Here is a 115,343-nt window from a genome sequence, read left to right as displayed (position 1 = left end):
TACAGGGGGACATCCTCGACCGGGACCTGCTGCCCTCGGTGCTGGAAGGCCAGGACGCGGTCGTGCACTTCGCGGCCGAGAGCCACGTGGACCGCTCGATCCGGAGCGGCGCGGCGTTCGTCCGGACCAACGTGGAGGGCACGCAGGCCCTGCTGGAGGCCTGCCTGGCGGCCGGCGTCGAGCGGGTGGTGCACGTCTCGACGGACGAGGTGTACGGGTCCATCGAGGAGGGCAGCTGGACCGAGGAGTCCCCCCTCCTGCCCAACTCCCCCTATGCCGCGTCCAAGGCCGCCTCCGACCTCATCGCCCTGGCCTACTTCCGCACGCACCGGCTGAACGTCTCGATCACCCGCTGCTCCAACAACTACGGCCCCTACCAGCACCCCGAGAAGTTCATTCCGCTCGCCGTCACCCATCTGCTCGAAGGACGCCCCATCCCCGTCTACGGGGACGGACAGCAGGTCCGCGAGTGGCTGCACGTGGACGACCACTGCCGGGCCGTGCACCGCGTGCTCACCGGGGGCCGGGCGGGCGAGGCCTACAACATCGGCGCCGGCACGGCGGTGGCGAACCTGACACTGGCCCACCGGCTCGCCGAACTGTGCGGAGCCGGCCCGGACATGGTCCGGCACATCACCGACCGCAAGGGGCACGACCGGCGCTACGCGCTGGACCAGAAGAAGATCGAACAGGAGCTCGGCCACCTGCCGCTCACCCCGTTCGACGAGGGCCTGGCGCAGACCGTCGCGTGGTACCAGGACAATCCGCAGTGGTGGAAGCCCGTCAAGGAAGGCGGTGGTCGGCCGTGAGCGCCCCGACCCGACTGGTTCCGCGGTCCCGCGCCGGGATCACCGAACGGCTGGCCCTGTCCGCCGCGACGCCCGAGGGCGTCCACATCCCGACGGCCGACGTGCCGGGCTGGCTGAACTTCCACCGGCTGTTCTGCGGCACGGCGATCCGGCGGATCCCGTTCGCCGAACTCGACCACTGGTCGTTCGCCCCGGAGAGCGGCAACCTCGGCCACAGCAGCGGCCGGTTCTTCACCGTCGAGGGCCTGCACGTCGTACGGCCCGAGGCCGAGTGGCAGCAGCCAATCATCGTGCAGCCGGAGATCGGCATCCTCGGCATCCTGGCCAAGGAGTTCGACGGGGTCCTCCACTTCCTCATGCAGGCGAAGATGGAGCCCGGCAACCCCAACCTCGTGCAGCTCTCCCCCACCGTGCAGGCCACCCGCAGCAACTACACGAAGGCGCACGGCGGGGCCGAGGTGAAGTACCTGGAGCACTTCGTCGATCCCGACCACGACCACGTGCTCACGGACGTCCTGCAGTCCGAGCACGGCGCCTGGTTCTACCGGAAGCGCAACCGCAACATGATCGTCGAGGTCGAGGGCGACGTACCCCTCCACGACGAGTTCCGCTGGCTCACCCTCGGGCAGATCGTGGCGATGCTGCGCCTGGACAACATAGTCAACATGGATGCGCGCACCGTGCTGGCGAGCGCTCCGATGGCCCCTCCCGAGCAGGGGGCGCTGTCGTCCGACTCCGACCTGCTGGCCTGGTTCACCGGGGAACGGGCCCGCCACGACATCATCACCCGCCGCATGCCCCTGCCGGAGATCGCCGGCTGGCAGCAGGACGAGCACTCCATCAGCCGGGTCGACGACAAGTTCTTCCGGGTGGTGGCGGTGTCCATCGAGGGCGCCGGCCGTGAGGTCGCCGGCTGGACCCAGCCGATCATCGAACCGGTGGCGCCCGGCATCGTCGCCTTCGCCTACCGCGTCTTCGACGGGGTCCCGCACGTCCTGGTGCACGCGCTCGTCGAGGGCGGCTTCCTGGACACCGCCGAACTCGCGGCGACGGTGCAGTACGTGCCGGCGAACTACGCCCACCTGGACGCCGAGCACCGTCCGCCCTTCCTCGACCTGATGCTGAACGCGTCCCCCGACCGCATCCGCTACTCGGCGACCCACTCCGAGGAGGGCGGCCGGTTCCTCAACGCCGAAAGCCGCTACCTGATCGTCGAGACCGACGAGGCCACGACCCCCGCGGAGGCGCCCCCGGGGTTCCACTGGGTCACACCGGGCCAGCTGAGCTGGCTCGCCGGGCACAGCCGCTACGTCAACGTGCAGGCCAGGACCCTGCTCGCCATCCTCAACTCGGGCGCGGCCGACTGCACCCACCTGTCCGTCTGAGTCCCCGCACGACGACGAGGCCCTGTCTGGTGGTCCCCCACCGGACAGGGCCTCGTCGCGTGTGCGCCGGCCGCCTGCGCGTACCCGTACCCGTCCGCCCGTATCCGCCTGCCCGACCCCGTACCCGTCCGCGTCCCCGTCCCCGTCCGGGAACGACAACGAGGCCCTGTCCGGTGGGTCTCCACCGAACAGGGCCTGGGACGAGGTGTGCTACCGGACGGCCGTGGTGAGCCGCGAGGTCATAGGGGTCCACTTCTTGGGGTTGATGCGCCAGTCCACCGGCTCCTGCTTCGTGGCGACGTTGACGCGGTTCCAAAGGTTGACCAGCCCGATGTGCAGGACCACGGCGCCGAGCTCCACCTCGTTCCAGTGCTTCGCGGCCTCGTTCCAGACCTCGTCCGACACCGGGTCCACGCGGTCGTTGATGCGCGTGGCGGCCTCGGCCAGCGCCAGCACCGAGCGCTCGGCGTCGGTGAAGCAGGTCTGCTCCCGCCAGGTCTCCACCAGGGGCAGACGGTGGTCCTCCTCCCCCGCCTCCTCGAACTCGCGCTTCTTCACGGGAATCTGAACCGGACGGCCGTTGATCTGGCTCACCCGCAGGTGGATGAGCACCAGCGTCTGCAACGGCACGCCGACATTGTTGACGGCCTTGACCAGCGCGCGCATGGGCGGCAGTACATCGGGAACGACCAGCGACGGGTTAGGCATCCGCGGCGACATCTTTAATTCTCCTTCGGATTGGGATCAGTAAACAGCTTGCCCGCAGGGCTGCCTTTTCTCAACTTTGCGAATTCGGCGGCCAAGTGAATTTCGGGCTTCCGGCGGCTTGGGCGAGTGCGTGATGAAGTCGTTTGTCGGGCGTGTGCCCGGCTTCCCATTGCACGCCGATCGCGAAGGGATGATCCGTGACTTCGACGGCCTCGACCGTCCCGTCCTCCGCCCAGCCGGTGGCGGTGAGGCCGGCGCCGAGCCGGTCGACGGCCTGGTGGTGGTGGCAGGCCGATTCCGGCTCGTCCTCGTCGAGGACTCCGGCGATCCGGCTGCCCGGCTGAAGCTTCAAGCGGTGGTGGCCGAGCGTGAAGGACGGCGTTCCCGGACGGTGGCCGTCGTGGCCCGTGACGTCCGGCAGGTGCTGGTGGAGGGAGCCTCCGTGCAGCACGTTGAGCAGTTGCATGCCCCGACAGATGGCCAGGACGGGCAGCTCGGCGTCAAGTGCCGCCCGGACCAGAGCCAGTTCGACGCGGTCGGCGTCCGGGCTCATCGCCCGGGTCACCGGGTGCGCGGCCTCACCGTACAGCGCCGGATCCAGATCGGGGCCGCCCGGAACCAGCAGGCCGTCGAGCCGGCCGACCAGGCCTTCGACGCCGGGCAGCAGCGGGAGCAGCAGGGGCGTGCAGCCCGCCTCGGACAGGAAGGCCACGTGCGACTGGAGCGCGAGGCTGACGACCAGGTCACTGCCCTGGAGCGTGACCGGCGCGGTCCGCGCGCAGATCCCGATCACCGGCCGCCCGGCGCCGGCCGGATCGTTCATGGCTGAATTCATGACCACCCTCGTGGGTTCCGGGTTCAACTGAGGAGAATGCGCAGATGAAACAACCGCTTCCGCGGACCGTCATCGACGTCAAAATAGCCACGTCGGTGAAGCGGAGGCCATCGTTCAGATCCCGGGCGTCAGGGCCTACTGAACGGAAACGTACTCCTGGTACCAATGGCAGGTGGCAAACATTTTATGCCCCGCATATCTCTCGCAGCCCATCTAACGAGGTGCCCATGATCGAGGCCAAGAACCTCACGAAACGCTACGGCGACAAGACCGCGGTGAACGACCTGTCGTTCACCGTCGAGCCCGGCCGGGTCACCGGCTTCCTGGGCCCCAACGGCGCAGGCAAGTCCACCACGATGCGGCTGCTGCTGGGGCTCGACCGCCCCGACGGCGGCAAGGCCACCATCAACGGCGTGGCCTACCGCGACCTCCCGCAGCCCATGCGGGTGGCCGGGGCCCTGTTGGAGGCGCGCGCCGTCCACACCGGCCGCAGCGCCTACGACCACCTGCTCTGCCTCGCCCAGACCCAGGGCTTCGGCAAGCGCAGGGTCCAGGAGGTCATCGACCAGGTCGGTCTGGCCTCGGTGGCGCGCAAGCGGGCCGGCGGTTTCTCGCTCGGCATGGGGCAGCGACTCGGCATCGCCGCAGCGCTGTTGGGCGACCCGGCGGCGCTGATCCTGGACGAGCCGGTCAACGGTCTCGACCCGGAGGGCATTCTCTGGATCCGCAACCTGATGAAGTCGCTCGCGTCCGAGGGCCGCGCCGTCTTCGTCTCCAGCCACCTGATGAACGAGATGGCCGTCACCGCCGACCACCTCATCGTCATCGGCCGCGGCCGGCTGGTCGCCGACTGCTCCACCCAGGAGTTCATCGAGGCCAGCACCGAGCAGTCGGTCCTGGTGAAGACCCCCGACCGGGCGCGGCTCGCCGAGCTGCTGAAGGCCGAGGGCGCCACCGTCACCGACGCCGAGGACGGCGACCTGGACGTCGTCGGGATCGAGGCCCCCCGCATCGCCGAACTCGCCGCCGCCGGCGGCCTGGTCCTGCACGAGCTGTCGACCCGGCGCGGCTCGCTCGAGGAAGCCTTCATGGAACTGACCAAGGACGCCGTCGAGTACGACGCCGCCGTGCCCACCGCCGGAGGTGTGAAGTGACCACCCTGACCGCCTCCGCCTCCACGTCCGCCGCCGCCGAGGCGAACAAGCCGAGCTTCGGGCGGCTGATGCTCTCGGAGTGGACCAAGATCCGTTCCGTCCGCTCCACCGTCTGGTCCCTCGCCATCCTGATCGTGGTCACCCTGATCTTCACCGCGCTGTTCATGCAGATGGGCGTCGCGAACTGGGACAAGAGCGACCCGGGGCAGCAGGCCGAGATGCGCCTCGACCCGACCGGCACCATCCTCGGCAGCGGCATCCTGCTCAGCCAGCTCGCCGTCTGCGTGCTGGGCGTGATGGTCATCGCCTCCGAGTACTCCACCGGCATGATCCGGGCGAGCCTGCTCGCCGTGCCCAAGCGGGTGCCGGTGCTGCTGGCCAAGGCCGCGGTCTTCGGGCTGCTGGTCCTGGCCGTGGGCGAACTGACCGCGTTCGGCTCGTTCTTCATCGGCGCGCCGATCCTCGGCGACAAGGCCCCGGTCGCGATCGGCGACCCGGGCGTGTTCCAGGCCGTCGCCGGCACCGGCCTCTACCTGTCGCTGGTGGGCCTGTTCGCGCTCGCCGTCGGCGCCATCATCCGCCACACGGCGGCGAGCATCACCGGCGTCATCGGCTTCGTCCTGGTGCTCACGCCGATGGCGGCCCTGCTGCCGGGCAAGGTGGGCACGTACGTCTACGCGTACCTCCCCACGCAGGCCGGATTCATGATCACCCAGCAGCAGACCCGCGTGGGCGACGTGCTGGGGCCGTGGCAGGGCATCGGGGTGCTCGCGCTCTGGACGGCCGCCCTGCTGGCCGTCGCGGCGGTGCTGCTGCGACGCAGGGACGCCTGACCTGGCAGAAGACGCCTGACCCCCGCCCCCACCGCGGGTGTTCGCCGAACCGGCGGACACCCGCGGTGTTGCGTTTCCAGGGAGCGTCCACCTGCCCTCGACTACAGCTACAGACCCCCCTGCGACGCTCGTCGGCAGCGGCAGCAGAGAGGGAGTAAACGGAATGGCTCAGAGTAACGGTCAAGCCGTCTTGATAACGAGTTCTTTCAGCCCCGTCAGGATGGAGAGCGCCGAATCATCGACCCGCAGCGAATTCGATCTCAAGAATTTCGAGAAACTGCCGGCACGCGATGTCCCCGTCCACGCACTGTCGGCGGGGGTTTCCCTCCGTCAGGACGGAACGGACGCCGCTCACATCCAGCTCCTCATCGACGCGGCGGGTTCGGCGGAATTGCCGCCCATCCTCGTCCAGATCGACGGCTACCGCGTCATCGACGGGCTGCACCGGCTGGAGGCCGCCCGGCTCCGGGGCGACGACATCATCAAGGCGCGCTTCCTCGACTGCTCGAACTCCGAGGCGCTCGTCATCGCCATGAAGGCGAACGGCTCGCACGGACTGCCGCTGTCGAAGCCCGACCGCGTGTCGGGGGCGCAGCGCGTCCTGGGTTCCCACCCCGACTGGTCCGACCGCGCCATCGCCGGGATCACCGGGCTGAGCGCGAAGACCATCGCGTCGCTGCGCGACCGGTCGGGGGACGGAACCCCGCTCGACGGCAAGCGGATCGGCCGGGACGGACGGCGGCGTCCGGTGGACGCGGGCGAGGGCAGGCGGCGCGCCGCCGAGTACATCACCGCCCATCCCAACGCCCCGCTGCGTCAGGTCGCCAGGGAGACCGACGTGTCGCTCGGCACGGTCCACGACGTGAGCGCGCGGCTGCGGCGCGGCGACAGCCCCGAGCGGGACGGGCGCCAGAGCGCCGTCGTGCAGCCGCAGCCCATCCGGCCCGTGCAGTCCGTGCCGTACATGCAGCCGGTCCAGCCCATCCAGTCGGTGCAGTCGGTGCAGTCCCTCCAGTCCATGCAGGGACTGGAGCAGGACGACGAGGCGGCGACGCACGGCGCGACGGCTCCGGGCGGTGCCACCCGTGCGCCGCTCCGGGTGGCACCGAGCGCCGACGCTGCGCCGGCGCAGCGCAGGAACCACACCGAGGCGCCGCCCGCGTGGGCGACGGTCGCGGCCAAGATGGCCACCGACCCCGCCATCCGCTACACCGCGGGCGGCAGGGGGTTCCTGCGCTGGATGCAGCTGCACGCCACCGACCCCGACGAGGACTGGCGCGAGCTCGTCGACGCCGTCCCCGCCCACTGGGTCGGCGTCATCGCCCCGATCGCCGAGCGGATCGGCAGGGATTGGAGCCTCCTCGCCGAGCAGCTCAAGTCCAAGCAGGAAATGGTGCAGTGATCCCCCGCGATCACGGCCCGGACGGCACCGGTGCCGCGGACGCCACCCGGAGGTGGCCCGCGGCCTGGCGCCGTCCGGCGGGCTCCGGAGCCGGATTGACGGAGGCGCAGCCGGGGTGGGTCATGACGGTGGCCGGGGGGTCGAGTTCGGGCAGCGCGAGCAGGATCGGCGGGTCCGCCGGCCGGCACGGACGCAGCCGCACGGCCACGCTCATGACGCTGTCGTCGGCCACGGTCACGGTCATCGCACCGTGTCCCCCGACCAGTGAAGTCCGCCGGGCCCGCCGGTCGGGCCCGATGCCGTCGGCCACCGCCACCGCGAGCAGGTGCCAGCTCCCTTCGGGGATGTCCTTCAGGGAGTAGCAGGACGGACGGCCGCTCGGCACGTCGACGACGATCGAGGCGACGGACGGATGCTGGACGATGGGCGTGCGGAAGGCTCCCAGGAACACGCGGGCGTTCCCGTGGCCCTCCGGCAGACTGATCGTCCCCGCGACCATGCCGGATCCCGGCCACGGTCCCGGCTCCGGTCCCGGCAGGCCGCCCACCCCGTCGCGTGCCAGCCGGCGGTAGCGGCTGGGAGACACTCCGACACTGGCCGTGAAGGAGTTGGTGAAGGAACCCAGGCTGTTGTACCCGACCGCGTAGGAGATCTCGGTGATGCTCATCGAGGTCGTCTCGATCAACCGCTTGGCGTGGTAAATGCGGATGGCGGCCAGGAACCTGCCGGGGGTGAGCCCGGTCTCCTCTTTGAAGAGCCGTGCGAAATAGAAGCGGCTGAGCAGGGCACTTTCGGCGATCTCCGTGAGGGTCAGCGGCTCGCCGTACCGCTCCCGAATGCACTCGATCGCCCTTTCTACTGCAGTATCCATACGCACCTCACTACGTGTCGACCCACGCAGCAGTGTGATGCGCAAAGATCGTGCACAACTCGAGTAACGCTCGTGCCCCGTGCGTTCAACCATGTACCGGCGGACCGTTCACGGGAAATACGATTCGAGCGTGCCTCGGCGCCTGACATCGAGCGTCGCGCAGTGGAATGATCCCTCGAACGGTGCGTAGTGGAGCAGGTCACACGAGATCGGCTCGAAACCCCATTGTTCGAGCGCGCGCAGCATGGCGGTGTGGTGCCGCTCCGCGATGACCCGTTTTTCGTCGAGCATGAGAATGTTCAGGCTGAGCCACTTGCCGCACATCGAGGTTACTTTGAGCAGGCGGCCGTCGATCGGGTCGGGCTCGGGGGCGACGAGGACGTCCCAGGAGTCCAGGACGTCGGGCAGGTGGTCGACGTCGATGTATTCGGGGTTGACCAGTACCTTTCCGGGCGCGAGCAGCAGGAACGTCGTGTCGATGTGCATGGGCGTGCGGCAGCGGCTCTCGATCTCGTGGATGCGGTAACCGGGTCCGAGGTGGCGGCGCAGCCACTCGATGCCCATGCGATTGGTGACATTGCTCCGCGTGACGAAAAGATCGCGTCCCGCGCGCACGAAATCGGCCGCGTCGAAGACCGGCTCGAATTCGGTGAGAATGTAGCGCATGGGCTCGTCGGCGCCGGGGATGCGGAAATCCGGATCGAACAGCGCGTCGGTGAGTTCGGGCTTGGGCGCCGCCGTCCAGCGCGCGCCGCGCCGGAAATAATCCTTGAGGATCTCACGATAGGAGTGGGTCTCGAAATAGCGGCACGGCCATGCCATCGGCGTCTCGATGATCTCGTCGCCGATGACGAGCATGCTGTCGCGCGGGCAGGTGTTCCCGAATCCCCGCGACGACCATTCGGGAGTGGCGAAGCGCTGCCTGTGGTCGACCGCGTCCGGCTGCCTGACCGTCACGTCGAAGGATTTCAGGAGGGCGATGAACGCGTCGAGTTCGCGCTGCGCCGGCTCGATCAGCCTGCGCGGATATCTGAATCCGGCCGACAGTCCCTGCAACCGCGCCGCCCACGGGGGGATGTTGCAGGACACGACGGGATGGCTGCCCGGGATCGTCGCGCCGTCGAGGCGCCCGACGATGACCTCCTCCAGCGGGTCCCATTCGTTGTGGGAACCGATCGGCGAACCGGAGGGTTCGGCGGTGTCCTGCTGCTGCCCGGCCGCCGCCGGGCCCGGCATCACGCGCAGTCCCCTGCTCACCGGCTCTTCATCACGGAGATCGTCACTCACTGCATCCCCCGCCTTCCTCGGACGGATGGAACGGTGAGGGGCCTTCCCCCTCCTGCCCGGGCGGCTTTCCATTCGGCCCGTAGGCAAACCTCACGGGCGAACCCGCAGGTCAACGACCCGGTGCGGCGCTGGGCGCGCTGACCGGGGCGTGAGCCGGGTACGGGGGCCCGGGTACGGGGGCCCGGGTACGGGGGCCCGGGTACGGGGGCCCGGGTACGGGCCCGGCGTGGGAGCTAGCGCGGGGGAGCCGGCGGCGGCTCGGGCAGCGGGTCCGGTCCGGGGACGGGCCTGGGCACCGGCCTCGGTGTGTGCGGGTCGCCGGGGAAGGGGTGGGTGGGAGGCACCGGGCCCGATCCCGACGGGAGCGGCCGGGTCGGCAGCCCGGTCCTCGCGCGCTGGTTCTTCTTCGTGTGCATGCATGCGTACGTCATGGCGAATCCGGCCGATCGCAGCGGAATGCTTTCCTCACTCTTGCCCCTGCCCGCTCTCGTCCGGCCGAACCGCCGCCGTCCCGCGTCCCCCGGGCGCCCCCGCGCGCTCCGCCGCCCGGGTGGCCCGTCCGTCGTGTCGTGCGGCGCCGCACGGGCCGCGGTACGAGGATGTGCCCGACGTTCCCCGACTCGGCAGGAGCCATCCCGTGCTCGAACGAAAGCGCCTCAAGGGCGGCAAGGACCACACGGAGATCACCTTCCTCCTGCCCGCGGACACCCCGCCCGGGCCGGTCAGCGTCGTGGGTGACTTCAACGACTGGCGGCCGGGTGCCCACGAGCTGCGCCCGCGCAAGGACGGCACCCGGGCGGTCACCGTCGCCCTGCCCAACGACAACACGCACGCCTTCCGCTACCTGGCGGCGGGCGACTACTGGTTCAACGACGAGGGCGCCGACGCGCTCGAAGGCCCCAACAGCCTCCTCCGTACCTGACGGACTGCGCCCGCGCAGTGACGCCCCGCCTCCGGGAGCGCCCACGAGTACCGTGGGAGGGGCTTCCGGGGGCGCACAGCGGATGGGGTTGACCGTCGTGTCGACATCGAGTCACGAAACGTTCGGCGCACCCTGCTGGGTCAGTCTGATGGCCCGCGACCCCGCCGCGACGCAGGCTTTCTACGGTGCGGTCCTCGGCTGGAGGTTCGGGCCCGCCCGGCTCGGGGACGGGTTCACCGTCGGCTTCAGCGACGGGATCCCGGTGGCCGGCGTCGGCGCCCTGCCCGCAGCCTTCACCCTCCCCGTCGCCTGGACCCCGTACTTCGCCGTGGACGACGCCGGCGTCGCGGCGGCGCGCATCCTGGAACGCAGCGGAACCGTCGCGGTCGGCCCCCTGTCCTTCGGCACCGGACGGGCCGCGCTGGCCGCCGACGTCGACGGGGCCGTCTTCGGGATCTGGCAGGGCGACGCCATCCCCGACTGGGGTATGGGCCGGGAAGCCGCTCCGGCCTGGCTCGAACTGCGCACCAGGAACGCCTTCGAGGCAGCGATCTTCTACGGCGAGGTCCTGGAGTGGGCCTGCGAGCACGCCGGCTGCTGCGAGGTCGCCTACGTGGAGGAGAACGACCACATCCTGCTCCGCCACGCGGGCCGGACCGTGGCCCGCCTGCGCGGCGGCGCGCTCGCCGCGGCGCCCGACCCGCACGTCCGCCCCCGCTGGCACGCGCACTTCCGGGTCCCCGACCTCGAAACCGCGGTCAAGACGGCCGTCGGACTCGGCGGCGGCACCCTCTCCGGTGCGGGCCCGGACCCCCTCACCCGGGAGATCACCCTGCGGGACCCCGACGGCGCGCTGTTCGGCATCGTCGGCCCGGCCGGTCCCGGCCGGCTCTGACCGGCCGTGCAGCCGGGGCGGTAGGGCGGTAGGCGCGGTAGGGGCGGTAGGGGCGGTAGGGGCGGTAGGGCAGAGGATGCAGGCGCGGCAGCGAGGCTCTCGGGAGGACGGATGACGTCGGTGGACCGTTCCCCCGAGGAGACACCACCGCAGGAGCGGGCCGGCCCGGCCAGCGCACTGCGGGCCGGCCAGGGCTCCGCCGTCCTGAAGTGGCTGTCGACCACCGACCACAAGGTGATCGGCAACCTCTACCTGGTGACGGCCTTCGGCTTCTTCCTCTTCGCCGGTGTGCTGGCGATGGTCATGCGGGCCGAACTAGCCCGCCCCGAGCTGCAGATCGTCTCGAACCAGCAGTACAACGAGCTGTTCACCATCCACGCCACGATCATGATGCTGCTGTTCGCGACCCCGACCTTCACCGGTTTCGCCAACGCGATCATGCCCCTGCAGATCGGCGCGCCCGACGTCGCCTTTCCCCGGCTGAACGCCTTCACCTACTGGGTGTACCTGTTCGGGGGCCTGCTGGTCGTCTCGGGATTCCTGACCGCGCACGGGGCGGCGGCCTTCGGGTGGTTCGCCTACGCGCCGCTGAACGGCGCCGTGTTCAGCCCGGGCACGGGCCCCGACCTGTGGGCCATGGGCCTGGCCGTCTCGGGGCTCAGCACGATCCTGGGCTCGGTCAACTTCATCACCACCATCATCTGCCTGCGCGCGCCGGGCATGACCTTGTTCCGCATGCCGATCTTCACGTGGAACGTTCTCTTCACGTCGATCCTGGCGCTGCTGGCCTTTCCCGTCCTCACGGCCGCGCTGCTGGTCCTGGAGGCCGACAGGAAGTTCGGTGCGCACGTCTTCGACCCCGCCAACGGCGGCGCCCTGCTGTGGCAGCACCTGTTCTGGTTCTTCGGCCATCCGGAGGTCTACATCGTGGCCCTGCCGTTCTTCGGCGTGGTCAGCGAGATCCTCCCCGTCTTCAGCCGCAAACCGATGTTCGGCTACGTGTCCCTCATCGGGGCCACGATCGCCATCACCGGCCTGTCCGCCACCGTGTGGGCGCACCACATGTTCGCGACGGGCGCCGTCCTGCTTCCCTTCTTCGCCCTGCTGTCCTTCCTGATCGCCGTGCCGACCGGGGTGAAGTTCTTCAACTGGATCGGGACGATGTGGAAGGGCTCGCTCTCCTTCGAGACGCCGATGCTGTGGTCCATCGGCTTCCTCGTCACCTTCCTCCTGGGCGGTCTGACGGGCGTGCTGGTGGCCTCACCGCCCCTGGACTTCCATCTGACGGACAGCTACTTCGTCGTCGCGCACCTGCACTACGTCCTGTTCGGCACGATCGTCTTCGCCACCTTCGCCGGTTTCTACTTCTGGTGGCCGAAGCTCACGGGCAGGATGCTGGACGAGCGGCTCGGCCGCATCCACTTCTGGACGCTGTTCATCGGCTTCCAGACCACCTTCCTGGTGCAGCACTGGCTGGGCGAGGCGGGCATGCCGCGCCGGTACGCGAACTACCTGGAGAGCGACGGCTTCACGCTGCTCAACACTGTCTCCACCATCGGCTCCTTCCTGCTGGGCCTGTCCACGCTGCCCTTCCTCTACAACGTCTGGAAGACCCGCCGGCACGGCGTGCGGGTCACCGTCGACGATCCCTGGGGCTGGGGCCGCTCCCTGGAGTGGGCGACGAGCTGCCCGCCGCCCCGGCACAACTTCCACACGCTGCCCCGGATCCGCTCGGAATCCCCGGCCTTCGACCTGCACCACCCGGAGGTGCCGCGTGAAGGGTGAGGCCTGGCTCTTCACCGGCACGGCCCTGTTCTTCGCGGCGACCACCCTCGTCTACGGCCGGCTCGCCCGGGATCCGGCGGGCGTCGCCGCGCTCGGCGTCTCCTTCGTCATGGCGGGCCTGGTCGCCGCCTACCTCTGGCGCCAGTACCGGCGGGACGGAGCGCGGCCCGAGGACCGCCCGGAGGCGGAGATCGGGGAGGCCGCCGGACGGCGGGCCTTCTTCCCCGCCCGCAGCTACTTTCCCGTCCTGGCGGCCGCGGGCACCGCGCTGGTCGGCCTCGGAGTGGTCCAGGGCCTGTGGCTGTGCCTGATCGGCTTCGGCGTCCTGCTGCCGGGGGTCCTGGGGTTCGCCTTCCAGAACCTCGGCCACGAGGACTAGCGGGGACCGGCCAGGACCGGCGAGGACCGGGGGCGGAGGGGGCCTGGTGCCGGGCGGCTCACCCGTCCTCCGGGGGCCGCTTCGCGTCCGGGCCCGCGGTGGTCTCGGCGATCTTCCGGCGCTGCTCGGCGGTCGTGGGGTAGGGGATGCGGTCCCCGTAGTACCAGCCGCTGAGGGCCCACCGCGTCCTGGCGACCAGCGCCCGCAGCCGCCCGAGCCCGGTCCCGCCCACGCCGTCCGCGCCGTCCGCGCCGTCCGCGCCGTCCGCGCCGTCCGCGCCGTCCGCACCGTCCGCACCGTCCGCACCGTCGGTGGGCGTCAGCGGCCGGGGCCGCTCCCGCGCGAGGACGGCGTACCGCTCGCCGGGCGCGAGGGCCCGGTGCTCGGGCCGGAAGCCGCCGTCGGCGCCCTGGCGCACCAGACCGGTCGCCTCCCCCTCGGTCAGCAGGCGGCGCTCGCCCGACTGGAGCGCCAGGCACAGCCGCCGGGTGAGCCAGAAGACGGCCGCCGGCACCGCGAGGAACCCGATGCGCAGGGTCCAGGTCAGCGCCTGCTGGGACAGGTCGAAGACGAAGGCGAGGATGTCCTGGGCCCCGGCGAGGAGCAGCACCGCGTAGCAGGAGAGGGCCGCCGTGCCCAGCGCCGTGCGGACGGGCCGGTCCCGCGGGCGGTCGCACAGGTGGCGCTCCCCCGGCGCGCCGGTGATCCAGCGTTCGAAGAAGGGGTAGGCGTAGAGGGCCATGAACAGCACGCCCGGCAGAAGCACGGCCGTCACCAGGGGATTCCACATGATCGTGTGCCCCCACAGGCGCGTCTCCACGCCGGGCATCAGGCGCAGGGCCCCTTCGAGGAACCCGATGTACCAGTCGGGCTGGGCTCCGGTGGAGACCACGTCGGCGCGGTAGGGGCCGTAGTTCCAGATGGGGTTGATCTGCGCGACCGCGCCGAGGGCGGCGAGCAGCCCGAAGAGCGTGAAGAACAGCCCGGCGGACTTGGCCACGTACTGCGGGAAGAACGGCAGGCCGACGACGTTGCGGCCACTGCGGCCGGGTCCCGGCCATTGAGTGTGCTTCAAGGCGAACACGAGCAGGATGTGCACGGTGATCAGGCCCAGCAGCAGGCCGGGGACCAGCAGGATGTGCACGGGGTAGAGCCGGGACACGATGTCGTCCCCGGGGTACTGGCCGCCGAAGGCGAAGAAGCTCAGGTACGTGCCGACGACCGGGACCGACAGCATGATCCCCTGGGCGATCCGCAGCCCGGTGCCCGACAGCAGGTCGTCGGGGAGCGAGTACCCGGCGAAGCCCTCCAGCAGGGACAGCAGGAACAGTGTCACGCCCACCAGCCAGTTGACTTCGCGGGGGCGGCGGAAGGCGCCGGTGAGGAACACCCGCAGCAGGTGTGCACCGATGGCGGCCAGGAAGAGCAGCGCCGCCCAGTGGTGGATCTGACGGATGAGCAGTCCGCCGCGCACGTCGAAGCTGATCTCCAGGGTGGAGCGGTAGGCCTGCGACATGAGCACGCCGCGCAGGGGCGCGTAGGAGCCCTGGTAGGCGGTCTCCTGCATCGACGGGTCGAAGAAGAGGGCGAGGTACACGCCGGTCAGCAGCAGGACGACGAAGCTGTAGAGCGCCAGCTCGCCAAGGAGGAACGACCAGTGGTCGGGGAAGACCTTGCGCACGACCGCGCGGGCCGTCTCCGCCAGCGGAAGCCGCGCGTCCAGTGCCTCGGCCCCGCGGACCACCACCGCACGCCGTGCCCCGTTCTTCGGCCGCGCTTCCCGCTTCGGACCCGGCACGGGCATGCACCTCCTGTCCGGACCCTCGCTGCTGGGTCGAGCAAGCCGCCCGGATCTCACGCAAAGCTACCCAAACTCACTCTTCGCTATCAATTCAGACACGGGACGGGCCGACTTGCGGAAGGGCCGTGCATGGGGTTGCGTCGAAGTAGGTGTGTGCGTGGTTTCCGTCTCCCTGGTTTGGGGGTGAACCCTCGTGCTGTTCACCCATCGCACGGACGCCGGAGAGCGTCTCGCCGAAGCGCTCCGTCACCTGCAGGGGGAGGATCCCGTCGTCCTGGGCCTGCCCCGCGGCGGCGTTCCGGTGGCCTTCCAGGTCGCGCGGGCCCTGGGCGCCCCGCTGGATGTGATCGTGGTCCGCAAGCTCGGCGTCCCGTACCACCGGGAGCTGGGGTTCGGCGCCATCGGCGAGGGCGGCGTACGGGTCATCAGCGAGGACATCGTCCGCAGCAGCCGCGTCAAGCAGGCGGACCTCGCGGCGGTCGAGCACGCCGAGGAGGCCGAGCTGGCCCGGCAGGCCCGGCGCTTCCGCGGCGACCGGCCGCGGGCGGCCCTCGACGGCCGGACCGTGATCGTGGTGGACGACGGGATCGCGACCGGGGCCACGGCCGCGGCCGCGTGCGAAGTCGTACGGGCGCAGGGCGCGGCGCGCGTGGTACTGGCCGTGCCGGTGGCGCCGCCGGACGCGGTCGCCTGGCTGCGCGGGGAGGCCGACGAGGTGGTGTGCCTCTCCACTCCGCGCGCCTTCCGCGCCGTCGGCGAGTGGTACCAGGACTTCTCCCAGACCCCCGACGAGGAGGTCGTCTCCCTGCTGGCACAGGCGGCCGCGGGACCCACGCCCGGTTCCGCGCCCGGTCCCGCGCCCGGTTCCGCAGCCGCCGCCCGGTCCGGCCCGGTCGAGGTGGACGCCGGCGGCCTCGTGCTGGCCGGGGACCTCGCCCTGCCCGAGGGCGCCGGGGCCGTCGTGATGTTCGCGCACGGCTCGGGCAGCAGCCGCCGCAGCCCGCGCAACCGCGCCGTGGCCGCGGACCTGAACGGGGCGCGCCTCGGCACCCTGCTCTTCGACCTGCTCACCCCCGCCGAGGAGGCCGACCGGGCCAACGTCTTCGCCATCGAACCCCTGGCCGGCCGGCTCGCGGACGCCACCCGCTGGCTGCGGCGCCGGGTGCCCCTCCCCATCGGCTACTTCGGGGCGAGCACCGGAGCCGCGGCGGCGCTGTGGGCCGCCGCGGACGCCGACGCCGACATCGGCGCCGTGGTCTCCCGCGGCGGCCGGCCCGACCTCGCCGGCCCGCGGCTCGCCGGCGTACGGGCGCCCACGCTGCTGATCGTGGGGGCCCGGGACACGACGGTGCTCGACCTCAACCGCGCGGCCCAGCGCGAACTGCGCTGCGAGAACCGGCTGGAGATCGTCCCGGGGGCCACCCACCTCTTCGAGGAGCCGGGAGCCCTTGACGAGGTGGCCGCCCTGGCCCGGGACTGGTTCGCCGGGCACCTCGCGCGGTAGGGGCGGCGCGCGCGCGACTGCGCCGCGTGATCCCTAGGAAATTCCGAGGAGTCTGACGGCCTGGTAGTAGGTCCACGCGGTGGCGTCGCACGAGCCCCTGCGGGTGCCCGAGTACTGCGCGCAGACCCTCTTCAGGTCCGCGTGGAACGCCTGGTCCACCCGGGCCTTGGCGGCCGGAAACTGCCCTGCCGCCCGGTGGTTGCGGTAGCCGAAGTCGTGGCGGGCGCAGGCCGCCGCGAAGGGGAAGCCCATGGGGTTGTCCGGGGAGGAGGTGCAGTGGTCCGTCGACCAGTCGAAGCCGTACGCGGCCCACGCGTCCCGGTGCTCGCGGGCATCGGCCCACGCCCGGTAGCTGGCGGCGCTGGTCTGCGTGAAGCGGTTCAGCACCAGCGGCTTGTCGGCCGGGACCTCCGGCGCGGCCCGGGCCGCGGGCGCGAGGGCGAGCACCGCGGCGGCGGTGGCGGCGGCAGTGGCGAGAGCGGGGGCGAGGCGGCGACGGCGCATGAGGTCCTCGGGTGCCGGGGCGGGCGGGTCACCCCGGCCAACTTCTCGGGGCGCCGCCCGGTTACTGCCGCCCTGTGGCCACGCGTTGGCCTGCCGGACCCGGACCGGAGACCCTCCCAGGTATGACGCCGTGTGAGACCTCCGGCCCAGACCCGGTTCGTCCTGCGGAGGGACGCGCGGAAGGGCCTGGCCGCCCAGACTGGAGGGCATGGACCGCCGCCCGCTCGTCATCGCCGCCGCCTCCGTGGGAGTGCTCGCCACCGCCGCCTTCGCGCTGCCCAACCTGCCGCCCAACCCCGTGACCGAAACGATCGACAGCCGGGTGTTCAAGGAGAAGGGCCGACGTTTCGCGAGCGCCGCCGATGCTCCCACGCGCGACGGGGCGGCGTTCGCGCTGCCGTCCTGGATACCCAAGGACGCCACCGACGTCCGCATACGGGTGCGCACCAACGGCGAGGCCCGGCTGATCCGGTTCACCCTCGGCGCGACCCCGCTGGACGGCCCGCGGTGCGGCGCGGGCACGCGGAAGCAGCCGGCCGCCCCGGATCTGCACGCCAAGTGGTGGCCGATCACCCTGAGGGCCGATGTCCGCGCCGAGTGCCGGGACTCCCACCAGTACCAGGTCGCGGTGCGCGGCAAGCGGGTCTACGCCTGGACCGACGGCACCCCGTCCCCGGGCGCCGGACCCCGGGACGGCGCCCCGCCACCCCGGTCCCACGGCGCTCCGGCACCCCGGTCCCACGGCTGACCGCCGGGCCGGTCCCACAGATGACCGCCGGGCCGTGCCCGCGGCGCCCGCGGCCGGTGCCCCGACCGCCCCGTACGGGGCGCGAGGACGCCCGCCACGCCGTGCCGGAATTCGGCTCACCATCCGTCAGCTGCGCATTATCGTGACCGCCATGGACATCCGCCGGGCCCTCACCCCCGCCGAGCTCTCAGCCGCCGAATCCCTCTTCGACGGGCCCGCCCGCGACGAGTGGTCCGAGCGTTTCCTCACCGCCCCGGGGCACGTGCTGCTCATCGCCTACGTCGACGGCGTGCCCGCCGGGATGGTCTCCGGCATCGAGATGATCCACCCCGACAAGGGCACCGAGATGTGCCTGTACGAGCTGTCCGTGGACGAGGGGTACCGCCGCCGCGGGATCGGCCGCGCCCTGACCCACGCCCTCGCCGACGAGGCCAAGGCGCGCGGCTGTTACGGCATGTGGGTGGGCGTCGACACCGACAACGAGGCCGCACTGGCCACGTACGACTCCGCCGGCGCCCGCGACGAGGGCGTCTTCGCGATGCGCGGCTGGCCCCTCGCCCCGTAGGCCGCGCCAGGCAGCCGGGCCCGGGCCGATCGGCACGACACACCTAGCCCGTGCGGCGGCGTGTCGTGCGCCCACTCGGCGCACCCTCCGCGCGCCCGCGCCACCGCTCGCCGAGCATCGGCCGCATGACCGCATTCGTCCCGCTGCTCCCCGCCGCCGCGCTCCTCGCGGCGGCCGCCACGGCCACCGTCCTGCCGCCGCACTCCGACGCCACCGCCGCCGAAACCCCCGTCGCCCCCTACGTCGTCGTCCTCAAGGACAGCACCTTCCGTGCCCCGACCCGCGCCGTGGCCGCCGAGGCCGCGGACTCCGGCGACGCGGTCGGGCCCGTCTACGAGGCCGCCCTGAACGGCTTCGCCGTCCGCACCACCGCCGCCCGGGCCGCCGCCCTGGCCTCCGACCCCCGGGTGGCCTCCGTGGAGCCGGACGCGGAGTTCCGCATCACCGACACGCGGCCGCAGCCACAGCCCCAGCCCCAGGTGCCCGCTCCCTGGTCGCTGGACCGGATCGACCAGCGCGAGCTCCCGCTCGACGGCTCGTACACGTACCCCACGACGGCCGAGGGCGTCACCGTCTACGTCGTCGACACCGGGATCAACACCCGCCACCAGGAGTTCGCCGGCCGCGCCCGGCACGGCTACAACGCGGTGTTCCTCGGCACCTCCCGCGACTGCAACGGCCACGGCACGCACGTCGCGGCGACCGTGGGCGGTGAGACGTACGGGGTCGCGAAGGGCGTCTCGCTCGTGGCCGTGAAGGTGGCCGACTGCCGTGGCGCCGCGAGCCTGTCGGCGATCCTCAAGGGTCTCGACTGGGTGGTGAAGGACGCCGCCAAGGCCCCGGGAACCCCGGCGGTGGCCAACATGAGCATCGGCGGAACCCCCAGCTTCGCCCTCGACGCGGCGGTGATCCGGGCCGTGGCCTCCGGGATCACCTTCACCGTCGCCGCCGGGAACGACGGCGAGGACGCCTGCACGGGCTCCCCCGCCTCCGTCTCCCAGGCCGTCACGGTCGGCGCGACCGACGCCACGGACCGGCACGCTCCGTTCTCCAGCCACGGCCGCTGCGTGGACCTCTCGGCACCCGGCGTGGGGATCACCTCGGCCTGGAAGGACACCACCACGGCCACCGCCACCGCCACCGGCACCTCGATGGCCGCCCCGCACGTGGCCGGGGCCGCCGCGCTCATCCTGGCCCGCGGCACGGCGCGGACCCCGGCGCAGGTGTCCGAGGCCCTGCTGCACAGCGCCGTGCCCGGCCGGATCACCGGCCTCCCGGCCGGCACCCCGAACCTGCTGCTCCACACCCCCGCCCACCTCTAGGTCGTGTCGTCAACGTCCCGCCCGGCACCCACCCCGACCAGTCGGTATCCGATGGGCCATCAGACCTTCCCTGATGGCCCATCAATTTCTGTGCGCTTCGGGCGAAAGCAAGTCATTGACTTCTCATCACGGCGACGCGTCAATATCGGCCACCGCACCGGCTCGGCCTCCCCGCACAGCGGGTGGGGGGAGGGGTTCGTCATGACGAAGGAGTCGCGACCCAGTGAGTACGAGAACGCATCGACGAAGAGTGCTGGCCGGGGTGGGCGCCCTGTCCCTGGCCCTGACGGGCGGCGTGGTGGGCCTGGCAGGCTCCGCGCAGGCCGCGACGAAGACCACCGCCGTCTTCGAGAACTGTGACGCCCCGGCGCCGCAGCCGGACGGCTCGGGCAACCAGAACTGGACGGTCACCCTCCCCGACACCGCCAAGGCCGGCGACGTCGTCCCGATCACGATCGACCCGGGCGCGAGCCCGCTGATCCCCGGGTTCTCCGTCACGACGGTGAACACGTCCAAGATCACCCTCAAGGTCGGGACGACCACCCAGGTGGTCACCAGCCCGCCCGAGACCGTCTCCGTCGTGGCCGGGCAGCCGCTCGACCCGAAGGCGTTCTCCGGAACGATCAGGATTCCGGACGGCACCGAGGGCTCCACGGTCAACGTCACCCTCGACCTGGCCGTGACCGACGCGGACCTCTCCGGTTCGGTCTTCACCACCACCTGCACCCCGGCGCCGCGCCCGAGCGCCCCGCTCGGCTCGGTCGCGGTCGAGGCCCTGCCCAAGGACCCGGTCACCACGAAGCTGACGCCCAACAGCGGCCCGGTGGGCACCGCCGTCGTCGTCAGCGGCGCCAACTTCCCGGCCGGCCCCGTCACCTGTTCCGCCCTGCTCGCGGGCGCGGCGACCGGTGACACCGGTGCGGGCACGGCGGACGCGTCCGGCGCCGCCACCTGCAACATCACGGTCACCAAGAAGGCCGACGCGATCAGGATCGACGGTTCGATCACCCCGTACAAGGCCTTCGTGTTCATGGAGGACCAGCCCGGCGTGAAGAACCCGGTCGACGTCGAGGTCCTCCCCGGACCGCTGGCCCTCGGCCCGAAGGACGGCCAGCCGGCCGTCGACTTCGGCGCGGTCACCATCAACGGCAAGCCCCAGTCGGTGGTCGGCGTCTTCAACGCCGCGACCGTCCAGGACTTCCGCGGCGGCTCGCTCGGCTGGGACGTGACGGCGACCCGTACGCCGTTCCTGAACCAGACCACCGGCCACTCGATGACCAAGGCGCAGATCGGCATCCAGCCCACCTGCACCGTGACCAACCCGGACAGCCCGAGCACCTGCACCGCGGGCACGCCCGGCGCGATCTCCGACGTCCCGATGAAGGTGGCCTCGCAGGCCGCCGGCGGGGAGGAGCTGACCGGTGGTGAGTTCGCCGTCGGCGGCGCCGGGATGATCCAGCTCCCGCCGTTCATGTTCGCCGACACCTACCAGTCGGTCGTGACCTTCTCGATCGCCTGACCCGTACGGCCCGCTCCACCAGGGTGGTGCGGCGCTCCGGCGCCGCACCACCCCTTCCCCGTTCCGCGCCGACTGGAGACCGCCCATGCGCACCCGCCGCAGCACGCGTAGCCGCACCCGCACCTCTCTGTACGGTCTGCTCCTCGGCCTGCTGCTGGGCGCGGGCCTGCTGCCGGCCACCGCCGCGACGGCCGCGGACAACGGCACCTGGGGGGTCTTCCCGACGCCGGCGGCCGGGGCCGCGATGACCGACCGCGCGTACTTCTTCCACCAAGGCGCGGCCGGGACCAGCCTCGGCGACAGCGTGACGATCCTGAACTCCTCCGACCGGGAGCTGACGTTCCAGGTCTTCGCCACCGACGCCGTGAACACCCCGGCGGGCGGCGCCTTCGCGCTGCTGCCGGTGGAGACGAAACCGAAGGACGCCGGCGCTTGGATCACGCTGGCGCCGGAGACCGCGAGCACCGTCACCGTGCCCGCCAAGGGCCGCAAGGACATCCCGTTCACCGTGAAGGTCCCGGCGGACGCGACGCCCGGCGACCACGTCGGCGGGATCGTCGCCCTGGGCACCGCCGTGGAGGGCGTACAGAAGGAGGGCAAGGTCCAGGTCGGGGTGAAGCGCTCGGTGGGCGCCCGGCTGTACTTCCGCGTGCCGGGACCCGTCACCGCGGGGCTGAGCGTGGAGGACGTGCGCGTGACCCGGTCGGCGCCGCTGCTGCCCTGGGTCAAGGACGCCCGCGCCACGGTCTCGTACACGCTGGTCAATCGGGGCAACGTGGTCGTCGGGCCCCGGGTGGCGCTCACCGCCGAAGGGCTCTTCGGGCGCGAGGTGCTGAACCGGCCGGTCCGCGATCTGAAGCTGACCTTGCTGCCGGGCGCGCGCATCGAGCTGACCGAGCCCTGGCCGGACGCCCCCCAGTCGGACTGGGTGACCGTCAGGGTCACCGCGGGAGCCGCCGCCCACCCCGATCTGGTCGCTCGCTCCGAGACGGACTTCCTCGCCGTGCCGTGGCCGGCCGTGGGCCTGTTCCTGGTGCTGGCGGGCGCCGGCGTCACCTGGTGGGTGCTGCGCCGCCGTCACCGCACGGCCGGCGACCAGGCACAGCCCGCCCCGGACCTGGTCCGGACCCACTGACCGGACCCACGTACCGGACCCACGTACCGGACCCACTGACCGGACGACGGAACTCGCCCCCCGCGGTGAGGGTTGCGGGGGGCGAGTCGGTCCTACGGGGCGTGCACGGGCGGGCTCAGTGGTTGCGGGGGAAGCCCAGGTCCACGCCGGCCGGGGCGTCCGCCGGGTCGGGCCAGCGGGTCGTGACGACCTTGCCGCGGGTGTAGAAGTGGATGCCGTCGTTGCCGTAGATGTGGTGGTCGCCGAAGAGCGAGTCCTTCCAGCCACCGAAGGAGTGGTAGCCGACCGGCACCGGGATCGGGACGTTGACGCCGACCATGCCCGCCTCGATCTCCAGCTGGAAGCGGCGCGCGGCGCCGCCGTCGCGGGTGAAGATCGCCGTGCCGTTGCCGAACGGCGAGGCGTTGATGAGGGCCACGCCCTCCTCGTAGGTCTCCGTGCGCAGGACGCACAGCACCGGGCCGAAGATCTCGTCGCGGTAGGCGTCGGAGTCGGTCCGCACGTTGTCGAGCAGGGACAGGCCGATCCAGTGGCCGTTCTCGTTGCCCTCGACGGTGTAGCCGGTGCCGTCCAGGACGACGTCCGCGCCCTGGGCCGCGGCGCCCTTCACGTACGAGGCGACCTTGTCGCGGTGGGCGGCCGTGATCAGCGGGCCCATCTCGGAGGTCGGGTCGTTGCCGGGGCCGATCTTGATCTTCTCGGCGCGCTCGCGGATCTTGTCGACCAGCGTGTCGGCGATGGCGCCGACGGCCACGACGGCGGAGATCGCCATGCAGCGCTCGCCGGCCGAGCCGTAGGCCGCGGAGACCGCCGCGTCGGCGGCCGCGTCCAGGTCGGCGTCGGGCAGCACCAGCATGTGGTTCTTGGCGCCGCCGAGGGCCTGCACGCGCTTGCCGTTGGCGGAGGCGGTGGTGTGGATGTGGCGGGCGATCGGGGTCGAGCCGACGAAGGAGACGGCCGCGATGCCGGGGTGGGCCAGCAGCGCGTCGACGGCCACCTTGTCGCCGTGGACGACGTTCAGCACGCCCGCGGGCAGACCGGCCTCGGTCATCAGCTCGGCCAGCTTGTTGGCGGCCGACGGGTCCTTCTCGCTCGGCTTGAGGATGAAGGTGTTTCCGCAGGCCACGGCCAGCGGGAACATCCACATCGGCACCATCGCCGGGAAGTTGAAGGGGGTGATGCCCGCGACGACGCCCAGCGGCTGGCGGATCGAGGAGACGTCCACGCGGTTCGACACCGACGTCGACAGCTCGCCCTTGAGCTGCGTGGTGATCCCGCAGGCCAGCTCGACGATCTCCAGGCCGCGGGCGACCTCGCCCAGCGCGTCCGAGTGGACCTTGCCGTGCTCGGCGGTGATCAGCTCGGCGATGGCGTCGCGGTTGGCGTCCAGCAGGGCGCGGTAGGCGAACAGCACCTTGGTGCGGGCGGCCAGCGAGGACTGGCCCCAGGTCTGGAAGGCCTCCCGGGCGACCTGTACCGCCGCGTCGACCTCATCGGCCGAGGCGAGCGCGACCTGCGTGGTGACCTCGCCGGTGGCCGGGTCGGTGACCGGGCCGTAGTTGCCCGACGCGCCCTCGACGGTCTTGCCACCGATCCAGTGGTTGACGGTCTTCATTTGCCTTGCTCCTTCACAGATGGCGACGTCGCTGCGCGGCTTGCCGGTCGTACTCTTCACGGGCCTCGGCCGCCGCCTTGCGGGTCGCGGTCTCGGCCACAGGAACATCCCACCACGCCTGTGCCGGGGGTGGGCCCGACACAGTGTCGGGCGTTCGGGTCTGTGTGTAGACACATGTGGGACGGGTCGCCGAGCGGGCCTCGGCGAGGGCTTCCCGCAGGTCACGTGTGGTGCGGGCGCGGATCACGGCCATCCCGAGGGACGCCGCGTTGGCCGCGAGGTCCACCGGAAGGGGGTCACCGGTGTACGAGCCGTCCGGTGCCCGGAAGCGGTATCCGGTGGCGAAGCCCTCGCCGCCCACCGCCCCGGAAAGGCCGCCGATCGACGCGTACCCGTGGTTGTCGAGGACCACCACCTTGATCGGGACGCCCTCCTGGACGGCCGTGACCATCTCGGTCGGATTCATCAAGTATGTCCCGTCTCCGACCAGCGCCCACACGGGGCGGCCGGGCGCGGCCAGCGCCACGCCGATCGCGGCGGGGATCTCGTAGCCCATGCAGGAGTAGCCGTACTCGACGTGGTACTGGTCGGCGGAGCGGGCCCGCCACAGCTTGTGCAGGTCGCCGGGGAGGGATCCGGCCGCGTTGATCAGGATGTCGGTGTCGTCGACCAGCGCGTCGAGCAGCCCGAGCACCTGGGCCTGGGTGGGCGGGAGCGTCTCGTCGGCCGCGGACACGGCGTAGGCCCGGTCGACGCGGGCTTCCCAGCGGGCCTTGGCCCGCGCGTACTCCTGCTCGTAGGCGGGCTCGACCCGGTGGCCCTGGAGGCCCGCCGTGAGCGAGCGCAGGCCGGCCCGGGCGTCGGCGAGGAGCGGCAGGGCCGCCAGCTTGTGCGCGTCGAAGCCCGCGATGTTCAGGTTCACGAAGCGGACGCCGGGGTCCTGGAACAGGGTGGCCGAGGCCGTCGTGAAGTCGGTGTACCGGGTGCCGACGCCCAGGACGAGGTCGGCGGTGCGCGCGAGGTCGTTGGCCGTGGCCGTGCCCGTGTGCCCGACACCGCCGACGTCCGCCGGGTGGTCGAAGGGCAGCGAGCCCTTGCCCGACTGGGTGGAGGCGACGGGGATGCCCGTCGCCTCGACGAGGGTGCGCAGGGCGGTGTGGCCGGCGCTGTGGTGCACCCCGCCCCCGGCGACGATCAGCGGGCGCCGGGCCGTGCGGACCGCGGCGCAGGCGGCGGTCCACTCGTCCGGGTCCGGCTGCGGGGCGCTGACGTGCCAGGTCCGGTCGGCGAAGAACTCCTCCGGCCAGTCGTACGCCTCCACCTGCACGTCCTGCGGCAGCGCGAGGGTGACGGCGCCGGTCTGCGCGGGGTCGGTGAGCACCCGCATGGCCTGGAGGGCGGCGGGGACCAGGGCCTCGGGGCGGGTGATCCGGTCGAAGTGGCGGGAGACGGGCCGCAGGGCGTCGTTGACGGAGACGTCCCCGGCGTACGGGACCTCCAGCTGCTGCAGCACCGGGTCGGCGGGCCGGGTGGCGAAGACGTCCCCGGGGAGCAGGAGCACCGGGAGGTGGTTGATCGTGGCGAGGGCGGCGCCGGTGACGAGGTTGGTGGCGCCGGGCCCGATGGAGGTGGTGACGGCGTGCGCGGAGAGCCGGCCGCGCTGGCGGGCGTAGCCGACGGCGGCGTGCACCATGGCCTGCTCGTTGCGGCCCTGGAGGAAGGGCATGCCGTCCGGCCCGGTCTCCAGCAGGGCCTGGCCGATGCCGGCCACGTTCCCGTGCCCGAAGATCCCCCAGGTCGCGGCGATCAGGCGGTGGCGCTGCCCGTCGCGCTCCGTGTACTGGCGGGAGAGGAAACGTACGAGCGCCTGCGCGACGGTGAGCCTCACCGGTGGTCCTCCGCTCGGGGGAAGGGCAGCCTGGGGTCGATGTCCTGCCCGTCCCAGGTGCCGCGGATCCAGCCGTGGTCGGGGTGGTCCCGGATGAGCCACTCCCGGGTTCCGCCCGGTCCGGCCATCACGTTCAGGTAGTACATGTCGTGCCCGGGGGCGGCGATGGACGGCCCGTGCCAGCCGTCGGGGATCAGCACGGCGTCGCCGGTGCGCACCTCGGTGAGGATGTCGGTCTTCCCTGCGGGGGAGGGCGTGACGCGCTGGTAGCCGAGCCCGGGGGTGTCGCCGTGCGGGGCGATCTCGAAGTAGTAGATCTCCTCCAGGCGGGACTCCTCGCCGGGGTGGTGCTCGTCGTGCTTGTGGGGCGGGTACGAGGACCAGTTCCCGCCGGGGGTGAGCACCTCGACGGCGATCAGCCGGTCGCAGTCGAAGCCGTCCGGGCCCGCGGCGGCGAAGTTGTTGACCTGCCGCGAGCACTGACCCGCGCCCCGCAGCTCGACGGCCACGGCCTCGGCCGGGCCGTACCCCGGGGTCAGCCGCCGCTCGCACCGGGCCCCTGCGAGCGCGAACCGGCCGCCCGCGGCGGAGCGGATCTCCGCGTGCGCGTCCCGGGGCACGTACGCGAAGTCGGTGGGCCCGCCGCCGAAAACCCCGCTCCGCCCCCGCAGTTCGAAGACGTGCGGCTCCGCTGCGGGGGCGCCGCCCCGATCTTTCAGCCCCGCCGGCGTTTGAGGCGCGGGGCCCGGGGCGGAGCCCCGATTGTTCAGCCCCGCCGCCGTTTGAGGCGCGGGGCCCGGGGCGGAGCCCCGATTGTTCAGCCCCGCCGGCGTTTGAGGCGCGGGGCCCGGGGCGGAGCCCCGGCAGCGGACCTCGCACCCGCCCGACAGCGGGAGCACGATCCACTCCGACTCCCCGCACTCGTGCGCGTACACCTCCCCCGGCCCGAGGTCGAGGACCACCAGCCTCGTCCACGACATCCCCCACTCAGACACCACCGGCACGCCCGACCACCTCCTCCACCTCGTGAGAGAACGGCATCGCGCTCGAACACGCCAGCCGCGAAGCGACAATGGCCCCCGCCGCGTTCGCGTACCGCACGGCACGGCCCAGCTCCCACCCCGCCAACAACCCGTGGCACAGCGCGCCCCCGAACGCGTCTCCCGCCCCGAGCCCGTTCACCACCTGGACGGGAACCGGCGGGACCTCGACCACCGTCCCGTCGCGGTGGACCGCCAGCACGCCCTCCGGCCCCCGTTTGACCACCGCCAGTTCCACTCCCGCGGCGAGCAGCGCCCGCGCCGCCGCGTACGGCTCCGACTCCCCCGTCGCGATCTCGCACTCCTCCGGGTTGCCGACGGCCACCGTGGCCCACTCCAGCGCCCGTTCGTAGTACGGCCCCGGTTTCTCCCGCCACAGCATCGGCCGCCAGTCCAGGTCGAACACCGTCGTCCCCGACCGGCCGCGCGCCTCCAGCGCCGCCAGTGTCGCCGCCCGCGAGGGCTCCTCGCTCAGGCCGGTCCCCGTCATCCAGAACACGCGCGCGGCCCGTACCGCCTCCAGGTCCAGCTCGTCCGGCGCGATCTCCAGGTCCGGTGCCTTCGGCAGCCGGTAGAAGTACAGCGGGAACCGGTCCGGCGGGAAGATCTCGCAGAAGGTGACGGGCGTGGGGAGGCCGGCGACCTCGGTCGCCCACCGGTCGTCCACGCCGAACCCCCGCAGCTCGGAGCGGAGATACCCGCCGAAGGGGTCCGCTCCGGTCCGGGTGATCAGCGCCACCCGCCGCCCCAGCCGGGCCGCGGCGACGGCCACGTTCGCAGCGGAACCGCCCAGGAACTTGCCGAAGGTCTCGGCCTCGGCCAGTGGTACGCCGGTCGTCAGCGGGTAGAGATCCACCCCGATCCGGCCCATCGTGATCAGGTCGAACGCGAACGGATCGCCGGTGCCGGTCACAGTCAGTCCTCCCACTCGTCTCCCACCCTAAGGTGGCCGCTATGACGTCCTCCCCGCCCGCGTTGACCCGTATCCGCATCGGTTCGGCTCCGGACTCCTGGGGTGTCTGGTTCCCCGACGACCCCCGGCAGACCCCCTGGGAACGCTTCCTCGACGAGGTGGCCGACGCCGGGTACGAGTGGATCGAACTCGGCCCCTACGGCTACCTGCCCACGGATCCCGCCCGACTCGCCGAGGAAACGGCCAAACGCGGACTGCGCGTCTCGGCCGGAACCGTCTTCACCGGACTCCATCACGGGCCCGCCGTGTGGGAGGACACCTGGGAGCACGTGTCGCGGATCGCCGCGCTCACCCGGGCGATGGGCGCGGCCCACCTCGTCGTCATCCCCTCCTTCTGGCGGGACGACAAGACGGGCGAGGTACTGGAGGACCGCACCCTCACCCCGGACCAATGGCGTGAACTGGCCTCCCAGACCGAGCGCCTGGGCCGGGAGGTGCGGGACCGGTACGGCCTGCGGATCGTCGTCCACCCGCACGCCGACACCCACATCGACACCCCGCAGAACGTGGCCCGCTTCCTCGACGCCACCGACCCGGACCTCGTCTCCCTGTGCCTGGACACCGGGCACTACGCGTACTGCGGCGGCGACAGCGTCCAGGCCGTCGAGACCTTCGCCGAGCGGATCGGCTACCTCCACCTCAAACAGGTCGACCCGCGGATCCTCGCCGAAGTCGTCGCACAGGGGCTGCCCTTCGGCCCGGCGGTGGGCCGCGGGGTGATGTGCGAGCCGCCCTCGGGGGTGCCCGCGCTGGAACCCGTGCTGGCGGCGGCCCAGCGTCTGGGCGTGGACCTGTTCGCCATCGTGGAGCAGGACATGTACCCCTGTCCGCCCGACCGGCCGCTGCCGATCGCCCGGCGCACCCGCGCCTACCTGCGCTCCTGCGGCGCCCGCTGACTCTCCGGAGGGAACACGACATGACCAGCACGCTCGGCATCGCCGTCATCGGCACCGGGAAGATGGGTTCGGACCACGTGCGCCGGATCGGGCGGACCGTCGGCGGCGCCCGGGTGGTGGCCGTGGCCGATCCGGACGGGGACCGGGTCAAGGAGGTCGCGGGCGCCCTGGACGGCGCGGCCGCGTACACCGACCCGGCGGCGGCGATAGCCGCGCCCGGGGTGCAGGCCGTACTGATCGCCTCCCCGGGGCCCGCGCACGAGGAGGCGATCCTGCACGCCCTGGAGCGCGAGCTGCCGGTGCTGTGCGAGAAGCCGCTGACGCCGGACCCGGCGGGCGCCCTGCGCGTCATGGAGGCCGAGCAGCGGCTGGGGCGACGCCTGGTGCAGGTGGGGTTCATGCGGCGGCACGACGCCGAGTACGAGCGACTGAAGGAGCTCCTGGACGCGGGCGGGATCGGGCGCCCGCTCTTCCTGCACTGCCGGCACCGCAACGCCTCCTCGCCGTCCTTCTTCACCAGCGACATGCTGATCAGCGACTCGGTGGTGCACGAGGTGGACGCGGCCCGCTGGCTGCTGGGGCAGGAGATCACCGCCGTCAGCGTGCTCTCCCCCCGGCCCACGGCGGCCGCCCCCGAGGGGCTGAGCGATCCCCGGCTGGTCCTGCTGGAGACCTCCGGCGGGGCCGTCGTCGACGTGGAGATCTTCGTCAACTGCGGTTTCGGCTACCAGGTGCAGTGCGAGGCGGTCGGCGAGGCGGGCAGTGCCCGGATCGGCGACGGCCACGCGATGGTGGTGCAGTCGGCGGGCCGGTGGGGCGGCGAGATCGCCCAGGACTTCACGGTGCGCTTCGCCGACGCCTACGACCGGCAGCTGCGCCGCTGGGTGGCCGCGGCCGTGCGCGGCCGGGTCGCGGGGCCCGACGCGTGGGACGGCTACGCGGCCGCGGCCGTCTCCGAGGCGGGCCTCGCGGCCGCGCGCAGCGGCGTACGGACCGTCGTGGAGCTGACGGAACGGCCGCCGCTGTACCGCTGATACCCCTGTGCCGCATCTGTCACAGGGGTCCCCCTTGTGTCACGTATATCCGCGTCACGCGGGTTTTCCGTCACAGCCGGTCGACAGCCCCTCCCCTGCGCTCACCCCGCGTCGTTCCCCGGGCACAACCCGAGTGATCGTCATGTCCACGCGCCGGATCCCCCGACGGCCTCCCGGCCGGCCCCGCGGCGTGGACAAGGAGGTGTCCCGCATGAGCGACCGACAGCTGTGGTCGTACAAGGAGATCGCGGCCCACATCCGGGTCCAGCCGGACACCGTGCGCTCCTACCGCAAGCACGGGCTCCTCCCCCCTCCCGACCACGTGGAGGGCGGCAAGCCCTACTGGTACGCCGAAACCGTGCGTGCCTGGGTGGCCCGCAGGCCCGGCAACCGGGGCCGCCGCGAGGAGTGACCGACAGGATCGCGCGCCGTACCGGCCGGTTTTGCGCGCGGGCGGCGAAAGAGTGCGGCCGGTGCTCGCATTCATACCCCCCAGGGGTATAGTCTCGAAGAGTCGGGAGGACGGTGGAACCATCGGCCGTCCCTCCCGGCGACCGGACGCACCCCTGAAGAGGAGAACGACATGACCGCCGAGACGGACACCCAGACCACCACCGTCTACCGGGTGACCGGCATGACCTGCGGACACTGCGAGGGCGCGGTGACCAACGAGATCTCCGCCCTGCCGGGCGTCGCCACGGTCAAGGCCGTCGCCGCCACCGGCGAGGTCACCGTGGTCTCCGCCGCCCCGCTCGCGGACGAGGACGTCCGCGCCGCCGTGGACGAGGCCGGCTACGAGTTCGCCGGACAGGTCTGAGCGGCGCCTCCTGCGCCACCCCTCCTTCGGCAGCACCCCGCGGTACGCCGCGGCACCCCGCCGGGCCGTACCGGCCAGCTCATACTGGTTCCGTACGGCCCGGCCCTCCCCCTGGAGCCGGAACATGACCAGCACAGTGCACGACGGACCGATAACGGCGGTCGAACTCTCGATCGGCGGGATGACCTGCGCCTCCTGCGCGGCCCGCATCGAGAAGAAGCTCAACCGGATGGACGGCGTCGAGGCCACGGTGAACTACGCCACCGAGAAGGCCCACGTCTCCTACTCCGGTGACGTCCGGATCGCGGACCTGATCGCGACCGTCGTCAAGACCGGCTACACCGCCGAGGAGCCCCCGCCGCCGGCCCCGGAGCCCGTCGAGGAGGCGCGGGCCGAGGCCCCCGACCCGGCGCTGGCCGCGCTGCGGCAGCGGCTGCTGGTCTCCGTCGCGCTCGCCCTGCCCGTCGTCCTGTTCGCGATGGTCCCCGCCCTGCAGTTCGACAACTGGCAGTGGCTCTCGCTGACCCTCGCCGCCCCCGTGGTCGTCTGGGGCGGCCTCCCCTTCCACAAGGCCGCATGGACCAACGCCCGGCACGGCGCCGCCACCATGGACACCCTGGTCTCGGTCGGCACGCTGGCCGCCTTCGCCTGGTCGCTGTGGGCCCTGTTCTTCGGCCACGCGGGCATGCCCGGTATGCGGCACGGCTTTGCCCTCTTCACAGTTCAGGGGGGCAGTGTCTCCCGCACGGACGGCTCCTCCGCCCTCTACCTGGAGGTCGCGGCGGGCGTCGTCTCGTTCATCCTGCTCGGCCGCTACCTGGAGGCGCGCTCCAAGCGGAAGGCGGGCGCGGCCCTCAAGGCCCTGCTGGAGCTGGGCGCGAAGGACGTCGTCGTGCTGCGCGCGGGCCGGGAGGTCCGCATCCCGGTGAGCGCGCTCGCGGTCGGCGACCGGTTCGTCGTCCGGCCCGGCGAGAAGATCGCCACCGACGGCACGGTCGTCGAGGGCAGCTCCGCCGTGGACGCCTCCATGCTGACCGGCGAGTCCGTCCCGGTCGAGGTGTCCGTCGGCGACTCCGTCACCGGCGCCACCGTCAACGCGTCGGGGCGCCTGGTCGTCGAGGCCACCCGGATCGGCTCCGACACCCAGCTCGCCCGGATGGCCCGGCTGGTGGAGGACGCGCAGAACGGCAAGGCCGAGGTGCAGCGCCTCGCCGACCGGATCTCCGGGATCTTCGTCCCCGTCGTGCTGGTGCTGGCGCTCGGCACCTGGGTCGGCTGGCTGCTGATCACCGACGACGCCACCGCCGCCTTCACCGCCGCCGTGGCCGTCCTGATCATCGCCTGCCCGTGCGCCCTGGGCCTGGCCACCCCGACCGCGCTGATGGTCGGCACCGGGCGGGGCGCGCAGCTCGGCATCCTGATCAAGGGCCCCGAGGTGCTGGAGTCCACCCGCCGCGTGGACACCGTCGTCCTGGACAAGACCGGCACCGTCACCACCGGCCGGATGAGCCTCGCCGGCGTGGTCACCGCCGAGGGTGTCGAAGAGCGCGAACTGCTGCGCCTGGCCGGATCCCTGGAGCACGCCTCCGAGCACCCGATCGCGCGGGCCGTCGCCACCGCGGCGGCCGACCGGGCGGGCGCCCTGCCGGTCCCGGAGGGCTTCGTGAACGTCGCCGGGCTGGGCGTGCAGGGCGTGGTCGACGGACATGCCGTACTGGTGGGCCGCGAGCAGCTGCTGGCCGACTGGTCGATCACCCTGCCGGCCGGGCTCGCCGGGGCCAAGGCGGCCGCCGAGGCCGCGGGCTCCACCGCCGTCCTGGTGGCCTGGGACGGCGCGGCGCGCGGCGTGCTGATCGTCGCCGACGCGGTCAAGGAGACCAGCGCCGAGGCGGTCGCCCGGCTGCGGGCGCTGGGCCTCACCCCGGTCCTGCTGACCGGCGACAACCGGGCCGTCGCCGAGACGGTGGCCCGCGAGGTGGGCATCGACGAGGTGATCGCCGAGGTGCTCCCGCAGGACAAGGTCGACGTCGTACGCCGCCTGCAGGCGCAGGGCCGTACGGTCGCCATGGTCGGCGACGGGGTCAACGACGCGGCCGCGCTGGCCCAGGCGGACCTGGGGCTGGCCATGGGCACCGGCACCGACGCGGCGATCGAGGCGGGCGACCTGACCCTCGTACGGGGCGACCTGCGGGTGGCGGCGGACGCGATCCGGCTCTCCCGCCGGACCCTGGCCACCATCAAGGGCAACCTGTTCTGGGCCTTCGGCTACAACGTGGCGGCCCTGCCGCTGGCGGCCGCCGGTCTGCTCAACCCGATGATCGCTGGGGCCGCCATGGCCTTCTCCTCGGTGTTCGTGGTGACCAACAGCCTGCGGTTGCGCTCCTTCCGGTAGTGGATCGCCTTCGCATCGCGGCCACACTTCCTTCACAGGAGACGCAGATCACAGTGACCACAACGTAACCATCCGGGGTCGTCGCGGGTCTAATGGGGCGATGCCAGGAACGTCTTGGGGGACGTTCCACGGAAACCCTGGGGGATTTCCGTGGTGTCCGAAGGCCGGGACGCGTGCCCGCGGGAGGCTTTGAGCGGCACTCCCGAGCTGAACGGGTCCCGGCACACCGACGCCCCGACTCGGGTCCCGTGGGGGGAATCCGTTTCGGGGAAAAGGGGAGCGCCCCGACCGCCGACCCGTGGGGGGATCGACGGCGGGGCGCTTCTCGCATGCCTGGGGTACCGCTCCGCACGGCCGCACGCCGCGCGGGTGAGGGCCTCGGGTCAGCGGGCCTCGACCGGAACGAAGTCGCGCAGGACCTCGCCCGTGTAGATCTGGCGCGGGCGCCCGATGCGGGATCCCGGCTCCTTGATCATCTCGTGCCACTGGGCGATCCAGCCGGGGAGCCGGCCGAGCGCGAAGAGCACGGTGAACATCTCGGTCGGGAAGCCCATGGCCCGGTAGATCAGACCGGTGTAGAAGTCCACGTTCGGGTAGAGGTTGCGGGAGACGAAGTACTCGTCCGCCAGCGCGTGCTCCTCCAGCTTGAGCGCGATGTCGAGCAGCTCGTCGCTCTTGCCGAGCGAGGAGAGCACGTCGTGCGCCGCAGCCTTGATGATCTTCGCCCGGGGGTCGAAGCTCTTGTAGACGCGGTGCCCGAAGCCCATCAGGCGGACGCCGTCTTCCTTGTTCTTCACCTTGCGGATGAAGGCATCGACGTCGCCGCCGTCGTTCTTGATGCCTTCCAGCATCTCCAGAACCGACTGGTTGGCGCCACCGTGCAGCGGACCCCACAGGGCCGAGATACCGGCGGAGATCGAGGCGAACATGTTCGCCTGCGAGGAGCCGACCAGACGCACGGTGGAGGTGGAGCAGTTCTGCTCGTGGTCCGCGTGCAGGATCAGCAGCTTGTCGAGCGCCGCGACCACGACCGGGTCCAGGTCGTACTCCTGGGCCGGCACGGAGAAGGTCATGCGCAGGAAGTTCTCGACGTAGCCGAGGTCGTTGCGCGGGTAGACCACCGGGTGGCCGACCGACTTCTTGTACGCGTAGGCCGCGATCGTCGGGAGCTTGGCCAGCAGCCGGATCGTCGAGAGGTTGCGCTGCGTCTCGTCGAACGGGTTGTGACTGTCCTGGTAGAACGTCGACAGCGCGCTGACCACGGAGGACAGCATCGCCATCGGGTGCGCGTCACGCGGGAAGCCGTCGTAGAAGCGCTTCACGTCCTCGTGCAGCAGCGTGTGCTGGGTGATGTCGTTGCGGAACGACGCGAGCTGGTCGACGGTCGGCAGCTCACCGTTGATCAGCAGGTACGCGACCTCGATGAAGGTCGAACGCTCGGCCAGCTGCTCGATCGGGTAGCCGCGGTAGCGCAGGATGCCCTGCTCGCCGTCGAGGTAGGTAATCGCGGACTTGTAGGCGGCGGTGTTGCCGTAGCCACTGTCCAAGGTGACGAGCCCGGTCTGGGCCCGCAGCTTCGAGATGTCGAAGCCCTGGTCACCGACGGTGCTCTCGACCACCGGGTAGGTGTATTCACCGTCCGCGTACCGGAGTACTACAGAGTTGTCGCTCACGTCATCCCTCACCGACGTAGTGCCTCTTCTTCGAGGTGCCCTGACTGCCTCCACCTTCCCCCATTTGGCGCAGTGGAGTGCACTCGGGGTCGGCGTTTGGTGCATCTGGCGGCACTGAGTGCCGCCAACCTGCTCATCCTGCCCCTCCGCGCCGGTTGCCGGAACCCCAAATGATCGATCATCTAGGTGATGTTTCCCACCGGTATCCGGCCGGACAGCCTGGCGGCGACTGCCGTGTACCTCCTGCCTGCGGAAACGGTACGCACCGCCTGGCCGAGGGCCTTGCGGGACCCGACGAGGACGACCAGTTTCTTCGCCCTGGTCACCGCCGTGTAGAGCAAGTTGCGCTGGAGCATCATCCAAGCCCCGGTGGTGACCGGGATCACCACCGCCGGATATTCACTCCCCTGGGAGCGGTGGATGGTGACGGCGTAGGCGTGGGCCAGCTCGTCGAGCTCCGCGAACTCGTACCCGATCTCCTCGTCCTCCTCCGTCCGCACCGTCAGGCGCTGTTCGTCCAGGTCGAGGCCGGTGACGACGCCGACCGTGCCGTTGAAGACGCCGTTCGCCCCCTTGTCGTAGTTGTTTCGGATCTGGGTCACCTTGTCGCCCACCCGGAAGACCCGGCCGCCGAACCGCTTCTCCGGCAGGTTCGGCCGGGCCGGCGTCATGGCCTGCTGGAGCAGCCCGTTGAGGTTTCCGGCGCCGGCCGGGCCGCGGTGCATGGGGGCGAGCACCTGGACGTCCCGCCGCGGGTCGAGCCCGAATCTGGCCGGAATCCTTCGGGCCGCCACGTCCACGGCCAGCACCCCGGCCGCCTCGGTGTCCTCCTCGGGGAAGAGGAAGAAGTCCGGCAGGCCGTCCGTGATCGGCGGCAGGCCGGTGTTGATCCGGTGGGCGTTGGTGACCACCCCGGACTGCTGGGCCTGCCGGAAGATCCGGGTGAGGCGGACCGCGGGCACCGGGCCGCCCTCGGCCAGCAGGTCCCGCAGCACCTCCCCGGCGCCGACCGAGGGCAGCTGGTCCACGTCGCCCACCAGCAGCAGGTGCGCGCCGGGCGCCACGGCCTTGACCAGCTTGTTGGCCAGCAGCAGGTCCAGCATCGAGGCCTCGTCGACCACGACCAGGTCGGCGTCCAGCGGCCGTTCCCGGTCGTACGCCGCGTCCCCGCCCGGTTTGAGCTCCAGCAACCGGTGGACCGTGGAGGCCTCGGCCCCGGTGAGCTCGGACAGCCGCTTCGCCGCCCGGCCGGTGGGCGCCGCCAGCACCACCTTGGCCTTCTTGGCCCGGGCCAGCTCGACGATCGAGCGCACGGTGAACGACTTCCCACAGCCCGGCCCGCCGGTGAGGACGGCGACCCGGCGGGTGAGCGCCAGCTTGACCGCGTCCCGCTGCTCGGGGGCGAGCTTGGCCCCCGTCCGCCCGGCGAGCCAGCCCAGGGCCTTGTCCCAGTCCACGTCCTGGAAGCCCGGCATCCGGTCGTCCTCGGCGTGCAGCAGCCGGCGCACCTGGCCCACCAGCGACAGCTCGGCCCGGTGGAAGGGCACCAGGTACACGGCGGTCAGCGGGTCCGGCCCGCCCTGCGGGTCCGGCACCGGTTCCCTTACGACCCCTTCCGGGTCGGCGGCGAGCTCCGCGAGGCACTCGATCACCAGCCCGGTGTCCACCTGGAGCAGCTTGACCCCGTCGGCGATGAGCTTCTCCTCGGGCAGGAAGCAGTGGCCCTGGTCGGTGGACTGGGACAGGGCGTACTGCAGGCCGGCCTTGACCCGCTCGGGGCTGTCGTGCGGGATGCCGACGGCCTGGGCGATGCGGTCGGCGGTGAGGAAGCCGATGCCCCACACGTCGGCGGCGAGCCGGTAGGGCTGGTTCCTGACCACGGAGATGGAGGCGTCGGCGTACTTCTTGTAGATGCGCACCGCGATGGAGGTGGAGACGCCCACGCCCTGCAGGAAGACCATGACCTCCTTGATGGCCTTCTGCTCCTCCCAGGCGGCGCCGATCAGCTTCGTCCGCTTGGGGCCGAGCCCCGGCACCTCGATCAGCCGCTTCGGCTCGTCCTCGATGACGTCGAGGGTGCCGGTGCCGAAGTGCTCCACGATCCGATCGGCGATCTTCGGTCCGATGCCCTTGATCAGGCCGGAGCCCAGGTAGCGGCGGATGCCCTGGATGGTGGCGGGGAGGACCGTCCGGTAGTTCTCGACGGTGAACTGCTTGCCGTACTGCGGGTGGGAGCCCCAGCGGCCCTCCATGCGCAGCGATTCGCCGGGCTGCGCGCCGAGCAGCGAGCCGACCACCGTGAGCAGGTCGCCACTGCCGCGGCCGGTGTCGACGCGGGCGACCGTGTACCCGCTCTCCTCGTTGGCGTAGGTGATGCGTTCGAGCACGCCCTCGACCACCGCCAGTTGCACCGCCGTTGCCACGTCCGTTGCCATGCCCCGAAGCTACCGGGCGGCGCCGACAGCGCGTCAGGCCTGTGGACAACGCAACCCGTGGACAACGCAAAGGGGGTCCCGCCTCGCGGCCGGACCCCCTCACGGTTACCCCTCCCGTGTCGGACTTCCCGATCCCCCCAGATCCCTCCCCGGAAGTGTCGACGCACCATACGACCCGCGATCCCCCCGGAGGGTTGCACGCGGAACCACAGCTTTACTTTTCCGTTACCCAACGCCTACTCAAGGTGCCGGTGAATCAACACAGAAGTAGCGTTTCGGGCATGAGCGGACCTTCATTCCAGGACGACGTGCTGGGCGAGCTCGGCGACGACAAACTGACCGAGATCGCCGGACTGCTCGGCACCGACACCGACGACGCCCGCGACACCGTCGCGCAGACGGTCCGCGCCCTGACCGGCGACCTCCGGCAGAAGGCCGACGACGACGAGGTCAGGCAGGCCATCGCGGAGGTGGCCGAGCCGCCGCTGCAGGGCGTGGCCACGCTCGGCGGCGGCCTCGGGGGCATGCTCGGCGGCGGAATGATGGCCGGGGTGCTGGCCAAGGTGAGCAAGCCCGTGGCCAGCGCCCTCTCGAAGAAGACCGGCATCCCCGCGGCCACCATCAGCCGGGTCATCGAGATGCTGATCCCGGTGCTGCTCGCGGTGTTCGCCAGGCGCGCGGCCGCCGGCAAGGGCGCGGGCGCGCAGGCACCGACGCCCGGCGCCGCACCGGGTGACGCACCCGGCGCGGGCCCCGCCGCGGGCGGCGGCGGCCTCGGCGACCTGCTGGGCCAGATCCTGGGCGGCGGCAAGAAGTAACCCGTTCGGGGGTTCTCAGCCATAGAGTTGGCCCCATGGCTGAGAGCGTGCGGCTCCGGGACCCGGAGCCGGGGGACCTGGGTTGGATCGTGCAGCGCCACGGCGCGCTGTACGCCGCCGAGTACGGCTGGAACAGCGACTTCGAAGGCCTGGTGGCCCGGATCGTCGCGGACTTCGCCCAGGACCACGACCCCTACCTGGAACGGGTGTGGATCGCGGAACTGGACGGCCGCCCGGTCGGCTCGGTGATGTGCGTACGGGAGGACGGCGCACCCGGCACCGCCCGGCTGCGGCTCCTCCTGGTCGACCCCAAGGGGCGCGGCCGCGGCGTCGGCGCCCTGCTGGTGGGCACGGTCGTGGCCTTCGCCCGCTCGGTCGGCTACCGCGAGCTGGTCCTGTGGACCAACGACGTCCTCACCGATGCCCGCAAGCTCTACGAGCGCGCCGGGTTCACCCTGATCGCGCAGCGCCCGCACCGCTCGTACGGAGTGAGCCTGACGGGTCAGGACTGGCGCCTCCCCCTCCAGGAGGGCCGGCCGGGCTGAGCGCGGGCCGCGACGGCGCCAGCGAGGTCAGCGCGACGCCGCCGACGAGCAGGACGGCCGCCAGCCAGCGCAGCCCCGAGACGGACTCCCCCAGGACCAGGGCCGCCGAGGACATCCCGAAGACCGGGACCAGCAGCGAGAACGGCGCCACCGAGGAGGCCGGGTAACGGCGCAGCAGGTAGCCCCAGGCGCCGAAGCCGAACACGGTCGAGATCCACGCCACGTAGCCGATGACGGCCGCCCCGGACCAGTCCAGGGCGCGCAGCGCGGCCAGGTCCCGCTCCGGGCCCTCCAGCAGCAGCGAGAGGGCGAACAGCGGCAGCACCGGGACCGTGCACACCCAGACCATGAAGTTCAGCGCGTCGGGCGGGGAGGCCTTGCGGGTCAGGACGTTGGAGACGCCCCAGCAGGCGGCGGCCGCCACGACCAGGGTGAAGCCGAGCACCGGCCCGGAGGTTCCCCCGTCCACGGCCGCGACCGCGATCCCGGCCAGGGCCACGCCCATGCCGATCACGCGCACCCGGCCCGGCCGCTCGCGCAGGACCACGGCGGCGAAGACGGCGGTGAAGACGGCCTGGATCTGCAGGACGAGGGAGGACAGCCCGGCGGGCATCCCGGCGTCCATCCCGGTGAAGAGCAGGCCGAACTTGGCGATGCCGAGGGCCACGCCGACACCGAGGATCCACTTCCAGGCGACCTTGGGCGGCCCGACGAAGAACACGGCGGGCAGGGCGGCGACGAGGAAGCGCAGGGCGGACAGGAGCAGCGGCGGGAAGTGGTCGAGTCCGATCTCGATGACCACGAAGTTGACGCCCCAGACGGCGGCGACGAGCACGGCGAGCGCGGTGTGTACGGGACGCATGCATCGAGCATCGGCGCCACGACCATGTAGCACCAGCGCGAATCCCTACCGCACGGAATGAAGCATTGCTTACGCATGCACGCGGTGCCACGATGAAGACATGCTCGATCTCGCCCGGCTGCGCGCCCTGCACGCCGTCTCCGTCCACGGCTCGGTCGCGGGCGCGGCGGCCGCCCTCGGCTACACCCCGTCCGCGATCTCCCAGCAGATCTCCAAGCTGGAACGGGAGACCCGCACGACCCTGCTGGAGCGCCGCGGGCGCGGGGTCGCGCTCACCGAGGAGGCCCGTCACCTGGCCGACACCGCCCAGGAGTTGCTGGCGATCGTGGAGCGCGCGGAGACCACCCTGGAGGAGCGGCGCGGACAGCCGAGCGGGCTGCTGACGGTGGCCGCGTTCGCCTCGGCGGCGCGCGGGCTGCTGCCGGGCGTACTGGCCGACCTGGCCCGCCGCCACCCCGCCCTGGAGGTCCGCCTCACCGAGGTGGACCCGCACCTGTCCGTCGACCTCGTGGCACGAGGCGTCACCGATCTGGCGGTGGCCCACGACTGGGACATCGCCCCGCTGCCCGCGCCCGAGGGGATCGAGCAGGCGGTGATCGGCGACGACCTCTGCGACCTGGTCGTCCCGGCCGGCCACCCCTTCACCACGCGCCGGACCATCCGGCGCAGCGACCTCGGCGGCGAGCGCTGGGTCTGCCAGCCGCCCGGCCGCGTCTGCCACGACTGGCTGGTACGGACCCTGCGCACGGCCGGCTTCGAACCCGACATCGCGCACGTGGCCGAGGAGAACCACACCATCGTCGCCCTGGTCGCGGCCGGGCTCGGCGTGGCCGTCGTCCCCCGCCTGGGCACCGGCGCACTGCCGCCGGGTGCGGTGGCCGTCCCCCTGGAACCGGGCCCCGTACGCCGCTTGTACGCCCTCTGGCGAACGGGCGCGGCCCGCCGCCCCGCCATCACCGAGGCCGTACGAACCCTCCAGGAACACTGGGCGGCGGGCTAGGCGCGTCCGCCGGTTCCGACGGGACGGGAGTGTGCCGGGGCGGATCCCCGCAGGGCAGCCACTCCCGCCGGTCCCGACAGGGCCGCAAGCACGCAGGCCACCTCGCAGCCGCGGCCGCCGGTTCCGACGGGGTCGGGAGTGTGCCGGGGCGATCCCCGCAGGGCGCCGAACGCAACCACCCCGAACCCTCCGACCCCCCGCCACGTTCGGCGCCCGAGGAGACGCCCCGGCGCGCGCCCGGCCCCGCCGGAACCGGCCCCACCACCACAGCCCTGCCGGAGGCAACCGGCCCCGTCGGAACCGGCCCCACCACCACGGCCCTGCCGGAGGCAACCGGCCCCGTCGGAACCGGCCCCACCACAACGGCCCTGCCGGAGGCAACCGGCCCCGCCATCACCGCCACCCCCGCCGGAGGCAACCGGCCCCGCCCAGCCCAAACCGGCCCCCCGACCCGACCCACCCCGGGAGGGAAACGGTGGGACTTCGACAACACACCCCCACACAGCCAACCCGCCCGGAGGGCAACCGGTAGGGTCCGGCCCGTGCCGAACCACGCCTCCCGCCGGACCCTGCTCGCCGCGGCCGCCCTGGCCGCCGCCACGGCCGCGGGGGCCTCCGCCGCAGGGGGCGGCGACCACGCCCCCGACGACGCGCGCTCCCCCGGCGAAGACCCGGGCCGCCGTCCCGACCGGGCCCGGCTGCGCCACGTCGTGGCCCGGATGAGCCTCGCCGAGAAGGTCGGGCAGCTCTTCGTCTCGCGGGCGTACGGGCATTCGGCGACCGACCCCGACCCGGTGGACGCCGAGAAGAACCAGGAGATGTTCGGCGTGCGCACCGCCGCCGAGCTGGTCTCCCGCTACCACCTCGGCGGGATCGTCTACTTCGCCTGGGCCCACAACACCCGCACCCCGCACCAGATCGCGGCGCTCTCGGGCGGCCTCCAGCAGGCCGCCCTCACCACCGGCGCCCGGATCCCGCTGCTGCTCTCCACCGACCAGGAGCACGGCGCCGTCGCCCGGATCGGCAGGCCCGCGACCCTGCTCCCGGGGGCGATGGCGCTCGGCGCGGCCGGCTCCACCGCCGCCGCCCGGCGCGCCGCCCGCATCGCGGGCTCCGAGCTGGCCGCCATGGGCATCCGGCAGGACTACGCGCCGGTGGCCGACGTCAACGTCAACCCGGCCAATCCGGTGATCGGCGTACGGTCCTTCGGCTCGGACCCGCAGGCCGTGGCGGCCATGGTCGTCGCGCAGGTCCGCGGCTACCAGGGCGCCGGCGTGGCCGCGACCGCCAAGCACTTCCCGGGCCACGGGGACACCGAGACCGACAGCCACGTCGGCCTGCCGGTGATGCGGCACACCCGCGCCACCTGGGAGGAGCTCGACGAGCCGCCCTTCCGGGCCGCGGTGGAGGCGGGCGTGGACGCCGTCATGACGGCGCACATCGTCTTCCCCGCGCTCGATCCCTCGGGGGACCCGGCGACCCTCTCCCGGCCGATCGTCACCGGCCTCCTGCGGGAACGCCTGGGTTTCCAGGGGGTGGTGGTCACCGACGCCCTCGACATGGCCGGGGTCCGCCAGAAGTACGGGGACGACCGGGTCCCGGTACTGGCCCTCCTGGCGGGCTGCGACCAGCTGCTGAACCCCCCGGACCTGGGGCTCGCGCACCGCAGCGTGCTGGCGGCCGTCGAGGCGGGCGAGCTGACGCAGGCCCGGATCGAGGAGTCGGTGCTGCGGATCCTGGAACTGAAGTCCCGCCGGGGGCTGTTCGACGAGGCGCACCCCACGAGCGCGGAGGTGGACGCCACCGTCGGCATCCGGGAGCACCTCGACGCCGCCGACGCGATCGCCGCCGCCACGACGACCCTGCTGGCCGATCCCCGCGGGCTGGTGCCGATCGATGCGAAGGCCGCGCCGCGGCTGCTGGTCACGGGGACGGACCCGGTCTCCCCCACGGGTACCACGGGCCCCCCTACGGCCGTACTGGCCCGGGAACTGACCGCCCTGGGCTGCCGGGCCACCGCGGTGGCGCCCGCCCGCGCCGTGGCCGCCGCGGCCGGTCACGCGGCGGTGCTGGTGTGCACGTACAACGTCCCCGAGGGGAAGAGTCCGCAGCACACGCTGGTGGCGGACCTGGTCGCGACCGGCGTCCCGGTGATCGTGCTGGCGGTCCGCAACCCGTACGACCCGGCCCGGCTGCCGGCCTGCGCGGCGGAGCTGGCGACTTACTCCTGGACGGACGTGGAGATGCGGGCGGCGGCCCGGGTGCTCACCGGGACGCTGAGGCCCGCCGGCCGCCTCCCCGTCCCGGTCCCGGGCCGCTACCCGCTGGGCCACGGGTTGACCTGAAGCGAGCGGTCAGTGGGTGGCCTGCCACACGACGCCCAGGGCGACGACGGCGCCCGCGGACAGTACGGCGGCCGGCCGTGAGCGGCGCAGCGTGTACCCGACCAGCCCTGCCGTCAGCAGCACCACGACCGTGCCGACCGCGCCCTTCAGCAGGCCGTCCCCGTATCCGTACTCGCCGAAGTGCCGGGCCACCCAGGCGAACCAGGCGATCCTCATGTTCATCCCCCATTTCGTGATCTTGTGGATCGTAATCCGGGGTGTGGTGCACAGGGGCGGGATCCGGCCTGCTCAGCGGCGCGGGACACGGCCGGGGGGGCGCGCCCGCACCGTCTGCGGACACGCCCCCGGGCCGACTGCTACGGCCGGCTACCGCCGCAGCTGCGGCTCGCGCTCCGGCTCGTGCTGGTCGAGCTGCGCGTCCGGCGCCGCCAGCGGCGCCGCCCGTCCCGCGTCGGCGGGCGCGGCGGCCGGGGCCACCCCGGCCCACTGGAGGATCTTCGCGGTGGCGAGGGCTTTCTCGCCGTCCAGGAGCTTGGCGACGTTCGCCCCGTGGTTCGCGCCCGGCGCGGTCATCACGTAGCTGTCGCGCACCCCGTACCCGAGGCGGAACGGTTCAGCGCCCCACGGGTCGTTCTGCCCGTACACGAACAGCATCTGGTTCGCGTTGTCGCGCACCCACCTGTCCACGTCCGCCATGGCCCCCGGCTGGAAGGTCATGGGGATGTCGCGGGGCACGAAGTTGCGCGGCGGCTGGTAGCCGTAGCGGCTCAGGTTGCCCAGGTGCGGCTGCTTGATGTCCGGGGAGCCGAGCTGCGTACCCGCCTGGTAGTAGTACGGCGTGTACGTCTGGAGGCCCTGGTCGGCGTAGGCCGAGAAGCCGGAGATCGCGTCGATCGTGTCCCAGATCTCCTGGTCGGTGGCGGTGGCCGCCGTCGGGATCGAGGCGCAGTCGGCGAGCAGGCTGTACTGCCAGAAGGCCCACACGTAGTCGAGCACGACGGCCTCGTAGGCCTTGTCGAGGTTGCCGACGGTGGTGAAGGTCCAGCCGTTCTCGGCCGCGGCCACCGCGTACTTGGCCTCCAGCGGCTCGCGGCGCACGAGCGCCTCGCGCTGCACCGCGTTCAGCTTGTCGCGGCACTCCTTGGTGCCGACCTTGGCGAAGAACCGGTCGTAGGCCGAGTCCTCCTTGTTGACGACGTCGTTGGGCGCCACGTACGCGACGACGCCGTCCATGTCGCGCGGGTAGAAGCGCTCGTAGTACGTCGCCGTCATGCCGCCCTTGCTGCCGCCCGTGGACAGCCAGTTCTTCTTGTAGATCTTCTTCAGGGCGGTGAAGATGCGGTGCTGGTCACTGGCGGCCTGCCAGATGTCCAGGTGGGCCCAGTTGGCCGGGTCGGGCCGGGAGGGCGTGAAGAACCGGTACTCCATGGACACCTGGTTGCCGTCGATGATGGTCGTCGGCTCGCTGCGGCGCGGGTTGGTGTTGACGTTGTAGCCGGAGGTGAAGAACACCGACGGCCGCGAGACGTCCTTGTGCAACAGGGTCAGGCGCTGCTTGAAGGTGCCCTTCCACGGCTGCCGGTGGTCCACCGGCTGCTCGTAGTTCAGTACGAAGAAGCGGTAGCCGGGGTACGGCTTCTCCTCGATGAGGCTCATCCCCGGAATGCCGAGGATCTGGTCCTTGATGTCCGCGGCCGCCGGCTGCGCGGCTGTGGCCGCCTGCGCCGTGGAGCCGGCCGCACCCATGGTGCCGATGAGCACCACGAGTGACAGCAGCCATCCGAGCGTCTTGCGCATTCACCCTCCCCTTGAGTTCACTTCGGTCGCCGTGAACCTAGCCGGGTGAACACGCCATTGAACAGACCTAGTTGGGCCGCTCCCTCAGCACAGGATCCAGCCGGAATCGGCCGATCCGCCTGCCACGTTCCCCTTGACGTACACACAGCGGCTGATCGTCCCGACGGTGACGGGCCCCGCGTAGCGGGTGAACCGCCCGGCGTCGCGCACCGGGGCCCCGCCGCGCGGCTGGATGCTCACGGCCATCTGCCGCCGCTCGCCGGGCACTCGGGCCACGGTCATGGCGCAGGCCTGGGTGCGGCTCTTGTAGACGCGCACCTCGCCCGTCTCGAACGCCACCGTCCTCGCCAGCCGGCCCCCGCAGCTCCCGGCCGCCGCGGCCTGCGCCGGCGGCGCCGCGAAGAGCCCCCCGACGCTGAGCCACAGCGCCGCCGTGAAGGCCACCAGGGACGCGGCCCGGCGGCCGCGGCCCTTCCACCTCTGCAACACCCTGTCCCCCGATCGGTCGTACGTACAACGCGCGCACGCACGTACGACGTCCAGACCGCCCGGAAGGTTGCGGTGAGCAAGGACTCACACCGGGCGGGCCGCTCGCCCCCCGTACGAGTGCATCCGCAACTTCCCAGCGGGAGAACGGGAGTTCACCCACCCGCGGACGATTACGCTGGGTGACCACACACCCCCTCGCCGTAGCCGTGAAAGGCACCGACATGACGAACGACCTGCTCGACCGCAAGCTGCAGCGCGCCTTCACGCACCTGGACGCCGACCGGAGCGGGGTGATCGACGCGAACGACATCTTCGCGCTCGGCTCCCGGCTGCTGACCGCCCTCGGGGAGCCGGACGACTCGCCCAAGGCGGAGCTGGTGATGAGCGGTCTGGCCGACTTCTGGCAGGACCTGTTCACCGAGCTGGACATGGACCGGGACGGCAAGGTCACGCCCGAGGAGTACAAGCTGGGCATGACGCGGCTGTACGCGCAGGGCGGGCCCGCGTACGACCGCTCGCTGCGGCCTCTGATGCGGGCGATCCTCACGATCGTCGACACCGACGGCGACGGACGCATCAGCCCGGAGGAGTTCCACACGGCGCAGGAGGCCTTCGACACGCGGCTGGACCCCGCCGACACCGATGCGCTGTTCCGGCGGATCGACGCGGACGGGGACGGCACCCTGACCGTGGACGAACTCCTCGACGCGGTACGCGAGTACTACACGGGCACCGCCGAGGACGCCCCGGGCAACCTGCTCTTCGGCGAACTCTGATCGCCCGGGACGCCCCTGAGCCTCGCTAGGGCGTTTCGTCAAAGTACCGCCGGCCAGACGGGACTACGACGACCCAACCTAGGCCGCCGCGCGCTCGTCCTCGCCGGCGAAGGTGCGCCACAGCTCGGCGTACCGGCCGCCGCGCGCCAGGAGTTCGGCGTGGGTGCCGTCCTCCACGACCCGGCCCCGGTCCATGACCACGACCCGGTCGGCGCGCGCGGCGGTGGTCAGCCGGTGCGCCACCACCAGGGTGGTGCGCTTGCCTGCGAGCCGGTCCGTCGCCTGGTTGACCTGGGCCTCGGTGGCCAGGTCGAGGGCGGCGGTGGCCTCGTCGAGGAGCAGCACGTCCGGGTCGACGAGTTCGGCGCGGGCCAGCGCGATCAGCTGGCGCTGGCCGGCGGAGAGGTTGCGGCCGCGCTCGGCGACGGTGTGCAGGTAGCCGCCGTCGAGGGTGGCGATCATGTCGTGGGCGCCGACCGCGCGGGCGGCGGCCTCCACCTCGGCGTCGCTCGCCTCGGGCCGCCCGTAGGCGATGGCGTCGCGGACGGTCCCCGGGAAGAGGTAGGACTCCTGGGGGACGACGCCCAGCCGGTGGCGGTACGCGGTCAGGTCGAGCTCCCGCAGGTCCGCGCCGTCGGCGGTGATCCGGCCGGAGGTCGGGTCGTAGAACCGGGCCACCATCTTGACCAGCGTGGACTTTCCGGCGCCGGTCTCGCCGACGAAGGCGACGGTCTGCCCGGCGGGTATGCGCAGGCTGATTCCGGCCAGGGCCTCGTCCTTCTCGCCCCGCTCCTCGGCCGTGCCGTACCGGAAGCGGACGTTCTCGAAGGCGATCTCCCCGCGCAGCGACGGCAGTGCGCGCGGGTGCTCCGGCCGCGGGGTGGTGGTGGGCTCGCGCAGCAGTCCCTGGATGCGGCCGAGGGAGACGGTGGCCTGCTGGTAGCCGTCGAAGACCTGGGAGAGCTGCTGGACGGGGGCGAAGAACAGGTCGATGTAGAGCAGGTAGGCGACCAGCGCGCCGGTGGTGAGCGTCCCGGCCTCGACCCGGCCCGCGCCGACGATCAGCACGGCGGCCGCGGCGCCCGAGGACAGCAGCTGCACGAACGGGAAGTAGACGGATATCAGCCACTGGCCGCGGACCCGGGCCTCGCGGTACGAGTCGCTGCGCTCGGCGAAGCGGACGGCGCCGGAGTCCTCGCGGCGGAAGGCCTGGACGATGCGCAGGCCCGACACGGACTCCTGGAGGTCGGCGTTGACCAGGCTGACCCGGTCGCGGGCGAGCTCGTAGGCGGCGACGGACCTGCGGCGGAAGACGATCGTGCCGACGACCAGGACGGGGAGGGTCGCGAAGACGATCAGCGCGAGTTCCACGTCGAGGACGAGCAGGGCGGCCAGGATGCCGAAGAAGGTGAGGACGGAGACGACGGCGGTGACGAGCCCGGTCTGGAGGAAGGAGCTCAGCGAGTCCACGTCGGTGGTCATCCGGGTCATGATCTTGCCGGTCAGCTCGCGCTCGTAGAAGTCGAGTCCGAGGCGCTGGAGCTGGGCGAAGATCTTGACGCGGAGGGAGTACAGCACGCGCTCGCCGGTACGGCCCGTCATCCGGGTCTCGGCGAACTGCGCGGCCCACTGAACGACGACGACGGCGAGGGCGAGTCCGGCGGCCAGCCAGACGGCGCCCAGCACGGCCTGCTCCACGCCCTGGTCGATGCCGTTGCGGATCATGATCGGCAGCAGCAGTCCGGCGCCCGCGTCGACGGCGACGAAGCCGAGGCTGAGGGCGAGCGGCGCCCAGAACCCGCGGAGCAGGCGGCGCAGGCCGTAGCTCTCCTCGGCGCCTGCGGCGCGGGTCTCGTCCACGTCGGGCCGGTCCTCGGCGGGCGGCAGCGCGGCCACCTTCGCGAGCAGGTCGGGGGTGGCGGGGGCCCCGGCGACGGCCACGGCCGCGGCCGCGGAAGCCCCCGCTCCGGGCGCGCCGCCCGCGCCGCCCGCGCCGCCCGCGTCGGCGGACTCCTTCCCGCGGCGCCACAGCTCGGGGGTGATCCCGCCGGCGACCCTGCGCTTGGCGTTGACGGGCTCGGAGTCGATCTCGGCTTCGAGCTCGATGTCCCGTTCGAGGTCCCGGTCGAGCTCGCGCTCGAACTCGGTCATCGCGGGAGCGTCCGGGGTCCGCGGCGAGGCCGCGCCGAGCGCGTCGGGGTCGGTGAGCAGCCTGCGGTAGAGCGCCGACCGGCCCTGCAGCTCCTCGTGCGTCCCGAGGTCGGCGAGCCGCCCGCGGTCGAGTACGGCGATCCGGTCGGCCAGCGCGAGCGTCGAGCGGCGGTGGGCGATCAGCAGGGTGGTGCGCCCGGCCATGACGGCGCGCAGGGCCTCGTGGATCTCGTGCTCGACGCGGGCGTCCACGGCGGAGGTGGCGTCGTCGAGGAGCAGCAGCCGCGGGTCGGTCAGGACGGCCCGGGCGAGGGCGATGCGCTGGCGCTGGCCGCCGGAGAGGGTGAGCCCCTGCTCGCCGACCTTGGTGTCGTACCCGGCGGGCAGGGCCCGGACGAACCCGTCGGCCTGGGCGGCGCGGGCGGCGGCCTCGACCTGCTCGTCGGTGGCGCCGGGGTGCCCGTAGGCGATGTTGGCGCGGATGGTGTCGGAGAAGAGGAAGGAGTCCTCGGGAACGAGCCCGATCGCGCCGCGCAGGGACGCGTACGTCAGCTCGCGGACGTCGTGGCCGCCGACGCGGACCGTGCCGCTGCCGGCGTCGTAGAAGCGCGGCAGCAGGAGCGCGACGGTGGACTTCCCGCTTCCCGAGGCCCCGACGACGGCGATGGTCTCCCCCTCCGGCACGGCGAGCGAGAACCCGTCGAGGACGAGCCGCTCGGGGTCGTAGCCGAAGCGGACGTCGTCGAACTCGATGGTGGCGGGCGCGTCGGCGGGAAGGTCGTGCGCGCCCTCCTCGATCTCGGGCTCGGTGTCGATGAGCTCGAACACCCGCTCCGCGCCGGCGCGGGCCTGCTGTCCGACGGTGAGGACCATGGCGAGCATGCGGACGGGGCCGACGAGCTGGGCGAGGTAGGTGGAGAAGGCCACGAAGGTGCCGAGGGTGACCCGCCCCTCGGTGGCCATCCAGCCGCCGAGGGCCAGCATGGCGACCTGCGCGAACGCGGGCACGGCCTGCAGGGCGGGGGTGTAGCGGGAGTTGAGCCGGATGGTCCGCATCCGCCCGGCGAACAGCCGGCGGCCGGCGTCGCGCAGCTTGCCGGTCTCCTGCTCCTCCTGGCCGAAGCCCTTGACGACGCGGACGCCGGTCACGGCCCCGTCGACGACGGTCGCGACGGCGGCGGCCTGGCTCTGGGCCCACCAGGTGGCGGGGAAGAGCTTCTTGCGGCTGCGCTTGGCGATGAACCAGAGGGCGGGGGCCATCAGCAGGGCGACGAGGGTCAGCAGCGGCGAGAGCCACAGCATGACCGCGAGGGATATCCCGAAGAGGAGGAAGTTGCCGATCGTCATGGGCAGCATGAAGAGCAGGCCCTGGATCAGCTGGAGGTCGCTGGTGCCGCGGCCGACGACCTGCCCGGTGTTCAGCTCGTCCTGCCGCCGCCCGTCCAGGCGGGCGATGGTGCCGAACATGTCGGTGCGCAGGTCGTGCTGAACGTCGAGGGCGAGCCGCCCGCCGTAGTACCGGCGTATGTAGGTCAGCACGTACACGCCCAGGGCGGCGGCTATGAGCAGCCCGGCCCAGACGCCCATGGGCTTGCTCTGGTCCCCGATGACGTCATCGATGATCACCTTGGTGACCAGTGGCACGAGCGCCATGACGGCCATGCCGGCCAGCGAGGACCCGAGTGCGAGCAGCACGTTGGCCTTGTACCGCCAGGTGTAGCCGGCCAGCCGCCTGCCCCAGCCCTGTTTGTCCCCAGCCGCTTTCTGCGCCGCCGCCACGTCAGGCCTCCCCGTTCGTCCTGTCCTGCCGGAAGCCCCAACGCTCCGACCGGCGGATTTCATCCCGCCGCAACAATCGAACGGCTTTGCGTGGCCGGGCGCCCGACGGCCTGGGCCGTCCGGATGAGCCGGGGCCGGAGACGGGCGCGGGGCGAAGACGGGCCGGGGGCGAAGACGGGCCGGGGGCGGAGACGGGCCGGGGGCCGGAAACGGGCGCGGGTCAGAGGTGGGTCGGGGCGAACATCCTCAGGAGCGCCGGGAGAACGACCACCGAGGGGCCCGGGGTGGCCAGGGCCTTCTTGAGGTCGGCCGTCAGTGATTCCGGGGTGGTCGTGGTCGCCGGGACGTCGAAGGACGCCGCCAGGGCGGCGAAGTCGGGGCGGGTGAGCTCCGTGGCCGTCGCGCTCCCGAAGGACGAGGTCATGTACTCGCGCAGGACGCCGTAGCCGCCGTCGTCCACGATCAGCCAGGTGACGTCGAGGTCGTGCTGGCGGGCCGTGGCCAGCTCCGCGATCGAGTACATCGCGCCGCCGTCGCCGGAGACCGCGAGGACCGGGGTGTCCGGTTCCGCGACGGCCGCCCCGACGGCCGCCGGGAAGGCGTAGCCGAGGCCGCCCGCGCCCTGGGCCGAGTGCATGGTGTTGGGGTGCTTCGGGTCGAAGGCGGACCAGGCCCAGTAGGACAGGATCGTCATGTCCCAGAACGACGGGGAGCGCGGCGGCAGCGCCTTGCGGACCGAGGCGAGGAGCTCTTGCTCCAGCGCCACGTCCTGGGTCGCGAGACGGGCGGCGATGTCCGCGAGGACCATGCGGACCCGCTCCGGGGCGGACGGGTCCTCGCGCTCGGCGACCGTCTCCAGCAGGGCCTGGAGGGCCAGGCGGGCGTCCGCGTGGATGCCCAGGGCCGCGTGGTTCGACTCCAGCTTGCCGAGGTCCGCCTCGATCTGGACGACCCGGCCCGTCGGGAAGAACGTGTGGTAGTTCGACGAGAGCTCGCCGAGGCCCGAACCGACGACCAGCAGGACGTCCGCGTCCTCCAGGAAGTCCGTCATGTGGCGGTCCTCCAGCCAGGACTGGAGGGAGAGCGGGTGGGTCCAGGGGAAGGCGCCCTTGCCGCCGAAGGTGGTGACGACGGGCGCGTTCAGCCGCTCGGCCAGCTGCTTGAGCTTGCCCGCCGCGTCGGAGCGGACGACGCCGCCGCCCGCGATGATCACCGGTCGGGTGGCGTTCTCCAGCCAGTGGGCGGCGAGCGCCGTGAGCTCGGGCCGCGGCGCGAGCTCGTGCGGGGTCGCGTCCACGCCCGTGACCTGCGGGATGACGGTCTCGGCCCGCAGCACGTCCTCCGGGATCTCGACGAACACCGGGCCGTGCGGGGCGCTCAGCGCCGACTCCCAGGCCTCGGCGATCACGGAGGGGATCTGGGAGGGGGTGCGGACCGTGTGGACGGACTTCACCACGTCCCGGAAGGAGGCCGACTGGTCCCGCAGCTCGTGCAGGTGCCCGCGCCGCCCGCCGCCCAGGCCCGCCACCGGGACCTGCGAGGAGATCGCGATGACGGGCGCCGATGCGGCCGCGGCCTCCGCCAGGGCGGGCAGCGCCATCAGCGCGCCCGGGCCGGTGGAGAGCAGCAGCGGCGCCGCCTCGCCCGTGATCCGGCCGTACGCGTCGGCCGCGAAGCCCGCGTTGTTCTCCGTACGCAGTCCCACGAGGCGCAGGTCGGAGCGGCCGACCGCGTCGAAGAGGGCGAGCGCGTGCTGCCCCGGCAGACCGAAGACGGTGGTCGCGCCGAGGCCGCGGAGCGTTTCCACGACCAGGTCCCCGCCCGTCCGGCCCGGCGGCGGCGCGAGCGCGGCCGCCTTCTGGGCTTCGGTGGGACGGAGTACCAGGTCGTGGTCGTGCGTCACTTCGCTTACTTGCCCTTCGCCTGCGCGATCTGTCGCGACATGATCGTGGTCAGCTCGTACGCGGTGTGCGAGGCCGCGACCGAGGTGATCTCGGCGTGATCGTACGCCGGGGCGACCTCGACGACGTCGGCGGAAACGAGGTTGCAGGAGGACAGACCGCGGATGATCTCCAGGAGCTCGCGGGAGGTCATGCCGCCCGCCTCGGGGGTGCCGGTGCCGGGCGCGTGCGCCGGGTCCAGGACGTCGATGTCGATGGAGATGTAGAGCGGGCGGTCGCCGATGCGCTGGCGCAGCTGGTCGGCCACCTCGTCGGCGCCGCGGCGGTAGACGTCCGCGGAGGTGACGATGCCGAAGCCCATCTTGGCGTCGTCGTCCAGGTCCTGCTTGCCGTACAGCGGGCCGCGGGTGCCGACGTGCGAGAGCGCCTCGGTGTCGAGGATGCCCTCCTCGACGGCGCGGCGGAACGGGGTGCCGTGGGTGTACTCGGCGCCGAAGTAGGTGTCCCAGGTGTCCAGGTGCGCGTCGAAGTGCAGCAGCGCGACGGGGCCGTGCTTCTTGGCGACGGAGCGCAGCAGCGGGAGGGCGATGGTGTGGTCGCCGCCGAGGGTCATCAGGCGGGAGCCCGCGCCGAGCAGCTCGTCGGCGGCGGCCTCGACCGTCTCGACGGCCTCGTTGATGTTGAAGGGGTTCACGGCGATGTCGCCGGCGTCCGCGACCTGCGCGAGGGCGAAGGGGGAGGCGTCCTGCGCCGGGTTGTAGGGGCGCAGCAGGCGCGAGGCCTCACGGATCGCGTTGCCGCCGAAGCGGGCGCCGGGGCGGTAGGAGACGCCGGAGTCGAAGGGCACGCCGACGATGGCGACGTCGGCGGAGCCGACCTCGTCGAGGCGGGGCAGCCGGGCGAAGGTCGCCGGGCCCGCGTAGCGCGGGATGCGGGAGGAGTCGACGGGTCCGCGCGGCTGCGTGCTCATGGGGGGTGCCCTTCTGAAGGTCCTACAAGTGCGGTCCTTCGAGCGTAAGCCGACGTCCGCGGGGCGCGAAGTGTACGTTTCATCCACTGCCGCTCCCCAATGTGTACGGAGTATCCATGGAGGCCCCTCCCACCCCGCCGGTCGCCCTCGGCCGCCTGCTCGCCGACGGCGAGCTGGGTCTGCGCCGGCTGGCCGGGCCCGCCGAGGCCGAGGTGCACGGGGTGCACGCCTCGGAGATGGCGGATCCGTCCCCGTACCTGCTGGGCGGGGAGCTGCTGCTCACGGCGGGGGCGGGGCTCGCGGGGGCGGAGACGGACCCGGACGGCGGGGCGGACGCCGGGCTGTACGTCGAGCGGCTCGTCCGGGCCGGGGCCGCCGCCCTCGGCTTCGGGGTCACCCCGGTGCACGAGAGCGTGCCGCAGGCCCTGGTCGACGCGTGCACCCGGCACGGGCTGCCGCTGGTGGAGGTGCCGCCCGCGACGCCGTTCACGGCCGTGGGCCGGGCCGTCTGGCGGCTGATGGCGCAGGCCCGTACCCGCGAGCTGCGCCGGGTGACCGACGCCCAGCAGTCCCTCGCGGCCGCGGCCGCCCGCCCCGACCCGGTCCCCACGGTGCTCTCGCGCCTGGCGTCGGCCCTGGGCGGCCGGGCCTGCCTGCTCGCACCGGCCACGCGTACGGAAGCGGGCGCGGCCACGGCCGCGGGCACCGGCGTGCCGGGTGGTGGCGTGATCCGGTCGGCGTGGGCCGGGGCTGCCGGGGTCGAGCCGGGGGCCGAGGTGCGCAACGCCCTCGACGCGCTCGCGCAGCGGGTGGCCCCCGGCCCCGGCTCCGCGGCGACCGCCACCGACACCCTGGCCGGGACGCACCTGGCCGCCTACGCCGTGGGCGGCGGCCAGGCGCTGGCCCTCGCCACCCCGGCCCGGGCCCCGGGCGACCACACCATCGCCTCCGTCGCCGCCGTGCTGCTGACCCTGCTCACGGCGAGCCGCCCGGCCGGAACGGAGGCGGCCGCACTGACCCGGCTGCTGCTGGACAACGACCCGGCCGACGCCCTCGCGCCCGGGCCCTGGTACGTCGTCCGCGCCCGCGGCGGCGGTGATCCGCAGGCCCTGGCGGCCGCGCTGGGCACCGTCCTGCTCGACGCGCACGGGAACGGAAACGGGGACGAGGACAGGGACGGTGACGGGGACGGGGACGGGGACGGGGACAGGGACGGCGTACGCCTGATCACCGACCGGGAGCCGACCCCGCAGCCCGGCTGGACCCTGGGGGTGTCGGCCCCGGCCGCGCCGGACGGGCTGGCGACCGCCGCCGCCCAGGCGCAGCGCGCCCTGGACCGCGCCGAGGCCGCCCGCACCCCGCTGGTCCGCCACACCGCCGGCGGCCTCGATTCCCTCCTCGACCCGGCGGAGGCCCGCGCCCACGCCGAGGCCCTGCTGGCCCCGCTGGGGACGGCCCACCGGGAGACGCTGCGCGCCTGGCTCGCCCACCACGGCAGCTGGGACCGCACGGCCGCGGCCCTGGCCGTGCACCGCAACACCGTCCGCCAGCGCATCGCCCGGGCGGCCACCCTGCTGGGGCGCGACCTGGACGACCCGGACACCCGGATGGAGCTGTGGTTCGCCCTGCGCCGGCTTCCCGGGGCAGGGCAGCGGTAGCCGACCCGGTCAGGCGGCCCCACCGCCCCGCCCGCACCGCCCGCACCGCCGTGTGTCAGGGGTTGGCCGTCACCTGGAAGCCGGCGCCGAAGACGTCGGCGGGGTCTGCGGCGTCGCGGGCGCGCAGGTCGGCCAGGATGTTGGCCGAGCTGGTGTACACGTACCAGGGATACGAGATGATCATCCCCTTGGTGATGCCCGCCCAGGGCCCCTCGGCCGTGAACCCGTTGGCCTCGGAGGGGTACGCCGTCCCCGGCACGTGCCAGATGGCGGGCCCGCCCGAGTCACCGGCCTTGTGCTGGGGGTGGGCCTGGTAAACGCCCCGGTCGTTGTTGGTGATCCGGCCGTACCAGACGCCCAGCTGGCCGGAGACGACCAGCTCGTTGTTGTTGAACCAGGCCGCGCCGAGCAGCCGCTCCCGGTTCTGCGCGGGGCTGAGCGCATTGGGGCTGGGCGTCCCGCCCGGCACCTCCAGCAGCCCGGTCTGCTTCAGGTGCGGCCCCTGGGAGGACGGCGTCACGGACTCGACCAGTTCGATGACCATGTAGTCCTTGGTGAGGTGCCCCGTCATGGACCCCTCCGGATCCTTGAAGTACCGGACGTACCCGATCGGCCCGTAGCCGATGTCCTGCCGGTGGAAAACGGGTATGAGGTCCTCGCGGATCTCGCGGTCGGCGTGGTCGGGGGCCGAGACGCAGTGCCCGGCCGAGATGGCGATCTTCCGCCCGTAGCCGTCGCCGCCCACGGCCCCGATGGTGCAGAAGCTGTCCGGGGTGGAGGCGCTGAAGACGATCTGCATCGCGTTGTGGACCCGCTTCGCCTGCGGGGACTCCTGCGCCTCGGCGTGGACCGTGCCCGCGCCGAGCGCGAGGGCCACCGTCGTCGCCACGGCAAGGCTGAACAGCCTCTTGAGCATGTGGGATTCCTGTCCTGTCGGGGGAAAGGCCGGGAGGGACCGGGCGTACCGAGTCAACCCACGCGGCCCGGGCGGCAGAAGGGGGTATCCGGACAGCCGCGCTCACGGACGGCGATGTGACGGACGGCGATGTGACACACAACGAGACGGTGTGACGCACGGCGATGTCACGCTCGACGAGACGGTGTGACGCACGCGTGTACGACCGAGTCTGGACAGCCGGGGCAACCCGTCGGTAACTTAATCTGAGCAAGCGCTTAGATCAGGGCGGCGGACCGCCGCGACGAAGGGAGCCGGCCGTGCGCCGTACGGTGTTCAACGAAGACCACGAGGCGTTCCGCGAGACCATCCGCGCCTTCATCGAGGCCGAGGTCGTCCCCGTCTACGACGAGTGGTTCGCCGCCGGCCAGGCGCCGCGCGACTTCTACTACAAGCTCGGCGAGCTCGGCGTCTTCGGGATCAACGTCCCCGAGGAGTTCGGCGGCGCGGGCCTGGACACGCACAAGTTCGAGGCCGTGCTCTACGAAGAGACCTCGCGCGCGGGCGTGAACTTCGGCGGCTCCGGCGTGCACGTGCTGCTCGCCCTCCCCTACATCAAGATGCTCGCCGACATCGAGCAGAAGAAGCGCTACCTCCCGAAGTTCGTCTCCGGCGAGGAGATGTGGGCCCTGGCGATGACCGAGCCGGGCACCGGCTCCGACGTCGCGGGCATGAAGACCACCGCCAAGCTCTCCGAGGACGGCACGCACTACGTCCTCAACGGCTCCAAGACCTTCATCACCGGTGGCGTCCACGCCGACCGCGTGATCGTCTGCGCCCGCACCTCCGCCCCCAGCGAGCAGGACCGCCGCTTCGGCATCTCCCTGTTCGCCGTGGACACCAAGTCCGAGGGCTACTCCATCGGCCGCAAGCTGGACAAGCTGGGCCTGCGCACCTCCGACACCGCCGAGCTGGCGTTCGTCGACGTGAAGGTCCCGGTCGAGGACCTGCTCGGCGAGGAGAACAAGGGCTTCTACTACCTCGGCGCCAACCTGCCCTCCGAGCGCTGGGGCATCGCCTTCGGCGCGTACGCGCAGGCCAAGGCCGCCATCCGGTTCGCCCAGCAGTACGTCACGGAGCGCACCGTCTTCGGCAAGCCCGTCGCGCACTTCCAGAACACCAAGTTCGAACTGGCCGCCTGCCAGGCCGAGGTGGACGCCGCCGAGGCCGTCGCCGACCGCGCCCTGGAGGCCCTGGACGCCGGTGAGCTGACCGCGGCCGAGGCCGCCTCCGCGAAGCTCTTCTGCACCGAGGTCGCGCACCGCGTCATCGACAAGTGCCTCCAGCTGCACGGCGGCTACGGCTACATGAACGAGTACCCGATCGCTCGTCTGTACGCCGACAACCGCGTGAACCGCATCTACGGCGGCACCAGCGAGGTCATGAAGTCCATCATCGCCAAGTCCATGGGCCTGTAAGGGATTCGGGCACCTACCCTTCCCCCATGAACGAGGCACTGACGACGCTCCTCGATCTGCTCGACCTGGAGCAGATCGAGGAGAACATCTTCCGCGGTACCAGCCGGCCTTCGCTGGTACCGCGTGTCTTCGGCGGCCAGGTCGCGGCCCAGGCCCTCGTCGCGGCCGGCCGGACCGTCCCCGCGGACCGCACCGCGCACTCGCTGCACTCGTACTTCCTGCGCACCGGGGACACCGGCGCGCCCATCGTGTACTCGGTGGACCGGATCCGCGACGGGCGCTCCTTCACCACGCGCCGGGTCGTCGCCGTCCAGCACGGGCAGCCGATCTTCCACCTCTCCGCGTCGTTCCAGGTGTACGAGGACGGCCTCGACCACCAGGTCTCGATGCCCGCGGCCCCGGACCCGGAGACCCTGCCCACCGCGGCCGAGTCGCTGCCCGCGTACCGGGACATCTTCCGCGACCCGGGCACGGTGGAGCGGCTGATCGAGACCCGGGAGGCGGTGGACCTGCGGTACGCCACGACCCCGCCCTGGGGCAGCATCGGCGAACCGGTCGAGCCGCGCTCGCAGGTGTGGTTCCGTACGGCCGGCAAGCTGGACAGCGCCGATCCGCTGCTGCACACCTGCCTGGCCACCTACGTCTCCGACATGACCCTGCTGGACTCGGTGCTGCTCGCGCACGGCCGGGGCGGCTGGGCGGTGGGCGACGTGGTCGGCGCCTCGCTGGACCACGCCATGTGGTTCCACCGGCCGTTCCGCGCGGACGAGTGGCTCCTGTACGACCAGGAGTCCCCTTCGGCGGCCGCCGGCCGCGGCCTCGGCCAGGCCCGGATCTGGACCCAGGACGGCCGGCTGGCCGTGACGGTCATCCAGGAGGGCGTCGTCCGCGTCCCGCGCGCGTGACGCCTCCGGCGGAGCCGCCGGATGTGCAGCCGCCGGATGTGCAGCTGCACATCGGAGTGAGTGACGTGCGCCACTCCGGGCAGAGTGGGTTGGACATCGAGCGGCTACGCCCGGCAGCCTTTGGCGGTTGACCAGAACCAGGGATAGGCGTCGTACGTGGATACCCGCACTTCTCGGTGGCAGGCGCGGTGGTCTCACGGCACCGTTGCGGAACTGCTGACCGGCCGGAACAACAGCATGGGTTTCATCCGGCTGATTCTCGCGACGGCCGTGGTCGTCTCCCATGCCCGCGTGCTGGGATTCGGCCGGACCGAATTCGGCCACTCTTTCACACAGGGCCAGGCCGACCTCGGAAAGTGGTCCGTCTACGGCTTCTTCGTCCTTTCGGGAATCCTCGTCACGCGCAGCGGGATACGCCTGGGGCTGGGGCGCTTTCTGTGGCACCGGGCACTGCGCCTGCTGCCCGGATTGTGGGCGTGCCTTTTCCTGACGGCATTCGTCGCGGCTCCGGCCCTGTACTGGAATTTGCACGGGACCCTGGACGGTTTTCTGGAGCGGGCCTGGGGGCCGGTGGAATACCTGCGCTCGAACGGGGCGATCCAGCTCAACCAGAACGACGTGTCCGGCGTGATGGCCGACGCGGTGGCCAAGGGCGCCGCGTACGACCGCAGCATCGACGGCGCGCTGTGGTCGCTGTACTACGAAGTCCTCTGCTACGCGGGCGTGGCGGTCCTGGCCGTGACGGGCGTCCTCGCGCGCGCCCGGCGCGCCGTGCTGCTGATCACGTGCCTCCTCGGCTGGCTCGTCATCCGGCAGGCCGTGGGCGACCGGTTCTGGGCCGGAGCCTTCGAGTCCTCCTACTTCCACCCGGTCGACCTGCCGGTGCTGGGCTTCACGAACCCGGTTCTGGTCATCTACCTCGGGTTCGCGTTCGCGCTGGGTGCGGTCATCGAGCTGTACCGCGAGCGGATCCCGGTGAGTGACGTGCTCGGCATCGCGTCGCTCCTGGCGCTGCTGGTCAGCGCACGCTTCGGGTTCCTGTTCGTCGTCGGCCTGCCGGCCTTCGCGTACTTCCTGGTGTGGCTGGCGATCCGCCTCCCGGCCCCCTTCCGCCGGATCGGCGCCCGCCACGACTACTCGTACGGCATCTACATCTACGGCTTCGTGGTCGAACAGGCACTGGTCATCCTGGGCTTCGCCCGCTGGGGCCTGCTGCCCTACCTCGGCCTGAGCCTCGCGGTGACCGTGGTGCTGGCGATGCTGTCGTGGCACTGCGTGGAGGGCCCCGCCATGCGCCTGAAGGACCTGGGCAGCCGCCGCGGGGGCCCCGGACACGCCTCCGGCTCGGAGCGGGGGGCTTCGGCCGCGGAACCGGGGCGGGGCACGGACTCGGGCCCGGGCCCGGCACCCCGTCCGGTTGACCAGGACAAGGTCACCGTAGGCCCCTGACGTGCAACGCAGGCCCCTGGCATGACGGAGGGGGGTGAGGTCCCCGCGGGACCTCACCCCCCTCTCTCTGTTCGGTCTTACTGTTCGGTCCGGGTCAGAGGACGACGTCGATTCCGGACCAGCCGTTACCGATCAGGGTTCGGCCGATGCTGAGGAAGTCGAAGAGCTCCCCGGTACGGGTCACGCCGACTTGCTCCGGTGCGCCGTCACTGTTGAGGTCGGCTGCGAACGGGGTCCATTCGCCGACCCACCAGCCCTCGCCGATGACGTTGGGGCTGCCGAAGCTGATGGCCCCGTTGCCACCGGTGTTGTTCGGGTAGAGGTACAGCTTGCCGTTCTCGCGCTGCGCCAGGATGTCGATCTTGTAGTCGTTGTTGAGGTCGGCGAACCGCAGGGTGCGCCAGTCGGCGGTCCACCAGCCGTCACCGAGGAAGGCCCGGCCGTCGAGGGCCTGGGTGCCGGTGCCGCCGTTGTGGGGGTAGACCCACAACTTGCCGCCGCTGTCACGGCCCATGACGTCGGTGCGGCCATCGCCGTTGATGTCCCCGAAGCCGAGGTCGACGTAGGTGTTCCAGCCGTCGCCGATCAGAACAGGGGTGCCGACCGTTTCGGTTCCGGTCCTGCCGGTGCCCGGGTAGAGATACAGGTTCCCGTGGTGGTCGCGCCCGACGATGTCGGTGTATCCGTCGTTGTTGAGGTCGGTGGAGTACACGTTCGTCCAGTAATCGCGCCACCAGCCGTCGCCTGCCTTGTACCGGCTGCCGAGTGTGCTCGTGCCCGGAGCGCCGGTGCCGGGATGGATCCAGAGGTGACCGTTGACGTCGCGGACCGCCACGTCCGTGTAGCCGTCGCCGTTGTAGTCCGGCCGGCTCTGGCTGCCGCTGGTCCACAGGCTCTGCCCGGAGGCGTTGTAGAGGACGAGCACTCCCCGGGGATGGAGCACCGCGTACGAGTACGGAGTACTGGTCTTGGTGCTCCACAGGGCGGTCTTGCCGTCGGCCGCGTAGACTACGAAGTTGCCGTCGCTCTGCATGCGGGCCGTGGCGCCCGGCTTGTTGTTGGTCCCGGTGGCCCAGAGCGGCTTGTCGTCCTTGCTCAGCAGGACGAGGTTGCCGTCCGACTGCATCCGCAGCTTGGCATTGCCGCTGGCGAACTCCTGCCCGGAAGCCAGTGTGGTGCCGGAGGGAATCCGCGCACCGGGCACGCCGTCGATCTTGAACTGCGAGCCGAAGGAGCTCACGGTCTTGCCGTCGGCGGCGAGCTTGCCCGGCCAGCCGACCACGGTGTTGTCGGCCTGACGGGCCCACAGGTCGGGGACCCTGTCGCCGGTGAGGTCACCGGACGAGCCGACCTGCGGATGGCTCGCCTGAGCGACGCCGGAGTGCACCTTGGTGCGGGTCAGGGTGCCCCAAGTGGCGAAGTCGACCGCCTGGTTCTCGTCCAGGCTCTCCTTCCCGTAGGTGTGCAGGATGCCGCCCGTGGCGTTCTCCCTCAGCAACAGGTCGGGGACCGTGTCGCCGTTGAGGTCTCCGGGGGCGATGACCGTGTACTTGCCCCAGTCGCCGCTACCGACGAGCACCGGCTTCGGCAGGCCGCCGCTGAAGGTGCTGATGTAGGCCCAGAGCTCATCCTTCCGCTTGACGAGGATGTCCGGGAGTTCGTTGCCGCCGAGGTTGCCGGGGGCGATGATCTGGTCGGCGTCGGACCAGTACCCGGCCTCGGTCCCCCTCGCCTTCACCTCGGTGGGGTTGCCAACGGCGCCCTGGCCGTCCTTGTTCTTGTAGACCCACAGCGTCTTGTGATCCATGCCGGACCGCTGCTCAAGACTGAGCATGTCGTTGTATCCATCACCGTTCCAGTCACCCAGCGTGGCAACCTGGGACCCGGCGAAGGACTTGGCGGAGCTGACCGACGCGGAGAACTTTGAGTCGCCCTGGCCGGTGTAGGTCAGGAGACTGCCGAAGAGATCGTTGCTCCAGATGTCGCGGATGCCGTCCCCGTTGAGGTCGTGCGGCCCGTCGGCCTCCTCCGTGCGGGCCGCGTAGAACTGGTACGCGGTGGTGTCGGACCGGTTCCCGGCAGCGTCCTGGCTGAAGGCGTAGACGAAGTGCGGGCCCGCGCCGGGCGGGGTGAGCTTCGCGGTGAACGAAGCCCCGGCGTCGACGACGGTGCTCCTCACCTGCGGGTCCCAGTCGGTGTAATAGCCGTACCAGGTGACGTCCGTGACACCGTTCGCCGACAGGACGAAGTCCCCGGACTGGCGGGCCGTGCCGGTGCCGTCCGGCCACCCGTTCCTGCCGTCGGGGAAGACGGTCGAGGTGATCTTCGGCGCCTCCGTCGGCCGGTTGCGGTCCACCGTGAACTTGCACGTCTCGGACCAGGCCGACTGGGCACCGTCCTGGTCGGTGGTGCGCGCCTTCCAGGTGTAGGCCCCGTTGGGGAGGGAACCGTCGGGGACTTGCCACGTGGCGACCTTGCCGTTGTTGGCCGGGATCGACTGGCTGACGGCGGGGGTGCTCTGACCGTCCTTGAAGATCTGGAACTCGGTGCTCAGGTTCCCCGAGTCACGGTCGGAGATCGTCGCGTTGAGGCCGATGGTGGTGTTGCCGATCGAGCCGCCCTGAACGCACGGCACCCAGGGCGAGGTGCCCGGGTTGGACGGCGTGTCGGGCGGGTTGTTGTACTCGATCTCCAGCGTCATCGTCTTCGCGTCGAAACGCTTCCACTGGTACTCGTCGCTCTCGTTCGACGCGAACAGGCCCAGGGTCACGCTCGACCAGTGGTGGGACGCGGACTTCTGCACGGCCTCAGTGGCGTTGAACTCGAGGTTGCCGGCCCCGCACGCGGGGCGCCCCTTGGCTTCCCTGACGATGTCCTGCAGAGTGCCGCCCGCCTTGCCGGGCTGGCGGTCCCACGTCGTATCGCGCGAGATGGGACCGGTGCTCCACAGCTCCACCGGGGTCTTGGTGCAGGACCAGGCCCAGGTCTCCTTGATCCGGAACGTCGCCTTCGACACCTGGGCGCCCTTGACGCCTGAGGTGTCGAGCTGGAAGTAGGCCCGCGAGAGCCCGTTCGTGTCGGCCTCGTACCCGACCCGCACGTCCTCCTTGGTGTTCCAGTAGGAGTTGGTGCTCCACGTGCGGTAGACCCACGACCAGTTCTGCCGCGCACCCCAGGCCACCGACGGGTCGATGTAGACGGGGTACTTCGTCTCCGCGCTCGTGAGGAGGGCCTGGTCGGGCTTGATCTCCAGACTGCCGCCCGTGACGGTGGTGGGCATCTGGGCGTTCTTGGCCCCGGACGGCGTCACGAAGGCATCCGAGGGGACGGTCTCCGTCGCCGAACCGGCGCTGAGCATTCCCGCACCCGCGGGCGTCTGAGAAGCGCCCCCAGTAGTCGTGGAGTCCCACATCACCGGCGTCGGAGAGGTGAAGACGACTTCGCCGGCCGGGTTGACCGCGGTCAGCAGGCCCGTCGTCGCATCCCTGGAGACGTTCAGGCCCACGGTGTCGAGCTTGAACTTCAGCATCGCGAGGTCGGGATGCTTCGCCGCGGCGGCGGTCTTGACCACCAGCAGCTGGGAGAAGCCCTCGACCTCGGCCTTGAGCTGCAGGTCCACGTCGGGCAGTACGTTCGGGTACGTCGCCACGTTCGCGGCGAGCGTCGGCTTCGGGAGCGCCGTGGGCCACGTCAGCGACAGGGTCCGCCCGTCCTTCGCCCCTGACAGCAGCGGACCGGTGCCACCGCCCGAGAAGGCGATCGACACGGCCGAGGCCTTCGGCTTCACCTTGCCGTCCGCCGCGAACTGCAGCGTCGGGTCGGTCGCGACCCACCCGCCGGCACGCCGGACGCGCACCGTCGTCCCGTGCTGCCTGACCGACCACTTGCCCGTCGGCAACGCCCAGGTGTCCGAGGTCTCGGTCCTCGCGGACGTCAGCTCGTAGGGCTGACCGGTTTCCTTCGCCTTGGCGAGCGCGAAGTCCTCTGCGGTCATCGAACCCTTGGCGACCGGATCGGTAGCGGCGACCGCCGTCGCCACCGGCTGCATCACAGTCAATCCGGTAGCAGCAATTCCGGTTACCAGAGCCATCGAAATGACTCGCGAAATCCCCCGCCCACCCGGCGCGCCGGGTTGGGCCTCTTTTCTTCTCACTCAAACTCCATCTGTCCGATATCCCTGGGCGACTCTACTCAGAATCTCGACACCAGCCACCTTGACCTGCGATTTTCACGCGGATCACATGCGCGTCACCCCATTTGATCCACTAGATCCACTTGGTCCACTTGAAGCGCATTCCGGGAAACCGGATTGGCGAATTCCACCTGTTAGTCTGCGCCCTAAATCTTTCTAGAAGCATGGGGTGGGGTGTGAGAAAATTTCGTATGCGAGGACTTTCTGTGGCGTTGGCCGCAGCGGTCCTCTCGGGCCTACTGCCCAGTGCGATTGCCGTAGCGGACAGCAAATCCAAGCCGTCGCTGCCGGAGCTCAAACAGCCGAAGGCGGTACCGGTCAAGCCGGTCCGCGCAGGCGGGGCGAAGAAGGCCGATGACGCGGGTGCTACTCCGTGGAAGGCGCCGAAGGTGTCCTGGCCGGCAGCCGGTTCGGCGGAGGTGGACCTGGCTCCGGCTTCGGGTCCGGTCTCGAAGTCGTTCCTGACGGGCGCCGCTCAGGGACCGACCGTCGGCTCGGGCTCGCAGCAGGCGGGCAAGCTCCCGGTCGCGGTCTACGTCGCGCCGGGCAAGGCGGCCGAAGCGCCGTCGAAGGTGAAGGTCTCCGTCACCGGCAAGGACGCGGCGCGCAAGGCCGGCGTCGACGGTGTCCTGCTGTCGGTGGGCCGCTCGGACGGCGCCGCGCAGTCCGCGGCGGCCAAGGTCGAGGTGGACTACAACTCCTTCCGGGGCGCCTACGGCGGCGACTACGCCTCCCGGCTGCGCCTGGTGGAGCTTCCGGCGTGCGCGCTGACGACCCCGGATCGTTCGGAGTGCCGTACGCAGAAGCCGCTGCAGACGCACAACGACACGCGCACGGGCAAGCTTTCGGCCCAGGTGGCGACGCCGGGCGCGGCCACGGCTCCCTCGGCCAAGTCCTCGGGTGTGTCTTCCATGTCGGCCCCGGCTGCTTCGGGCGGCGCGACCGTCCTGGCCGCGACGGCGGGCGACGCGGGTCCTACGGGTGACTACAAGGCGACCTCCCTCGACGCTTCCGGTTCCTGGAGCTCAGGCGGATCAACGGGCGCCTTCTCCTGGTCCTACGGGGTCGCGACGCCCTCCGTGCCAGGTCGGCTGGCCCCGAAGATCTCGCTCGGCTACAACTCCCAGTCGGTCGACGGCCGCACGGGTACGTCCAACAGCCAGGGCTCGTGGATCGGTGACGGCTGGAACTGGGAGCCCGGTTTCATCGAGCGCAAGTACAAGCCCTGCAACGACGACAAGACCGGTGGCACCAATACGGCCAAGGTCGGCGACCAGTGCTGGTACAACGACAACGCCACGATGTCGCTGGGCGGCAAGTCGACGGAGCTCGTCTACGAGCAGGCCAAGGGCTGGCACCCGGCCACGGACTCGGGCGAGAAGGTCGAGAAGCTCACCGGCGCCGCAAACGGCGACAACGACGGCGAGCACTGGAAGATCACCACGACCGACGGTACCCAGTACTTCTTCGGTCTGAACCGCCTGCCGGGCTGGAAGGACGCGTCCACCCCGACGACGAACTCGGCCTGGACCGCTCCCGTCTTCGGCAACCAGGCCGGTGAGCCCTGCTACAACGCCTCGTTCGCGAGCGCTTGGTGCCAGCAGGCCTGGCGCTGGCAGCTCGACTACGTCGTCGCCCCCGGTGGCGACGCGATGGCGTACTACTGGAAGACCGAGACCAACAATTACACCCGTAACGTCTCGGAGACCACCGGCAAGGGCACGGTCACGCCGTACGTCCGCGGCGGCTGGCTCGACCACATCGACTACGGGCTGCGCTCCGACACGGTCTACACCGGCAAGGCCATGGCCCAGGTGAAGTTCGACGTCAGCGAGCGCTGCCTCACCAACTGTGGCACCTTCGACGAGGCCAACGCCAAGAACTGGCCGGACTCACCGTACGACCTGTTCTGCAAGGACGGGTCCACGGAGTGCAAGGGCCAGTACTCGCCGACGTTCTGGTCGCGGATGCGCCTGACGGGGATCAACACGAAGATCCTCACCGCCGGCGCGTACCAGGACGTCGACTCCTGGACCCTGGACCAGAACTTCCCCCCGGCGGGCGACGGCATCTCCACCCCGATGTGGCTGAAGTCCATCGCCCGCACCGGCAAGGCGGGCGCCGCCACGGATGTCCCGCTCCCTCCCGTCACCTTCACGGGTGAGCAGCGGCCCAACCGGGTGGACAAGACCGGGGACGGTCTGGCTCCCTACGTCCGACTGCGGATGTCCCAGGTCAACACCGAGACCGGCGGCACCATCGGTGTCACCTACTCCCAGCAGGACTGCACCCCCACCACGCTTCCCGCAGCGGACGCAACGAACGCCAAGCGCTGCTACCCGGTCAAGTGGGTGTGGGAAGGCGAGGACTCTAAACTCGACTGGTTCAACACCTATGTCGTCACCCAGATCGTCGAGGGCGACAACCTCGCTTCGACGCCCGACAAGGTGACCTCGTACACCTATGTCGGCGGAGCGGCCTGGGACAAGGACACCAGCGAGTTCACCAAGGCCGAGGACCGCGTCCACTCCGTCCCACGCGGCTATGAAGTGGTTCAGACCCGCACCGGTGCGGCCAGTGACCCGAAGATGCTGTCGCAGACCCGCTACTTCCGGGGCCTCGACGGCAAGGAGGTCAAGGACGGCACGGGGGCGGCGGTCACCGACCGCCCCGAGTTCGCCGGCATGGTCCGGGAATCCGCTACGTACGAAGGCGATGACACGACCAAGCTCGTGACTGCCTCGTCCAGCACCCCCCGGCGCTCGGACAAGGTAGCCACGCGGACCCGCCCCGGCCTGCCCGACCTCGTCGCCTACAAGACGAACGTCGAGAAGGAGTCGACCCGCACCACCGTCACTGGTGGTACCCGCACGACCGAGACCAACCGTCACTTCGACGAATACGGCATGGTCGACTGGGAGTCGAGCACGGGCGACACGGCCAAGACCGGCGACGAGTCCTGCACCAGGACCACCTACGCACGCAACACCGCCACGTGGATCCTGGACCGGCAGAGCCGCAACGAGACCGTCGCCCTGCCCTGCGCAACCACCGACAGGGGCCCGGCCGACGTCATCAGCGACACCCGCACCTACTTCGACAACGGCGTGCTCGGCACCGTCCCCGGCCAGGGCCTGGTCACCAAGACCGAGAAGATCAACGGCAAGGGCGACGGCTACGACACCCAGTCCTCCGTCCCCAGCACCTGCGGCGCCGCCAAGAACGAGCTCTGCTACGACATGTACGGCCGGGCGCTCGCCTCGGCGGATCCGTACGGAAAGGTTTCTGCCACCTCCTACACGCCGGCCACAGGCGAGGTACCGGTCTTGACGACGGTGACGAACGCGAAGGGGCACATCCTCACTTCGGTCCTTGACCCCTTGCACTCCCAGCCCACCAAGGTGACCGATGCGAACGGCAAGGTCACCACGACGGCGTACGACGCATTGGGCCGGGTGGCGAAGGTCTGGGTCCCGAACTGGACGATCGAGGCCAACCCGAACCTGCCGAGCCGCGTCTTCGAGTACAACGTCCGCAACGACGGACCCAACGTCGTCACTTCCAAGACGCTGACGCACGACTACGAGTACTCCACCGTCTACAGCATCCAGGACGGCCTGCTGCGCGAGCGTCAGACGCAGACCCAGTCCCCCGACCTGGCCGGCCGTCTGATCACGGAGACCTTCTACGACACCCGCGGCCTGGCCTGGCGCACCTCAGGCACGTACTACGCCGACGGCACGCCTTCGCCTGATCTGGTCACAGGGCAGGAACTCAACTACCCGGCCTCCACCGACGCCGTATTCGACGGAGCCGGCCGTCCCACCGCGGTGATCTCGAAGAAGAACGGCACCGAGACCAAGCGCACGACAACCAGTTACACCGGTGACACCACCACGATCGTCCCGCCCCCGGGTGGCACTTCGACGACCACGGTCACCGACACACTGGGCCGCCCGGTGGAACAGAAGCAGTACACCGACGCGGCGCGGACGACCTCGCAGTCGACCAAGTACACCTACGACAGGCTCGGCCGGCTGGCCCAGGTCACCGACCCCGCCGACGCCAAGTGGACGTACACCTACGACGTCCGCGGCCTCCAGATCGAGCTGAACGACCCGGACAAGGGCCTCGTCAAGACCGTTCACGACATCGGGGACCGTGTCACCGACACCACCAACGCCAGTGGCGTCACCCTGCACACGGACTATGACGAGCTCGGCCGTCCCGTGAGCACGAAGCAGGGCGAGACCACCCTGACCTCGATGGTGTACGACACCGTTGCCAAGGGTCGGCTGTCGAAGTCCACGCGCTTCGTCGATGGCAAGGCCTACACGTCGGAAGTCCTCGCCTACAACGACCTCTACCAGCCCCTCGAAACCCAGGTGACCATCCCGTCCACGCCGACCACCGGCGCTCTCGCCGGCACCTACAAGTGGACGAACGCCTACAACATCAGCGGTCAGCCCCTGGCGACCGACCACCCCGCCATGGGTGGTCTCCCGGCAGAGACGGTCGGCATCACCTACCAGTCGGTCTCGGGCCTGCTGGACAGCATGGCCACCGACAGCAACCGCCTGGTCACGGCGATGACGTACGACCACTACGGCCGCACCGTCCGCCAAGAACTCGGTGCCACCAAGCAGCGCATCTACACGTCGAGCGAGTACGACGAGCACACCGGCGCGCTTGTTCGCGCGGTCACCGATCGCGATGTGGCACCGAAGCGGATCGAAGACACCAGGTACGCGTTCGACCCGGTGGGCAACCTGACGTCCATCGCCTCGGCCTACGGCCAGGACGCCGCCCGTACCACCGACACCCAGTGCGTCAACCTGGACGCCCTGCGCCGTATCACCGAGGCCTGGACCAACACGGGTGAGTCCTGCCCGACTTCTCCGTCGGCTTCCGCCATCGGCGGCGAGGACCCGTACTGGACGACGTACACCTACGACGCGGTGGGCAACCGTAAGACCGAGACCAAGCACAAGACCCCCTCGGGCCCGGCTGCCGACACCGTCCGCACCTACGCGGCGCCGACCGCCGGCAAGCACGACCTGCCCAAGGTCACCCAGACCGGCACCGACCCGAGCGAGGAGACCTTCACCTACGACGCGTCCGGGAACACCAAGACCCGCAAGATCGGCACGGGTGAGATCCAGTCCTTCGACTGGGACGCCGAAGGACACCTGAAGACGGCAATCCAGGGAGCGTCCACCAGCTCCTACGTCTACGACACCTCCGGCAACCGCATCCTGCGTAAGGAGAAGGACGCCACCACGCTCTACTTGCCCGCGGGCAACGAGCTGAAGCTCGACAAGACGGGCACGGTCACCGGGACCCGCTACTACGGCGGCGTCGCGGTGCGCGCGGGCGGCAAGCTCACCTTCACGCTCGCCGACCACCACGACACCGGCACCACCCAGATCACCGCCAACGCGACCCAGACGGTCACCCGCCGGAAGACGGGCCTGTTCGGCGAAGCCCGCGGCACCCAGCCGACGACGTGGACCGGCGAGAAGAACTTCATCGGAGGAACTAAGGACAACGACAGCGGCCTGACCCACATCGGCGCCCGCGAGTACGACCCCCTGATCGGCCGATTCATCTCCGTCGACCCGATCATGGACCTCAAGGACTCGCAGCAACTCCACGGCTACACCTACTCCGCCAACAATCCCTTCACCTACTCCGACCCGGACGGCCTCAAGTACTTCGAAGGCCACAACAGCGACCAAGGTTTCCAGTCCAAGCCCCAGAGTGTTGTCGAAGCCGCGACCAGGTACACCAAGGGATACGGGGCAGGCCGAACCACCGGAAAGGCGCAGACGCCCACAGGAAACGGCAAGGGTAAGGGCAATACGGCCACGAAAGCGAGCGGCAAGACTGTTTGCGTTTACCAGGCCGGCATTCCCTGCAGCAATGGCACCGAAGAAAAGCAGTACTACATCGGCGGCACCACAAGCACGACCAATTTCGCGGCAATGAATCAGAGCTGCGTCGGATGGATCTGCGTTGCGGTGTACGGGGCGATGGCCGTCGATGCGGCGGTAGTGCTGGCGCCCGTGGTCCTGGCACTGGGTCCGGAAATAATCGCAGCCTGCCTGTTCAACCCTGCTGGATGCGCAGAGGTGGCGGCCGAGATAGCAACAGCTGGCGCGGGTACTGCAGGTGTCGCATCCATCGCTTCAGCGGAGATCAGATTCAGCCAAAAATCCGTCACAAACGCGAAGCAAACCGTAGATAGCATCGCAGAGAAGGGTTGGGCTGGAGCTCCAGTTGACGTTGTCAGAATGCCGGATGGGAAGCTCACATCCATTGACAACCGAAGAGTCCTGGGGGCTAAGAAGGTTGGTATTGACGTTCAGGCGCGAGTTCATGACTATAATGAACCGCTACCTCAAGAGTTCCTCGAGATAGGCCGGTTCAACACAAAGAAGGCGTCGCCGCTGACCTGGGGCGAGGCAGTCACTGCGCGAATCGAGAAGCAGGGAGCGGCGTACCGTAACGCCAATCCGTACGGATCTGAAATAACCAGTTGGGACGGTAATTAATTGGATGGGATCCTCTCCGTTGACCTTCCTGAAAATTTCAGGTATCCGGAGGTATTCGTAAGGGCGGCAGAAGCTGGATTGCTGAGCTTGGACCCCTGGTGGGCTCTGAGTGAGGATCTCATCAAGCTGAGGTCTGAGCAACTGGCGGGGCAGTTTCCGCAGCTCCGCCTGCTTCCCTTCGCGCGGCGTCAGGACAACGATGATGTTGCCTGTTGGGATCTGGACAAGCCGGGGATTCTTGTCATCGATTCCTTTGGCGTACCGGGGACGGAAGTGGTGGAAAAGTTTACAGACATCGGAGGTTGGCTCAGGAAAGCCCTCGATGATTTCATTGAGTATGAGGAGTAGCGAGGAAGCAAGCTAGCTTCGAGGTCCTGTGGCGGCCCGTCACCCAAGGTGGCGGGCCGCCGAAGTTTTTGTGCGTCACGATCCTGGATTCCCCTGGCCGACTGCAGCCGGTCTCCCTGCCGGCGAGCAAAGCGCCCTGCACCCATTTTCCAAGCGTAGAAATTTGCGGCCCGTTAAGTACGCAGTGGGTGCTGCAAGCATCGGACAGCAAACAGGCCCGGAGAGGCTGGCTCAGAAATTTGAGACCCCTGGTTGCTATGCCGAAGAAGGGTACGACGACCGTCACCCACCTCTTCGTCCCCGGCGAGCGCGACGAATACGTCGACCCCCACCTCGCCAGCGGCTGGGATGCGCACCTGCCGTGCCCGGCCGCGACCCCGGGGGACTGACCGACGCGGGCGGGACGAGGCTGGTTCGCCACCTGGCGACCCGTGCACCCGGCCGCCCCACCGCGCTACGCGCCCAGCAGCCCCGCCGCCGCCAGCAAGTACGCCACCAGCGGGTCGTAGTACCGCGGGTCGCGGACGTGGTCGTCCAGGGGGACCGTCACCTGGAGGGTGCCCTCGGCCTCGGCGATGAAGAGGGCCGGGTCGTTGCAGTCCGCGTAGCCCACCGCGTCCAGGCCGCGCTGCGCCGCGCAGCCCGCCCAGCCGTGGTCGGCGACGACCAGGTCCGGCTGCGGGCGGTTCTCGGCCGTCAGGGCGTCCAGGATCGCGGCCATCGGCTCGGGCGAATGGGTGTGCCACAGGGTCGCGCCCCGCTCCAGTACCGCGACGTCCGCGAACTGCCACACCGAGCCCTCGTCGGCGGTCAGCCCGCCCGGGATCACCACGACTTCGCAGCCCGCCGCCCGCAGGGCCGCCGCCGTCGCCCGGTGGACGTCCAGCAGCCCGCCCGGGTGCCCGGTGGCGAACAGCACGCTCTGCCGGTCCGACGCCGCCTTGCGCAGCCGCGCCGCCATCCGGTCCAGGCCGGCCACGGTCAGCTCCGGGTCGATGGTGTCCTGGCCGTACCGGAAGGCGGGGTCGTCCACGACCCCGCACCGCTCCGCCATCACCGCGAGCACGTCCTGCTCGTCCGTCCAGCGGTCCCCCAGCTCCAGGCCGAACCAGTAGTGCCGGTCGCCGTTGGCGAGCTTGCGGTAGTGACTGAGGTTGTTCTCGCGCGGAGTGGCGACCTGCCCCGCGATCCGCGTGCGGACCAGGTGGTCGATGAGTTCGGCGCGGCTCGGCGTTCCAACGGACTGGTCGGGCGTCTCTATCGGCTTCGGCATACGGCCATTCTGCCGCCGCCGGGGCCCGCACGCCCCGTCCATTCCGAACGGCGGACGCCCCGCGTCAGGCCGACAGCGCCCCGAACGCCCCGTGCGCCAGGCGCCTCAGCAGCGACTCCGTCGCCTCGCGCCCGAGGGCCGCGAGGTGCGGGGTGGAGTTCAGCAGGCCGAAGACCGCGTGCACGGAGACCCGTACCTCCGCCTCGGCCACCTCCGGGTGCAGTTCCCGTACGACCTCCACCCACAGCTCCACGTACTGGCGCTGCAGCTGCCGTACGAGCTTGCGGTCGGCCTCCCGCAGCCGGTCGAGCTCCCGGTCGTGCACGGTGATCAGCGCCCGGTCGTCGAGCGCGAAGTCGATGTGCCCGTCGATGAGGGAGGACAGGACCCGGGCCGGGTCGCCCGCGACCTGCGCCACCCGGTGGCGGCCGCCCGTCAGCAGCCGCTCGCTGATGCCGACCAGCAGCTCGGCGAGCATGGCGTCCTTGCCCGCGAAGTGCCGGTACAGGCCGGGGCCGCTGATGCCCACGGCGGCGCCTATCTCGTCGACGCCGACTCCGTGGAAGCCGCGCGCGGCGAAGAGACGAGCGGCCTCACTGAGGATCTGCTCGCGACGGGTGGGGGCGGCCGCTCTGGTGCTCATGGGAAACCATTCTAGACAGGGCCGTTAGCGCTCGTTAACCTAGGTCCCACACACGTTAACGACCATTAACAGCGTGCACCGAGCAAGTGGAACGAGCAAGGGAGCTCGACCGATGCAGCAGGCACCAGTGCTGACGAGCGCCGCGGACCCGGCGTCCGAGGCCTGGCGGACCAACGAGGCCGCCCACCGCGAGCTGACCGAGGGCCTGCGGGCCCGGCTCGACGCGGCCCGGCTCGGCGGCGGCGAGAAGGCCCGCGCCCGCCACACCGCCCGCGGGAAGCTCCTTCCGCGCGACCGCGTGGACACCCTCCTCGACCCCGGATCCCCCTTCCTGGAGCTGGCCCCCCTGGCCGCCGAGGGGATGTACGGGGGCTCGGCGCCCGCCGCCGGGGTCATCGCGGGCATCGGCCGGGTCAGCGGCCGCGAATGCGTCATCGTCGCGAACGACGCCACCGTCAAGGGCGGCACGTACTACCCGATGACCGTCAAGAAGCACCTGCGCGCCCAGGAGGTGGCACTGGAGAATCGTCTCCCCTGCCTCTACCTGGTCGACTCGGGCGGCGCCTTCCTCCCCATGCAGGACGAGGTCTTCCCCGACCGGGAGCACTTCGGCCGCATCTTCTACAACCAGGCGCGCATGTCGGGGGCCGGCATCCCGCAGATCGCCGCCGTCCTCGGCTCCTGCACGGCCGGCGGGGCGTACGTGCCGGCCATGAGCGACGAGGCCGTCATCGTCCGCAACCAGGGCACGATCTTCCTCGGCGGTCCGCCGCTGGTGAAGGCCGCCACCGGCGAGGTGGTCACGGCCGAGGAGCTCGGCGGCGGCGAGGTCCACTCCCGCGTCTCCGGCGTGACCGACCACCTCGCGGAGGACGACGCGCACGCGCTGCGGATCGTACGGAACATCGTGGCGACCCTGCCGGACCGCGGGGCCCTGCCCTGGTCGGTGGAGGCTCCGGAGGAGCCGAAGGTGGACCCGTCCGGGCTGTACGGCGCGGTCCCCGTCGACTCGCGCACCCCCTACGACGCCCGCGAGATCATCGCGCGGATCGTGGACGGGTCCCGCTTCCAGGAGTTCAAGTCCGAGTTCGGCCAGACGCTGGTCACCGGCTTCGCCCGGATCCACGGACACCCGGTCGGGATCATCGCGAACAACGGCATCCTGTTCGCCGAATCCGCCCAGAAGGGCGCCCACTTCATCGAGCTGTGCGACCAGCGCGGCATCCCGCTCCTCTTCCTCCAGAACATCTCGGGCTTCATGGTCGGCCGGGACTACGAGGCGGGCGGCATCGCCAAGCACGGCGCCAAGATGGTGACGGCCGTGGCCTGCGCCCGGGTGCCGAAGCTGACGGTGGTGGTCGGCGGCTCATACGGCGCGGGCAACTACTCGATGTGCGGGCGGGCGTACTCCCCCCGGTTCCTGTGGATGTGGCCCAACGCCAAGATCTCGGTGATGGGCGGCGAGCAGGCCGCGTCCGTCCTGGCCACGGTCAAGCGCGACCAGATCGAGGGCGCGGGCCAGGACTGGCCGGCCGAGGACGAGGAGGCCTTCAAGGCCCCGGTCCGCGCGCAGTACGAGGAGCAGGGCAACGCCTACTACGCCACCGCGCGGCTGTGGGACGACGGGGCCATCGACCCGATGGAAACCCGGCAGGTGCTGGGACTGGCCCTGACCGCGTGCGCGAACGCCCCGCTGGGCCAAAAGGATCAAGCCCAGCCGGGCTTCGGCATCTTCCGTATGTGACGTGAGGACCTCTTCGATGTTCAGCACTGTTCTGGTCGCCAACCGGGGCGAGATCGCGGTCCGGGTCATCCGCACGCTGCGACAGCTCGGCATCCGCTCGGTCGCCGTGTTCAGCGACGCGGACGCGGACGCGCGCCACGTACGGGAGGCCGACACGGCCGTCCGGATCGGCCCTGCGGCCGCCGCCGAGAGCTACCTGTCCGTGGAGCGGCTCCTGGACGCCGCGCGGCGCACGGGCGCCGAGGCCGTCCACCCCGGCTACGGCTTCCTCGCCGAGAACGCGGCCTTCGCGCAGGCCTGTTCCGAGGCCGGGTTGGCCTTCATCGGGCCCCCGGCGGGCGCGATCTCGCTGATGGGCGACAAGATCCGCGCCAAGGAGACGGTGAAGGCGGCGGGCGTGCCCGTCGTGCCGGGCTCCTCGGGCAGCGGCCTGACCGACGCCGAACTGGTCGCCGCCTCGATGGAGATCGGCATGCCGGTGCTGCTGAAGCCCTCGGCGGGCGGCGGCGGCAAGGGCATGCGGCTGGTGCGCGACGAGGCGGTGCTGGCCGAGGAGATCGCGGCGGCCCGCCGCGAGGCGCGCTCGTCCTTCGGCGACGACACGCTGCTGGTCGAGCGGTGGGTGGACCGGCCGCGGCACATCGAGATCCAGGTGCTGGCGGACGCCCACGGGAACGTGGTGCACCTCGGCGAGCGCGAGTGCTCGCTGCAGCGCCGCCACCAGAAGGTGATCGAGGAGGCGCCGTCGGTCCTGCTCGACGAGAAGACGCGGGCGGCGATGGGCGCGGCGGCGGTCGACGCGGCCCGCTCCTGCGGGTACGTCGGCGCGGGCACGGTGGAGTTCATCGTCCCGGGCGTCGACCCCTCCTCGTACTACTTCATGGAGATGAACACCCGCCTCCAGGTCGAGCACCCGGTGACGGAGCTGATCACCGGCCTGGACCTGGTGGAGCTGCAGCTGCGGGTGGCGGCCGGGCAGCCGCTGGGCTTCGACCAGTCCGACGTGACGCTGACCGGGCACGCGATCGAGGCCCGCGTCTGCGCGGAGGACCCGGCGCGCGGGTTCCTGCCGTCCGGCGGCACCGTCCTGGCCCTGTCGGAGCCCTCGGGCGGTGCGGTGCGCACCGACTCCGGGCTGACGGCGGGCGTGCCGGTGGGCTCGACGTACGACCCGATGCTGTCCAAGGTCATCGTGCACGGGCCCGACCGGGCGACGGCCCTGCGGATGCTGCGGGCGGCGCTGGCCGACACCGTGATCCTGGGCGTCCAGACCAACGCCGGCTTCCTGCGGCGGCTGCTGGCGCACCCGGACGTGGTGTCGGGCGACCTGGACACGGGCCTGGTCGAGCGCGACCTCGCCGAGCTCCTGCCGGAGGGGGTTCCGGACGAGGTGTACGCGACGGCAGCCCTGCTGGCGCAGGGTCCCCGGGCTCTGCCCGGGCCCGCGCCTCAAACTCCCCCAGACTCCGTCCGGGGGTACCCCCTGGCGGGGCTGGGAGTTGCGGCGAGGCCGGACGGATGGGTCGACCCGTTCGACGCCGCCAGCGGCTGGCGCATGGGCGGCACGCCCGCCTGGACGGTCCACCACTTCCGCCTCCCGGGCCACGACCCCGTAGAGGTCCGCACCCGCCACTCGGGCGCGGAGTCCGAGCTGCTCTTCTCCGACTCGGCCGGGGCAAATCCAGCCTCGCCGGCGCTTGAGGCGCGGGGTCCGGGGCAGAGCCCCGGCGCACCGGCGCGAGCCCGGATCATCACCCTCACCCCCGACCACGTCACGGTCGAACTCAACGGCGTCACGCACACCTTCAGCCACGCCACCTCCCCGGAGGGGACCTGGCTCGGCCGCGACGCGGACAGCTGGCACGTCCAGGCGTACGACCCCGTGGCCGCGAACCTCGGCGGCGGCGGACGGACCGGCGCCAACACCCTCGCCGCCCCCATGCCCGGCACCGTCACCGTCGTCAAGGTGGCCGTCGGCGACACGGTGGCGGCCGGCCAGAGCCTGCTCGTCGTCGAGGCCATGAAGATGGAGCACGTCATCTCCGCCCCGCACGCCGGCACCGTCACCGAACTCGACGTGACCCCCGGCACCACGGTCGCCATGGACCAGGTCCTGGCCGTCGTCACCCCGGACGAGGAGAGCGAATGAACGGCCTGCCGATGACCGTCCCGGCCCCCGGCCTCCCGGCCCGGGTCCGGATCCACGAGGTCGGCGCCCGCGACGGGCTGCAGAACGAGAAGGGCACCGTACCCACCGAGGTCAAGGCGGAGTTCATCCGCCGCCTGGCCGCCGCCGGGCTCACCACCGTCGAGGCCACCAGCTTCGTGCACCCCAAGTGGGTTCCGCAGCTGGCCGACGCCGAGGCGCTGTTCCCGCAGCTCGCGGGCCTCGACGGCGTCGCCCTGCCCGTCCTGGTCCCCAACGAGCGCGGCCTGGACCGCGCGCTCGCCCTCGGGGCCACCCGGATCGCCGTCTTCGGCTCGGCGACCGAGACCTTCGCCTCCCGCAACCTCAACCGCACGGTCGCCGAGTCCCTCGCCATGTTCGAGCCCGTCGTGGCCCGCGCCAAGCAGGAGAAGGCGCACGTCCGCGGCTATCTGTCGATGTGCTTCGGCGACCCCTGGGAGGGACCCGTCCCGGTCCACCAGGTCGTACGCGTCGCCACGGCCCTGCTCGACCTCGGCTGTGACGAGCTGAGCCTCGGCGACACGATCGGCGTCGCCACCCCGGGCCACGTCCAGGCCCTGCTCGCCGCGCTGAACGAGGCCGGCGTGCCGACGGACCGCATCGGCGTGCACTTCCACGACACCTACGGCCAGGCCCTGTCCAACACCCTCGCCGCGCTCCAGCACGGCGTGACCACCGTCGACGCCTCCGCAGGCGGCCTCGGCGGATGCCCGTACGCGAAGAGCGCCACCGGCAACCTCGCGACCGAGGACCTGGTGTGGATGCTCGACGGCCTCGGCATCGAGACCGGGGTCGATCTGGCCGCCCTCACCGCCACGAGCGTGTGGATGGCCGAACAGCTGGGGCGACCCAGCCCCTCCCGTACCGTCCGCGCCCTCTCCCACAAGGAGTAGTCACACCATGTCCCTCGACCACCGGCTCACCCCTGAGCACGAGGAACTCCGCCGTACTGTCGAGGCGTTCGCGCACGACGTCGTCGCGCCGAAGATCGGCGACCTGTACGAGCGGCACGAGTTCCCGTACGAGATCGTCGCCGAGATGGGCCGCATGGGCCTGTTCGGCCTGCCCTTCCCGGAGGAGTACGGCGGCATGGGCGGCGACTACCTCGCCCTCGGCATCGCCCTGGAGGAGCTGGCCCGCGTCGACTCCTCGGTCGCCATCACCCTGGAGGCCGGGGTTTCCCTGGGCGCCATGCCCCTCTACCTCTTCGGCTCGGAGGAGCAGAAGCGGGAGTGGCTGCCGAAGATGTGCTCCGGCGAGATCCTCGGCGCGTTCGGCCTGACCGAGCCCGGCGCCGGCTCGGACGCCGGCGGCACCCGCACCACGGCGGTCCGCGACGGCGACGAGTGGGTCATCAACGGCTCGAAGTGCTTCATCACCAACTCCGGTACGGACATCACCGGTCTGGTCACGGTCACCGCCGTGACGGGCCGCAAGGCGGACGGCCGCCCGGAGATCTCCTCGATCATCGTCCCGTCGGGCACCCCGGGCTTCACGGTGGCCGCTCCGTACTCCAAGGTGGGCTGGAACGCCTCGGACACGCGTGAGCTGTCCTTCGACGGCGTACGGGTCCCCCTGGCCAACCTGGTGGGCCAGGAGGGCCGCGGCTACGCGCAGTTCCTGCGGATCCTCGACGAGGGCCGGATCGCGATCTCCGCGCTCGCGACGGGTCTCGCGCAGGGCTGTGTCGACGAGTCGGTGAAGTACGCCAAGGAGCGGCACGCGTTCGGCAAGGCGATCGGCGACAACCAGGCCATCCAGTTCAAGCTGGCCGACATGGAGATGCGCGCCCACATGGCCCGCATCGGCTGGCGCGACGCGGCCTCCCGGCTGGTGCGCGGGGAGTCGTTCAAGAAGGAGGCGGCGATCGCCAAGCTGTACTCCTCGACGGTCGCCGTCGACAACGCCCGCGAGGCGACCCAGATCCACGGCGGCTACGGGTTCATGAACGAGTACCCGGTGGCCCGGATGTGGCGGGACTCCAAGATCCTGGAGATCGGCGAGGGCACGAGCGAGGTCCAGCGCATGCTGATCGCGCGTGAACTGGGCTTCACCGCCTAGTCGTACGGCTCGCCCGCGGACGGGCGGCACAAGGGGGCCCTGAAAAAACTTAGGGCCCCCTTACCGTTTCAGGCCAAGGTTAGGCTAACCTTCCCCACGAACGGCTCAGTGGCCGCCCGGCACGCACGAAAACGGACATCGACATGCCCAAGTCCCGAACCTCCTCCCTCACCCGTCGCGGATTCATCGCGGCGGGCGGCGCCCTCGGCCTCGTCGCGACGCTCGCCGCGTGCGGCGGCACCGAACCGGCGAAGGGCGACGGCGGCAAGGACAACGGCGCCGCGGCCTCCGGCCCCTGGACCTTCAAGGACGACCTCGGCACGGAGCTCAGCCTCCCGGCCAAGCCGAAGAACATCGTGGCCTTCACCGGCACCGCCGCCGCGCTGTACGACTACGGCATCCCGGTCAAGGGCGTGTTCGGCCCGACCAAGACCGCCGACGGCAAGCCCGACGTGCAGGCCGGTTCGATGGACATCTCCAAGGTCGAGATCCTCGGCAACGTGTACGACGAGTTCAACGTCGAGAAGTACGCGGCCCTGCAGCCCGAGCTGCTCGTCACCAACAGCTGGGACGGCACCCTCTGGTACGTGCCGGAGGCCTCCAAGGACAAGATCCTGAAGCTGGCCCCGGCCGCCGCGGTCAAGGTCGGCGGCGACGTCACCCTCGACAAGGCGCTGGAGCGCACCGCGGACCTCGCCAAGTCCCTGGGCGCCGACATGAACTCCAAGACCACCGTCGACGCCAAGGCCCGCTTCGAGGCGGCCGCCGCGAAGGTGCGCGAGGCCACCAAGGCCAACCCGGGCGTCAAGGTGCTCGTGGGCTCCGGCTCCGCCGACCTGTTCTACGTCTCCACCCCGGAGACCTCGGCCGACCTGAAGTACTTCAAGCAGCTGGGCGTCGAGTTCGTCACCCCGGAGAAGCTGGACGAGGGCGGCTTCTTCGAGAGCCTCAGCTGGGAGAACGCCGGCAAGTACAAGGCCGACGTCGTCCTGCTCGACAACCGCACCGGCACCCTGCAGCCGGAGGAGCTGAAGGCGAAGGCCACCTGGGCCGAGCTGCCCGCCGTCAAGGCCGGCCAGATCACCCCGCGCGTGACCGAGCCGATCTTCTCGTACGCCAAGTGCGCCCAGATCCTGGAGGACCTCGCGAAGTCCATCCAGAGCGCCAAGAAGGTCAGCTGACCCGGTCCAGCCCCGGCGCCCGGTGACCGGGCGCCGGACAGGCCTGCCGGCTCCCACGGGGACCCGGCAGGCCGCACCGACTCCCAGGGGGGACTCACCCGCATGACCGTCACCGCGTCCGACGACGCCGCTCCGGCCGTCGCCCACTTCCGGTTCTTCGCGCTCGAAGTGGTGCGCACGCGCCGCCTCGGCCACTCGTTCCTGCGGGTCACGTTCGGCGGCGAGTCCCTCGCGGCCTTCCGCTCGGGCGGCTTCGACCAGAGCCTGTCGCTCTTCCTGCCTCCGGCCGGCCGGGAGCACACCGTCCTGCCGTCCACGGACGAGGACACCTGGTTCGCCGCCTGGCGCGGGATGCCGGACGAGGAGCGTCCGGTCATGCGCTCCTACACCGTGCGCGAACAGCGCCGTACGCCCGAGGGGGTGGACGAGGTCGACATCGACTTCGTCCTGCACGGGGACCCCGCCGCGGCAGCGGCTGATGTCACAGGGCCGGCCTCGCACTGGGCCGGGCGCGCGGTCGCCGGCCGCCGGATCCTGGCCATCGGACCGGCCGTCGCGGAGAACAAGTCCGTACGCTTCCAGCCGCCGGCCGACACCGACGCGGTCTGGATGTACGCGGACGAGACGGCGCTGCCGGCCGCGGCCGCGATCCTGGACCGGCTGCCCGCCGGGACCCGGGTCCACGCCTGGTTCGAGGTCCCGCACGAGGACGACCGGCTCGCCCTGACGACGCCCGCCGACGTGGACATCACCTGGATCGTGCGCGAGGGCCACGGCCGGGAGCGGACCGAGCAGGTGCTGAGCGTGCTGCGGGCGGCCGAACCGGCCGCCGCCGAAGCCCCGTACGCCTGGCTGGCGGGCGAGGCCGGCACCATTCGCGCGGTGCGCCGCCACTTCGTGCAGGAACGATCCGTCGACCGCCGCGCGGTGCGTTTCACCGGCTACTGGCGGCTCGGCGCGAGCGAGGAGCAGCTCCTCGCCGAGGCGTACGCGGGCAAGGCCCCGAGCGAGGACCCGGCGTCCGAGCTGTAGCACTCGACTCCCCCCATACGTAAGGCCGTTGGAGATGGGCCCTGGTTTCAGCCAGGGCCCATCTCCATTTGGCTTGAACCTTAGGTTAGGCTAACCTAAGCGTCGAGTACCACGCCCCATCACCCTCTCCACCCCCTGCCCGGAGGAAAGTTGATGCGTTCGCATCTGCTGAATGAGACGACCGCGGACCTCTACCGGCGTTCCGTCACCGAGGGCGTCGCACGCGTCGCCGCCAAACTCGCGACCACTGAGCGGCCTCACACCGGTATATCCGTGGACGAACTCGCCCCGGTCATCAACGGGATCGACCTGGACAAGCCGCTGGAAGACGCGGCCGCCGCCCTGGACGAGCTGGAAGACGTCTACCTGCGCGACGCGGTCTACTTCCACCACCCGCGCTACCTCGGGCACCTCAACTGCCCGGTCGTCATCCCCGCGGTGCTGGGCGAGGCGATCCTCTCGGCCGTCAACTCCTCCCTCGACACCTGGGACCAGTCCATCGGCGGCACGCTCATCGAGCGCCGCCTCATCGACTGGACCGCCGAGCGCATCGGCCTCGGCCCCGGCGCGGACGGCATCTTCACCTCCGGTGGCAGCCAGTCCAACTTCCACGCACTGCTCCTCGCCCGTGACGAGGCCTGCCGCATCGTCATGCAGAAGGAACTGGCCGAGGGCCGCGAGCTCACCAAGGCCGAACTCCTGCCGAAGCTGCGCATCTTCACCTCCGAGGCCAGCCACTTCAGCGTGAAGAAGTCGGCCGCCATGCTCGGGCTCGGCTACGAGGCCGTCATCGCCGTCCCGGTCGACCGCAACCGCCGGATGGACACCTCGGTGCTCGCCCTGGAGCTGGAGGAGTGCGCCGCCGAGGGCCTCTTCCCGATGGCCGTCGTCGCCACCGCCGGCACCACCGACTTCGGGTCCATCGACCCGCTCCCCGAGATCGCCCGCCTGACCGCCGAGCACTCCGCGTGGATGCACGTGGACGCCGCCTACGGCTGCGGCCTGCTGGTCTCCCCCACCCGCCGGCACCTCCTCGACGGCATCGAGCACGCCGACTCGGTCACGGTCGACTACCACAAGTCGTTCTTCCAGCCGGTCAGCTCCAGCGCCATGCTCGTCCGCGACCGCGACACCCTCAAGCACGCCACGTACCACGCGGACTACCTCAACCCGCGCCGCATGGCCGAGGAGCGCATCCCCAACCAGGTCGACAAGTCCATCCAGACCACGCGCCGGTTCGACGCGCTCAAGCTCTGGATGACCCTGCGCGTGATGGGCGCCGACGGCATCGGCTCGCTCTTCGACGAGGTCATCGACCTGGCCGCCGCCGGCTGGGACGTCATCGACGCCCACCCGCGCTTCGAGGTCGTCGTCAAGCCCCAGATCTCCACGCTCGTCTTCCGATACGTGCCCCGACTCGAAGGCACCGAGTTCCGCAAGGACCTGGTCGACGAGGCCAACCTGCACGCCCGCAAGGCCCTGTTCGCCTCCGGTGAGGCCGTCGTCGCCGGCACCAAGGTGGACGGGGACCAGTACCTGAAGTTCACCCTCCTCAACCCGCAGACCACGACGGCCGACATCGCGGCCGTACTCGACCTCCTCGCGTCCCACGCCGAGCAGTACCTGGGAGAATCCCTTGCCCACGCCTCGTGACTTCATCGGAATCGGCCTCGGTCCCTTCAACCTGGGACTCGCCTGCCTGACCGCCCCGATCGACGAACTCGACGGCCTCTTCATCGAGTCGAAGCCGCACTTCGAGTGGCACGCGGGAATGTTCCTGGACGGCGCGCACCTGCAGACGCCGTTCATGTCGGACCTGGTCACCCTCGCCGACCCGACCTCGCCCTTCTCCTTCCTGAACTACCTGAAGGACAAGGACCGGCTGTACTCCTTCTACATCCGTGAGAACTTCTACCCGCTGCGGGCCGAGTACAACGACTACTGCCGCTGGGCCGCCGACCGGCTCGACAACGTCCTGTACTCCACCTCCGTCACCGAGGTCACCTACGACGAGCGGGCCGGGCTCTACGAGGTCCGCACCGACAAGGGCGAGACCCACCTGGCCCGCCGCCTGGTCCTGGGCACGGGCACCCCGCCCTTCGTCCCGGAGTCCTGCGCCGGGCTCGGCGGCGACTTCCTGCACAACTCCGCGTACATGCAGAACAAGGCAGAGCTGCAGAAGAAGAAGTCGATCACCCTGGTCGGCTCCGGCCAGAGCGCGGCCGAGATCTACTACGACCTCCTCGCCGAGATCGACACGTACGGCTACCAGCTCAACTGGGTGACCCGCTCGCCGCGGTTCTTCCCGCTGGAGTACACGAAGCTCACGCTGGAGATGACCTCCCCCGAGTACGTGGACTACTTCCACGCCCTCCCCGAGGAGACCCGCTACCGGCTGGAGACCCAGCAGAAGAACCTCTTCAAGGGCATCGACGGCGAGCTGATCAACGCCATCTTCGACCTGCTCTACCAGAAGAAGATCACCATGCCGGGCGCGGTGCCGACGACCCTGCTGACCAACACCTCGCTGAACAGCACGGCGTACGACACCACCACGGGCACCTACACCCTCGGGCTGCGCCAGGAGGAGCAGGAGCGGGACTTCTCCCTCACCACCGAGGGCCTGCTCCTGGCCACCGGCTACAAGTACAGCTTCCCCGACTTCCTCGCCCCCGTGCGCGACCGGCTGAACTTCGACGGGCACGGCCGCCTCGACGCCGCCCGCAACTACAGCATCGACACCACGGGCCGCGGCGTGTACCTGCAGAACGGCACGACCCACAACCACTCCCTCACCTCGCCCGACCTGGGCATGGCTGCCTACCGCAACGCGTACATCGTCGGAGAGCTCCTCGGCCGCGAGTACTACAAGGTCGAGAAGTCCATCGCGTTCCAGCAGTTCGCAGCCCCGGAAGGCACGCACGTATGAGCACCACCACCGACGAGATCCTGTACGCCCGCACCGACGGGACCCTCGGGACCTTCGCCATCCGTCCCCTGGACCCCTTCGCCGACGCGGAGCTGCTCCACGGCTGGGTCACGCACCCCAAGGCGTCCTTCTGGATGATGCAGGACGCCTCGCTGCCCGACGTCGAGCGCGAGTACATGCGGATCACGGCCCACGAGCACCACCAGGCCTTCATCGGCCTCCACGAGGGCCGCCCGGCGTTCCTGATGGAGACCTACGACCCGAGCGAGCTGGAGCTGGTCGGCCTGTACGACGCCCAGCCCGGCGACGTCGGCATGCACTTCCTCGTCGCGCCCAGCGACCAGCCGCTGCACGGGTTCACCCGCGCCGTCATCACCACCGTCATGGCGGCCGTCTTCGCCGACCCGTCGACCGAGCGCGTCGTGGTCGAGCCGGACGTCGGCAACACGGCCGTGCACGCCCTGAACGAGGCCGTCGGCTTCGTGCCCGAACGCCCGATCCGGAAGCCGGAGAAGGAAGCCCTGCTGAGCTTCTGCACCCGCGCCCGGTTCGAGGCGGCCACCGGCATCACGAAGGAGTCCTCGATATGAGCCTCGCCGACGCCGTCGCCCACCTCTCCCCGGAGCTGTGGGCCCGGGCGAACCGCGCGCTGGTCCGCAAGGCCCTCGCGGAGTTCTCCCACGAACGCCTCCTGACCCCGAAGCCGCTGGGCTCCGGCCTCTACTCGGTCCTGAGCGACGACTCCTCGGTCGAGTACCGGTTCAAGGCCGACCTGTACGCCCTGGACCACTGGGACGTGGACGAGGCCTCGATCACCCGCCTCCAGGGCGGCGAAGAGCTCGCCCCGGACGCCCTCGACTTCCACATCGAGCTGCGCGAGACCCTGGGCCTGAGCCCGCAGGTCCTGCCGGTCTACCTGGAGGAGATCTCCTCCACCCTGGCCGGCACGGGCTTCAAGTACACCAAGCCCCAGATCTCCGCCGACGTCCTCGCCAAGTCCTCCTTCCAGGACATCGAGACGGGCATGACCGAGGGCCACCCCTGCTTCGTGGCCAACAACGGCCGCCTCGGCTTCGGCGTGCACGAGTACCTCTCGTACGCCCCGGAGACGGCGAGCCCGGTCCACCTGGTGTGGGTGGCCGCCCGCAAGGACGTCTCCACCTTCACGGCGGGCGCCGGCCTGGACCACGACTCCTTCATGCGCGAGGAGCTCGGCGACGAGACCATCGGCGTCTTCGCGGAGCGGATGACCGCGCTGGGCCTGGACCTGGCCGACTTCCACCTCTTCCCCGTGCACCCCTGGCAGTGGTGGAACAAGACCACGGTCACCTTCGCGGCCGAGATCGCCAACCACCGCCTGGTGCTGCTGGGCGAGGGCCCGGACGCGTACCTCGCGCAGCAGTCGATCCGTACGTTCTTCAACCGGAGCGCACCGGAGAAGCACTACGTCAAGACGGCCATCTCGGTCCTGAACATGGGCTTCATGCGCGGTCTGTCCGCGGCGTACATGGAGGCCACCCCGGCCATCAACGACTGGCTGCACCAGCTGATCGAGGGCGACGACGTCCTGCAGTCGGTGGACTTCTCGATCATCCGCGAGCGCGCGGCGATCGGCTACCACCACCGCCAGTACGAGCGCGCCACCGATCGGTACTCCCCGTACCGCAAGATGCTGGCCGCGCTGTGGCGCGAGTCCCCGGTGAACTCGATCCAGGGCGACGAGCGCCTGGCCACGATGGCCTCGCTCCTGCACGTCGATGCCGAGGGCAAGTCCTTCGTCGGCGCGCTGATCGCGGAGTCGGGCCTGACCCCGGCGGAGTGGCTGCGCCACTATCTGCGGGCCTACCTGGTCCCGCTCCTGCACTGCTTCTACCAGTACGACCTCGCGTACATGCCGCACGGCGAGAACACGATCCTCGTCATCGAGGGCGGCGTGGTGAAGCGGGCGATCTTCAAGGACATCGCCGAGGAGATCGTGGTCATGGACCCGGACGCGGTCCTGCCGCCCGCGGTCGAGCGGATCCGGGCGGACATCCCGGAGGACATGAAGCTGCTGTCCATCTTCACGGACGTGTTCGACTGCTTCTTCCGCTTCCTGGGCCCGATCCTGGCGGCGGAGGGCATCTGCGAGGAGGACACCTTCTGGCAGGCGGTCGCGGACTGCGGCCACGCGTACCAGGAGTCGACGCCGCAGCTCGCGGAGCGCTTCGAGCGGTACGACCTCTTCGCGGAGGAGTTCCAGCTGTCCTGCCTGAACCGCCTCCAGCTGCGCAACAACAAGCAGATGGTCGACCTCGCCGACCCGTCCGCCGCGCTCCAGCTGATCGGCACCCTCAAGAACCCCGTCGCGGCCTTCGCCCGGCGGTGACGGACGGGGCGGGGCGGTATCGATACGGTCCCTCGATACCGCCCCGCCCAACAGCGTGACAGCGTGACCGCGAAGCCCAATAATGGCCCTCTTCGCGATCACGCCGTCGCGTTTTCCGCCTGTCAGCCGGCTGCTGCCGACACCTGGGAGCCACTGTGCCGTTCCGGATCCGCCCCGGCCGCGTGGCCGCTCTGCTGTTGTCGGCCGCGGTCGTCGCCGGGGGCCTGACCGGCTGTTCGGTGCTCTCCCCGTTCACCACCTGCGAGGGGACCGAAGCCCGGATGAAGGAACTGGAGTCGCTCCCCCTGCTCGCCTCGCCGCCGCCGGGCGCGACGCCTCCCCAGAGCTACGACGGGTTCCTCTCCGAGTGCGCGGACGACAGCGGCGACGCCTGGCTTTCGGCCGGGCGCCTCTACGCGTATCCGGGAACCCGTCAGGAAGTCCTCGACCACTACCGCAAGGCCGCGGAGGCCGACGGCTGGCAGTTCTGGCCCCAGCCGGTGGCGGGTTACGAGCTGAAGGGACTGTGCTTCACGAAGGGCGAGGAAGGACAGGCGAAGCAGCTCATGCTCAACTTCGTCAGCGCACGGGATTACGTCGAGTTCTACGGGCCTGGCTCCGGCCAGGAATTCGCTTCCGGTGCCGGTTTCGAGATAGAGGTCGGTTCGACGGCCGACGGGGCCGGCGGGGCCGACAGCAGCTGTCCCTGACCACGGGCTGTGACCACGGCCCGTGCCCCGGCCCGGCCGGTCACTGCCAGGGAACCTCCGGCGCCCGGAAGAAGGCGATGCCCTGCGCGTCCAGCCGGGGAGCCTGCGCCGCCAGGCGGCGGCCGTACGAGGCCCAGTCCAGCGAGGACCGCGGGGACCAGCCCAGTTCCGCCAGGCCCAGGACGCGCGGGAACGCCATCAGCTCCCACTCGGCCCGTGTCGAGACGTTCTCCGTCCACAGCGGGGCCTCCACGCCCAGCACGGCGGATTCCGGGATCCCGGCCAGGTAGGCCCCCGGGTCCCAGGAGTACGCCCGCTGCACCGGGACGTACCCGGCCCACGCCAGCCCCGGCTTGGTCGCCGCCTCGTACTTCATGTCCAGGTACAGCCGGTCCGCCGGCGACAGGATCACCGGGTGCCCCGCCTTCGCCGCCGCCGCCACGGCCGCCTTGTCCGCGGCCGGGGTCTTGTCGTGGCCCCAGTACTGGAGCACCGCTCCCTGCGCCGGCCGGGCCTGCGCCAGCTGGTGCCAGGCCACCACCGTCTTGCCGTACCGCCCCACCACCGCCTGCGCCCGGTCCATGAAGGCCGCGTAGTCCGCCGCGGGCGTCACGTGCGCCTCGTCGCCGCCGATGTGCAGGTAGCGGCCGGGCGTCAGCTCCGCCAGCTCGCCGAGCACCTCGTCGATGAACTCGTACGTCCGCTCCTTGCCGACGCACAGCGAGCTGAATCCCACCTTGGTCCCGGTGTACCGCGGCGGGGCCTTGCCGTCGCAGTTCAGCTCGGCGTAGGAGGCGAGCGCCGCGTTCATGTGGCCCGGCATGTCGATCTCCGGGACCACGTCCACGTAGCGCTCCCCCGCGTACGCCACCAGCTCGCGGTACTCGTCCTTCGTCCAGTGGCCGCCGGGCCCGCCGCCGACCTCGCTGCCGCCCCCGTACTGGGCCAGCCGCGGCCAGGAGTCGATCGCGAGGCGCCACCCCTGGTCGTCGGTCAGGTGCAGGTGCAGCGTGTTGACCTTGTACTGGGCGAGCTGGTCCACGTACCTCTTCACCTGGTCCACCGTGAAGAAGTGCCGCGCGATGTCGACCATGGCCCCCCGGTACGCGAAGCGCGGCGCGTCGGTGATCGTCCCGCCCGGCACCGTCCCGGGGCCGGACACGGGCACCAGCTGGCGCAGCGTCTGTCCCGCGTGGAACAGCCCGGCCGGCGTCCGCGCGGTGAGGGTGACCCCGCCGGGGCCGGACTCCAGCCGGTACCCCTCGTCCCCGACTCCTTCGGCCTCCTCGTCGATCCTGAGCCGGATCCCGTCCCCCTGCGCCCCGTCGACCACCGGCAGCGGCAGTCCGCTCGGGCCGCGCAGCTGCTCCGCGAGGAGCTCGCCCACCCGGCGGACCTCCTCGTCCGGCCCCGGACCGGTGCGGACGACGGTGCCCGGCCCGAAGGCGTACCCGGGGCCCGCGACGTCCGCGGAGGCCGGCGCCGGCAGGAGCCGTTCGAAGGGGGCGAGGGCCGGGGGAGGGTCGTCGCCGGGCCGGGCGTCGTCCCCGCGGGCGGTGGTGCAGGCGGTGAGAAAGGCCGGGGCCGCGCCGAGGACGAGGAGGGCGCCGAGCGTGCGTCGCAGGACTCTCATGCGCACAGGTATAGGCCAAGCGGGCCGTCCCGTCTCGTGTGCGAATCCCGGACGGGCGAAAATCATCCGAAGGAGATCACACCGGGCACCTCCGATGGTCCAGACCAGAGGGATCCTGCCCGAAATCGGGCAGGATCTTTGCGTTCGACGCCGTCAGCCGCGATTATCTACGGGTGCTCGATCGCCGCCCGTCGCATGACGACCTCGTCGACCACCTGGTGCGCAGCACCGCGCTGCAGCGCGGCGAGGCCGCCCGGGTGGTACTCGACGTGCTCGCCTACTTCGACGAGACGACCGAGGAGTTCGTCCGCCGCCGCCACCGTGAACTGCAGTCCGGCGGAGCGGTCAACGCGGACATCTTCGAGCGGATCGCGGCCGAGCTGCCGCACCGCGCCGTGGCGCCTCCGGAGCTGTCGCTCCGGCAGCTGCGCCGCATCGTCTACGGCTGAGCCTGCCGCCGCACCCGCGGCCGCGAGCGAGTACACGAACCGAACTTCAGGAGGGGCAACACCGTATGTGCGGAATCGTCGGTTACATCGGCAAGCGTGACGTGGCACCGCTGCTGCTGGAAGGCCTGCAGCGACTGGAATACCGCGGATACGACTCCGCGGGCATCGTGGTCAACACCCCGAAGGCCCCGGCCCTGAAGGTCGTCAAGGCCAAGGGCCGGGTCCGCGAGCTGGAGTCCCGCGTCCCCAAGCGCTTCGCCGGCACCACCGGCATCGCCCACACCCGCTGGGCCACGCACGGCGCCCCGAGCGACCTCAACTCCCACCCGCACCTGGACCCGGAGAACAAGGTCGCCGTCGTCCACAACGGCATCGTCGACAACTGCTCCGAGCTGCGCGCCAAGCTCGAGGCCGACGGCGTGGTCTTCGTCTCGGAGACCGACACCGAGGTCATCGTCCACCTGATCGCCCGCTCCCAGGCCGACTCCCTGGAGGAGAAGGTCCGCGAGGCGCTCAAGGTCATCGACGGCACCTACGGCATCGCCGTCATGCACGCCGACTTCGCCGACCGCATCGTCGTCGCCCGCAACGGCTCCCCCGTGGTGCTCGGCATCGGCGAGAAGGAGATGTTCGTCGCCTCGGACGTCGCCGCTCTGGTCGCCCACACCCGCCAGGTCGTCACCCTCGGCGACGGCGAGATGGCCACCATCAAGGCCGACGACTTCCGCACCTACACGACCTCCGGCACGACGACCACCGCCACCCCGGAGACCGTGGAGTGGGAGGCCGCCTCGTACGACATGGGCGGTCACGACACCTACATGCACAAGGAGATCTCCGAGCAGCCCGACGCGGTCGACCGCGTGCTGCGCGGCCGGATCGACGACCGCTTCAACACCGTGCACCTGGGCGGCCTGAACCTGGACCCGCGCGAGGCGCGCGGCATCCGCCGGGTCAAGATCCTGGGCTGCGGCACCTCGTACCACGCGGGCCTCATCGGCGCCGGCCTCATCGAGGGCATGGCCCGGATCCCCGCGGACGCCGAGCCGGCCTCCGAGTTCCGCTACCGCAACCCGGTCGTGGACCCCGACACCCTCTACATCGCGGTCTCCCAGTCCGGTGAGACGTACGACGTGCTCGCGGCCGTGCAGGAGCTCAAGCGCAAGGGCGCCCGCGTCCTCGGCGTGGTCAACGTGGTCGGCTCCGCGATCGCCCGCGAGGCCGACGGCGGCGTGTACGTGCACGCCGGTCCCGAGGTCTGCGTCGTCTCCACCAAGTGCTTCACCAACACGGTCGTGGCCTTCGCGCTGCTGGCCGTGCACCTGGGCCGCATCCGGGACCTGTCGGTCACCGACGGCAAGCGGATCATCGAGGGCCTGCGCAAGCTGCCCGCGCAGATCCAGGAGATCCTCGACGGCGAAGAGGACATCAAGAAGCTGGCGGCCGAGTACGCCGAGGCCAAGTCGATGATGTTCATCGGCCGGGTGCGCGGCTACCCGGTGGCCCTGGAGGCCTCCCTCAAGCTGAAGGAGATCTCCTACATCCACGCCGAGGCCTACCCGGCCTCCGAGCTCAAGCACGGCCCCCTCGCCCTGATCGAGCCCTCGCTGCCGACGGTCGCGATCGTCCCGGACGACGACCTGCTGGAGAAGAACCGCGCGGCGCTGGAGGAGATCAAGGCCCGCAGCGGCCGGATCCTGGCGGTCGCCCACCGCGAGCAGGAGAAGGCGGACCACACCATCGTCGTCCCGAAGAACGAGGACGAGCTGGACCCGATCCTGATGGGCATCCCGCTCCAGCTGCTCGCGTACCACACGGCCCTGGCCATGGGCCGCGACATCGACAAGCCGCGCAACCTGGCGAAGTCGGTCACCGTCGAGTGACGATCCTCCCCGCGCTGAAGGCGGGGATTCCCTTCAGCCCGCGTGGGCGGGCTGAAGGGCTTCACGCATCCGCCTCCGGCCGGTGGCCGGGACTCGCATCCGGGGGATGCTGCGCGTGCTGCTGATGTCCGAGCCACCCGTCCGGCGGGCTCGGGCCTCGATCTCCATCGAGGCATTGTGGTCGGCGTCGTCCTCGTGCCCGCACCGAGTGCAGGCGAACAGCCGGCCGCATCCCTTACGGGACCCTGGATCGACCAGGTCGCAAGCGGCGCAGGTCTGAGAGGTGTGGAACGGCGGCACGGCGACGAGTACAGACCCGTACATGCGGGCCTTGTACTCAAGCTGCCGCCGCCGCTCCCCCGGAGTGTTGTCGAGGACCGACCGGTTCAGCCCGGCCTTCGCCCGGACGTTCCTCCCCGGGGCCTCGGCAGTGCCTTTCGCAGAGGCGGTCATGCTCTTCACGCGCAGGTCTTCGATACCGATCAGGCCGTGGCTTTTGGCGAGGTCGGTGGTGAGTTTGTGCGTGAAGTCCCGCCGTCGGTTGGCCCGGCGGGTAGTGAGCCTTGCGATCTGGGCGATCGTCGTGCGCAGGCGGCGGCTGTACTTCCCGCCGTTGTGTTTCTTGGCGTAGGTGATCTGCCGCGCCTTGCGCTGCTCCAGCGCCCTGAGCCGCTTCTTCTCCTTGGCTTTCAGTGACCGGGGCATGAGGCGGGGTGTGGTCTCGGTGGAGACGAACGCGGACGCGGCCACCCCGAAGTCCACCCCGCACGCGGGCTTCCCGTTCGGCACGTCCGGCATGCGGCCCGTGTGGACGCCGAAGGAGACGTGCCAGCCGTTGCCGTCCCGGGACACCGTGGCATTGCGGACCGTGCCGCCGATCGCTCGGGAGAGCCGGAACCGCAGCCAGCCGAGCTTGGGCAGACGCACCTCGGCCCACTTACGGTTCAGCTTGCGGACCTCGACCGCCTGGCCAGGGAACGGGATCGACAGACGGTGCCCGCGCTTCTTCCGCGCCGGAAACCCAGCGGGGTGGCTTGGGTTCCAGAAATTGTCGTACGCACGGTCCAGGCTGCGCAGAATCTGCTGCCCGGACTGCGCGGGCAGGTCACCCATCCAGTCCAGGTCGGTCCGGGCGGCCGTCAGGAACTTGCTCTGCTCGACAGAACGCAGGGTGTACCGACGCTGCTCCCACAGGTACACCCGCTGCTCAAGAGCCACGTTCCAAAGAGCACGCGCCGTATGCCCCCACCGCACCAGGACCTGGTCCTGGACCTCGGTGGGGTACGCACGATACTTGCGCCCCGCGTCCGCCTTCACACGGCCTATCGTGCCGACGACTCATCAACAAAATGCTCCCATGCGCGAAAGAGATAGAAAATACCCTTTTATAGACGAGAACGGCCCCCAGAATCTCGGGGCCGTTCCGTTCTTACGTAGCCGTTCAGCTCGCGGCGACCGCGCCGCGCCGGGCCTTGCCGACGGCCATCGGCCAGTGGGCGAGGGCCGCGGTGGCCCCGTACCAGGCCAGCAGTCCGGCGACGGCGGCGACCCAGCCGCCCGCCTTGGCGAGACCGCCGCTGTCCATGAACGCCCCTATGGCCAGCAGGACGAGCGACAGGGTCAGCAGGGCGTAGACGCCCTGGCTGAACAGACCGCTCGCGGCGGCGACCGTGAGGGTCAGCGCGAGCATCGCGAACAGGACAAGAAACGTTCCGGCAGCTTCGTCGGAGACCGAACCCCCTGCGCCCTTGGCCCACGTGAACCAGAAGATGCCGAGGCCCGCGAACGCGGTGCCGTTGAACCCGTTGCCGCCGCGGTACTCGAGGAGCCCGAGGAGGAAGAGGGCTGCGCCGCCGACGTACATCGCGAGCGACGCGGAGCTGGCAGCGGACACGCCGTCGATGACGCCGGTGTGGCCGATACCGAACGCGAGAAGGGTGAGACCCAGGGCGATGTTCCCCAGGGTCGAAGTCGAGGCCGTGCTTCCCGCAGAGACACCATTGTCCACGGCGGGCTCCCTTCGATCTGCAGTTGTTTGCTGCGTCCCAGCAGCATTTATCTACCCTTTACACGGGGGCACAACCGCACAATCGACTTAACAGAGGGTCACGGATTGACAACAGCGAGGGATCTGCCGCTGGGAGAGCGCACCTGCACCGCGTGCGGAGCCGTGTCCCCACGGGACAAGAACTCCGCGCGCGTGATGCTCGTCCGGGCAGGTCTGACCCCGGTTGGTACTGATCGTGGAAGACCTCACGAGGCGCCGCCTCGGGAGGCTGCGTGAGCCAAGGATCCCCTTCCGTCAGGGAGGGGAGCAGTCAAGGAATGACAACGACGGGTCGCTGTGCGCGCTTGGCCAGCCGGCCGGCCACCGACCCGAAGATCCGGCCGACGATCCCGTGGGTGGACCCGACCACGATGGCGTCGGCCGAATACTCCCGGCCGACCTCCTCCAGCTCATGGCAGATGTCACCACCGCGCTCGACCAGGATCCACGGCACTTCGGCCAAGTAGTCCGCGCAGGCGAGTTCCAGCCCGAGGACTTCGGTGCGGTGGTCCGGCACGTCCACGAAGACGGGCGGCTCGCACCCGGCCCACACGGTGGTGGGGAGCCGGTTGGCGACATGAACGATGATCAGGCCGGATCCGGAGCGACGGGCCATGCCGATCGCGTACGCGAGCGCGCGCTCACTGGACGTGGATCCGTCGAATCCCACGACGACCCCGTGCCGGAAGGCCGGATCGCAGGGAAGGCGTGTCTGTTCCACCGCGCGCAGATCGGCGGCCGACGCGGGATCGGCGAGGCGTTTGCGCTTGCGGTCCGCTGGTTCGGAGAATTCGTGACCGGCCATGGGTGTCTCGGCGAAGAGGTCCTTGGAGGAAGCAACAGGGGCGAAATCGGCAACGCAGTGTGACGGAGCTCTGTCCGGGAAGCATCTTCCCAAGCCCATACCCACCAGGGTACGGCGACACTCCTGTCCTGCACAGGGCTTGCCGCCCTTGGAGAGCGTCCCAGGGAGCATGCCGGAGCGAGCGCGCGTTGGCAATGTCCGCTGTCCCCTACAGCCAGTGACGAGGACCGTTTGCCGCCACCCGTGCGCGCAGTGACCGAGCCCCTGCGTGCGCCGTTGGACATGCGTCCGACCGTCCAGGAAGAGCCCGCAGGGAGCACGCCGTGCCCGGTCATCCGGTTCACCCCGTCCAGCCAGCTCAGCCGACGCAGTCCGCCCACTACGCCGGCCCGGCGCCCTTCGACCCGCCCGCCCGCTCCCCCCTCCACTCGCCCCTCCCCTCGCCCGTTCACTCGTCCGTGTACCCCGCCGGACACCACCAGGACGACCCTGCGGGTGACGTCGTGCGCTGGGCCGCCTTCAGCTGCCTGCTCGTCCCCGTGGTCCTCGTCGTCTACGGGACCTCCCTCGGCGGGGCCGCCGTGGCGACCCTCGGCCTGCTCGCCGTCACGGCCGCGTGCCGGGCGCTGCTGCGCCACTCGGAGAAGACGGAGCGCACCGCGGCCCGGGTCCTGGCGGAGGAGCGAGTGCCGCCCGCCCACCGCGGCCGGCACTCGCGCGGCGGAGCCGGGAACCGACGCGGCTGCCACGGCTCCGGACCCAAGTCCCCGCACGACTGACTCATTCGCACACCCACACACGCATGTTTTCAGCCAACTTCCCGGCAGGGTGGCCTGCTTGCCGGAATGTCCCCCCAACCCCCCTACCACCAGCGACGACAGACCGCGGGGGGCGTCTCGGCCCTACGGGTACTGGCCATGGCCGGGCGAGACGCTTCCCACCCGGGTAGCGGAGTGGAACGCTTCCTGATCGAATGCTTTTCGCCAAGTTGAGAAGTCGACATAGCGCTGCGTGCTGAACTTGTCACGCCGACACCACGGGACGCAGTAGATTCGATCATGTATTTACGGCGGGGGATCCACGTGCAAGGCCGAGGGGAAACGTGCAGGTGCGACCAGACCAAGGAGTCGCGACACCCAAGGGGGGCTTAGCGCCATGAGCCAGGATTCCACCGCCGTCGTCGCAGACGCCGGCCGGAAGCTCGCGGGGCGTCGCCGCAGGGAGATCGTCGCGGTGCTGCTCTTCAGCGGCGGACCGATCTTCGAGAGCTCCATTCCACTTTCCGTGTTCGGCATTGACCGGCAGGACGCGGGAGTTCCACGCTACCGATTGCTCGTGTGCGCCGGTGAGGACGGTCCGCTCAGGACCACCGGCGGACTCGAACTGACCGCGCCATACGGGTTGGAGGCGATCGCCCGGGCAGGCACGGTCGTCGTGCCCGCCTGGCGTTCCATCACTTCACCGCCGCCTCCGGAGGCGCTCGACGCACTGCGTCTGGCGCACGAGGAGGGAGCCCGGATCGTCGGACTGTGCACGGGAGCCTTCGTGCTCGCCGCCGCCGGTCTGCTGGACGGCCGGCCCGCGACGACGCACTGGATGTACGCGCCGACGCTGGCCAAGCGCTACCCGTCCGTCCACGTCGATCCGCGCGAGCTGTTCGTCGACGACGGCGACGTGCTCACGTCCGCGGGCACCGCGGCCGGAATCGACCTGTGCCTGCACATCGTCCGTACGGACCACGGCAGCGAGGCGGCCGGGGCCCTGGCCCGCAGGCTCGTCGTGCCGCCGCGCCGCACGGGCGGTCAGGAGCGCTATCTCGACCGGTCGCTGCCGGAGGAGATCGGCGCCGACCCGCTGGCCGAGGTCGTCGCCTGGGCGCTGGAACACCTCCACGAGCAGTTCGACGTGGAGACCCTCGCCGCCCGCGCCTACATGAGCAGGCGCACCTTCGACCGGCGGTTCCGCTCGCTCACGGGCAGCGCGCCGCTCCAGTGGCTGATCACCCAGCGGGTGCTCCAGGCACAGCGGCTGCTGGAGACCTCCGACTACTCGGTCGACGAGGTCGCCGGACGCTGCGGGTTCCGCTCGCCGGTCGCCCTGCGGGGTCACTTCCGGCGGCAGCTGGGGTCCTCCCCGGCCGCCTACCGCTCCGCCTACCGGGCACGCCGGCCGCAGGCCGACGTGGCACAGGTGGCCGAGATCTCGGCGGGTCCGGTTCCGCACCAGCGCACTCCGCAGCCCCACCGGGCGGCGGCGGCCCTGGCCGCGGCGGGCCCGACGGTGACGGAGCTGTACGCCCCGGGCCGGGTCCTGCGCGAACACGCCTAACCCCCACCACGGGTACGGCAAAGGTCCCCCATCGGTCACCGCCGATGGGGGACCTTCCGCATATGCGGTCCGCTCCCCGGCTGACCGCATAAGGTGGGACACATGAACGATCGCATGGTGTGGATCGACTGCGAGATGACCGGGCTCTCGTTGACGGACGACGCACTTATCGAGGTGGCCGCACTGGTCACCGACTCGGAGCTCAACGTGCTCGGCGAAGGCGTGGACATCGTGATCCGCCCGCCGGACGCGGCCCTGGAGACCATGCCCGACGTGGTCCGCGAGATGCACACCGCCTCCGGCCTGCTCGACGAGCTGGCCGGCGGGACCACCCTCGCGGACGCCGAGGCGCAGGTCCTGGCGTACGTGCGGGAGCACGTGAAGGAACCCGGCAAGGCACCGCTCTGCGGGAACTCCGTCGGCACCGACCGCGGCTTCCTGCTGCGCGACATGGCCGCGCTGGAGAGCTACCTGCACTACCGGATCGTGGACGTGTCCTCGGTCAAGGAGCTGGCGCGCCGCTGGTACCCGCGGGCGTACTTCAACAGCCCGCCGAAGAACGGCAACCACCGGGCGCTGGCGGACATCAAGGACTCCATCACCGAGCTGCGCTACTACCGGGAGGCGGTCTTCGTGCCGCAGCCCGGGCCCGACTCGGACACCGCCCGGAGCATCGCCGCCAAGCACGCGGCCCCGGGCGCTTAGCACCTCCCGGAGGCGGGCGCAGGGAAAGGTGGGAGCGAGCACCCTCCCGGACCCTGTACCCTTTTCTTCGGCCGGTCGGTTTTCCGACCGGACATGGTGGGTGTAGCTCAGTTGGTAGAGCACCTGGTTGTGGTCCAGGTGGCCGCGGGTTCAAGTCCCGTCACTCACCCTGCGAGAAGGACCCGGTACGCGAAAGCGGACCGGGTCCTTCTGCGTTTCCGCGAGCTGCTTCTCCACGCGCTGCGCTTCTACGAGGATTCACGGACCACCAGGCGGTTCGGCAGGACGACGCTCACCTCGCCCGGCTCCCCCGGCTCCCCCGCACTCCCCTGATGTCCGGAGATGCGGTCCAGCAGCACCTGCGCCATGGTCCGGCCCATCTCCTCGATCGGCTGCCGGACGCTGGTCAGCGGCGGGTCCATGTGCCGGGCCACCACCGAGTCGTCGAAGCCGACCAGCGCCACGTCCTGCGGGATCCGGCGCCCGGCCGCCCGCAGCTCCCGCACGGCGCCCGCCGCCATGACGTCCGAGGCGGCGAAGACCGCGTCGAGCGCGGGGCGGCGCTCCAGCAGCTCGCGCATGGCCCGCCGGCCGCCGTCCTCGGTGAAGTCGCCGACCGCGATCAGCTGCTCGTCGGCGAGACGTCCGGCGGCGGCCAGGGCCTGCCGGTAGCCGTCGAGGCGGCACTGGGCCCCGTACACGTCGAGCGGGCCGGTGATCGTGGCGATCGTGCGGCGGCCCCGTTCGAGGAGGTGGCGCACGGCCTCGGCGGCGCCCGCCAGGTTGTCGGAGTCCACGCAGGGCAGCGTCTCGGCGGCGGAGCGGCGGCCGCTGATCACCGTCGGGATGCCGAGCTCGGCCAGCAGCTCCGGCAGCGGGTCGCCGGCGTGGACGGAGACGAGGAGCACCCCGTCGACGCGGTGCCCGGACAGGTACTGGGAGAGGCGCCGGCGCTCGCGGTCGCCGCCCGCCAGGGTGAGGACGAGCTGTACGTCGGTCTCGGCGAGGGCGGCGCCGACCCCGCGGACCACTTCGGAGAAGTAGGGCTCGGCGAAGAACCGGGCCTCGGGTTCCGGAATCACGAGGGCGATGGCGTCGGTGCGGTTGGCCGCGAGGGCGCGCGCGGCCCGGTTCGGTACGTACCCCAGCTCGGCCACGGCCGCCGCGACGGCGGCCTTCGCGTGCTCGCTGACCTTGGAAGATCCGTTGATCACCCGGGAGACCGTGCCGCGCCCGACTCCGGCGCGCGCCGCGACCTCTTCCAGGGTCGGACGCCCCCTCGTACCCCCGTGCCCTTTCATGGCTTCCTCCCAGCTGTGAATCTACCCCTTGACGACCGTGGGAGCGCTCCCACAGTGTGGCACACGACACCCGGCACGTTCCGTCCTTCAGGGAGGACCCCGATGCGAGCCCGAAGAAGTCTTGTCACGACCATGACCGCCGTGGGAGCTGCGGCACTGCTGCTCGCCGGATGCGCGCAGGACCCGGCCGAGTCCCCGGGCAAGGGAGCCTCTGCGGACGGCAAGGGGAAGACCACCCTCACCGTCGGGGTCTTCGGGGCCTTCGGGCTCCAGGAGGCCGGACTCTACGACGAGTACATGGCGCAGAACCCCACCATCCGCATCGAGCAGACCTCCATCGAGCGGAACGAGAACTACTACCCCCAGCTCCTCACCCACCTGGGCACGGGCAGCGGGCTCGCCGACATCCAGGCGGTCGAGGTCAACAACATCGCCGAGATCACCGCCACCCAGGCCGACAAGCTGGTGGACCTGGGGAAGGCGCCCGGCGTCGACAAGGCCGCGTACCTGCCCTGGAAGTGGGCGCAGGGCACGGCGAAGGGCGGGGCCACGGTCGGCCTCGGCACGGACATCGGCCCGCAGGGCATCTGCTACCGCAAGGACCTCTTCGAGGCCGCCGGGCTGCCCTCCGACCGCGAGGCGGTCGGGGCGCTGTGGGCGGGCGACTGGAACAAGTACCTGGAGACGGGCAAGGCGTACAAGGCGAAGGCCGGCGAGGGGAAGTCCTTCGTGGACTCGTCGTCGGGCGTGATGGCCGCGGTGACCGGGAGCAGTGCCCAGCGGTACTACGACGAGTCGGGCAAGGTCGTCTACAAGACCAACCCGGCGGTCCGCGGGGCCTTCGACCTGGCGGCCTCCTTCGCCACCGAGGGGCTGAGCGCCAAGCTGCAGCAGTTCACCCCGGGCTGGGACCAGGGCTTCTCCAACGGTTCCTTCGCGACGGTCTCCTGCCCGGCCTGGATGCTCGGCTACATCCAGGACAAGGCGGGCCCGGCGGGCAAGGACAAGTGGGACGTGGCGCAGGCGCCGAAGCCCAGCAACTGGGGCGGCTCCTTCCTCGTGGTCCCGAAGGCGGGCAAGCACGCCGAGGAGGCGGCGAAGCTGGCGGCCTGGCTGACGGCTCCGGCGCAGCAGGCGAAGCTCTTCGAGAAGCGGGGCAGTTTCCCGAGCGCGAGCGCCGCGTACAAGCTGGCGACGGTGTCGGGCGCGAAGCACGAGTACTTCGGCGGCGCCCCGATCGGCGAGATCTTCGCGAAGGCGGCGCAGGGGGTGCCGGTGACGGTGGTCGGGCCGAAGGACCTGGTGATCGCGCAGAACCTGGCGGACATCGGGATGCTCCAGGTCGACCAGAAGGGCCGGACACCGCAGGAGGGCTGGGACGCCGCGGTGAAGGCGATCGACAACGCCCTGGATCAGTGAGGCGCAAGTGACGGACGAGACGGCTGTTCTGTCCCCCTCCGCCGTCGGCCCTGAGCGGCCGACGGCGGAGGGGGCCGGCCGGAGCCGGCCGGGCCAGGTGTGGCGCTCGCGCCGCTACCGCTGGGACCTGCGCTTCAGCCCCTACGCCTTCGTGGCGCCCTTCTTCCTCTTCTTCGCGGCCTTCGGGCTGTTCCCGCTGCTCTACACGGGCTGGGCGGCGCTGCACCAGGTGGAGCTGACCGATCCGGACAGCATGACGTGGGTGGGGCTGAAGAACTTCACCCGGCTGTGGGACGACGAGTTCTTCTGGAACGCGCTGCGCAACACCGTCACCATCGGGCTGCTGTCCACGGTGCCGCAGCTGGCGATCGCGCTCGGCCTGGCCCATCTGCTCAACTACAAGCTGCGCGGCTCGGCCTTCTTCCGGGTCGCGGTGCTCACCCCGTACGCGACCTCGGTGGCGGCCGCGACCCTCGTCTTCGTGCTGCTCTTCGGCCGGGACTACGGGATGGTCAACTGGGCGCTCTCGGCGGTCGGTTTCGAGGCGGTCGACTGGCAGAACGGGACCTTCGCGTCCCAGCTGGCGGTCTCCACCATCGTGATCTGGCGCTGGACCGGCTACAACGCGCTGATCTACCTGGCGGCCATGCAGGCCGTGCCGGGCGAGCTGTACGAGTCGGCCGCGCTGGACGGGGCCTCGCGCTGGCAGCAGTTCCTCCACGTCACCGTGCCCTCGCTGCGGCCGACGATCTTCTTCACGATCGTCGTGTCGACGATCGGGGCGACCCAGCTGTTCGGCGAGCCGCTGCTGTTCAACGGCGGAGCGGGTGCGACGGGCGGCTCGGACCACCAGTTCCAGACGCTGGGCCTGTACCTGTACGAGCAGGGCTGGGTGAACCTGCACCTCGGGCGGGCCTCGGCGATCGCGTGGGCGATGTTCCTGATCCTGCTGCTGATCGCCGGGGCGGCGCGGCTGCTGCGCGGACGGAAGGACTCCCGATGAGGTCACTGCGCGCGGGCCGGCTCACCTACGTGGTGCTCGCCCTCTTCACCGCCGGCTCGCTCTTCCCGCTCGTGTGGACGGCGATCGCGGCGTCCCGGACCAACACCCGCCTGGCCCAGACCCCGCCGCCGTTCTGGTTCGGCGGGAACCTGGGGCACAACCTCCAGGTCGCGTGGACCGACGCCAACATGGGCGTCGCCCTGCTCAACACGGTGATCGTGGCGGGCACGGTCGCCGCGGGCACGGTGCTCTTCTCCACACTGGCCGGTTTCGCCTTCGCCAAGCTCCGCTTCCGCGGCCGGCGGCTGCTGATGTCCCTGGTGGTCGCCACGATGCTGATACCGCCGCAGCTGAGCGTGGTCCCGCTGTACATGCTGATCGCCGAACTGTCGTGGACGGACCGGCTCCAGGCGGTGATCCTGCCGACCCTGGTCTCCGCCTTCGGGGTGTTCTTCATGCGGCAGTACCTGATGCAGGCGCTGCCGACGGAGCTGGTGGAGGCGGCGCGCTCGGACGGCGCGAGTTCGCTGCGGGTCGTGTGGCACGTGGTCTTCCCCGCCGCGCGTCCCGCGATGGCGGTGCTGGCCATGCTGACCTTCGTCATGGCCTGGAACGACTTCTTCTGGCCGATCATCGCGCTGACCCAGAACGGCAGCCCGACGGTGCAGGTGGCCCTGACCGGTCTGGGCCGGGGCTACATACCGGACCAGTCGGTGATCATGGCGGGCGCGCTCCTGGGCACGCTCCCGCTGCTGCTGGTGTTCCTCGTCTTCGGCCGCCAGATCGTCGGCGGCATCATGCAAGGAGCGGTGAAGGGATGACGTACACCCCGATGAACGGGACGGACACGAGGAACGCGGGGGACGCGGGGGAACTGCGGTTCCCCGACGGGTTCCTGTGGGGCACGGCCACGGCGGCCTTCCAGATCGAGGGCGCGGCCGCCCTGCGCGGGCCGTCCATCTGGGACACCTTCTGCCGGACGCCGGGCAAGGTGCACGGCGGTCACACCGGCGACGTGGCCGTCGACCACCACCGGCTGTGGCGCGAGGACGTCCGGATGATGGCGGAACTGGGGCTGGGCGCCTACCGGTTCTCGGTGTCCTGGCCGCGGGTGCTCGCCGGCGGACTCGGCTTCTACGACGCGCTCGTCGACGAGCTGCTCTCGTACGGGATCCGGCCCTGCGTGACCCTGTACCACTGGGACCTGCCGCAGGCGCTGGAGGACGCCGGGGGCTGGCCCGAGCGGGAGACGGCCTACGCCTTCGCCCGGTACGCCTCCCAGGTCTCGGAGGCGCTGGCCGACCGGGTGGAGCTCTGGACCACCCTCAACGAGCCCTGGTGCAGCGCCTTCCTCGGCTACGCCTCCGGGATCCACGCCCCAGGCCGCACCTCGCCCGCCGACTCCCTGCGCGCGGCCCACCACCTCAACCTGGCCCACGGCCTGGCCACCGCCGCCCTGCCGAGCCGGGCCCGGGTCGGCATCGCGCTCAACCCCAGCGCGGTCCGGCCGCTGACCGGCTCGGCGGCCGATGCGGACGCACAGCGCCGCATCGACGCCCTGGCCAACCGGATCTTCACCGGGCCGCTGCTGCACGGCGCCTACCCGCAGGACCTGCTCGCGGACACCGCCGCCCTCACGGACTGGTCGTTCGTCCGCCCCGGCGACGAGTCGCTGATCAACCAGCCGCTGGACTTCCTCGGCGTGAACTACTACACGCCGACGGTGGTGTCGGCGGCCCCCGACGGGGGCGGCCCGCGCGCCGACGGCCACGGGGCCACGACGCACTCCCCCTGGCCCGCGGCGGACACGGTGGCCTTCCATCAGCCGCCCGGCGAGCAGACCGACATGGGCTGGTCGATCGACTCCACCGGCCTGTACGACCTGCTGATGCGCTTCAACCGCGAGGCACCCGGCCTGCCCCTGCTGGTCACCGAGAACGGCGCGGCCTACGCCCCGGACGTCCACGACCCGCAGCGCATCGCCTACCTGGAGGCCCACCTCGCCGCCGTGCACCGCGCCGTGACGGACGGCGCCCCGGTGGAGGGTTATTTCCTCTGGTCGCTGCTGGACAACTTCGAGTGGTCCTACGGCTACAGCAAGCGTTTCGGCATCGTGCACGTCGACTACGAGACCCAGGTCCGCACCCCGCGCTCCAGCGCCCACTGGTACGCCCGGCTGGCGAGGAAGGGAGCCTTCTGACCGCCGCTCAGCGGAAGGCGGGGGCGGAGCGGGCCGCCCAGTCGGCGAAGGAGCGGGCGGGGCGGCCGAGGATCCGCTCCACCCCGGAGGTCGGCGTCCGTTCGGCGGGCAGCGGGTCGCCGAGTATCGCGAGGGTGCCCTCCACGGCCGGCTCGGACATGAAGGTCAGCATCTTGGCGCGGGCCTCCTCCCGGGTCTGCTCGACGAACCGCACGGGCTCACCCAGGGCCGCGGCGATCGCCTCGACCCGGCCCCGCGGGGTGACCGGGGCGGGCCCGTTGAGCTCGTAGGTCTTGCCCGCGTGGCGGCCGGGCTCGCGCAGGACCGCGGCCGCGACCTCCGCGACGTCCGCCGGGTCGACGGTCGGGAGCCCGATGTCGCCGAACGGCGCCGCGACGGTGCGCCGCGTACGGATCGACTCGGCCCAGGCGTAGACGTTGGAGTTCAGGCCGCCGGAGCGCAGGATCGTCCACTCCAGGCCCGTCCGGCGGACGGCGGCCTCGAACCGGGCGGGGTGCTGGAAGGCCTCGGGGCGTGTCGCGACGCCCTGGGAGGAGAGCAGGACGACCCTGCGTATCCCGGCGGCCTCGGCCTGTTCGAGGACGCCCTGCGGGTCCTCGCCGGCGACGAGCAGGGACAGCGCGTCGGCTCCTTCGAACGCGGGGCGCAGGCTCTCCGGCTCGGCGAGGTCGCCCGGCTGGTGGCGGACCCCGTCCGGCACGTCCGCCGGCCGCCGGGAGACGGCGGTCACCTGCTCGCCGCCCTCGGCGAGGATCCGCACGAGTTCCCGTCCGATGTGCCCGGTCGCACCCGTCACCACGATCACAACGATCCCCCCACACACGCTAGTTGGCCGACACGCTGACGACCCTAGCCCTCCAGCGGCCACCCGTCCGGAGCCGGATCACCGCCCTCGACTGCCTCCCCACCACCCCTCCACCGCCCCAGGAGCGCCCGTGGCTCCGGCTGAACGAGCGGCTCGACCAGCGCGAGCCCACCGTCCGCTACGGCTGTAGAATCCACACATGGCGCAGATTCTGTGCGACGCATTCTCTGCGTCACGCATATAAATTTGAAGCACGGAGAACCCGATGTCAACCGATTCCCCCCGTACGGGTGAGGAGTGGAGCCGCGCCGAGCTGCTCGCGCGCATCCTCACCGAGAGCCGGCGGCACTACGCCGACTACTCCCTCCTCAACCAGGCCATGGCCGACCACGTCGGCCTGCATCCCACCGACATGCAGTGCGTCGCCCTGCTCGCCATGGAGCCCGGCCCGGTCAGCACCGGCGGCATCGCCCGCCTCACCGGCCTGACCTCCGGCTCCGCCACCCGCCTCGTCGACCGGATGGTCAAGGCGGGCATCGTCCAGCGGCACGCCGACCCGAACGACCGCCGCCGCTCCCTCGTCTCCCTCGCACCCGAGGCCCGCGAGCGGATCGGGGCGGCGTGGGACACCCCCGGCCGCGCCTTCGGAGCCGCACTCGAGAACTACTCCGACTCCGAACTCGCCGTCATCGCCGACTACCTGCACCGCGCCGCCGAGGTCGGCCGGGCCCAGGCCGAACGGCTGGCCTCCGGCGACACCGGCTGACATACCCGCACCCAGGCCGTGAACAGGGGCTTCCGAAGGGACCGTTCCGGCACTACGGTCCCCGTCAACGGGCAACGGCGCGCGCCGGAGAAACGGGAGGGTCGGCGCGCGGTCGGAGGTTGTCCGTGTCCCAGCCCGTCCCCACGCCCGCGCCCGTCCCCGCGCCCGCCCCCACGCCCGCGCCCGCCCCCAAGCCCGCGCACGCATCCGCGCCCACACCAGAGCCCGAGCCCGCGAGCCGTGGCTTCCGCGCGGTGTTCGCACTCGGCGGTGCCGCTCTCCCCCTCCACGCGTTCCTCGCGCGCCTCCCCGCCGCGCTGTGCCCCATCGGAACGCTCCTGCTCATCAACGAACGCGACGGCATCGGCCCCGCCGGCGCCGTCGCCGCCGCGCTCTGGCTCGGCCAGGCCCTCGGCGGCCCCGTCATCGGCCGGCTCGCCGACCGGCGCGGCCACCGCCCCGTGCTGCTCGTCGCCTGCGGCGCGAACGCCGTCGTCCTCTTCGCCCTCGTGGCGGCCGTCCTCGGCGGACTGCCCCTGGCCGCCCGCATGGCGCTCGCCGTCGCCGCCGGTCTGACCGTCCCGCAGGTCGGACCGCTGGCCAGGGCCCGCTGGGCGCGGCTGGCCGGCGAGGACAAGCGGCTGCTCGGAGCCGCCCTGTCCTTCGACACCACCCTGGACGAGGTCGGCTTCATGGTCGGCCCCGCGCTCGCCGGCATCCTGGCCGTGACGGTGCACCCCGCCTCGGCCCTGCTCCTCGCCGGCGTGCTGATCCTGGTGTTCGGCACGCTGTTCGCGGTGCATCCGACCGCTCCGGGCCCGGCCGCCGCGGCGCCGGGCGCGCGGGCCGGCGTACGGCTGTGGTCGCCCGGCCTGGCCCTGCTGTGCGCGATCGCCGTGCTGCAGGGCGCCGCGTGGAGCGGGGCCAACACCGGTGTCAACGCGCTCTCCGAGTCCCTGGACGAGGCGGGCGCGGCCGGGCTGGTGTGGGCCGCCATGGCCGTGACCAGTTCGCTCGCCGGCTTCGTCACGGTCGCCCGCCCCGGGTCGGCGGACCTGGCCGTGCGGCTGCGGTGGACGATCGCGGTCCAGGCGGCGCTCACGCTGCCGCTGCTGGCGGTCTCCGGACTGTGGGGCGCCGCCTTCGCCGTCGCGGGCATCGGGCTGGCCGTCGCCCCGCACCTGATCGCCCTGTTCGGGCTGGTGGAACGGGCCGGCCCGGCGGAGCGGATGGGCGAGGCGATGACCATGGTCGGCAGCGGCCTGATCCTCGGCCAGGCGCTGGCCGCCGCGGTCTCGGGACCGCTGGCGAGCGCGCACGGCCACCGGGCCGCCTTCGCCGTCTCGTGCACCGCGGTGGTCGCCTCCGCGGCCCTCGCCCTGACGGCGTGCCGGAAGGACCGGTTCGGCCCCCCGCCCGGCCAGGCCCCGGCCGCACCACGTCTCATGTGACGGGATCGCGGCCTTTCGTCCTCGGTCAGGCGTATGACATGTACTTGTCGATCTGTACGCTGAGCAGGCTTTCGAACTTGTTCAGGCACTAACAGAAAATGGGGGGCCGGTGCGTAGTCGCCGACTCGTAGTCTCAGCTGCCGCCCTTGCGGCAAGCGTGGGTTTCATGCCGGGCGTGGCGCAGGCCGCCGAACCGGCGGTGCCCGGAGTTTCCGTTCCACCCGCCGAGGTGGCCGCCGACGCTTCGAACCTCGAACTCCTGATGTCGGGGGACATCACGACCGCCCGCGGGATATCCCTGACCGTCAACCTCTACAACGGCGCGCCCGTCGCCCACGAGGTCACCATCGCCTGGGGCGACGGCACGACGGACACGGCCACCACCACCGGTGGTGACATCCTGCGGAACAAGAAGCACACCTACCCCCGGCCCGGCGACTACACGATCACCGTCACCGCGACGGACAGCGTGAACAACGTCAAGGTCGTCAAGCAGCTCCCGTTCTCCACGGCGGGCTCCTTCTTCGTGCCGCACGCCCCCACCCGGCTGCTCGACACCCGGGCCGGCGTCGGCGCGAAGCAGGGCAAGGTCGGTGCGTACACACCGGTCCGGCTGAAGATCGCGGGCAACGCGAAGGTCCCGGCCGGGGCCGCCGCCGTGGTCCTCAACGTCACCGCCACCAACACCACAGCGGGCGGGCACGTCAGTGTCTACCCGTCGGACCGGACGCGGCCCGAGTCCTCGAACCTGAACTACACCGCCGGCCAGACCGTCCCGAACCAGGTGATCGTGCCGGTCGGCAAGGACGGGTACATCGAGCTGTACAACGGCGGCTGGAACTCCGTGGACCTGATCGCCGACGTGACGGGCTACTTCGACCGCACGGCGTCCAACGGCTACACCGCGCTGAACCCGGTCCGTTTCGTCGACACCCGTGAGGGCCTCGGTGCGGCGCGCGGTCAGGTCGCCGGGCAGGGCACCTTCGGCGTCCAGATCACCGGCAGGAGCGGCATCCCGGCCGGGGCGACCGCCGTGGCACTCAACGTGACCGTCACCAACCCGAAGCAGGCCGGCCACCTGACGGTCTTCCCGAGCGGCCAGGCGGCTCCGTCCACCTCCAGCCTGAACTTCACCGCCGGTCAGACGGTCGCCAACTCGGTCATCGTCCCCGTCGGCACCGACGGGAAGATCGACGTCCGCAACGGCGCCTGGGCCGGTACCGACGTCATCGTCGACGTCGTCGGCTACTACAGCCCCGACAGCAAGGCGGCCTTCACCAGCGCGACGCCCGGCATCCCGACGGGTGCCCCGTGGCGGATCATCGACTCCCGCCGCTGGACGGGCTGGCCGTGCCTCGCGGGCGGGTACCTCCCGCTGAACATGGGCCACGGCAACCGGAACGGTCTGCCGATCGAGGCCTACGCCCTGAACGTCACCGTCACCAGCACGACGGGAGCGGGCCACCTCTCGGTCGCCCCCGACCCGAACTCGATGGACGCGTACCGCAACGGGCACGCGGTCACGCCGCCGCGGCCCACCTCCTCCACGCTGAACTGGACGGCGGGCAAGGACGCTTCCAACCTGGTCCAGGCGAAGCCGGGCCCCCACGGGGTCGTCGACCTCTGGAACCAGAGCAGTCGTGAGGTCCACTACGTCGTCGACTGGTTCGGCGAGTACGACGCCTACTGATCCGGAGGCCGAAGGCTGAAGGCCATAGGCCATAGGCAGGCAGGCGAAGGGGGCGGCGGGCGCTGAATGAGCGCCCGCCGCCCCCTTCGTGCGTGTCCGGGGACGAGACAGCGGTAGACAGGGGTCCGGCTAGGGCGAGGACTGCATCGCCGCCAGGCCCTTCGCCAGGTCCTCGGCGTTCATCACGGGAGCGACCTCGAGCTCCGCGTTGAACTGCAGGAACAGGTCCTCCATCAACGCCGGCATCCGCGAGCTGTCCTGGAGGTCGAAGACGATCCAGCAGGAGCGCACGCCCTCGTGCAGGCCGAAGTACGCCGCCTCCGGCTTCACCGTGTCCATCAGCTTCTTGACCGCCTGGGGCAAGGAACCGGTCGTGATGCCCTCGTTGGTGGCGGCCGTGTCGAAGTGCGCCCTGAGCATGACCCTCATGCATGGCTCCTTCCGTCACGCCCACCCTCCGCGCGGGCCGGGGGCGCGGCAACATTTGCGCCCCCGTCCGGGCAGGCCCCGTGCCGGGACAGGCCCCGTCCGGGCCGCCCCCGCCCCGGCCGCCCCTGTCCCGGCAGGGCGGCCCCCTAGCCCAGGATCCCGATGTCGTAGAAGAACCGGTACCGGTCCGGGTCGTCCGGGAGGAACCAGTGGAAGCCCTCCTCGAAGAAGACGGCCACCATGTTCACGGCGATGACCAGCCCCAGGAACCACAGCGCGAACATCCCCACCGTCCGCAGCGGCCCCGGCCCGGCCGCCGGAACACTGCGGTCCGCCGTCGCACGGGCGAACGCCAGGGCGATGCCGATGGCGACCACCGAGGCCTGGAAGAGGATCCACGCCCACACGTACAGGTGCAGGCCGAACACCTCGCTCCCGTACCCCTTGTCCCCCGGCAGGACGTGCAGCATCGTCTGCCGCCACGACGCGAAGGAGCCCGCGACCACCGCCACCAGGGACATGCCCCAGCCCGTCATGTAGTCGCGGCCCGTCACCGCCCCGTAGGCCAGCGCCGTGCGGATGATGTACGCCGCGCCCATCGCCGCCAGCAGCATGAACATCCGCTGCACGATGCAGAGCGGGCACGGGTACTCCCACAGCCCGAACTGGTAGAAGAGCCCGCCGCAGACGACGGCCGTCCAGCCGATCGCGAAGAAGCAGGCGAACCAGTACTGCACCTTGCCCAGCAGTCCGCCCTGCGGCGGGGCGTCCGGCAGGAGGCTGTACATCGCGGCCACGGTCAGTAGCTCAGCGTCAGGGCGAGGCTGCTGGTGATGTGGTGCGCCATCAGCAGGATGACGGCGACCAGCATGACCCACCACGCGCCGAGCGCGACCATCCGCGACGAGTCCCGGTACAGGGCGATCAGCGTGGCGAGGAGCCCGCCGAAGATGAGGGTGTCCATGCCACGGACCGTACCGAGACGTGGACACCCCGTCGGCCAGGCGCGCCCCCGGCTACGGCGTGGCGCGCCCCCGGTTACGTCGGTTGCCGCGTCGGCCGCGGGCCCGCCCCGCCCCCGGGCCGCCGAGGCTCCGGCCGTCCAGGCCGATCCAGACCCGGACCTCGGTCCCGCCGAGCACCGAGCGCCCCAGCCGTACGTCTCCCCCGGTCGACTCCGCGACCCGGCGCACGATGTCCAGGCCCAGGCCCGTCGACCCGTCCCGGCCGCCGTCGTTGCCGCGGCGCAGGGCGGCGTCGGGGTCGTCGATGCCGGGGCCCGCGTCCGAGACGAGCACGATGACCGCGTCCCCGGCGTCGTGGACGTCCACCGCGAAGGGGGTGCCCTCGGGGGTGTGCCGGAAGACGTTGCCGAGCATGGCGTCGAGGGCGGCGGCGAGTTCGGGCCGGGCCACGGGGATCCGTACCGTACGGTCCACGCCCGCCAGCCGCACCTCGCGGCCCTCGTCCTCGGCGAGCGCCGACCAGAAGGCCATCCGGTCGCGGATCACCTCGGAGGCGTCACACCCCGCGCCCGCCCCGACCAGACCGGTGGCCGGACGCTGCTCCCGGGCCGTCCGGATGATCGTGTCGACCTCGCGCTCCAGCTGCTCCACGGCCGCCCGGGTCTGCTCGGCGGCCGGACCGTCCCCGAGCGAGGCCGTGTTGAGCCGCAGCACCGTCAGCGGCGTCCGCAGCCGGTGCGACAGGTCGGCGGCCAGCTCCCGCTCGTTGGCGAGGAGTTCCACCACCTGGTCCGCCATCGCGTTGAACGCGACGGCCGCCGAGCGGAGTTCCTTCGGTCCGTCCTCCGGGACCCGCGCCCCGAGCCGGCCCTCGCCCAGCTGGTGCGCGGCGTCCGCGAGCCGCTCGGCCGGCCGGACCAGCCGGGCACCGAGGCGGTCGGCGACCCCCACCGATCCCACGATCAGCGCCAGCCCGACGCCCGCGAGCACCAGCCAGGCGGTCGCGACGCCGTTGCTGACCTCGCTCTCCGGTACGAAGATCTCCACCACGGCGATGTCTCCGGACCCGAGCGCGGTCGGCTGGAGCAGCGCCGAGCCCCCGCCCGCCACCGAGGCCGTCGTGGCCCGCCCGATTCGCCGGGTCTCCGCGACGGCGTGCGCGCCCGCCCAGCCCTCGCCGATGTCCACCGGGGCGTCGGACCCGATCGCCGGCACGTGGACGGCCATCCGCCGGACGGCGCCCATCTGCGTGGACTCCACCGCCTTGCGCAGCTGCACCGGGTCGGTGGTGATGGAGAGCGTCGGCCCGATGGTGGCGGCCTGCCGCTCGGCGTTGGAGAAGGCCCGGTCGCTGGCCATCTCCTGGACGACGAGCCCGAGGGGTACGGCGAAGGCCACGACCACCATGGCCGTGACCGCGAGGCACACCTTGACCAGGGCCCATCTCATCGCGGCATCACTGCGGCGGCTCCAGCTTCACACCGACCCCCCGCAGCGTGTGCAGGTACCGCGGCCGGGCGGCCGTCTCGCCGAGCTTGCGGCGCAGCCAGGACAGGTGGACGTCGATGGTCTGGTCGTCCCCGTACGACTGCTGCCAGACCTCGGCGAGCAGTTCGCGCCGGGCCACGACCACTCCGGGCCGCCCGGCGAGGAAGGCCAGCAGGTCGAACTCGCGCCGGGTGAGGTCCAGTACGGCCCCGTCGAGCTCAGCCTGGCGGCGCAGCGGGTCGATGGCGAGCCCGCCGACGCGCAGCACGCGCGAGGGGGGTTCGGCCCCGGCTGCGGCGCGGGCGCGGCGCAGGACGGCGGCCATCCGGGCGGAGAGGTGTTCCACGGAGAAGGGTTTGGTCAGGTAGTCGTCGGCGCCGTCGTTGAGCAGCCGGACGATCTCCGCCTCGTCGTCGCGCGCGGTCGCGATGATCACGGGTACGTCGGTGATGCCGCGCAGCATCTTCAGCGCCTCCGACCCGTCCAGGTCGGGCAGTCCGAGGTCGAGGATGACCACGTCGAAGCGGTGGTGCGCGACCTCGCGCAGGGCCTCCAGGGCCGTGCCGACGCTCCGCACGGTGTGCGAGGCCTCGGTCAGGTGCCGGATGAGGGCGGAACGTACGAACTGGTCGTCCTCGACCACGAGCACACTTGCCATGGCCCGCACGGTAGTCCATTCGAGGGACCCGGCGGGGTGTCGGGCCACTCTAGGGGCGGGTGGTGCAGTATGTGCCCTGATGCAACGAGGACTTCTTCATGCCGTGGCATGGATGCTGGCGACCGGGGCGGCGGTGACGCTGTCCTGGTGGGGCGTGCACTCCGTCATGTCGGGCACCGCCTACGATCCGCCGCTCGCGGTGCCGCTGGCCACCCGGCCGCTGTCCTCCTCGACGCAGCACACGCAGCCGCCGGACTCCCCGTCGCCGTCGCAGTCCCCGTCCTCCTCGCCCTCCGCGCCGGCCACCCCGGCCGCGACGCCGACGGCCGGGGCCTCCCCCGGCAAGGCGTCCCAGTCTCCTGCGGCCGGCTCGCGCGGCGAGCAGCAGGCGGAGGACCAGGATCCCGGCAACGTGCAGGCCTATCCCGTCTCCGGCGGCCGGGTCGTCTTCTCCCTCGGCGCGTCGAGCGCCGAGCTGGTCTCGGCGACCCCTGCGGCCGGCTGGCGGATGCAGGTGTGGAAGCAGGACTACTGGATCCGGGTCACCTTCACCCGGGACGGCCGCGAGGTGTCGGTGTTCTGCACCTGGCACGACCACGCGCCGCGGGTCGAGATCGTCGATCCCTGAACGCTCAGGCCGCGACCTTGCCGACCAGGACGAACTCGTTGTACGGGAAGACCTTGCCCATCGGGCGGGGCAGCGGGAAGGAGTAGGTCCGCCCGACCGCGATCCCGGCCCTGGCGGCGTGGCTGCGCAGCTCCTCGAAGCCGACCCAGCGGATGTGGGTGTCGTCGGAGCGGTAGCCGACCTCCTGCGGGGTGATCATGACGACCGAACCGCGCGGCTTGACCAGCGGAAGGTACTGCTCCAGCAGCGACGCCGCGGTCTCCTCGTCGACGTGCTCCAGCACGTGCGCGAGCAGCAGGCTGTCGAAGGATCCGGGGCCGCAGCCGGGGGCGGCGGCCAGCCCGTCGGGGGTGTAGGCGTTCAGGCCGCGCTCACGGCAGGTCCCCACCGAGTGCGGGTTGTGGTCGACCCCGACGCTGCCGGGACCGCAGTTGAGGAGGTTGCGCCCGAGCCCGCACCCGATGTCGAGGACCCGGCCCAGGTGCAGCCGCCGCAGGTTCCACCGGTACGGCGCCTGGGTGGGCAGCAGGCGCTTGATTCCGGCCTGCTCCAGGCGGGCCAGCCTCCGGGTGTAGTCGGAGGTGGCGGTGCTGGGGGTCATCGGCGTGCCCGGGGTCGGGGCACCAGAGGCTGCGGGGAAATCAGACATGGTTGTGCCGTCTCCTGAACGCGTCGTAGAAGGGCAAAAGCCCTCCTAGGGGTTCACAGGCTACGCAGGGCAGGCCACCCGCCGGGAGTACTCTGCCGATCTTTACAAGCAAGGCCGCGTCCGCTATCCGGAACCGGGTCCGCGACCTGCTTCAGCGCCCCTGGGGGCGACTGCGGGTTACCGGAAGACCGAAAGCGGAGGCTGCGGCGAGGCCACCGCGGAGGCGTCGGCGACCGGGGCCGCGCCGCCCGCGAAGTCCGCCAGCGCCCGGCCGTGCTCGACGCGTCCCGGGTGCGGATCGCTCGCGACCCGGCGGGTGAATTCCGCGACGGGCAGCTCGCGGTCGGCCGCCACCAGGACGGCGTTGCCGAACCGTTTCCCCCGCCACACCACCGGATCGGCGGCCAGCGCCAGCTCCGTGAACCGGGACGCGGCCGTCGCGATCTGGCCACGCAGGTGGGTCAGCGGCGGACCGTCCGCGAGGTTGGCGACGTACCACCCGGTGGGCGCCAGGACCCGGCGTACGTCGTCCAGGAACTCGGTGCTCGTCAGGTGCGCCGGGGTGCGCGCGCCGCTGAACACGTCCGCGATCACCAGGTCCGCCCAGCCGTCCGGCAGCTTGGCCAGGCCCGCCCGCGCGTCCACCGCGCGGACCCGGACCCGCGCCTGCGGATCCAGCGGCAGGTGTTCCCGTACGAAGGCGACCAGGGCGGCGTCGATCTCGACGACCTGCTGGGTGGAGCGGGGGCGGGAGGCGGCGGTGTAGCGGGCGAGGGTGAAGGCGCCGCCGCCCAGGTGCACGACGTTCAGGGGCTGCCGGGCGGGCGCGACGAGGTCGATCAGGTGGCCGATCCGCCGCTGGTACGCGAAGTCCAGGTACGCGGGATCGTCCAGGTCCACGTGCGACTGCGGGGCGCCGTCGATCAGCAGGGTCCAGGCGCCGGAGCGCTCACGGTCCGGCTCCAGCTCCGCCCGGCCGCCGTCCACCTGCCCGACGACCGCCTCGGCGCTGCCGCTGCCGCGTCCGCGCTGCCTGCCCTTGTTCCTGTCCTTGCCTGCCACCACCCCATTGTGCCGGGCGGCGGCCCGCAGGGGTCAGCGGCAGTTGTCCGCGGCCTCGATCAGCCGGGCCGCCTCGCCGAGGGCCGCGCGCAGCACCTCGGGGTCGGTGACCGGCCCGACGGCCTCCGGCGGGAGCAGCCAGCCGGTGGCGCCCGCGGTGGGGGAGGCGGTGTCGCCGAAGCGCATCCCGCGCCCGTTGGTCTGCGTACACGCACTGCCCGGGAGGTCCCAGGCGTCGGCGGTGCCGGACGGGACGAGGAAGCCGAGGGTGTCGCCGGATCCGTCGTGCAGGACGGGTCCGACCCCGCCGGCCTGGCTGGCGGCGCGGCGGATGATGTCCACCGCCTCCAGCCCCTGCCGGGTGGGCACGGTCACCAGATCCAGTTCCGGGGCCGCGCCGGGCTCGGGCGCGGTGTTCGTTCCAGTGCTCTCCATGCCGGCCTCCACCAAGGGAACCCCTCCTCGATCCGTATCCGCATGGGTTCAACGCACGGGAACGTCAACGGGTGCGGCGGCAAGACGCTGCAAAGGATGGCAGTTCATGGCGGATCGCGGGTGAGATATCCGTTTTGTAGGCAAACATCGCATGAACACCTTGGCGCTGGCGGTACGTTCATGCGCGCCGGGCTCCACCCTCACACGTCACAGCACCGGCGCTGCGTTCCTTGCCAGAGAGGTCACGTCCATGGCGGCGTTCCCCCACTCACCCAACTCCACGTTCCGGCGGCTGCGCGGGCAGCACTCCCCGGCCGAGTTCGCGGCCCTGGTGCGCCGGGCGGCGAAGGAAATCGGAGAAACGGTTTCCTGCGACGCGCGCTACATCGGCCGGGTCGAGTCCGGCGAGATCCGCTGCCCCAACTACGCCTACGAGCGGGTCTTCCTCCACATGTTCCCCGGCCGTGCCCTGGCCGACCTCGGCTTCTCCCCGCGCGCGAGCGTCCGCGGCCGGTCGGCGCAGCGCGCCCCCTTCTCCGTCCCCGTCCACCGATCCCCATCCAGTTCCAAGGAGAGCGACGTGCTGCGTCGCGCGTTCATGGCGGGCGGCTCCGCGACCGTGGCGGCCGCGACGCTCAGCCTCACCCTGCTCGGCGACACCCGCCGCCTCCCCTCCCGCGCCGGTGAGTCCGAGGCGGCGGCCGTCGAGGACGCCGTACGCCAGATCCGGCTGCTGGACGACCGGCACGGGGCCGACTCCCTGTACCGCAAGGCCGCCGAACCGCTGCGCACCGCCTATGCGCTGCTCGACGCGGGCGCCACCCGGCAGTCCACCGAGGACCGGCTGCACGCGGGCGCCGGCGAACTGGCCGTCTCGGTCGGCTGGCTGGCCCACGACTCCGGGCGCTTCGACGACGCCCGCTCGCACTACGCGGAGGCGCTGGCGACGGCGCGGGTCGCGCGGGACGCGGGCCTGGAGGCGCACGCCTTCAGCAACATGGCCTTCCTGGCCCGGGACTGCGGGCGCTCGCGCGAGGCGGTACGGGCGGCCCAGGCGGGCCGCCGCGCCGCGCGCTCCCTCGGTTCCCCGCGGCTGCTGTCGCTGCTCGCGCTGCGGGAGGCCGGCGGCTGGGCGGGGCTGGGCGACCGCAAGGCCTGCGAGGAGGCGCTGACGCTGGCCCACCGGGATTTCTCCCGGGGCGAGTCGGACGACGACCCCGAGTGGATGTCCTTCTTCGGCGAGGCCGAGCTGGAATCCCTGGAGGCGCGCTGCTGGGCGGCGCTCGGGGAGCACGCCCGCGCGGCCCGGCACGCGCGGCGCGCCGCGGACCTCCAGGATCCGCACTTCGCCCGGAACGTGGCCCTCTACACCGCCGAGCTGGCCGGCAACCTGGCCCGCGCGGGCGCCCCCGACGAGGCCGCGTGGGCGGGCGGCCGGGTCCTGGACCTGCTGTCCGAGGTCCAGTCCACCCGGGTCCGCGCCATGCTCTCGGAGACGGCCGGCACCCTTGTTCCGCATCAACGCTCTCCTCGGGTAGGCGCCTTCCTGACGCGGCACGCGGCAGTCTGAACCGGGGCCAGGCCGGCACCGTCTCCTCGGCTCACGCCGTGCCGGGCGCTGCCCGGACCCGCGCCTCAAACGCCGGCGGGGCTGAATGGTGCGGGTTGCCCTGCGGGCGGCTCGGCGGTGTCTGCTCGGCTCGAGCCGTGCCGGGCTCTGCCCGGACCCGCGCCTCAATCGCCGGCGGGGCTGAATTTGTCTGCGCTGAGCTTCCGGGCGCTGCCCGGACTCGCGCCTCAAACGCCGGCGGGGCTGAATGGTGCGGGTCTGTCGGCGCAGGTCGGTCCGTGGGGCCGTGCCGGGATGTCTCCTCGGCTCGCGCCTGCGGGCAGGTCCCGGCCATCGGCCTGGGTTGCGCGCTCGTCCTGCGGGGACACCCCGCCACGTCCCCACTCCCCTCCGCCCCAGCCACGCGAAGGAACTTCCCCCGCACTGCCGAAGCCGGCCGGTGGGGCGGGGACACGCAGGAGGGTCCCCGCAGGACGAGCGCGCAACCCAGGCCGCAGGGCGCAGCCACTGCCAAGTGCGCGAGCCGAGGAGATCCTCGTGCGGGGCCCCGACCCACCCCCACACACCGCCAAACCCCGCAGGGAACCGGCCCGGGCCGTAACACCGCCAAGCCCCCGCAGGGGACCCGGCCCGCGCAGGTCCGGCATATTCAGCCTCGCCGGCGTTTGAGGCGCGGGTCCGGGCAGCGCCCGGGGGCTTCGCGCAGCCGCCCCCAGAGCTTCGCGCAGCGGTTACGCGTCCAGGTGGCCCGTGTCGTTCCAGCGTTCCAGGGCGGGGGCCCCGTAG

At 71.4% G+C, this 115,343-nt stretch carries 94 protein-coding genes, 1 tRNA gene and 2 pseudogenes (2 of these 97 only partly in view); 59 read left to right on the top strand and 38 right to left on the bottom strand.

All coding sequences use genetic code 11. The annotated features are described in order from the left end of the window. Both rfbB and OG534_RS23885 read left to right on the top strand, forming a co-directional pair. Positions 1-809, top strand: partial view of a dTDP-glucose 4,6-dehydratase gene (rfbB, locus tag OG534_RS23890; protein ID WP_326590555.1) — the 3' portion only. The gene continues 172 nt to the left of window position 1, outside the view; the window shows 809 of its 981 coding nt (coding positions 173-981); its start codon lies off the left edge, out of view; the stop codon is at positions 807-809. Then, the gene (locus OG534_RS23885; RefSeq protein WP_326590554.1) at positions 806-2,194 is read left to right on the top strand and encodes an NDP-hexose 2,3-dehydratase family protein; all 1,389 of its coding nucleotides are present in this window, start codon (positions 806-808) and stop codon (positions 2,192-2,194) included. The genes rfbB and OG534_RS23885 overlap by 4 nt, the downstream gene beginning before the upstream one ends. Before the next feature lie 210 nt (positions 2,195-2,404). Here the strand turns inward: OG534_RS23885 and OG534_RS23880 are convergent, their stop codons facing one another. Both OG534_RS23880 and OG534_RS23875 read right to left on the bottom strand, forming a co-directional pair. Beyond that, complete coding sequence (locus tag OG534_RS23880) at positions 2,405-2,902, bottom strand: carboxymuconolactone decarboxylase family protein (protein WP_326590553.1); 498 nt, start codon at positions 2,900-2,902, stop codon at positions 2,405-2,407. 70 nt (positions 2,903-2,972) lie between these two features. Continuing rightward, entirely contained in the window at positions 2,973-3,725 is a 753-nt protein-coding gene (locus OG534_RS23875; protein WP_326590551.1) for a gamma-glutamyl-gamma-aminobutyrate hydrolase family protein, read from the bottom strand. Positions 3,726-3,964: 239 nt separating this feature from the next. On the opposite strand from OG534_RS23875, the gene OG534_RS23870 reads away from it, so the two are divergent. From OG534_RS23870 to OG534_RS23860, 3 genes are all read left to right on the top strand, one after another. Continuing rightward, positions 3,965-4,891, top strand: coding sequence for an ABC transporter ATP-binding protein (locus OG534_RS23870; RefSeq protein WP_326590550.1), 927 nt, complete (start codon positions 3,965-3,967; stop codon positions 4,889-4,891). Next, the gene (locus tag OG534_RS23865) at positions 4,888-5,724 is read left to right on the top strand and encodes an ABC transporter permease (protein WP_326590549.1); all 837 of its coding nucleotides are present in this window, start codon (positions 4,888-4,890) and stop codon (positions 5,722-5,724) included. Before OG534_RS23870 ends, OG534_RS23865 begins: the two co-directional genes overlap by 4 nt. Before the next feature lie 220 nt (positions 5,725-5,944). Further along, positions 5,945-7,126, top strand: coding sequence for a ParB/RepB/Spo0J family partition protein (locus OG534_RS23860; protein WP_326590547.1), 1,182 nt, complete (start codon positions 5,945-5,947; stop codon positions 7,124-7,126). A gap of 10 nt (positions 7,127-7,136) precedes the next feature. Here the strand turns inward: OG534_RS23860 and OG534_RS23855 are convergent, their stop codons facing one another. Together OG534_RS23855 and OG534_RS23850 are read right to left on the bottom strand one after the other, a co-directional pair. Next, complete coding sequence (locus OG534_RS23855) at positions 7,137-7,997, bottom strand: AraC family transcriptional regulator (RefSeq protein WP_326590546.1); 861 nt, start codon at positions 7,995-7,997, stop codon at positions 7,137-7,139. Between the two features lie 108 nt (positions 7,998-8,105). After that, positions 8,106-9,233, bottom strand: a complete 1,128-nt coding sequence (locus OG534_RS23850; protein ID WP_326593784.1) for an amidinotransferase — start codon at positions 9,231-9,233, stop codon at positions 8,106-8,108. A gap of 688 nt (positions 9,234-9,921) precedes the next feature. Here OG534_RS23850 and OG534_RS23845 point away from each other — a divergent pair. From OG534_RS23845 to ctaF, 4 genes are all read left to right on the top strand, one after another. Next, entirely contained in the window at positions 9,922-10,206 is a 285-nt protein-coding gene (locus OG534_RS23845; RefSeq protein WP_326590544.1) for an isoamylase early set domain-containing protein, read from the top strand. A gap of 148 nt (positions 10,207-10,354) precedes the next feature. Next, a complete protein-coding gene (locus OG534_RS23840) occupies positions 10,355-11,101 on the top strand; it encodes a VOC family protein (RefSeq protein ID WP_326590542.1) in 747 nt (248 codons plus the stop codon). A 111-nt stretch (positions 11,102-11,212) separates the two neighbouring features. After that, positions 11,213-12,886 carry an aa3-type cytochrome oxidase subunit I gene (gene ctaD, locus OG534_RS23835; protein WP_326590540.1) on the top strand — a complete coding sequence of 558 codons (1,674 nt, stop codon included), beginning with the start codon at positions 11,213-11,215 and terminating at the stop codon, positions 12,884-12,886. Beyond that, positions 12,876-13,265: an aa3-type cytochrome oxidase subunit IV gene (ctaF, locus tag OG534_RS23830; protein WP_326590539.1), complete on the top strand. Its 390-nt coding sequence runs from the start codon at positions 12,876-12,878 to the stop codon at positions 13,263-13,265. The genes ctaD and ctaF overlap by 11 nt, the downstream gene beginning before the upstream one ends. Before the next feature lie 58 nt (positions 13,266-13,323). On the opposite strand, the gene qcrB is transcribed toward ctaF, so the two are convergent. After that, complete coding sequence (gene qcrB / locus OG534_RS23825) at positions 13,324-15,069, bottom strand: cytochrome bc1 complex cytochrome b subunit (protein WP_442807138.1); 1,746 nt, start codon at positions 15,067-15,069, stop codon at positions 13,324-13,326. A 190-nt stretch (positions 15,070-15,259) separates the two neighbouring features. On the opposite strand from qcrB, the gene OG534_RS23820 reads away from it, so the two are divergent. Next, positions 15,260-16,570 (top strand): phosphoribosyltransferase family protein, encoded by a 1,311-nt coding sequence (locus OG534_RS23820; protein ID WP_326590538.1) that lies wholly within the window; start codon positions 15,260-15,262, stop codon positions 16,568-16,570. Between the two features lie 33 nt (positions 16,571-16,603). Here the strand turns inward: OG534_RS23820 and OG534_RS23815 are convergent, their stop codons facing one another. After that, positions 16,604-17,074: a phospholipase gene (locus tag OG534_RS23815; protein WP_326590536.1), complete on the bottom strand. Its 471-nt coding sequence runs from the start codon at positions 17,072-17,074 to the stop codon at positions 16,604-16,606. 208 nt (positions 17,075-17,282) lie between these two features. On the opposite strand from OG534_RS23815, the gene OG534_RS23810 reads away from it, so the two are divergent. The 5 genes from OG534_RS23810 (at position 17,283) to OG534_RS23790 (ending at position 22,363) form a co-directional block, all read left to right on the top strand. After that, positions 17,283-17,822, top strand: a complete 540-nt coding sequence (locus OG534_RS23810; protein WP_326590535.1) for a hypothetical protein — start codon at positions 17,283-17,285, stop codon at positions 17,820-17,822. 139 nt (positions 17,823-17,961) lie between these two features. Further along, a complete protein-coding gene (locus tag OG534_RS23805) occupies positions 17,962-18,387 on the top strand; it encodes a GNAT family N-acetyltransferase (protein WP_442807241.1) in 426 nt (141 codons plus the stop codon). 125 nt (positions 18,388-18,512) lie between these two features. After that, a complete protein-coding gene (locus OG534_RS23800) occupies positions 18,513-19,709 on the top strand; it encodes a S8 family peptidase (protein WP_326590531.1) in 1,197 nt (398 codons plus the stop codon). Positions 19,710-19,932: 223 nt separating this feature from the next. Next, positions 19,933-21,228, top strand: coding sequence for a hypothetical protein (locus OG534_RS23795; protein ID WP_326590529.1), 1,296 nt, complete (start codon positions 19,933-19,935; stop codon positions 21,226-21,228). Between the two features lie 85 nt (positions 21,229-21,313). Continuing rightward, the gene (locus OG534_RS23790; protein WP_326590528.1) at positions 21,314-22,363 is read left to right on the top strand and encodes a WxL protein peptidoglycan domain-containing protein; all 1,050 of its coding nucleotides are present in this window, start codon (positions 21,314-21,316) and stop codon (positions 22,361-22,363) included. 115 nt (positions 22,364-22,478) lie between these two features. Here OG534_RS23790 and OG534_RS23785 read toward each other — a convergent pair whose 3' ends face one another. From OG534_RS23785 to iolC, 4 genes are read right to left on the bottom strand one after another with little or no spacing between them, the layout of a single operon-like run. Beyond that, a complete protein-coding gene (locus OG534_RS23785; protein ID WP_326590527.1) occupies positions 22,479-23,978 on the bottom strand; it encodes a CoA-acylating methylmalonate-semialdehyde dehydrogenase in 1,500 nt (499 codons plus the stop codon). A 13-nt stretch (positions 23,979-23,991) separates the two neighbouring features. Further along, positions 23,992-25,866: a 3D-(3,5/4)-trihydroxycyclohexane-1,2-dione acylhydrolase (decyclizing) gene (iolD, locus tag OG534_RS23780; RefSeq protein WP_326590525.1), complete on the bottom strand. Its 1,875-nt coding sequence runs from the start codon at positions 25,864-25,866 to the stop codon at positions 23,992-23,994. After that, positions 25,863-26,846 (bottom strand): 5-deoxy-glucuronate isomerase, encoded by a 984-nt coding sequence (gene iolB, locus OG534_RS23775; protein WP_326593782.1) that lies wholly within the window; start codon positions 26,844-26,846, stop codon positions 25,863-25,865. Before iolB ends, iolD begins: the two co-directional genes overlap by 4 nt. Before the next feature lie 7 nt (positions 26,847-26,853). Continuing rightward, positions 26,854-27,834 carry a 5-dehydro-2-deoxygluconokinase gene (iolC, locus tag OG534_RS23770; RefSeq protein ID WP_326590523.1) on the bottom strand — a complete coding sequence of 327 codons (981 nt, stop codon included), beginning with the start codon at positions 27,832-27,834 and terminating at the stop codon, positions 26,854-26,856. A 26-nt stretch (positions 27,835-27,860) separates the two neighbouring features. On the opposite strand from iolC, the gene OG534_RS23765 reads away from it, so the two are divergent. The 5 genes from OG534_RS23765 to OG534_RS23745 all read left to right on the top strand — a co-directional run bounded on the left by OG534_RS23765 (position 27,861) and on the right by OG534_RS23745 (position 33,018). After that, entirely contained in the window at positions 27,861-28,775 is a 915-nt protein-coding gene (locus tag OG534_RS23765) for a sugar phosphate isomerase/epimerase family protein (RefSeq protein WP_326590521.1), read from the top strand. A gap of 20 nt (positions 28,776-28,795) precedes the next feature. After that, positions 28,796-29,809: a Gfo/Idh/MocA family protein gene (locus tag OG534_RS23760; protein ID WP_326590520.1), complete on the top strand. Its 1,014-nt coding sequence runs from the start codon at positions 28,796-28,798 to the stop codon at positions 29,807-29,809. A 211-nt stretch (positions 29,810-30,020) separates the two neighbouring features. Then, positions 30,021-30,221, top strand: coding sequence for a helix-turn-helix transcriptional regulator (locus tag OG534_RS23755; RefSeq protein WP_326590519.1), 201 nt, complete (start codon positions 30,021-30,023; stop codon positions 30,219-30,221). 171 nt (positions 30,222-30,392) lie between these two features. Continuing rightward, positions 30,393-30,626 (top strand): heavy-metal-associated domain-containing protein, encoded by a 234-nt coding sequence (locus tag OG534_RS23750; RefSeq protein WP_326590518.1) that lies wholly within the window; start codon positions 30,393-30,395, stop codon positions 30,624-30,626. Between the two features lie 124 nt (positions 30,627-30,750). Continuing rightward, positions 30,751-33,018: a heavy metal translocating P-type ATPase gene (locus OG534_RS23745; RefSeq protein WP_326590516.1), complete on the top strand. Its 2,268-nt coding sequence runs from the start codon at positions 30,751-30,753 to the stop codon at positions 33,016-33,018. 383 nt (positions 33,019-33,401) lie between these two features. Here the strand turns inward: OG534_RS23745 and OG534_RS23740 are convergent, their stop codons facing one another. Both OG534_RS23740 and recD2 read right to left on the bottom strand, forming a co-directional pair. After that, entirely contained in the window at positions 33,402-34,691 is a 1,290-nt protein-coding gene (locus OG534_RS23740) for a citrate synthase (protein WP_326590514.1), read from the bottom strand. 182 nt (positions 34,692-34,873) lie between these two features. Then, positions 34,874-37,126 (bottom strand): SF1B family DNA helicase RecD2, encoded by a 2,253-nt coding sequence (gene recD2 / locus OG534_RS23735; protein WP_326590512.1) that lies wholly within the window; start codon positions 37,124-37,126, stop codon positions 34,874-34,876. Positions 37,127-37,407: 281 nt separating this feature from the next. On the opposite strand from recD2, the gene OG534_RS23730 reads away from it, so the two are divergent. Further along, positions 37,408-37,944, top strand: coding sequence for a DUF937 domain-containing protein (locus OG534_RS23730; RefSeq protein ID WP_326590511.1), 537 nt, complete (start codon positions 37,408-37,410; stop codon positions 37,942-37,944). 38 nt (positions 37,945-37,982) lie between these two features. Continuing rightward, positions 37,983-38,489, top strand: a pseudogene (locus OG534_RS23725) (GNAT family N-acetyltransferase); the annotation flags it as partial. On the opposite strand, the gene OG534_RS23720 reads toward OG534_RS23725, so the two are convergent. Then, entirely contained in the window at positions 38,395-39,351 is a 957-nt protein-coding gene (locus OG534_RS23720; protein WP_326590510.1) for an EamA family transporter, read from the bottom strand. The pseudogene OG534_RS23725 and the gene OG534_RS23720 overlap by 95 nt on opposite strands. 100 nt (positions 39,352-39,451) lie before the next feature. On the opposite strand from OG534_RS23720, the gene OG534_RS23715 reads away from it, so the two are divergent. Then, positions 39,452-40,351, top strand: a complete 900-nt coding sequence (locus tag OG534_RS23715; RefSeq protein WP_326590509.1) for a LysR family transcriptional regulator — start codon at positions 39,452-39,454, stop codon at positions 40,349-40,351. A gap of 542 nt (positions 40,352-40,893) precedes the next feature. Beyond that, on the top strand, positions 40,894-42,696 hold the full coding sequence (locus tag OG534_RS23710; protein ID WP_326590508.1) for a glycoside hydrolase family 3 protein: 1,803 nt from the start codon (positions 40,894-40,896) through the stop codon (positions 42,694-42,696). 9 nt (positions 42,697-42,705) lie between these two features. Here OG534_RS23710 and OG534_RS23705 read toward each other — a convergent pair whose 3' ends face one another. From OG534_RS23705 to OG534_RS23695, 3 genes are all read right to left on the bottom strand, one after another. Then, positions 42,706-42,918 carry a hypothetical protein gene (locus OG534_RS23705; protein WP_326590507.1) on the bottom strand — a complete coding sequence of 71 codons (213 nt, stop codon included), beginning with the start codon at positions 42,916-42,918 and terminating at the stop codon, positions 42,706-42,708. 144 nt (positions 42,919-43,062) lie between these two features. After that, entirely contained in the window at positions 43,063-44,493 is a 1,431-nt protein-coding gene (locus OG534_RS23700) for a S28 family serine protease (RefSeq protein WP_326590505.1), read from the bottom strand. Between the two features lie 84 nt (positions 44,494-44,577). Then, a complete protein-coding gene (locus OG534_RS23695; RefSeq protein WP_326590503.1) occupies positions 44,578-44,982 on the bottom strand; it encodes a hypothetical protein in 405 nt (134 codons plus the stop codon). A 179-nt stretch (positions 44,983-45,161) separates the two neighbouring features. Between OG534_RS23695 and OG534_RS23690 the strand changes: the two genes are divergently transcribed. Continuing rightward, positions 45,162-45,758 carry an EF-hand domain-containing protein gene (locus tag OG534_RS23690; RefSeq protein ID WP_326590501.1) on the top strand — a complete coding sequence of 199 codons (597 nt, stop codon included), beginning with the start codon at positions 45,162-45,164 and terminating at the stop codon, positions 45,756-45,758. 78 nt (positions 45,759-45,836) lie between these two features. Here the strand turns inward: OG534_RS23690 and OG534_RS23685 are convergent, their stop codons facing one another. The 3 genes from OG534_RS23685 to speB all read right to left on the bottom strand — a co-directional run bounded on the left by OG534_RS23685 (position 45,837) and on the right by speB (position 52,559). After that, positions 45,837-49,688: an ABC transporter ATP-binding protein gene (locus OG534_RS23685; RefSeq protein WP_326590499.1), complete on the bottom strand. Its 3,852-nt coding sequence runs from the start codon at positions 49,686-49,688 to the stop codon at positions 45,837-45,839. A gap of 220 nt (positions 49,689-49,908) precedes the next feature. Further along, entirely contained in the window at positions 49,909-51,591 is a 1,683-nt protein-coding gene (locus tag OG534_RS23680; RefSeq protein WP_326590498.1) for a thiamine pyrophosphate-binding protein, read from the bottom strand. Positions 51,592-51,596: 5 nt separating this feature from the next. Beyond that, entirely contained in the window at positions 51,597-52,559 is a 963-nt protein-coding gene (speB, locus tag OG534_RS23675; protein ID WP_326590496.1) for an agmatinase, read from the bottom strand. 116 nt (positions 52,560-52,675) lie between these two features. On the opposite strand from speB, the gene OG534_RS23670 reads away from it, so the two are divergent. After that, positions 52,676-54,217 carry a PucR family transcriptional regulator gene (locus OG534_RS23670; RefSeq protein WP_326590494.1) on the top strand — a complete coding sequence of 514 codons (1,542 nt, stop codon included), beginning with the start codon at positions 52,676-52,678 and terminating at the stop codon, positions 54,215-54,217. Between the two features lie 55 nt (positions 54,218-54,272). Here OG534_RS23670 and OG534_RS23665 read toward each other — a convergent pair whose 3' ends face one another. Continuing rightward, positions 54,273-55,133: a hypothetical protein gene (locus tag OG534_RS23665; protein WP_326590492.1), complete on the bottom strand. Its 861-nt coding sequence runs from the start codon at positions 55,131-55,133 to the stop codon at positions 54,273-54,275. A 299-nt stretch (positions 55,134-55,432) separates the two neighbouring features. Here OG534_RS23665 and OG534_RS23660 point away from each other — a divergent pair, with 299 nt between their 5' ends. The 3 genes from OG534_RS23660 (at position 55,433) to OG534_RS23650 (ending at position 58,944) form a co-directional block, all read left to right on the top strand. Continuing rightward, positions 55,433-56,590 (top strand): acyl-CoA dehydrogenase family protein, encoded by a 1,158-nt coding sequence (locus OG534_RS23660; RefSeq protein ID WP_326590490.1) that lies wholly within the window; start codon positions 55,433-55,435, stop codon positions 56,588-56,590. Positions 56,591-56,616: 26 nt separating this feature from the next. Beyond that, a complete protein-coding gene (locus tag OG534_RS23655) occupies positions 56,617-57,495 on the top strand; it encodes an acyl-CoA thioesterase (protein ID WP_326590488.1) in 879 nt (292 codons plus the stop codon). A 237-nt stretch (positions 57,496-57,732) separates the two neighbouring features. Continuing rightward, a complete protein-coding gene (locus OG534_RS23650; protein WP_326590487.1) occupies positions 57,733-58,944 on the top strand; it encodes an acyltransferase family protein in 1,212 nt (403 codons plus the stop codon). A 94-nt stretch (positions 58,945-59,038) separates the two neighbouring features. On the opposite strand, the gene OG534_RS23645 is transcribed toward OG534_RS23650, so the two are convergent. Next, positions 59,039-62,992 (bottom strand): FG-GAP-like repeat-containing protein, encoded by a 3,954-nt coding sequence (locus OG534_RS23645; protein ID WP_326593781.1) that lies wholly within the window; start codon positions 62,990-62,992, stop codon positions 59,039-59,041. A gap of 533 nt (positions 62,993-63,525) precedes the next feature. Here OG534_RS23645 and OG534_RS23640 point away from each other — a divergent pair. The 3 genes from OG534_RS23640 (at position 63,526) to OG534_RS23630 (ending at position 70,427) form a co-directional block, all read left to right on the top strand. Next, positions 63,526-69,690: an RHS repeat-associated core domain-containing protein gene (locus OG534_RS23640; protein WP_326590486.1), complete on the top strand. Its 6,165-nt coding sequence runs from the start codon at positions 63,526-63,528 to the stop codon at positions 69,688-69,690. After that, on the top strand, positions 69,691-70,038 hold the full coding sequence (locus tag OG534_RS23635) for a hypothetical protein (protein ID WP_326590485.1): 348 nt from the start codon (positions 69,691-69,693) through the stop codon (positions 70,036-70,038). 257 nt (positions 70,039-70,295) lie between these two features. Then, positions 70,296-70,427 (top strand): hypothetical protein, encoded by a 132-nt coding sequence (locus tag OG534_RS23630; protein WP_326590484.1) that lies wholly within the window; start codon positions 70,296-70,298, stop codon positions 70,425-70,427. A 65-nt stretch (positions 70,428-70,492) separates the two neighbouring features. Here the strand turns inward: OG534_RS23630 and OG534_RS23625 are convergent, their stop codons facing one another. Then, positions 70,493-71,311 (bottom strand): phosphatase, encoded by an 819-nt coding sequence (locus OG534_RS23625; protein ID WP_326590483.1) that lies wholly within the window; start codon positions 71,309-71,311, stop codon positions 70,493-70,495. 64 nt (positions 71,312-71,375) lie between these two features. Continuing rightward, positions 71,376-71,954: an SACE_7040 family transcriptional regulator gene (locus OG534_RS23620; RefSeq protein ID WP_326590482.1), complete on the bottom strand. Its 579-nt coding sequence runs from the start codon at positions 71,952-71,954 to the stop codon at positions 71,376-71,378. Positions 71,955-72,066: 112 nt separating this feature from the next. Between OG534_RS23620 and OG534_RS23615 the strand changes: the two genes are divergently transcribed. The 11 genes from OG534_RS23615 to OG534_RS23565 all read left to right on the top strand — a co-directional run bounded on the left by OG534_RS23615 (position 72,067) and on the right by OG534_RS23565 (position 86,167). Then, positions 72,067-73,698 (top strand): carboxyl transferase domain-containing protein, encoded by a 1,632-nt coding sequence (locus tag OG534_RS23615; RefSeq protein ID WP_326590480.1) that lies wholly within the window; start codon positions 72,067-72,069, stop codon positions 73,696-73,698. A 16-nt stretch (positions 73,699-73,714) separates the two neighbouring features. Continuing rightward, positions 73,715-75,847, top strand: a complete 2,133-nt coding sequence (locus tag OG534_RS23610) for an ATP-binding protein (RefSeq protein ID WP_326590479.1) — start codon at positions 73,715-73,717, stop codon at positions 75,845-75,847. Then, on the top strand, positions 75,844-76,779 hold the full coding sequence (locus OG534_RS23605) for a hydroxymethylglutaryl-CoA lyase (RefSeq protein ID WP_326590477.1): 936 nt from the start codon (positions 75,844-75,846) through the stop codon (positions 76,777-76,779). The genes OG534_RS23610 and OG534_RS23605 overlap by 4 nt, the downstream gene beginning before the upstream one ends. Positions 76,780-76,786: 7 nt before the next feature. Further along, positions 76,787-77,947 carry an acyl-CoA dehydrogenase family protein gene (locus tag OG534_RS23600; protein ID WP_326590476.1) on the top strand — a complete coding sequence of 387 codons (1,161 nt, stop codon included), beginning with the start codon at positions 76,787-76,789 and terminating at the stop codon, positions 77,945-77,947. Positions 77,948-78,090: 143 nt separating this feature from the next. Continuing rightward, on the top strand, positions 78,091-79,128 hold the full coding sequence (locus tag OG534_RS23595) for an ABC transporter substrate-binding protein (protein ID WP_326590474.1): 1,038 nt from the start codon (positions 78,091-78,093) through the stop codon (positions 79,126-79,128). A gap of 102 nt (positions 79,129-79,230) precedes the next feature. Beyond that, the gene (locus tag OG534_RS23590; RefSeq protein WP_326590472.1) at positions 79,231-80,160 is read left to right on the top strand and encodes a siderophore-interacting protein; all 930 of its coding nucleotides are present in this window, start codon (positions 79,231-79,233) and stop codon (positions 80,158-80,160) included. A gap of 153 nt (positions 80,161-80,313) precedes the next feature. After that, complete coding sequence (locus tag OG534_RS23585) at positions 80,314-81,813, top strand: pyridoxal phosphate-dependent decarboxylase family protein (RefSeq protein WP_326590470.1); 1,500 nt, start codon at positions 80,314-80,316, stop codon at positions 81,811-81,813. Beyond that, the gene (locus OG534_RS23580) at positions 81,797-83,089 is read left to right on the top strand and encodes a lysine N(6)-hydroxylase/L-ornithine N(5)-oxygenase family protein (RefSeq protein ID WP_326590469.1); all 1,293 of its coding nucleotides are present in this window, start codon (positions 81,797-81,799) and stop codon (positions 83,087-83,089) included. Before OG534_RS23585 ends, OG534_RS23580 begins: the two co-directional genes overlap by 17 nt. Then, entirely contained in the window at positions 83,086-83,679 is a 594-nt protein-coding gene (locus OG534_RS23575) for a GNAT family N-acetyltransferase (protein WP_326590468.1), read from the top strand. Before OG534_RS23580 ends, OG534_RS23575 begins: the two co-directional genes overlap by 4 nt. After that, on the top strand, positions 83,676-85,457 hold the full coding sequence (locus tag OG534_RS23570) for an IucA/IucC family protein (RefSeq protein WP_326590466.1): 1,782 nt from the start codon (positions 83,676-83,678) through the stop codon (positions 85,455-85,457). Before OG534_RS23575 ends, OG534_RS23570 begins: the two co-directional genes overlap by 4 nt. Positions 85,458-85,612: 155 nt before the next feature. Further along, complete coding sequence (locus OG534_RS23565) at positions 85,613-86,167, top strand: hypothetical protein (RefSeq protein WP_326590464.1); 555 nt, start codon at positions 85,613-85,615, stop codon at positions 86,165-86,167. A gap of 40 nt (positions 86,168-86,207) precedes the next feature. On the opposite strand, the gene OG534_RS23560 is transcribed toward OG534_RS23565, so the two are convergent. After that, positions 86,208-87,800, bottom strand: coding sequence for a beta-N-acetylhexosaminidase (locus OG534_RS23560; RefSeq protein ID WP_326590462.1), 1,593 nt, complete (start codon positions 87,798-87,800; stop codon positions 86,208-86,210). A gap of 173 nt (positions 87,801-87,973) precedes the next feature. Between OG534_RS23560 and OG534_RS23555 the strand changes: the two genes are divergently transcribed. Beyond that, entirely contained in the window at positions 87,974-88,249 is a 276-nt protein-coding gene (locus OG534_RS23555) for a hypothetical protein (RefSeq protein WP_031150000.1), read from the top strand. Positions 88,250-88,314: 65 nt separating this feature from the next. After that, the gene (glmS, locus tag OG534_RS23550) at positions 88,315-90,132 is read left to right on the top strand and encodes a glutamine--fructose-6-phosphate transaminase (isomerizing) (protein WP_326590459.1); all 1,818 of its coding nucleotides are present in this window, start codon (positions 88,315-88,317) and stop codon (positions 90,130-90,132) included. Between the two features lie 33 nt (positions 90,133-90,165). On the opposite strand, the gene OG534_RS23545 is transcribed toward glmS, so the two are convergent. Together OG534_RS23545 and OG534_RS23540 are read right to left on the bottom strand one after the other, a co-directional pair. Continuing rightward, positions 90,166-91,449 carry an RNA-guided endonuclease InsQ/TnpB family protein gene (locus OG534_RS23545; protein ID WP_326590458.1) on the bottom strand — a complete coding sequence of 428 codons (1,284 nt, stop codon included), beginning with the start codon at positions 91,447-91,449 and terminating at the stop codon, positions 90,166-90,168. Positions 91,450-91,573: 124 nt separating this feature from the next. Continuing rightward, entirely contained in the window at positions 91,574-92,140 is a 567-nt protein-coding gene (locus OG534_RS23540; protein WP_326590456.1) for a GPR1/FUN34/YaaH family transporter, read from the bottom strand. 117 nt (positions 92,141-92,257) lie between these two features. Between OG534_RS23540 and OG534_RS23535 the strand changes: the two are divergent. Next, positions 92,258-92,416 (top strand): annotated as a pseudogene (locus OG534_RS23535) (RNA-guided endonuclease TnpB family protein); the annotation flags it as partial. A 34-nt stretch (positions 92,417-92,450) separates the two neighbouring features. Here the strand turns inward: OG534_RS23535 and OG534_RS23530 are convergent. After that, the gene (locus OG534_RS23530) at positions 92,451-92,984 is read right to left on the bottom strand and encodes a universal stress protein (RefSeq protein ID WP_319722977.1); all 534 of its coding nucleotides are present in this window, start codon (positions 92,982-92,984) and stop codon (positions 92,451-92,453) included. Positions 92,985-93,307: 323 nt separating this feature from the next. On the opposite strand from OG534_RS23530, the gene OG534_RS23525 reads away from it, so the two are divergent. From OG534_RS23525 to OG534_RS23510, 4 genes are all read left to right on the top strand, one after another. After that, the gene (locus tag OG534_RS23525; protein ID WP_442807137.1) at positions 93,308-93,763 is read left to right on the top strand and encodes a hypothetical protein; all 456 of its coding nucleotides are present in this window, start codon (positions 93,308-93,310) and stop codon (positions 93,761-93,763) included. Positions 93,764-94,139: 376 nt separating this feature from the next. Next, positions 94,140-95,312: a helix-turn-helix domain-containing protein gene (locus OG534_RS23520; protein WP_326590453.1), complete on the top strand. Its 1,173-nt coding sequence runs from the start codon at positions 94,140-94,142 to the stop codon at positions 95,310-95,312. Between the two features lie 102 nt (positions 95,313-95,414). After that, on the top strand, positions 95,415-96,017 hold the full coding sequence (gene orn / locus OG534_RS23515) for an oligoribonuclease (RefSeq protein WP_326590451.1): 603 nt from the start codon (positions 95,415-95,417) through the stop codon (positions 96,015-96,017). 96 nt (positions 96,018-96,113) lie between these two features. Next, a tRNA-His gene (locus tag OG534_RS23510) sits at positions 96,114-96,186 on the top strand. A gap of 79 nt (positions 96,187-96,265) precedes the next feature. Here the strand turns inward: OG534_RS23510 and OG534_RS23505 are convergent. Beyond that, the gene (locus tag OG534_RS23505; protein ID WP_326590450.1) at positions 96,266-97,318 is read right to left on the bottom strand and encodes a LacI family DNA-binding transcriptional regulator; all 1,053 of its coding nucleotides are present in this window, start codon (positions 97,316-97,318) and stop codon (positions 96,266-96,268) included. A 141-nt stretch (positions 97,319-97,459) separates the two neighbouring features. Between OG534_RS23505 and OG534_RS23500 the strand changes: the two genes are divergently transcribed. From OG534_RS23500 to OG534_RS23485, 4 genes are read left to right on the top strand one after another with little or no spacing between them, the layout of a single operon-like run. Beyond that, the gene (locus tag OG534_RS23500; protein WP_326590449.1) at positions 97,460-98,737 is read left to right on the top strand and encodes an ABC transporter substrate-binding protein; all 1,278 of its coding nucleotides are present in this window, start codon (positions 97,460-97,462) and stop codon (positions 98,735-98,737) included. Positions 98,738-98,744: 7 nt separating this feature from the next. Further along, entirely contained in the window at positions 98,745-99,740 is a 996-nt protein-coding gene (locus tag OG534_RS23495; protein ID WP_374774124.1) for a carbohydrate ABC transporter permease, read from the top strand. After that, the gene (locus OG534_RS23490; RefSeq protein ID WP_326590447.1) at positions 99,737-100,561 is read left to right on the top strand and encodes a carbohydrate ABC transporter permease; all 825 of its coding nucleotides are present in this window, start codon (positions 99,737-99,739) and stop codon (positions 100,559-100,561) included. Before OG534_RS23495 ends, OG534_RS23490 begins: the two co-directional genes overlap by 4 nt. Next, complete coding sequence (locus OG534_RS23485) at positions 100,558-101,940, top strand: GH1 family beta-glucosidase (RefSeq protein ID WP_442807136.1); 1,383 nt, start codon at positions 100,558-100,560, stop codon at positions 101,938-101,940. Before OG534_RS23490 ends, OG534_RS23485 begins: the two co-directional genes overlap by 4 nt. A 7-nt stretch (positions 101,941-101,947) precedes the next feature. On the opposite strand, the gene OG534_RS23480 is transcribed toward OG534_RS23485, so the two are convergent. Beyond that, positions 101,948-102,766 carry an SDR family oxidoreductase gene (locus tag OG534_RS23480; protein WP_326590445.1) on the bottom strand — a complete coding sequence of 273 codons (819 nt, stop codon included), beginning with the start codon at positions 102,764-102,766 and terminating at the stop codon, positions 101,948-101,950. Between the two features lie 265 nt (positions 102,767-103,031). On the opposite strand from OG534_RS23480, the gene OG534_RS23475 reads away from it, so the two are divergent. The 3 genes from OG534_RS23475 to OG534_RS23465 all read left to right on the top strand — a co-directional run bounded on the left by OG534_RS23475 (position 103,032) and on the right by OG534_RS23465 (position 106,673). Beyond that, positions 103,032-103,532, top strand: coding sequence for a MarR family winged helix-turn-helix transcriptional regulator (locus tag OG534_RS23475; protein ID WP_326590444.1), 501 nt, complete (start codon positions 103,032-103,034; stop codon positions 103,530-103,532). A 125-nt stretch (positions 103,533-103,657) separates the two neighbouring features. Next, positions 103,658-104,983, top strand: coding sequence for an MFS transporter (locus tag OG534_RS23470; RefSeq protein ID WP_326590442.1), 1,326 nt, complete (start codon positions 103,658-103,660; stop codon positions 104,981-104,983). A gap of 175 nt (positions 104,984-105,158) precedes the next feature. Further along, entirely contained in the window at positions 105,159-106,673 is a 1,515-nt protein-coding gene (locus tag OG534_RS23465) for a PKD domain-containing protein (protein WP_326590441.1), read from the top strand. 129 nt (positions 106,674-106,802) lie between these two features. Here the strand turns inward: OG534_RS23465 and OG534_RS23460 are convergent, their stop codons facing one another. From OG534_RS23460 to OG534_RS23440, 5 genes are all read right to left on the bottom strand, one after another. Then, the gene (locus OG534_RS23460) at positions 106,803-107,102 is read right to left on the bottom strand and encodes a hypothetical protein (RefSeq protein ID WP_326590440.1); all 300 of its coding nucleotides are present in this window, start codon (positions 107,100-107,102) and stop codon (positions 106,803-106,805) included. Between the two features lie 146 nt (positions 107,103-107,248). Next, positions 107,249-107,890, bottom strand: a complete 642-nt coding sequence (locus OG534_RS23455; RefSeq protein ID WP_326590438.1) for a disulfide bond formation protein B — start codon at positions 107,888-107,890, stop codon at positions 107,249-107,251. A gap of 11 nt (positions 107,891-107,901) precedes the next feature. Continuing rightward, the gene (locus OG534_RS23450) at positions 107,902-108,066 is read right to left on the bottom strand and encodes a DUF5993 family protein (protein ID WP_326590437.1); all 165 of its coding nucleotides are present in this window, start codon (positions 108,064-108,066) and stop codon (positions 107,902-107,904) included. A 52-nt stretch (positions 108,067-108,118) separates the two neighbouring features. Then, positions 108,119-109,516, bottom strand: a complete 1,398-nt coding sequence (locus OG534_RS23445; protein ID WP_326590435.1) for a sensor histidine kinase — start codon at positions 109,514-109,516, stop codon at positions 108,119-108,121. 7 nt (positions 109,517-109,523) lie between these two features. Beyond that, positions 109,524-110,213, bottom strand: a complete 690-nt coding sequence (locus tag OG534_RS23440; protein WP_030655573.1) for a response regulator transcription factor — start codon at positions 110,211-110,213, stop codon at positions 109,524-109,526. 79 nt (positions 110,214-110,292) lie between these two features. Between OG534_RS23440 and OG534_RS23435 the strand changes: the two genes are divergently transcribed. Further along, positions 110,293-110,841: a hypothetical protein gene (locus OG534_RS23435; RefSeq protein ID WP_326590429.1), complete on the top strand. Its 549-nt coding sequence runs from the start codon at positions 110,293-110,295 to the stop codon at positions 110,839-110,841. A gap of 4 nt (positions 110,842-110,845) precedes the next feature. Here OG534_RS23435 and OG534_RS23430 read toward each other — a convergent pair whose 3' ends face one another. The 3 genes from OG534_RS23430 to OG534_RS23420 all read right to left on the bottom strand — a co-directional run bounded on the left by OG534_RS23430 (position 110,846) and on the right by OG534_RS23420 (position 112,987). Continuing rightward, positions 110,846-111,490 (bottom strand): class I SAM-dependent methyltransferase, encoded by a 645-nt coding sequence (locus OG534_RS23430; RefSeq protein ID WP_326590427.1) that lies wholly within the window; start codon positions 111,488-111,490, stop codon positions 110,846-110,848. Between the two features lie 177 nt (positions 111,491-111,667). Continuing rightward, positions 111,668-112,552, bottom strand: a complete 885-nt coding sequence (locus OG534_RS23425) for a spermidine synthase (RefSeq protein ID WP_326590426.1) — start codon at positions 112,550-112,552, stop codon at positions 111,668-111,670. 33 nt (positions 112,553-112,585) lie between these two features. Continuing rightward, positions 112,586-112,987, bottom strand: a complete 402-nt coding sequence (locus OG534_RS23420) for a hypothetical protein (RefSeq protein ID WP_326590424.1) — start codon at positions 112,985-112,987, stop codon at positions 112,586-112,588. Positions 112,988-113,237: 250 nt separating this feature from the next. Between OG534_RS23420 and OG534_RS23415 the strand changes: the two genes are divergently transcribed. After that, on the top strand, positions 113,238-114,557 hold the full coding sequence (locus OG534_RS23415; protein ID WP_326590423.1) for a tetratricopeptide repeat protein: 1,320 nt from the start codon (positions 113,238-113,240) through the stop codon (positions 114,555-114,557). A gap of 731 nt (positions 114,558-115,288) precedes the next feature. On the opposite strand, the gene OG534_RS23410 is transcribed toward OG534_RS23415, so the two are convergent. After that, on the bottom strand, positions 115,289-115,343 hold the final stretch of the coding sequence (locus OG534_RS23410; protein ID WP_326590422.1) for a histidine phosphatase family protein. It continues 542 nt past the right edge of the window; only the last 55 of its 597 coding nucleotides appear in the window; its start codon lies off the right edge, out of view; the stop codon is at positions 115,289-115,291.

Origin of the sequence: Streptomyces sp. NBC_01294, assembly GCF_035917235.1 — a bacterium.
Classification (GTDB): Bacteria; Actinomycetota; Actinomycetes; order Streptomycetales; family Streptomycetaceae; genus Streptomyces; species Streptomyces caledonius.
Note: the sequence above shows the minus strand (reverse complement) of the source record. Positions and strands in the feature narration are given on the sequence as shown.

Bases quoted from the DNA above. Each gene is read 5' to 3' on its own strand.
- OG534_RS23880 (WP_326590553.1), bottom strand. From the start codon at position 2,902: ATGCCTAACCCGTCGCTGGTCGTTCCCGATGTACTGCCGCCCATGCGC.
- OG534_RS23875 (WP_326590551.1), bottom strand. From the start codon at position 3,725: ATGAACGATCCGGCCGGCGCCGGGCGGCCGGTGATCGGGATCTGCGCG.
- OG534_RS23870 (WP_326590550.1), top strand. From the start codon at position 3,965: ATGATCGAGGCCAAGAACCTCACGAAACGCTACGGCGACAAGACCGCG.
- OG534_RS23860 (WP_326590547.1), top strand. From the start codon at position 5,945: ATGGAGAGCGCCGAATCATCGACCCGCAGCGAATTCGATCTCAAGAAT.
- OG534_RS23855 (WP_326590546.1), bottom strand. From the start codon at position 7,997: ATGGATACTGCAGTAGAAAGGGCGATCGAGTGCATTCGGGAGCGGTAC.
- OG534_RS23850 (WP_326593784.1), bottom strand. From the start codon at position 9,233: ATGCCGGGCCCGGCGGCGGCCGGGCAGCAGCAGGACACCGCCGAACCC.
- OG534_RS23840 (WP_326590542.1), top strand. From the start codon at position 10,355: ATGGCCCGCGACCCCGCCGCGACGCAGGCTTTCTACGGTGCGGTCCTC.
- ctaD (WP_326590540.1), top strand. From the start codon at position 11,213: ATGACGTCGGTGGACCGTTCCCCCGAGGAGACACCACCGCAGGAGCGG.
- qcrB (WP_442807138.1), bottom strand. From the start codon at position 15,069: ATGCCCGTGCCGGGTCCGAAGCGGGAAGCGCGGCCGAAGAACGGGGCA.
- OG534_RS23815 (WP_326590536.1), bottom strand. From the start codon at position 17,074: ATGCGCCGTCGCCGCCTCGCCCCCGCTCTCGCCACTGCCGCCGCCACC.
- OG534_RS23810 (WP_326590535.1), top strand. From the start codon at position 17,283: ATGGACCGCCGCCCGCTCGTCATCGCCGCCGCCTCCGTGGGAGTGCTC.
- OG534_RS23800 (WP_326590531.1), top strand. From the start codon at position 18,513: ATGACCGCATTCGTCCCGCTGCTCCCCGCCGCCGCGCTCCTCGCGGCG.
- OG534_RS23790 (WP_326590528.1), top strand. From the start codon at position 21,314: ATGCGCACCCGCCGCAGCACGCGTAGCCGCACCCGCACCTCTCTGTAC.
- OG534_RS23785 (WP_326590527.1), bottom strand. From the start codon at position 23,978: ATGAAGACCGTCAACCACTGGATCGGTGGCAAGACCGTCGAGGGCGCG.
- iolB (WP_326593782.1), bottom strand. From the start codon at position 26,846: ATGTCGTGGACGAGGCTGGTGGTCCTCGACCTCGGGCCGGGGGAGGTG.
- OG534_RS23765 (WP_326590521.1), top strand. From the start codon at position 27,861: ATGACGTCCTCCCCGCCCGCGTTGACCCGTATCCGCATCGGTTCGGCT.
- OG534_RS23760 (WP_326590520.1), top strand. From the start codon at position 28,796: ATGACCAGCACGCTCGGCATCGCCGTCATCGGCACCGGGAAGATGGGT.
- OG534_RS23755 (WP_326590519.1), top strand. From the start codon at position 30,021: ATGAGCGACCGACAGCTGTGGTCGTACAAGGAGATCGCGGCCCACATC.
- OG534_RS23750 (WP_326590518.1), top strand. From the start codon at position 30,393: ATGACCGCCGAGACGGACACCCAGACCACCACCGTCTACCGGGTGACC.
- OG534_RS23745 (WP_326590516.1), top strand. From the start codon at position 30,751: ATGACCAGCACAGTGCACGACGGACCGATAACGGCGGTCGAACTCTCG.
- recD2 (WP_326590512.1), bottom strand. From the start codon at position 37,126: ATGGCAACGGACGTGGCAACGGCGGTGCAACTGGCGGTGGTCGAGGGC.
- OG534_RS23730 (WP_326590511.1), top strand. From the start codon at position 37,408: ATGAGCGGACCTTCATTCCAGGACGACGTGCTGGGCGAGCTCGGCGAC.
- OG534_RS23720 (WP_326590510.1), bottom strand. From the start codon at position 39,351: ATGCGTCCCGTACACACCGCGCTCGCCGTGCTCGTCGCCGCCGTCTGG.
- OG534_RS23715 (WP_326590509.1), top strand. From the start codon at position 39,452: ATGCTCGATCTCGCCCGGCTGCGCGCCCTGCACGCCGTCTCCGTCCAC.
- OG534_RS23705 (WP_326590507.1), bottom strand. From the start codon at position 42,918: ATGAACATGAGGATCGCCTGGTTCGCCTGGGTGGCCCGGCACTTCGGC.
- OG534_RS23700 (WP_326590505.1), bottom strand. From the start codon at position 44,493: ATGCGCAAGACGCTCGGATGGCTGCTGTCACTCGTGGTGCTCATCGGC.
- speB (WP_326590496.1), bottom strand. From the start codon at position 52,559: ATGAGCACGCAGCCGCGCGGACCCGTCGACTCCTCCCGCATCCCGCGC.
- OG534_RS23670 (WP_326590494.1), top strand. From the start codon at position 52,676: ATGGAGGCCCCTCCCACCCCGCCGGTCGCCCTCGGCCGCCTGCTCGCC.
- OG534_RS23665 (WP_326590492.1), bottom strand. From the start codon at position 55,133: ATGCTCAAGAGGCTGTTCAGCCTTGCCGTGGCGACGACGGTGGCCCTC.
- OG534_RS23655 (WP_326590488.1), top strand. From the start codon at position 56,617: ATGAACGAGGCACTGACGACGCTCCTCGATCTGCTCGACCTGGAGCAG.
- OG534_RS23650 (WP_326590487.1), top strand. From the start codon at position 57,733: ATGGGTTTCATCCGGCTGATTCTCGCGACGGCCGTGGTCGTCTCCCAT.
- OG534_RS23645 (WP_326593781.1), bottom strand. From the start codon at position 62,992: ATGCAGCCGGTGGCGACGGCGGTCGCCGCTACCGATCCGGTCGCCAAG.
- OG534_RS23630 (WP_326590484.1), top strand. From the start codon at position 70,296: ATGCCGAAGAAGGGTACGACGACCGTCACCCACCTCTTCGTCCCCGGC.
- OG534_RS23625 (WP_326590483.1), bottom strand. From the start codon at position 71,311: ATGCCGAAGCCGATAGAGACGCCCGACCAGTCCGTTGGAACGCCGAGC.
- OG534_RS23620 (WP_326590482.1), bottom strand. From the start codon at position 71,954: ATGAGCACCAGAGCGGCCGCCCCCACCCGTCGCGAGCAGATCCTCAGT.
- OG534_RS23615 (WP_326590480.1), top strand. From the start codon at position 72,067: ATGCAGCAGGCACCAGTGCTGACGAGCGCCGCGGACCCGGCGTCCGAG.
- OG534_RS23610 (WP_326590479.1), top strand. From the start codon at position 73,715: ATGTTCAGCACTGTTCTGGTCGCCAACCGGGGCGAGATCGCGGTCCGG.
- OG534_RS23605 (WP_326590477.1), top strand. From the start codon at position 75,844: ATGAACGGCCTGCCGATGACCGTCCCGGCCCCCGGCCTCCCGGCCCGG.
- OG534_RS23600 (WP_326590476.1), top strand. From the start codon at position 76,787: ATGTCCCTCGACCACCGGCTCACCCCTGAGCACGAGGAACTCCGCCGT.
- OG534_RS23595 (WP_326590474.1), top strand. From the start codon at position 78,091: ATGCCCAAGTCCCGAACCTCCTCCCTCACCCGTCGCGGATTCATCGCG.
- OG534_RS23590 (WP_326590472.1), top strand. From the start codon at position 79,231: ATGACCGTCACCGCGTCCGACGACGCCGCTCCGGCCGTCGCCCACTTC.
- OG534_RS23585 (WP_326590470.1), top strand. From the start codon at position 80,314: ATGCGTTCGCATCTGCTGAATGAGACGACCGCGGACCTCTACCGGCGT.
- OG534_RS23575 (WP_326590468.1), top strand. From the start codon at position 83,086: ATGAGCACCACCACCGACGAGATCCTGTACGCCCGCACCGACGGGACC.
- OG534_RS23570 (WP_326590466.1), top strand. From the start codon at position 83,676: ATGAGCCTCGCCGACGCCGTCGCCCACCTCTCCCCGGAGCTGTGGGCC.
- OG534_RS23560 (WP_326590462.1), bottom strand. From the start codon at position 87,800: ATGAGAGTCCTGCGACGCACGCTCGGCGCCCTCCTCGTCCTCGGCGCG.
- glmS (WP_326590459.1), top strand. From the start codon at position 88,315: ATGTGCGGAATCGTCGGTTACATCGGCAAGCGTGACGTGGCACCGCTG.
- OG534_RS23530 (WP_319722977.1), bottom strand. From the start codon at position 92,984: ATGGCCGGTCACGAATTCTCCGAACCAGCGGACCGCAAGCGCAAACGC.
- OG534_RS23520 (WP_326590453.1), top strand. From the start codon at position 94,140: ATGAGCCAGGATTCCACCGCCGTCGTCGCAGACGCCGGCCGGAAGCTC.
- orn (WP_326590451.1), top strand. From the start codon at position 95,415: ATGAACGATCGCATGGTGTGGATCGACTGCGAGATGACCGGGCTCTCG.
- OG534_RS23505 (WP_326590450.1), bottom strand. From the start codon at position 97,318: ATGAAAGGGCACGGGGGTACGAGGGGGCGTCCGACCCTGGAAGAGGTC.
- OG534_RS23490 (WP_326590447.1), top strand. From the start codon at position 99,737: ATGAGGTCACTGCGCGCGGGCCGGCTCACCTACGTGGTGCTCGCCCTC.
- OG534_RS23485 (WP_442807136.1), top strand. From the start codon at position 100,558: ATGACGTACACCCCGATGAACGGGACGGACACGAGGAACGCGGGGGAC.
- OG534_RS23475 (WP_326590444.1), top strand. From the start codon at position 103,032: ATGTCAACCGATTCCCCCCGTACGGGTGAGGAGTGGAGCCGCGCCGAG.
- OG534_RS23460 (WP_326590440.1), bottom strand. From the start codon at position 107,102: ATGAGGGTCATGCTCAGGGCGCACTTCGACACGGCCGCCACCAACGAG.
- OG534_RS23455 (WP_326590438.1), bottom strand. From the start codon at position 107,890: ATGTACAGCCTCCTGCCGGACGCCCCGCCGCAGGGCGGACTGCTGGGC.
- OG534_RS23450 (WP_326590437.1), bottom strand. From the start codon at position 108,066: ATGGACACCCTCATCTTCGGCGGGCTCCTCGCCACGCTGATCGCCCTG.
- OG534_RS23445 (WP_326590435.1), bottom strand. From the start codon at position 109,516: ATGAGATGGGCCCTGGTCAAGGTGTGCCTCGCGGTCACGGCCATGGTG.
- OG534_RS23440 (WP_030655573.1), bottom strand. From the start codon at position 110,213: ATGGCAAGTGTGCTCGTGGTCGAGGACGACCAGTTCGTACGTTCCGCC.
- OG534_RS23435 (WP_326590429.1), top strand. From the start codon at position 110,293: ATGCAACGAGGACTTCTTCATGCCGTGGCATGGATGCTGGCGACCGGG.
- OG534_RS23430 (WP_326590427.1), bottom strand. From the start codon at position 111,490: ATGTCTGATTTCCCCGCAGCCTCTGGTGCCCCGACCCCGGGCACGCCG.
- OG534_RS23420 (WP_326590424.1), bottom strand. From the start codon at position 112,987: ATGGAGAGCACTGGAACGAACACCGCGCCCGAGCCCGGCGCGGCCCCG.
- OG534_RS23415 (WP_326590423.1), top strand. From the start codon at position 113,238: ATGGCGGCGTTCCCCCACTCACCCAACTCCACGTTCCGGCGGCTGCGC.